The sequence below is a fragment of the Paenibacillus qinlingensis genome, from assembly GCF_013204845.1.
In the GTDB taxonomy this organism is placed as follows: Bacteria; Bacillota; Bacilli; order Paenibacillales; family NBRC-103111; genus Paenibacillus_E; species Paenibacillus_E qinlingensis.
This window is the reverse complement of the sequence record NZ_JABMKY010000001.1, coordinates 228083-343425: the sequence shown is the minus strand read 5'-3', so window position 1 is coordinate 343425 and position 115343 is coordinate 228083. Positions and strand designations below refer to the sequence as shown.

Genomic DNA, 115343 nt, shown 5'->3' with positions numbered 1-115343 from the left:
GGCATCAAATGTCCGATCCAACGCAAGTATACAGACATCGTATCCAGGCTGAATAAACCAGAGAAGAAGACCTGAGGCACAATGATAAGCGGAATGAACTGAATCATCTGGAACTCATTGTTTGCGAAGGCAGAAATCAGCGTTCCCAAGGAGAGTGCGGAAAGAGCTAGCAACAGAGTAATCAGTAACACATACCAGAAGGATCCTACCATCATCAGTCCGAGGACGCTCGTTGCAAACCATGCAATAAGTGTAGCTTGCAAAGTGGTGAAGATTCCAAAACCTAGGATGTACCCCACAACGATCTCCCAACGACGCAAGGGTGTAGCAAGAAGTCGTTCTAAGGTTCCGCCTGTACGTTCTCTCAGGAAGGATACACCTGACAATAGAAAAACGAAAAAGAAAACGAAAAATCCAATAAGGACCGGTCCGAAATTGTCAAAAGCGGCCATATCAGCCCCACCGTGTAAATACAAGATCGTTGGAGCAAGTGTTGCTGCGCTGCCAGTGGGGGCTGAGCTCTGCAATGCCTTTTGCAGCAGGAAGAGAACAGCTTTGTTCTTACTTGGATCACTGCCTTCTAGGGTTAGTTGAGGCGTAGTTCCATTCATGGCGAGCACAGCGTCTAAGCGAACATTGTCCAGTTCCGTTTGGGCTTCTGCTGCTGTGTAGACAGTAACTTCTGCGTTTAGGTCCTGCAGCTTCTGAATGAGCGGGGCAGGAACGTTAACTGCGCCAAGCTTGGGCACATAGGTGTTGCCATTGAATACCAAGGACATCATGAACAAGATGAGCATAGGAGCTACCAGCATCATCATGAGTGTTCGTTTATCATGGAAAAATTGGCGAAGGATCCGAATCACTATAGCTCGAATTCTCATGCGTGTGCACCTCCATAAACTAAGAATGCTTCTTCGATCGTGGAGGAAGAGGTAGCGTGTTTTAATTCCTCTGGCGTGCCTATCGCGGTGAGACTGCCGTCTCGAATCATGCCGAGCTGATGGCATTTGTCTGCTTCATCCATCACATGTGTGGTCAAAAGAATAGTAGTGCCATTCAGACTCAGATTCGTCAGCTCCTGCCAGATCGATTTGCGCAACACAGGGTCAATCCCTACGGTAGGTTCATCGAGAATAAGTATGCTCGGTTCATGGAGCAAGGAAATGGCAAGCGATAACCGCCGCTTCATGCCTCCTGAGTAGTTGCTGACTTGCTTCTTCAAGTGATCGCTTAAATCCACGAGCTCCATGACAGCTTGAATGCGCTGCTTACATTTGGCTCCTTTGAGGCCATACAAGGCTGCAAAAAAAGCTAGGTTCTCCTGCGCTGTTAATTCGGTGTATAAGGCATCTGATTGCGCCATATAGCCGATTTGGGAGAGCATAGCTAGCTGTGGCATCTTCTGGCCAAGTACGGTCGCCTGACCGAATGTGGGGGCATCAATGCCTGCGATCATGCGTACAAGTGTTGTTTTACCCGAACCGGAAGGTCCAAGGAGTCCAAAAATCTGGGAACGAGGAACCGCAAGCGTAATGTCCTTAAGAACGGTTTTCTCACCAAATTGTTTGCTGACTCTTTGCACTTGAATTGATGTGGCGGATGTCATGGTTTGCACCTCTTTCGAGAAAATTTAGAGTGAGTAATCACTCACTTTTAATACTAAACCCATCATACGATAAATGTATGTCTTTGAAAAGTGAGTAATCACTCATTTTTTTATCAAAGAGTGCGAAAGAAAAAGAGGCATTCCATTGAATGCCCCTCCTGTTAACGCCAAGCGTTACTTTTTCGCCTTTGGTTCCATTTTGTGATCAACCCACTTCTCAATGGACGGGGTTAATTGATCCTTAATCGATACCACTAGCTTGTCTTTGGAAATACCCTTCGCTTGGGCAATTTCGGCCAACGACTTACCCGCATGTAGTTGCGCACGGAGTTCGTCTTTACTCATGCCAAGCGATTTTGCAAGCTTTTCGGTGTCGGGCTTTAAACCGAACTTATGCTTGCCATGTCCAGGATGGTGAGCTAGCAGATTCTTCTCATTGAGAATGAACTTTAAATGCTCGCCAAGTTTTTGCTTCATGTGATCGCCTTGATCGGCAGTCAGCTTACCATCTTTCACAGCGGTTTCAATTTTCGTTGTCCGCAGTTGTTGGAGCTTCGCGGTCAGATCAGCTTCCGAGATGCCTTTTTCGGCGGCGACTTCCACAATGCTTTTTCCACTCTTCAGCGATTTGAAGAGAACCTCTTTGTCGACACCGATAACGGTGGCGGATTCTTCAATGATCGGCCATTTCCGCTTATGGTGTCCGCTATGTCCAGTCTCATCTGCCTGCTGCCATGTAACGGTGGGTTGATCTTCAGAATCAGGGTTTTGTGCGACAGCAGTGAGGCTGCCACCCAAGATACAGGTGAGTGCGATGGAGCTGATGAGCAGCTTCCTTATGTTTGTTGTTTCCAAGTGATTCGAGGCCTCCTTTCCTGTGTATTGGGAATTACAGGATTTAGTCTGCGCAGGAAAGCCTCGTTTTAGTTGAAAATAACCTTAATTTAACATAAATATTTTATGAAATTAGAGCGATGGTGTATCAACAGCAAGTTTGTACAGAGGAAGCAGCTTCTCGAAGGTTTGTTCAATTAATTGTTCCAGCTCAACAGGATTTGCTAACACGGGGTCATCGAATCGAAGGTTTCGACCGATAAGCAGCTCTACTTTTTTGACATCACGGAAGCGGATTAAGGCTTCATTCCAGCCTGTAGTGTCGAGTTGAGACACGGGAATTGTATCTTTTTTCATATGATCAAAGGAAAGCAGGAAATCTGCAGGAATTTCGCTTCGAATTTGCTCTATGTGGTTCATGTAAGTTTTAGCGATATTACCTTTGTTCGGCAACTCATAAATAAGTGCAAGCCAGATAAAAACGCGATCATCGAATAGTCCGACCTGGAAGTGAGGTACTTGCTTGTAGCCGCGTTTGTTCGGACAGATAGCCATCCAGGTATCGACAGGCGGATTGATTTTACGGCGTAAATGTTTGGCAATATGGAGGAACATTTCGGTTCCTGATTGTACAGACAATTCGGTTGCCAATGCATCGCCAAGGGCTTTAAATTTAGGTTGAATTCGCTCGCGAATGGCAGCCATACGTCCGTCTAAACCCTCAATAGCGAAGGTATCAAAATCATGTTGTGTAAAACCAGTAAAACTCATGGTATAAGGTCCTCATTTCAATCCTATTTTTCAACTATTCTAAAGTAATTTTCTACATCTCGCAATGAATCGCAAGTTTCTTCGACGTTTTCGTATAGGTCAATAGACTGATATTGTCGAATCAAGGAGGTAAATTAAGGTAGTTGTCGAATGAGTTAACTTAACAAGCACGGAAAGGTACAGGAGGAATTGAAATGAAGAAGATGCCGAAATGGTCAAAAGTTGCAATCGTTGGAACACTGATGGGAACTTGCTTTGGGGCAGGTGTATATGCACAAGATGTGCTTCAACGTGTCGATGCGTATCTCAGGAATGACTACAAGGTCGTCGTGAATGGTCAAGCTGTTCAACTAGCGAATCCGCCATTAATTTATAATAATTCAAGTTATTTGCCTGTTAAGGAGCTAGCTGGTTATTTAGGCGCAGTCGTGAATTGGCAGGAAAACACGAAAACGATTTATGTAGTCCCACGTGTGAATTCGAATCAGCCGACTGAAGGGAATGAGTCGAATTATACAGAGATTATTCTGCAATATCCCTATGCGCAATATGTGGATTATCAGGGAGCAACCTACCCAGTCCTATTAAACAACACCGATCAAACATATTATCGACTAAGTGATATTGAACGAATGGGGATCCGTACGGATGCTTTACGTAAGGCTAAAGAAAAATTTACCGGTCAAGTGTATGTAAGTGAATCGGAATTGAAAAATGTGTGGGGGAACCAGCCCCCGCAAATGTCTTATTCCAGATTTGAGTCATTAGTTGTGTCTGGTGAAACTGATCCAATGAAATTGAAAGCCTTGAATGCTTATGTTGAGTCATACCGTTATTTTGTTGTAGATAAAGTTAGTTACTCCTGGAATCCAGTCATTATTGATAAACTGCCAGAAGAAAACACGTATTATTATTTATTGAATAATAACGGGCATTTCTTCAAAACCACGATTAAATTAACACCTTTTATCAATTACAGCAATGAAATTTCTGATTACTTAGTGGCCAGTACTTCGGTGGAAGACATTGAGGCAGGGAAAGTCGTGAACTAGTTTCTCATCCTCGTTGCTTCTTCAGATAGAATATGGCAATTTGTGTGCGATCTCGGAGGTTCAATTTACTTAAAATTTCAGTTACATAGTTCTTCACCGTACCTTCGCTCAGGAATAGCTCCTGGGCGATTTCTTTATTTGAAAGACCATCAGAAATTTTAGCCATGATTGCCTGCTCATTAGCTGTCAAGCCGAGTCCATCAAATGGTTGGGCTGGCGAAGCTGCTTTGGAGGGACTAGCGTGAATGAAACTGGTGAGTTTCTTAGCAATATCTGGATGGATAAGTAAATTCCCTTGCTTCACAGTTTTGATGCCTTGAATAATATGGTCTGGGGAAATATTTTTTAATAAATAACCGCTTGCGCCGTTTCGTAGTGCTTGAATGATGTATGCATCATCGTCGAAGGTAGTCAGAATGAGTATCGCGATTTCCGGGTACGCTTCCTTGATTTGTTTTGTACCTTGGACACCATCACAGAGAGGCATTCGGATATCCATGAGGACTACATCTACTTGTGTTCCATTATGAATAAATGTGAGCGCTTCGTTTCCATTCGTACAAGTACCGACAACAGTGATTTCAGGATCAAGTCCAATAATCAATTGTAAGCTTTCACGAATAAATGGATCGTCGTCGGTTATGAGTACGTGAATCATCAACAATCCCTCCTTTAATTAGCTTCATTGTGTCGAAAAGCCGGCAATACGGTAGTTACGGTGAAATGGTCATCATTCGAAATATGAAGTTGCCCGCCAATTACTTTAATTCGTTCTTCCATTCCGGATAAACCGAGCCCTTTAACCGTAGGCTCCAACTGACGTGTGCCATTATTGGAGACGCTCATGGTCACTTGATTAGCCGCGTACTGTAGCGTGATCTGAACGTATGTAGCTGCGCCGTGTCGAATCGCATTAGAGATCGCTTCCTGCGCATTTCGGTAAAGAATGAATTCAAGGCTGGGATACAATTCATAAGGCATTCCCTGAATATCGAGTTCAATGTCGATAGCGTTCTCTCGCGTTAACTCATCAATTAACGTAGCCAAGGAATAACTTTTGAGCGAATGCTTGTTCGGTTTCAAGCGACGTACCGTTGAACGAAGGAGTTCCATGCTCTCTCCGAGTTGATCGCGAACTGAACGTAACATCTCAGTACCTTTGCTTGGTTGAGAGGGGAGGATGGTAAGTGAGGCCTCCATCATCATTTTGATTCGGATAAGCTTATGTCCTAAATCGTCATGCAGATCATGTGAGATGCGGTTGCGTTCTTCCGTTTGGGCAATGTTCTCTACTTTTCGTGCATAATCCATTAATTGAATACGAGCCTCGTCCAGTGTATAGTGCTGTTTTCGAAGTTGATCATAAAGCAGTTCAATATCATCTTTATTTTTTTTCATTCGCTGAAGCTGGAAAGAGAGGAGTGCAATTGTGCAAAACATCACGTTAGCAATGGTGAAATACATAGATGGTTGATTTTGCAAGGAAAAATTAAGGACTAGAAGTTGTAACAGAATTGCACCAAAGTGCTGCTGCCGATTCTGGTTGGGTATATAAGTCAGAAGTGTTGAGAAGAACGAAAGAAACCAAACTCCTCCGTAGTGATAACTCATCCAACCTGTACAGCCGATTTCAAAGAGGAGCATCCAATTCGTATTCGGGAAGCGTGTTCGCCTGATTTCGGTCAGTCCAATAAATAAGAGCACGAAGAGTGCATAGGTATCATTGGATTTGTAGGTTTCCAAATACATGGAGGCAATCGCAGATACGAGTAGGAGAAGATAGCGTATGAGCAAGAGTTGGTTTATCAATTAAGATTCGCATCCTTTATCTTAGTAAAGAAAGTATAGCATACGAGTTTTCGTTGGATAACACTTTTCTTTGCAAAAACAAAGTGACTTTTGTCACTTTGTTTAATGACTTCTTCTACCTGTCGATGTGCTTGCAAAAGCGTACAATGACGGTAATAAGTGAAGTGAAGAAAGGAAGAGACCTATGAGCTTTGTTCAATTGAAGGATGTAGTTAAGAAATATGACAATCGTATTTCTGTCGATCATCTGAATCTGACGATTCGAGAAGGTGAAATTTTTGGCCTGTTAGGACCTAATGGAGCGGGCAAAAGTACAACGATTAAAATGCTAAGCGGATTGCTTAAAATCGATCAAGGTGACATTCTGGTAGGTGGCAAATCTGTTGCTAAATACCCAATAGAAGTCAAACGCAATTTGGGGCTCGTACCCCAAGAATTAGCGATTTATGAAAACCTAACAGCTCGGGAGAACGTCACTTTTTTCGCTAAATTATATGGGTTAAGAGGAAGGCTGCTTAAGGAGCGAGTGGAGGAATCTTTAGCCTTCGTGGGACTGCTGGATCGTGCGAGTGATAAACCTAGTTCATTTTCAGGTGGTATGAAGCGAAGACTGAATATTGCATGTGCCATCATGCATCAACCGAAGCTTATTATTATGGATGAACCAACGGTGGGGATTGATCCTCAATCACGTAATCATATTTTAGATGCTGTCCGAGAATTAAATCGAAGGGGATCTACAATCCTTTATACTTCGCATTATATGGAGGAAGTGTCGGCTATTTCGACGAGAGTCGGGATCATGGATCATGGTCATCTTATTGCTTGCGGAACGCAGGATGAACTGCGTAATCAAGTTTCCCAAGACAATAAAATTGTGCTTCAAATCACGAACCTCACGGATCAAGCAGTTAAAGAGTTGAGAGAGTATCCATTGATAAAACAGTTAAATGCAAGTGAACAAACACTGGAACTGATCGTAAGCGCGTCGCAAAGTTATTTGCAAGATATCCTCTTCATTTTGTCTAAACATCAGGTTAAAATACAATCGCTCACGCAGGTGGAGCCTGATCTAGAGGCCTTGTTCCTGTCTTTGACCGGAAGAACCTTGAGAGATTAGGGGGATATGTACATGCCAATTTGGACCATTGCTAAGTATGAAATTATAAGGAAACTGCGAACCCGTTATGTGCTGTTGATTCAATTTTTAATGCCCTTGTTGCTTATTTTTATTTTGGGATCAGCTCTTTCAGGTGTGTTTAAGGTCGAGGATAAAGCATTAAATCCAGTGAAGGTTGATATTGTTCAAGTGGATTCAGGCGCTTTGCGGGAAGGTTTTCAAAGTTTCTTGGACTCTCCAGAGACTAAAAAACACCTATTAACACAGGTAATATCAACACGTGAGGAAGCGATACGACGTCTGAAGGATGGAGAATCTGAATTTGCAGTAATCATCCCAATCAATTTCACCACACAGGTGCAGGCAGGAAAAGCAGCTCAGTGGGAGATGGTATTGGGTCATGATTATATGAAAAATCTAACAGCTCAAATGGTGTTTCGTACTTATTTCGATAAAGTGAATCAGAATCAAGCTATTCAGATTACTGCTCGTACATCTTCTTTGGGGCCTCTAAAGCAAGTCGAAGGCAACTCTTCACAAAGTGCTTCTGCAAACCCGTCGTTGGTACATGTAGGCCAATTAGCAGGTTCCAATAGCAGCTACACAGCGATGCAATATTATGCGGCGTCAATTCTCGTTATGTTTTTATTATATTCAGGCATGATTACTGCTTTCAGCTTACAGAATGAAAAGGCGAATCATACGTTATCTCGATTGAATGGCATGCCGATTCCTGAGTATCAAATTTTACTCGGCAAAATCATTGGGAATATGTTCCTATCGATTGGTCAAGTTGCAGTTATCATCGGTGCGACAAAGCTATTCTATGGTGTGGATTGGGGTTCTCAGTTCTTAACACTCTTTCTTATTTGTTTATGTATGATTCTGGCTTCTATGAGTTTGGCCATCGTCGTCATGCTCCTCTTCCCATCAGATAGTGCGATCACGGTGACTTTTCAAACGGGTATTATGATCATGACATTCTTAAGTGGGGGCTTTACACCGCTTCCAGATGGATTCCTTAAGCAATTAGGTTCCTACACGTTAAACTACTGGGGGATGCAAAGTGTGTTTCAACTCATGCTGGGGAGTGAAACGACGATAGTCGCGCATCACTTATCAATTTTAGGGAGTATCGCTATTGGTTTGTCGCTAATCGCTTTTCTTGCCTACCGCAAAGGGGGATATCATGAATAGTCTGGCTATCGCTCTCAATATGCTGCGCCGTTCCCTATTTCAAAGAAAAGGACTTCTCATGTATTTGGTTATTCCGGCTGCCGCGGTTTCACTGATCATTACTGTCCTTGGTAAACAAAGTGAGAATCGCGTAGACATTGCTTATTTAAATTTGGATCAAGGTGCATTAGGCACGCAAGTCGTGCAAGAGATAAGTGCATTACCAGACTATCGCTTGACATTGGCTGCATCAGAGGCCGAATTGAAAAATGAGGTTATTAAACAGAAGGTTATGGGTGCCTTCATTATTCCTGCAGATTTAAGTGAAAAATTATTAGCAGGAGGATCTTTGCCGCAGCTTGACATGTATCAACTCAATTCGAATGAATCGACGATTACGCTCAAAATAAGTCTGGAAGGAATCTTATCTCGGTATCAAGAGACGATTGCTTTATACAGTAAACAAGGTTTGACAGAGACTGATTTGCGAGAGATCACCTTGCAAACGATTTCTCAAATTCAAAAGTACCAAGTTAGTCCGGAAATAACGGATTTGCAATTGTACACGAATCCTAACATGCATATCGTGATTGGATTAATGCTGATCTTTATGATGGGCTTAATGAACAATACAGTGTCTCTCGTTATGGAAGATCGAAGACTTCGTACATTAGCAAGAACGTACACGGCGCCAGTACGCGCTTTTGAAATTGTAGCAGGAAATTTCTTGGGCAGTTTTGTTGTGGGTACACTTCAAGTGCTGGTCATCCTCGTCATTACTAGATATGTGGCTGGATATGAATACGGCCTCCCATTCGCATCTCATTTTGTCATCTTAGAATTTTTCTTGTTAGCGAGTATGGGGATTGCCAGTGCTGTAGCGAGTATGGTGAAGAATGCGACCAATATGAACGTGATCAACGCTCTTGTTGTGACCCCAACCTGCATGCTGGGAGGTTGTTTTTGGCCGATTAGTCTCATGCCGGAATGGATGCAAAAGCTCGCAAACTTTGTCCCGCAAAAGTGGGCGCTCGATGCTATCGAGCGCATGTCTGCAGGTCAACCATTGTCTCAACTGTGGATGAACATGGGGGTATTAGCTTTATTCGGTCTTATACTTATGAGTATTGGCTCAGCAATCCTCAATCCGGCGGAGACGGAAGCTGGTTAATAAACTTAAAGGGCAGCTCCTGGAAGGGGCTGCCCTTTATCAACTGTAAAGTATTAGATTACAAAAGCGCTAGTGATAATAACCAACAAGATGAAAAGAACCAAAATTGCTGCGGAAGATCCATATCCGCCACCACAGCCAACTCCACCAACACCTGCTACGCCATAACCCATTTCATTCACCCTCTCTGTTTTAAGATCTATTCATTGACTTTCGACATAGCATATGGAGCAATGGGGGATATGGAATGGGCTGAGCGAGAATTATGTAATGATTGTGCTGGTGTCCTTAGTCAAGTGCGGATATTGTATGGATTTATGATATAATGGTCGAATGGACAAGGAAAGGAGAATGGTTGGAGAATGACAGCGAATGAAATTGCAGAGTGGATGCTTAATGAGTTGAAATCGGCTGGGATTTTGTATCAAAAGGATGCCGTTGACTATATTCTTAAGAATTTTGGGGAATCCTATATTTATGTGAATGACAATGGGAATCAAGCCATTTCCAAAGAGGTTAAGAAAATCTTCAAGAAACTGCATGGCGGTAGAGCCGCATGGGAACGCGATGGATTTTTCTGGGGCTGGCATTAATCATAGATTGGCGTGAACATGGGCTGTAGCTGATGGCAAACAGGCATCGGCTTTTTTTGTGCGCTTTCTTTTAAAAAAATATCCATAATCCAAGTTGCTAAAACATAGAATTCATAATAAGATAACTGTAAGAACACAAGTTGTCTGAATATTTAAATAAATGGTTTGCGCCAATTATGGAGGGGATTGCCGTGAGTAAGAGTCATGAAGTGGAGTATTGCAACCTAGAGTTACGATTTGATCGCCGGCTAATCCGGAACTTCATTAAAGCCCTCATCCAAGAAGGATATTCGCTCTACTGGAACGAAAGTGAACTTCAGTTTATCATTTCTATTCGCACTGGACGGAAGCTGATTAAGCTGAAATTCGAACGAATTGGCGAGAAGTATAAGATTGTAGGCAATTATTCATTCAAAGATGAGAAGCTTGCTGAAATGATGGAGAAACTGATCGGAGATACGCGTGGTCATGCCGTAGTAAAAAGATTTAAGGATCGGCAAATTCTCATTGAAAATATTATGTTCGGGGAAATCATCCGCATGGTGGAAATTAGCGGAATTGAACATAAGGTGCTGTATCAGAAGGAGCCTGCTGTGACCGTAGAAGAAGTCATGCAAGCACTAAGATCGAAGAGAACAGACGAACGCATCCCTATTTTGCGCATGGAGCTTGATTATGAATTAGCTACGCTGCAAGATGCATTGTCAACCGGGGATACCAAGGCAGCGATGGAAAGTAAAGTTAAATTGATTGAATTGAGACAAGAAATGCTTCTATTGGAGATGTGAGAATGAATAGTGTGCTGGGATGAAAGAGAGCCTGTATGAACGTATACGGGACTCTCTTTTGTGTGTTTATAGGGTAGAAGAATGAGTCTTGTGTAGGAAGGAAGCTTTCGATTATAATTGTTTCGATTAAATTAAAGCGCTTATACTTTTTAAAGTGAAAGACAGGAGCCAAAGCCATGAAAGTCAGTATTTTTGATGTTGCGAAGAAAAGTGGACTTTCTGTGGTCACGGTCTCCCGCGTAATCAACCATGCAGGTACGGTGCGCGAGGGGAATCGGCAAAAGGTGCTGCAAGCAATGAAGGAGTTGGACTATCAGCCGAACGCAGCTGCTCGTAGTTTAGCCAGAGGTAAGACCGGTATTATTGGTGTTGCGATATCGACCCTCAACGATTCATTTTTCGATGCCGTGGTGAAAGAAATGAATGATCGCTTAGCAGAGCGGGGCTATTTCCTTGCTTTATCGGTCACGTCCGATGTATTCAAATCCTTTGAGAATTCTTTATTTCAAGAAGATCGCGTTGATGGGTTAATCGTCGTGTCTCCCACAAATGAATTTGCCTATGTAACGGAGTTGGAAAAGAAGAAAATTCCCTTTGTACTGATTGATAATCAGTATTGCCACGAATCTGTGTCGACCGTCATTGTGGATAATTTCATCGGTGGCTATGAAGCAACCAAGCATCTCATTGATCTCGGACATCAAACGATTGCTCATATTCGTGGGCCAGAGCCATTCCTAAGCAGTGCGGAACGTGAACGAGGATATATTCATGCGATGTTGGAGGCAGGTTTGACTGAGCTATGGATTGAACAGGGCGAGTTTAGCATTTCCTCAGGTTACGAAATTGCAGATGGTTGGATACGTAACGCGAAAATGCCTACTGCTGTATTTGCAGCAGATGATTTCATTGCAATTGGCCTGATGGATGCATGCAAAACGGAAGGTTACCAAATTCCCAAAAATATTTCGATCGTAGGATTCGATGATCAAAATTTCGCTTCTGAATTTCGTCCGCATTTAACAACGGTGCGTCAGCCTGCAGGAGAACTAGGGCGTTCCGCTGTCGATGAATTAATTCGTAAGATTGATGGTGTGACAGATATAGATACGCATCATACGATAAAGTTGCTGCCAGAATTAGTAGTGAGACAATCGACGGCGAAGAGAAATCATACATAAATGAGTTGTGGACTCCCTGAGACGGGAGTTTTTTTGTCTCGCGAAAAGACTATTGTTAACGTGTGCATAGATGTGATATGCTTCTATTAGAGGTGAATGTATGAGCGCAACTATTAAGGATATTGCGAAGCTTGCGGGTGTTTCCCACACGACAGTTTCCAGAGCGTTGAACAACAGTCCGCTCATCCAAGAGGAGACGAAGGAGCGCATTCGCATCATCGCTGAACAGCTGGATTACACGCCGAATTATAATGCGAAAAGTTTAGTGCTGGATCGTTCGTATAACTTAGGGCTATTCTTTACCACACTAAGCAATGGAACTTCCGCTGGTTTCTTCTACGAAGCCATTCGAGGGGTTAACTCCGTGATTCGAGATCGCTATCAGTTGATTGTCAAGGGTATTGATGATTACACTAGCTTTCATTCCATCACCAAGAAGAGCTTTGATGGCATTATTATTGTTAGCCAAAGTGATGATGATGGGCCGATCATTGAGCATATTGCGAACAAAGGGATTCCGCTCGTCGTATTGAATCGGCCTGTGGACACTGCCGGTGTGCTGAATGTCCTCTCTGATGAGGAGCAAGGTGCTTTTCATGCAGGATGTTACCTTGTGAATCAAGGTCATAAGAAAATCGCCTTAATTGAGGGGCGTAAGGGTTTTAAATCTGCGCAGAATCGGAAGGATGGCTTCGAACGAGCAATGGGGCATTATGGGATTTCCGTCCCAGCTGCGTACCGTATGCCGGGACTTTACGATTTGGAAAGCGGTCACACTGCGATGCAGCATTTTTTGAGCCTCGAAGAGAGGCCGACAGCGGTTTTTTGCTGCAATGATGAGATGGCATTAGGAGCCATTAAAGCTGTGTTTGAAGCGGGTTTACAAGTCCCTAAAGATATTTCTGTAGTAGGTTTCGATGATACGGTATTCGCGGCATATGTGACACCTGCCTTAACGACCGTGCGCAGGCCGATCGAACAAATTAGCAAAGAAGGCGCACTGCGTCTCTTAGGTAATATAGAGAATAAATTGCATACAACAGAGCAACTTCTATTGCGAACGGAATTAATTGTTCGTGAATCCGTGCAATTATTACAACCATAAAGAAAGTGGGGAAAGTCGATGAGTATTCTAAGAGAATTGTTAAATGACATTCCGATTCCGCAAATGGTCAAAATTCGTCAGAAGTTTGATCGTTCAATTTTGGAAAATCCTTTGCAGGAACTTGCCGATAAGCTCGAAAGCAGCGGCGTTATGCCGAGTATCCTTCCTGGTCAGCAAGTGGCAGTGGCTGTAGGAAGCAGAGGAATTGCCAATATTGCGGGCTTCACGAAAACAACCTTGGATGCCATTAAGGCACGCGGCGCACATCCGTTTATCGTTCCGTGTATGGGAAGCCATGGCGGGGCAACTGCGGATGGTCAGACTGAGGTTCTCCAGCACTTTGGCATTACAGAAGAAACGATGGGGGCGCCGATCCGTTCTTCCATGGACGTGGTCAAAATCGATCAACTACCGAATGGTTTGCCGGTTTATGTGGATCGCATTGCATCAGAAGCAGATGCCATTGTCGTTATTAATCGGGTGAAGCCGCATACCGCATTCCGCGGACGCATTGAGAGCGGCATCATGAAGATGATTGCGATTGGCCTAGGTAAGCAAAAAGGCGCTGAAGCTTGTCATCAGCTAGGTTTTAAATACATGGCAGAGAATGTTCCTGCTATGGCAAATTTGATGATTGAGAAGCTGCCGATCGTCTTTGGCGTAGCCCTCGTAGAGAATGCATACGATGAGACTTGTCAAGTTGAGGTTCTTCCAGCCGCAGAGATTGAAGCGCGTGAGGAAGTTCTACTGGTAGAAGCGAAGTCACGTTTGCCGAAAATTTTATTCGATGAAATCGACGTCTTAGTGATTGATTACATCGGCAAAAATATTAGCGGTGACGGCATGGATCCTAACGTAACAGGACGTTATCCTACCCCGTATGCACACGGTGGACCCGAAGTGTCGAAGATGGTTGTGCTTGATTTGACACACGAGACCAAAGGCAATGCCAATGGCGTAGGTACTGCAGATTTCACTACCCAACGTTTAGTTGATAAGACAAATCTAGAATTTACTTATGCCAATGGTCTGACTTCTACGGTTTGTGCACCTACGAAAATCGCAACTACGTTAGAAAATGATTTCTATGCGATCAAAGCAGCCGTGAAAACTTGTAATATTTTAGATTACACGACCTGTAAGCTTGTTCGCATCCAAGATACACTTCACTTAGGTGAGATTGAAATTTCCGTGAACCTTCTAGACGCTGCTCGTCAGCATCCAGACATTGAAATTTTATCAGAGCCCTATGAACTAACATTCGATGCAGAGGGGAATATTTGCTCATGACGCAAAGTCAGAAGCCCTATATCATAGCTTCCGATATTGGAACAACGAGTACCAAAACGCTGGTCATTGATCGGGACGGACAGGTACTTGCCTCCCATTCCATCGAATATCCGCTATTCACACCTGCAGCAGATCGTGCGGAGCAGGATCCAGATCAAATATTTGATGCTGTGGTGCAGGGAATTGGCGCCGTTGTTCGCAAGCAAGGCATCTCGCCTGAACAAGTGCTTTGCGTGTCCTTCAGCTCAGCGATGCACAGTTTAATCGCCGTAGACGAGCACAATAAGCCATTAACTCAATGTATTACGTGGGCAGACAATCGTGCCGCGAAATATGCGGAGGATTTGAAGCAGAATGGACTTGGTCAACAGATTTATGCGAGAACAGGCACGCCGATTCATCCCATGTCACCACTTTTGAAATTGAAGTGGTTCGGGGAGCATGAACCAGCGCTTGTTCGAAATACCCATAAATTTATAGGGATTAAAGAGTATGTGTTTGCCAAACTGTTTGGTCAGTATCTAATTGATCATTCCTTGGCGAGTGCGACAGGATTATTCAATCTCGAGCAATTGGATTGGGATGCAGGTGCGCTTGATTATGCAGGGGTAACACCGAAGCAGTTATCCGCGCTTGTGCCTACGACACATCGTGTAGAAGGCATGAGTTCAGCGTATGCTGCTGCCATGGGCTTGTCCACGGGCACGCCGTTTATTGTTGGCGCTTCCGATGGTGTACTCGCCAACCTTGGCGTAGGCGCCTTCGAGCCCGGCGTTGTCGCGGTTACGATCGGCACGAGCGGCGCAGTTCGCAGCGTCGTGAACAAACCTCAAACAGACCCCGAGGGTAAGTTATTCTGTTACGCGTTAACCGAAAACTTCTGGGTCGTTGGTGGACCGATTAACAACGGAGGTATTGTCTTCCGTTGGGTGAGGGATCAGATTGCGACCGCAGAAGCAGAAGAAGCACGACGCTTAGGCATGGATCCTTACGATTACTTGACGGCTCTTGCTGCTGAGGTGGGAGCAGGCTCCGACGGATTGCTTTTCTTGCCATTGCTTTCCGGCGAACGTGCACCTTATTGGAATGCTAACGCACGTGGCGTATATTTCGGTCTATCGCTTAGTCATCAGAAGAAGCATATGATCCGTGCCGCATTGGAAGGAGTCATGTTCTCCATCCAAGCCGTGGCCACATCGTTGGAACGGATGATGGGACCTGCAACTGTCATTCGTGCTTCTGGCGGCTTCGCTCGCTCGGAGTTCTGGCGTCAGATGATGACCGATATGCTCGGTACGGCGGTTACCGTTCCAGACTCCATTGAGAGCTCAGGAATTGGCGCAGCGTTGCTTGGTCTACTCGCTATGGGAGAGATCGAGGACTTATCGCATGCGCATAAATGGATCGGGGTAGGAAAGGCTCACGAGGTGAATGAAAACGATTATCGCGTATATCAACAATTGACATCTATTTATACGAGCGTATATCATCAGTTAAAAGATCAATTCGACGCGATTACCGCTTTTCAAAGTCAGCACCTACGGAGTCCTCAATCATAATTCTTTTTAGACAAAGCACTATTATTCGAGAGGATGACGACAATGAACTTATTCGATCTTTCTGGGAAAACAGCAGTAATTATTGGCGGTAATAGTACACTTGGTGGCTCAATGGCTTTAGCACTTGCTGGACATGGTGCCAAAGTAGCAATCGTCGGGCGTAATCAAGAGAAAAGCGAGCTGGTTCGAGAGAGTATTGCTGCGATTGGCGGCGAAGCGAAAACTTTCCAAGCAGATGCAACGAAACGTGAAGATTTAGAGCTTGTTCTTCAAGATGTTATCGCTTGGTCAGGCAGTGCGGATATTCTTATGAATTGTCCAGGTAAAAATAGTGCGACACCTTTCTTTGACATTTCCATGGAAGAATGGGATTCTATTATGGAAGTAAATTTGAAAAGCGTCGTGCTAGCTTGCCAAGTATTCGGGAAATACATGGTTGAACGAGGTGAAGGTGGAAGCATTATTAATATTTCATCCGTTTCCTCGGATCCACCACTTTCTCGTGTGTTCACTTACTCCGCTTCTAAAGCAGCTGTGAATAATATCACACAAAACTTAGCCCGTGAGTTTGCTCCGAGCCGCGTACGTGTGAACGCGATTATTCCTGGCTTTTTCCCAGCAGAGCAGAATCGTAAGATTTTGTCGCCTGAACGGATCGAATCCATTATGCGTCATACGCCAATGAATCGATTTGGTGAAGCTGCAGAGCTTCAAGGTGCTGCGGTGTACCTGGCTTCAGAGAAAGCTTCGAGCTTTGTAACAGGAACAGTTTTGAGAGTAGACGGCGGTTTTGGCGCGATGACGATTTAACTATTTATATATCGGAAGGGTGTATGAGAGACATGTCTAAGCAACAAATAGGTGTTGTAGGTTTAGCAGTAATGGGGAAAAACTTAGCATTAAACATTGAAAGCAGAGGCTTTACGGTATCCGTATTCAACCGTTCTGCTGAGAAAACGAAGGAGCTTCTGAATGAAGCACCAGGTAAGCAACTAGTAGGTACATACTCAATTGAAGAATTCGTTCAATCCCTTGAAGTGCCGCGCAAAATTTTGATCATGGTTAAAGCAGGCGGTCCTACAGATGACACAATTAATCAATTGCTTCCGCATTTGGACAAAGGCGATATTTTGATCGACGGCGGTAATGCTTTCTTCCCAGATACACAACGTCGTAACAAAGAGCTTGAAGCTCACGGAATTCGTTTCGTTGGAACAGGTGTTTCCGGAGGTGAAGAGGGCGCGCTTAAAGGACCTTCGATCATGCCAGGAGGCCAAGAAGACGCGTATAAATTGGTAGAGCCAATCCTAACAGCAATCTCGGCGAAAGTTGGCGAAGATGCTTGTTGTACATACATCGGGCCAGACGGCGCGGGGCACTATGTAAAAATGGTGCACAACGGTATTGAGTACGGAGATATGCAATTGATTTGTGAAGCTTACCAATTGCTGAAAGACGTACTTAACGTTAGCACAGAAGAGCTTCATGAGATCTTCACGGAGTGGAACAATGGAGAGTTGGACAGCTACCTGATCGAAATCACGCGTGATATTTTCACGAAATATGATGCTGAAACAGGCAAACCAATGGTTGACGTGATTCTGGATTCCGCTGGACAAAAGGGAACAGGAAAATGGACCAGTCAAAGTGCTCTGGACCTTGGCGTGCCGCTTTCAATCATTACAGAATCCGTATTCTCCCGTTTCATCTCTGCGATGAAGGAAGAACGCGTAGCAGCAAGCAAAGTTCTCAAAGGACCTGATGCTCCAGCATTCACAGGGGATCGCAAAGCGTTTATTGAGGCTGTTCGTCAAGCCCTTTACGCAAGTAAAATTTGTTCTTATGCACAAGGTTTCGCTCAAATGAGAGCAGCTTCTGAAGAATACAAATGGGATCTGAAATACGGCAGCATCGCAATGATCTTCCGTGGCGGTTGCATCATCCGCGCTCGTTTCCTTCAAAATATCAAGGATGCGTATGATCGCAATCCTGAATTGAAAAACCTATTGTTGGATTCTTACTTCACAGACGTAGTGGATAACTACCAAGGTTCATGGAGACAAGTTGTAGCAGAAGCAGTTACTCGCGGTATCGCAGTTCCTTCCTTCGCATCTGCACTTGCTTACTATGACAGCTACCGTACAGAAAGACTTCCGGCTAACCTGTTACAAGCGCAACGTGACTACTTCGGTGCACATACGTTCCAACGTGTGGACAAAGAAGGATCCTTCCACTACAACTGGATGGGGAACGAGTAGTCATTTCTCATCTTGTAAGCCGTATGCCGCTTCTCGCAGCCACATCTTTAGACGATCGGCTTCTTCATCGAAGCCGTTGCGTTTGTGGATAAGCATGAGGGAGATCTCGGCAAAATAACGGAAATTTCGTAATAATCGTGGTTGAGTTAGACCTTGCATCATCGGGTCTTCTTCAGCCACTTTTTTCTTAATAAACTCTAAAATCCAGACAACATCCTCTTTACATAGCGTATAGCTTGGGTGCAAAATTTGCTCCAGTTTGCGTTGTGTGCGGTTCGTCAAGGCGGTAGTTAGGTTTTGCTGCAGCACAGTTGGGTTCAAAGCTCCATCTCTCCTTATCGGCGTGGTCTCTCTAAAATCTTAACTGTTTGTGCTAGAATTTATTCACACTACTATATGATTTTTAGATGGATTGTATTCATGCTGTCAGGGCTATGGTATGATGTTGGGAAAGTTTGTATGACTAGCATATGGGAAAAGGGGATTTGTGTGACAGTCAGAAATATTGTGCTTGTTGGATTCATGGGAACAGGGAAATCAACCGTAGGCAAAAAGCTTGCAGAGCGTTTAGGATGGAGTTTTTGCGATTCTGACGTCGTGTTAGAAGAAGTACAACAGACAAGTATTCCCGAATTATTTCGGGATCACGGGGAAGCACACTTTCGCGCTTTGGAAACAGAGACGCTGGCACGTATATTAGACAGTGAGGGACAAGTTGTTGCGACGGGCGGTGGTGCGGTACTTGCAGAGTCTAATCGAATTTGCATGTTGCAGCATGGCTTTGTTGTCGCGTTGAACGCAACTGCGGAAACGATTATCCAAAGAGTGAGTACGGATACGAATCGGCCTTTACTGCAAGGTAATTTGGAAGAACGCGTTCATACGTTAATGGAACAAAGAAAGCATGCCTATGATTTTGCTCATACATCTATTGATACGACAGATTTAACTGAAGATGAAATTACAGATCGCATTATTCAGCAAGCGGTGCGTCACTAAGGAGAAGATAAGCTTTTCAGCTTAGTCTTCCCACTCGAGCATACCGCCGGTCATGTTCTTAAGTCCTTTATAACCGTTGGCTTCTAGATAGCCTAGTGCGCGACCGCTTCGGTTTCCACTACGACATACTAAAATAACTTCTTCGACTTGCGGAATCTCGCTAAGCCGCTCTGGTAATTGGCCTAAAGGAATATGTATTGCGCCTTGAATCATACCTTCTGCTACTTCTTCATCTTCGCGAACGTCAATAAGGGTTAGGTGCTCTCCTTGCGCGAGTCTTGCTTTGATCTCGGATGGTAGAATCGTGTCCATGATACGCCTCCATGTTTGTATTTTCAGAAGAAAAAGCTTCTTACTTAGTATGATAGAAATATAACGACGTGATGTCAAACGAAGTGTTTCATGATCTAGCTTTTCCTTAATGGATCTGCTAGTGGAGAAGGTTCCCAAGTTAGATTTCGTATGGTACACTGTCAATAATCTTAGGATCTCTATCATCCTGCTGATGATTGGTTTCTTGGCATTCATTCTGCTGGATATACATATAAACTACTTGCGAAGGAGTCAACAAACGACATGAAAGCAATCGTAAAACCAACCTCCCATCTCCAAGGGGAAATCAATGCTCTATCCTCCAAAAACTACACTACACGCTATTTGCTAATCGGTGCACTAGCTAACGGGACAAGTACAATCTATTACCCAGCTCATAGTGAAGATAGTGATGCTATGAGACGATGTGTACGTGATCTTGGCGCTATCATAGAAGAAGATGATGAGAAAATTGTAATCACAGGCTTTGGCAAGAACCCTAAGCATGTGTCCCAATTAAATGTTGGTAATGCTGGCGCTGTGCTCCGCTTTTTAATGTCTACGGCTGCTTTCTGTCCGGAAGTGACATTTGTAAATACGTATCCAGAATCTTTAGGTAAACGTCCTCACGATGATTTAATCGATACTTTGCAACAAATGGGCGTAGAAGTACAACATAATAACGGTCGTTTGCCGATAACAATTAAAGGGGGACAACCTCGCGGTGGCAAGATCACCGTTTCTGGTAATGTGAGTTCACAGTTCCTGAGTTCTTTGTTGTTTATGACACCGCTATTGGAAGAAGACAGTGAAATTGAAGTTCTACATGATTTGAAGTCCAAAATTATCGTAGGGCAAACGCTTGAAGTATTAGCACAAGCGGGCATCGTCGTTCATGCAAGTGAAGATTTGATGCACTATCGTATTCCAGGCGGACAATCCTACGAAGCCAAAGAATATGTAATCCAAGGCGACTATCCGGGTTCTGCAGCTATTCTTGCTGCCGCTGCGGTTACGAATTCTGATGTGCGAGTACTTCGGCTTGAAGAGAACAGCAAACAAGGTGAGAAGGCCTGTGTGGATGTTCTGAAAGCAATGGGTGTAAATTTAACTCATGACAACGGTGTAGTGCATGTACGAGGGAATCAGCGCCTTGTTGCTGGTGAATTTGATGGTGACCATTTTACGGATGCTGTTCTTGCGATGGTTGCTGCTGCTGTATTTGCTGAAGGGACTTCGCGCTTCTACAATGTTGAGAACCTACGGTATAAAGAGTGTGATCGTATCACAGATTATTTGAATGAGCTTCGCAAGGCTGGAGCTGATGTAGAAGAGCGTCAGAGTGAAATTATTGTTCATGGTAAACCACAAGGGGTTGAAGGTGGCGTAGAAATCAATGCGCATTTCGATCATCGGGTTATCATGGCATTAACTGTAGTTGGTCTGCGCTCTGAGAAGGGTTTAACGATTCGGGATGCCCACCACGTGGCGAAGTCGTATCCACAATATTTCGACCACTTGCGCTCGATTGGCGCACAGGTTGAGCTAGTGAGCGAGTCCTAGAATCTCAATTACATTGAATGGGTGAGTCAGCATGAGGATTATTTGGCAAGGATTGAAAGTGACGTTTGGCTTGTTTCTCGTAGCAGGGCTTACATTTGCGAGCAGTGTATTTGCTGTCTTGCTTTATGCCAAGGCTACTGGGAAAGAACCAGCTTTATTCGCTTCTGGTCCAGTAGTCTTAGCAGTTGATAAACCCGCCGCTACGGTGAAGGCCTCCGTGAAACCAACGCCATCGCCCGCGCCTGCACTGGTCAAATCAGCCATGCTGGATGTCCCCGTTGTTCAGCAACTGCCTGAGCTGCCAGCCGGTTGTGAAATCACAAGTCTCACGATGCTGCTGCAGTACTATGGCGTGAACAAAATGAAGATGGATTTAGTCGGCGAAATGCCTACTGACATGACGCCGGCGAAATTAGATGCGAGCGGTAACATTACTTATTGGGGCAATCCGAACTCCGGCTTCGTTGGAGATGTAACCCGTAAGAAAAGAGGCTTTGGGATCTATGCCGCAGGATTGTTTCCGCTTATGCAAAACTATATCCCTCAAGCGATTAATCTAACGGGAGAAGCTTTTGAATTGTACGAGGGGCAAGTGGCACACGGGATCCCAGTTATTGTCTGGACGACGATTGACTACAATCTTCCTTACAAATGGGTAACCTGGGATACGCCTATCGGTCCTCTAAAAACGACATATTCGGAGCATGCTGTTGTTCTTGTTGGATTTGACGAAACGAATGTTTACTTAAATGACCCCTTGAGTGGTGAAAAGCAAGTCAAAGTGAACAAAGCTCAATTTGTTGAAACTTGGGCAGCAATGGGGAAACAAGGTCTAACCTACTTGAATAAATAGGAGAGCGATCCACATGACATTTGAGAATCCATCTAGGGAACATATCAAAGAATTGCTTGCCAATGCAGGGAATATCGCTGTAGTAGGCTTATCGGATAAACCAGACCGCACATCTTATATGGTGTCTGCTGCCATGCAAAGCCGAGGATACCGTATTATTCCCGTCAATCCGAATGCGGATCAGATTCTGGGAGAGAAATGCTATCCATCGTTATCGGACATTCCTGAGCCAGTTGATATTGTGAATGTGTTTCGTCGTGCTGATCAGGTTGTTCCAGTGGCTGAAGAGTCAGTTAAGATTGGGGCGAAAGTGTTCTGGTTGCAGCTAGAAATCGTAAATGAAGAAGCAGCACGTATTGCGAGTGAGGGTGGCTTAGAAGTCATCATGGATCGCTGCATTAAAGTGGAAGATGCCATACTGAATCCACGTAACAATTAATGCAGGTCGCATAAGAAGTAAGCATCAATCAAAAAAACCGCTAGTCGATCACCTTTGCAGGGGAGCGATTAGCGGTTTTCTCATACGTAGGAACTAAGCTTTCAACACATCGTGATCGACATAACGCGCGCCGTTAAGTTCACTAATCACATTGATAGCTACTTTGGCTCCGTCACCAGCTGTGATAATCGTATGCATGCTGACACCAGCCGTTGTGCCTGCTGCCCATACACCTTTGAGACTTGTATTTCCTTGCGCATCGCAGTCAACGATGGATTTAATTCGAGGTTCAGTTCCTTCTTTTGTCGCGATACCAGCGGCTTCCGCAAGTTCAACGGATAATCCTGTTGCTAGTATTACGTGCTTGCCTGAATATGTACCATTTTCTGTGGTTACCTCAAAGCTATCTTCATTCTTAACAAGCTGAGTCGCTTTGCCTTGTACGAATTCAGTTCCGAATTTAGCGGCTTGTTTCTTGCCGATTTCTACTAAATCTGGCCCGCCAATCGCTTCAACACCATAGTGATTCTCAATCCATGCACGCTTCGTAACACTTTGCTCATTGTCGATGACAAGCGTTTTCTTGCCTGCTTTTGAAGTGAATAGTGCAGCACTTGCGCCAGTAGGACCTGCACCAATAATAATAACATCATAAGACATAAGGGTATTTCCTCCTCGAATCATGAATTTGGGTACAGGTAAAGTATGACAGCTTTTAGGGGACTTAGTCAACTTTTGCGTTTACTATGTAGAATAACCCTGATGGCACAAGCGATCTGCTTATTTTTTTTTGACAAAAGGACGAACAAGCTTTACGATTTGATAAAGAGAATCTTATGATTAAGTGGAAGATACTCTTCGATTTTGCTAAGGTAAGATGCTTACGAAGTCAGTTTTCTGACGAAAACTTTTAGGAGGTTAGCATTCGTTTGAACTGGATGGGGAACTTACAACAGCTTGGCCGCTCCTTAATGCTGCCTACCATTGCGCTTCCTATTGCTGCTGTGCTGCTTTGTCTAGGGGATTTACCTTGGGATGTCATACATGCTTCAAGCTTTGGGGACATGCTGTCATTGGCTGGGAATACAATCTTTGATTATATCCCAATCATCTTCGCTGTTGGTGTGGCTTTGGGATTAACAGAAAGTGCTGGAATAGCTGGTTTATCGGCCATGCTAGGGTATTTCATGTTTACCCGACTCATCGAGCATGGGCTGGGCACGCAATTTCAATTAGGCGTCTCTGGCGGGATCTTGATTGGTCTACTGGCCGCAATCATCTATCACCGCTGTAAGGAGATTAAGCTTCCGGAGTACATACAATTTTTCGGTGGACCTCGGATGGTGCCGCTCGTCATGGGCCTCGCAACGCTTATAGTCTCTTATATAATGATCTGGATTGGTCCTTATCTAGAGACGCTAATGGGTAAAATTTCAAGCGGATTACTTGGATTAGGCGGTTTCGGTGCATTCATATATGGGATTGCTCACCGCTTGCTCGTACCTTCGGGCTTACATCATATTTTGAATAACTTTTTCTGGTTTCAAGTGGGAGCGTACGAAACGCCATCTGGACAATACGCCTATGGTGATTTGCCACGATTTTTCGCTGGCGATCCATCCGCTGGGATGTATATGGCCGGCTTATACCCGATCATGATGTTTGCATTGCCAGCTATTGCTTTTGCAATTATCGGAGAAGCGAGGGAAGATTTAAAGCCGAAGATCAAAGCTACATTTTTAACGGCTGCATTGGCTTCTTTTTTAACTGGTGTGACAGAGCCGATTGAATTTGCTTTTCTTTTTGTAGCACCTTATCTGTTCGTTATCCATGCCATCCTTTCGGGCGTAGCTATGTGGATCGCTTATGAGTTAAATATCCACCATGGATTCTCTTATTCAGCTGGGGCTATTGACTACATTATTAATCTGCACTTATCACACAATGGCTTATTATTGATTCCGATTGGCCTGATCTACGGTTTACTGTATTATTTCTTATTTCGCTGGGCGATTCAGAAGTTCCGAATTCCAACTCCGGGTAGGGAAGAAGGCTCATCGCTTGAAGAGTGGGCTGGGGACATACCGTATCGTTCTCCGTTAATTTTGCAGGCACTTGGTGGGAAAGACAATATTAAGAAGATTGAAGCCTGTATTACTCGATTGCGACTTACACTTGTCAATGATCGTCTGATGGACATCACGGCATTACGACACTTAGGAGCAGCAGGCGTCATACGTCTTGGAGGAGGCAATGTTCAAGTCGTGTTTGGAACATTTTCAGAGCTTATACGTGAAGAAATTATGAAGGTATTACGCAAAGATATTCATGTCGTATTATTCACTTCCCCGATGCAGGGACGTATGATCCCCATTGAAGAAGTACCTGATCGTATCTTTGCCTCCCGGCTAGTCGGGAATGGTGTTGCTTTTATTCCTGATAAAGGTGAGTTGGTTTCGCCTGTTGCAGGTACCATTATGCACATTTACCCAACGATGCATGCACTGGGGATCCTAACGGATGAAGGGCTTGAAGTTCTACTGCATATCGGAATTGACACGTCCAGCTTACCGGGCAAGTGCTTTAATGCTGTGGTGAAGGAAGGCGATCGAGTGGAAGCAGGGCAGCTTCTAGTGAAGTTCAACTATAACAAAGTTAAGAAATTCGCATCTTCCTTAGCGACACCTATGATAATTACGAATCCTGATATTGTGAAGTCATGGAGCTTTGCTCCGTTTAAGCCAGTAAAGAAAGGCCAAGGCTCTGTTATGTCCGTTGTCCTTAAGCCGACTAAATCCGAGGGGGGGACGAACGGATGATTAGAGGTGTAGGCGCGTCATCGGGAATTGCAATGGGTCAAGCGTTTGTTATTCCCACTTGGGAATGGGATTTTCCAGAGAAAATGATCGATGTGACCGATTTAGCTTATGAATTCGAGCGATTGTATGATGGCATTCGGCATTCCAAGGATGAGCTAGAGCTAATCAAACAAGAAATCAAAGAAGTTGTAGGGCAAGAACAAGCCTATATTTTTGATGCACATTTGGCCATTTTGGAAGATCCCATTTTCATGAATGAGATTCAAGGTATTATTGAATTGCAATACAAAGCCGCAGAAGTTGCGGTGAAAGAAGTCATCGATAAATTTGTAGGAATGTTTAATTTAATTGATGATGAATACATGAAAGAACGTGCCTTAGATATTAAGGATGTCGGTAATCGTCTGTTGAAGCATTTATTGGGGGATACAAGTACAACGGTTCCGCCGATTGATCATCCTTATATTTTAGTTGCGAAGGAGCTTACCCCTTCACAGCTTGCTCATCTGGATCCAACGAACGTGCTAGGATTGTTGACAATTCTGGGAGGCACGCACTCGCACGTGTCGATTATGGCCAGAGCGATGTCTGTTCCTTATGTACTTGGATTAGAAGGAAAGCTCCTGCGCCCTATTCAAAATGGTGATTTCTTGATTATTGATGGTCAAGAAGGCACATTGTATATTAACCCGGATAAAATCACGATAGAACGTTATCAAGCGCGTAAGAAAAACTGGTTGGAGTTCAAGGAAAGTTTGCAAGAAATTGCCGATGTGGCTCCGCTGACATTAGATAGAAGCTTGGTTAATCTACATGCGAATATTAATTCGGTTATGGAAATTGACCAAGTATTGCGGAATGGCGCATCAGGTGTAGGGCTGTTTCGTACAGAATATTTGTATATGGATCGAGATTCATTACCTAGTGAAGAGGAACAATTTGAGGTTTACCGTCACGCGGCCATGCAGCTCAAAGGACGTCCAATCGTAATCCGAACGCTGGACATTGGCGGGGACAAGAAGCTGGACTATATGCCGCTTGCCAAGGAAGATAATCCTTTCCTTGGATACCGGGCCATTCGTATCTCTCTGGATCGAACGGATCTCTTTATGACGCAGTTAAGAGCGATCTTAAGAGCTAGTCATTATGGGAATGTGAAGATTATGTATCCAATGGTGACCTCCATAGAAGAGGTGCGTCAAGCGAAAGCGCACTTGGAAAGAGCGAAGCTGGAGCTAAGTAGTCTTGGTGTGCCTTATAATGCTAATATTGAGGTTGGACTTACAATCGAAGTACCAGCTGCTGCCATCATAGCTGATGTTCTTGCCAGCGAAGTGAATTTCATGAGTATCGGTACGAATGACCTAGTTCAATATGTTCTAGCAGTTGATCGAATGAATGAGAATATCGCGCACTTATATAATCCTTATCATCCGGCCGTTATTCGATTACTTAAACTCGTGATCGACGCAGGCAAGCGTGTTGGCATTCCTGTAGGCGTATGCGGGGAAATGGCTGGAGATATTCGAGCTCTGCCGATTTGGCTTGGACTGGGCATTGAAGAGCTGAGCATATCGGTTCAGACGCTCTTGCAAGTCAAGCATAGGTTACTTAGCAGTGATGCCGCGACATGCAAGGCATTAGTAGATCGTATTTTAGTTTGCAAAACGAGTGATGAAATCTTGGAGCTGCTTGCTCAAACAGAACAAACGGAATCCATTGTAGGAGGTAATTAGTATGGAATTAGCAGGTATGAAGGTGCTAGCCTTTGTTGATGAAGAATTTGAAGATTTGGAAATGTGGTATCCTGTTTACCGGTTGCGCGAAGCAGGAGCAGTTGTAGATATCGTTGGACCCAAAGCGAAGACTGTATATCACGGCAAATATGGCGTACCCATCACGACGGACTATGCATTCGATGAAGTGAAATCTTCGGATTATGTTGGGCTTTATGTACCTGGTGGTTGGGCACCAGACAAGCTTCGTCGTTATGCCGATGTGCTTAGACTAACGCAAGAGTTTCATGCCGATGTGAAGCCGATCGCGCAAATTTGTCATGCAGGCTGGGTTTTGATTTCTGCCAAAATCGTTCAAGGCTACACGATGACGTCCACGCCAGGCATTCGCGACGATATCGAAAATGCTGGGGCCATTTGGGTGGATGAAGAAGTGGTCGTGGATCGCAACATCATTTCAGGGCGTAGACCACCAGATCTTCCGGCATTTTCCAAACGTTTTGTGGATGAAGTGATCTCGTTTAGCAAACAACAGGTAAAGTAACATCTCGCTTCCAAAGGTGGCAAAAACTACTATGTATCGATCAGAAGGAAATCTGATGACATCGTAGAATAACATAGTACAAGCAACTAATGTACATGCCGCCTGTCAGTGAAGGAGTGTTAGAATGCAAAAGTATTGTAAGTGCGGACGCACAATGAACCTTCGTCTGCGCACGGTTATTTATCAAAGTAAAGTAGATATTGAGAATGTTCCTATCTATTCCTGTGAGGGCTGTGGACGAAGTGAGGTTGTACCTCATGTAAAGCCTGAACTTACCGGTCTGATCGGTAGGTTGGGGAGTAAACCAGAGAAGCAGCAATTCTTCTTCCATGAAGTTTCGGAGGTTGCCTTTCTGCTATTGAAAGTAACAGAAAAAGAGCGTATGAATGATTCTATGGAGAAAATTGTGGAGGAACGAATCAATGAGCTGTTGGACATCTTATTGCTAGCGCAATCGCTAGGCGATGAGCCATGGGCTGAGGAAATTCGTAAACGGTTATCTCAAATTACTCAAAGCGCAATTTCAACCTAAAAATGGGCTGCCAATCTCGACAAGAGGTTGGCTTTTATTCTATTTGTGACCCTTTTGAAAATAAAATGAAAATTATTTTCAAAGCATTTTCATTTTGCATTGCAAGATGGATTAATTTGTCGTATCATAACGATAATATACTAGGTTCGCAGAATACTTGTGAAAATGGAGAGAGTAACCGTGACCGTAACCATTTATGATGTAGCGAGAGAAGCAGGCGTTTCCATGGCAACCGTATCTCGGGTCGTTAATAATAACCCGAACGTGAAGCCGCAAACACGTAAGAAAGTTTTTGAAGCCATTGAACGATTGGGTTACCGTCCAAATGCGGTAGCTAGAGGATTAGCAAGTAAAAAGACGACAACGGTTGGCGTTGTTATTCCCGATATATCCAATTCTATTTTTGCTGAAGTAGCGCGTGGAATTGAGGATATCGCGAATATGTACCATTACAATATTATTTTGTGTAATGCGGACAAGAAGAAAGAGAAAGAAATTCGTGTAATCAACACATTGCTTGAGAAACAAGTTGATGGGTTGCTCTTCATGGGTGGTGTTGTGACGGAAGAACATATTCAAGCTTTCCGTACATCATCCGTTCCGGTTGTCCTTTGTGGCACGAAGGATGAGAATCAAGCGATGGCATCCGTTGATATTGATCATGAGGCAGCTGCCTTTGATGCAGTGAACGTACTGATTGAAGCAGGGCATCGCGATATTGCCATGATTTCTGGAACTCTACAGGATCCAGCGAATGGCTTCGCTAGATATCAAGGTTACAAACGCGCGCTTGAAACGGCTGGTATTCCAGTTCGTGATGAGTATGTACGAATTGGTAACTACCGTTATGAGTCAAGTGTGGATGCAGTCAACTATTTCTTGGAGCTTTCTCCTAAACCGTCTGCTATTTTCTCGGCAACGGATGAAATGGCGATTGGCGCTATTCATACGATTCAAGACAATGGACTTCGTGTTCCTGAGGATATCGCTGTAATCAGTGTGGATAATATCCGTATGGCATCCATGGTCAGACCGACTTTAACGACGGTAGCTCAACCGATGTATGATATCGGAGCGGTGTCGATGCGACTACTGACGAAGCTGATGAATAAAGAATCAACAGAAAATATGCAAGTTATTTTACCGCATGAAATCATTAATCGTCATTCGGTTAAAGCTCGAGCTTAAGTGAAAAATAAACCTCTAATCGTGTCCTTCCATCCTGGAAGAGATGCGATAGAGGTTTTCTCATGTAGGAAGAGAGAGAGGGAAATCAATATGACTTGGAACAAAATCGCATTAATCGGAGCAATGAATGAAGAAATTGAGCTGCTTGTTGCTCATATGACAGATATAAACGAAACGGTAAAGGCAGGCATTACCTTTCGAGAAGGTACTTATTTCGGTAAAAATGTTGTTGTCTGTCGCACAGGCGTAGGGAAAGTGAATGCTGCAGTAACTACGCAAATTCTAATTGATCAGTTTGGTGTAGAAGCTGTTATCTTCACTGGCGTTGCTGGGGCATTAGATCCTGAATTGCAAATCGGCGATCTCGTTATCTCCACGGAGTGTGTACAGCACGATATGGATGTGACAGCACTCGGATTTCCGCGCGGCGTAATTCCTTATGCTGAGAACTCGGTGTACGCAGCAGATCGTAAGCTCGTAGAGCTAGCCGTAGCTTCGGGAGAGAAATTGTTTGCAGGTAAAGTGAAGCAGGGAAGAGTACTATCAGGCGACCAATTCATCGCAAGCCGTGAAGTGGTAGCTAGTCTGTATCAAGAGCTGAACGGTGTTTGTGTAGAGATGGAAGGATCGTCTGTTGCGCAAGTATGTGCGATGAATAGCATTCCTTATGTTGTCTTGCGCTCCATGTCCGACAAAGCAGATGGTTCTGCGCATGTGAATTTCGCTGAGTTTACGGTGATTGCATCGGAGAATTCGTATAAAATGGTCGAAGATATGGTGAAGCAGCTGTAAAGATTAGCTCCTCACGAATAAAGCTCAGAGCATCGCCTAGTTGGCGGTGATCTGAGCTTTTCTTGATTTCGGAAAGATTTATTTTAAATACATCATTGCGAGTTCCTTTGTTTGTCGATTCTTCTCCGTGATTACTTGGCGCCTTGGAATCGGCGCCCAAGCTTCGACCGGGTCGAGCCACGTTTCCACGAGTGGGACGGGGCTCTTGCCCTGCCAGGCGTCTAGCCACGCCTGAGGCAGCCTCAGCTGGGGCTCCGCCTCCAGCTGACCCACAATCGCCTGCTCGCTCATCACGAGCCAGAGCAGGCTCCAAGCCCGCGGTACGACGCGCCAGATGTCGTACCCGCCGCCCCCGAGCGCGACCCACCGACCTTCGCACCATTGGTGCGCAAGTCGATGGATAAGCTCGGGCATGGCCTTGTACACGCGCATGGAGCAATGCACATGCGCGAGCGGGTCGAAAGCATGGGCGTCGCACCCATGCTGCGAGATAATGACGTCCGGCTGGAAGCGGGCGATCAGCTCGGTCAAGACCTCGCTGAAACATTCCAGCCAAGAATCATCCTCGGTGTAGGGCTCCACCGGAATGTTCACACTCGTTCCGAACGCGTCGCCTTCTCCGCGTTCGTTCACTGCCCCAGTGCCGGGGAATAAATATTTCCCCGTCTCATGAATGGACAACGTGCCGACCTGCGGGTCGGCGTAGAAACTCCACTGCACACCATCGCCGTGATGCACGTCCGTGTCGATGTAGAGCACCTTAGCGCCATACTTCTCTTTAGCGTAAGCGATCGCTGCAGATGCGTCGTTATAGACGCAGAAGCCCGCACCCTTGCTCTGCAGGGCGTGGTGGAGGCCGCCGCCTAAGTGTAAGGCATGCGGCGCTTGGCCAGACATTACGAGGTCTACGGCAAGGATAGAACCGCCTACGACCTTCGCTGTGATGTCGTGCATCCCGGGGAAGTAGGGCGTATCGTCTGTGTCTAGTCCGAAACGGGTTGCTTCACGCACCCAGCTCTCGTCAGGAACGGCTGCACTTAATGCTTTCACTGCCTCGATATAAGTAGCTGAATGCACCCGCAAGAGTTCTGCATCCGTCGCTGAGCGAGACGTAAGTACCGCGTTGTCTGGAAGTGCGCCAGATTTACGCAGCAAATCAACGGTCATAATGAGACGATCCTGATTAAAAGGATGCGTATCATTAAATTTATATTGAATTTCTTGATCATCATAGATAAACACAGGTTCCGTAAACTTCATGTCCATTTCCAAATTCCCCCGAATTGGCTAACAATTTCGTTTGAAGATCTGCTACTAACTGCATCTCATGGAGCTAATACATAAAGCGCTGCTGAAAACGCACACGATCAAACTGCTCGACCGACGAGATGGGTACTTGCTTTCCGATCCTCACCATCAGACAGTTGGCGGGATGGGAGCAAATTTCTGGATCATCGGTTGCGAACCAGATCATATCGATGCTTTTCATTAGCTTTTCCATCATTTGACGATATTCCCAAACGGTTAATTTACTCGTTTCCAAATCCCAATGCCAATAATATTCCGTTGTGAAGCAAATAACATTTTCCATTTGATCTTCTTCAAATGCCAGTTGAATCATTTTTTTACCTAAACCAATCGATCTGTAATCATCAGCGACCTCAATGGCGCCAAGTTCAATTAAATCCTTCATATTTCCTTGCGACCATCGCTCAATTTCATCTGCATAATGGAAAGTGACGTAACCCACAATGGTGGTTCCATCCCTAGCTAGAATAATTCGTCCTTCGGGTAGCCCAGCAATTTCGATGAGTGCTTCGAGTTGTTCTTTCGGCCGACGGAAGGCATCTAGCTTTGCGTGCATCGTGAGTTCCTGCAATTTTTCTGGAGAAACGGGACCCTCAATTATAATTTCAGGTTGATCGGGAGCAGTGCGCAAGCTTTGTGAGTGGTAGATTTTGATATGCTGCATAACCTTGGCTCTCCTTCTAAAAAACAGCATGATGGGCGTTTCCTTTACTAAAAATATAAGAGTTTATATGTTTCACATAAGTAGTCGGCTGCATTTCTCCATAAATGCGTAACGCCCATGAAGGACGGTGTAGTCATTTATTTTGGATTCATAGTAATTTTATACCAAACTTTTGTTTGAAATCATAGCAAAACTTAAACGTAGGCGAAATATTCTGAGTGTGTTATAATAGAACATGTCAAAAATCGATCACATTTTGCTCGAATTCATCAGTAAAGTGAAAGCGGTTTATTTCGTGAGGAGGGTTTTACGTTTATGGATCAAATTAAAGATGAACTCATTAAATCAGTATCCCTTAATCCAAACATGGCTAATTACGAACAAACACATGCGACATTTGATTGGGCAGACATCGAGAAAAACTTCTCCTGGTACGAAACAGGCAAAGTGAATATGGCTTATGAAGCCATTGACCGTCATGCGGAAGGCGAGAAAAAGGACAAAATCGCTTTGTACTACAGTGACAGCACGCGAGATGAAGCGATTACTTTTGGACAAATGAAAGAAAGATCCAATCAGTTTGGTAATGTGCTTAGAAATCTAGGCATTGGTAAGGGCGAGCGCGTTTTCATTTTCATGCCGCGGACACCTGAACTGTATTATTCTTTACTAGGATCGCTCAAAGTAGGCGCAGTTGTTGGACCGCTTTTTGAAGCTTTCATGGAAACTGCAGTTCGTGATCGATTGGCGGATAGTGAAGCGGTTGCGATTATCACGACGCCTAGTCAATTATCACGTGTGCCATATAGTGAACTTCCACACTTGAAGCATGTGATCCTAGTTGGGGAGAACATCGAGCTTGGTGAAGGACAAGTTGATTATCATAAGGAAATGGCCAATGCTTCTACAGAACTTGAAATTGAATGGTTGGATCGCGAAGATGGATTAATTATTCATTATACTTCGGGGTCAACAGGGAAACCGAAAGGTGTATTCCACGTTCAAAATGCGATGTTGCAGCACTATTATACGGGACAAATTGTCCTTGATTTAAAAGAAGATGATATCTACTGGTGTACGGCAGATCCAGGTTGGGTTACAGGGACTTCCTACGGGATTTTCGCTCCATGGTTGAATGGTGCGACGAATGTAATCCGCGGAGGACGTTTCAGTCCACAGGATTGGTACAATACACTTCAGAAGTATAAAGTAACCGTTTGGTACAGTGCACCAACGGCTTTCCGTATGTTGATGGGGGCTGGCGATGATGTTTCTGCAAGTTATGATTTGTCAGCACTTCGTCATGTATTGAGTGTGGGAGAACCATTGAATCCAGAAGTCGTCAGATGGGGTATGAAGGTTTATAATCAACGTATTCACGACACGTGGTGGATGACAGAGACAGGCGGACAGTTGATTTGTAACTATCCATCCATGACGATTAAACCAGGCTCTATGGGACGTCCAATTCCGGGTGTTGATGCCGCTATTATAGATGATGCTGGTAACGTTCTGCCACCGAATCGGATGGGGAACCTTGCGATCAAAACGCCTTGGCCATCGATGATGCGTAAAATTTGGAACAACCCTTCCAAATATGAAGAGTACTTCCGTTTGACCGGTTGGTATGTTTCCGGAGATTCCGCTTATCAAGATGAGGATGGTTATTTCTGGTTCCAAGGTCGCGTAGATGATGTGATTAACACCGCTGGTGAGCGCGTTGGTCCATTTGAAGTAGAAAGTAAGCTTGTTGAGCATCCAGCTGTTGCTGAAGCTGGGGTTATTGGGAAACCAGACCCTATGCGGGGAGAAATCATCAAAGCGTTTATTGCGTTGCGTGAAGGATTTATTGCTTCTGATGAACTGAAAGCTGAAATTTCTAAGTTTGTCAAAGAAGGTCTATCTGCACATGCAGCACCACGTGAGATTGAATTCAAGGACAAGCTGCCAAAAACACGCAGTGGGAAGATCATGCGCCGTGTGCTTAAAGCTTGGGAGCTTAACCTTCCTACAGGTGATTTATCGACAATTGAAGACTAATTTAGGTTCATTCACAGCTTTCTCCGTACCCTCAGTGGTGCAGAGAAAGCTTTTTTTATCCGTCAAAAAAAGAAGAACCTGGCAGGAGCCAGGTTCTTCTTCAAGTACTCTTATTTATTGTAAGCGATAGTAGCAGAGAATTTAGACTCTCCAGCTTCGTTAATGGCTGTAATTTTGTAATAGCCATTGAAAGCTGCTGCGTAGTAATGGAATTCAGTTCCATTCTCAACCGTGCCTAGTTTCGTGTAAGTGCCTTTTTCTTTATCACTAAAGTACACGACATACTGTTTGACTTTGTCTTTGGCATCATTGGCTTTCCATGTTAAGACAAGTGAAGCTTCTTCAGCCTTAGCCTTGATGCCCGTTGGGGCGGATGGAGCATCTTTGGACGCCGGCTTACCTGTAGGTGTGCCCGTTCCGGCTCCATTCCCAGTTCCAGCTCCATTCCCAGTGTCTGTTCCGGCATTCGATGTTCCTGGCGATGGAATGGTAAGGTCTTTCAATGGATTGCCATTGCTATCGACACCAGGGATGATTAATGAATCTAGAGAGCTTCCGTCCGTATAAGAGGACCGACTTGGTGTGGATTCTTTACCTGCTACATCTACAGCAGTGACATAGTAGCCTGTTATAGCTGCCGTTTGAAGTTGATCTACAAACTTCGCTTCAGCACCTGCAAGCACGACTTTTCCTCCCATGAGCTGGAACTTACCTTGATTATCTGAACGATAAATGCGATAGCCTACGATATCTGCATCCGTGTTCGGTTGGAAGGTAATTGTCGCTGTATCGCCAGATTTGACTGTTACGACGCTCAGAGGCGCTGGAGGTACTTTGCCATCGTCAACCCTTGGATCAGCTTCGGAAGGAGCATCTACGTCATAATCAGTTGGCTTATAGAAATCGATAGGCTTTCTGCTTTTCTCAGGAAGCTTTTGCATCGCTTCATCGATTTCTTTTAATAATTGCGTGATCGATTTTTGGCGTTTAATCACGACTTTCTCTTGTACGAAATCAGCAGGAGTTGATTCTTGAGCTACGTAATTAAGCCCATTTAGCGAACTGATTTTCATTTTAACCATGACATTATCTGTTTGTGTAGGTAAATATTTTTTGTTGAAAATATCGGTCACCAGATGTTCGGAGCTTGTCGTCAGCTCACTCGGAAGCATGCCGGATAAGCTGGAGACTGTTGATGAAACAATACCATCTGGCTTCGCGAATGTTTTGTTCGGGAACAGATTTGGCTTTTGCTCAATTGTTTTGTTCAAGATGAGCGCCCAGATATCTTTGGCATGGTTGGTTTGACCCGTTTTGGAAGACAATTTATTAATCGGCTGATCATAACCGATCCACACACCGACTGTTACATCAGGAGTGAAGCCCATGAACCAAGCATCAGCATCATCTTGTGTGGAACCTGTTTTTCCAGAGATCTCAATTTTGCCGTATGATTTGAATTTTTTCATGAGATCTGTAGCTGTCCCTTGGCTAGCATTGCTAATAACGGTTTTCATCATGTCTGTTATTAGGTAAGCTGTTTGCGGTGAGAACACCGTTTGGGGCTTCTGCTCTTGCGCATAGATGGTTTTGCCATTCGAATCTTTAATTTCACGAATTAAGTACGGCGCATTGAACACGCCTTTATTCGGAATGGATGCATACGCACCTGCTAGTTCCTTGACCGATGTTCCACGACTTAAACCACCAATAACACCAGTTTGTGCGACATTGTCTTCTTTAGTAAGAGACGTAATGCCAAGTTTCTTAGCGAAATCCCACGCTTGCGTAATGCCTACTTTATTGAGGAAGATATCGATCGCTGGGATATTATAAGATTGATTTAAAGCTCTTCGCGCCGTCATCAGGCCATGGAATTTATGGTCCCAGTTCTCTGGCAGATGGAAGCCTTTAACGCCATCTTTGAGAATGATTGGGATGTCATCCACGATGGTGGCAGGCTGTATGACCCCTTTTTCCAGTGCAGGGATATAAGCAGCAATCGGCTTCATGGTAGACCCAGGTTGTCTGTAGGCTTGCGTAGCATGATTCAGCTGTTCATCGAAGAAGTCGCGACCCTCAATCATGCCTTTGATGGCACCCGTTTTGGAGTCAATCATGATGGCACCGACCTGTTCAATGCCGCCTTTCTTCTCATCCGTTGGTGCGAAATTCTTCTCGTTGGCTGAAATCTCATGCATCGAATCATAAATTGTTTTATCAATCGTGGTGTAGATTTGATAACCGCCGCGTAATAGCTGTGTATGTATGTTTTTGAGTGCTTCATTATAAGCGGTTTGGTTCGTCTTCGGATCAAGCTCGGGATGTTGAAGCTTCAATAAAATTTCAGATGCTTCCTGCTCGGTCTCGATCATTAGATAAGGGTAGGTCGTATAGGCTTTCTGAGCTGCTGCCGGCATAGAAGCTTTGAGATCGAATTTCAAGGCATCTTGATATTGATCGTTAGTGATTTTGCTTTCTTCCATCATCCGCTTTAATACTAACTGTTGTCGCGTTACCGCTTTTTTGAAGCCATCCTCATCAAAAGTTGGCTTACTTGTAAATGCAGAGTATTGCGATGGAGATTGAGGTAATCCGGCTAAATATGCCGCTTGTGCAATATTCAATTTGGCTAAATCATCAATATTGAACAGACCTTTGGCAGCGGCTTTAATGCCATATAAATTATAACCAGTTGCCCCATTGCCGTATGGGATTTTATTTAAGTATGCAAGTAAAATTTCATCCTTCGACATGATGCGTTCCATCCGAAGTGCAAGCAGCAGTTCCCTTGCTTTACGGCCATCATCGCGATCAAGTGTGAGGAAAACACGTCTAGCTAGCTGTTGCGTGATTGTACTTCCACCGGTCTGCACATCTTCATTTAGAAGCTTCTGTGTGACTGCACGGTAGAGACCACGAAAATCGATGCCGCGATGATTGTAGAAATCCTTATCCTCAATGGCGAGGACGGCGTCTAACAAGTTCTGCGGGATGTCTTCGAGCTGCGCAAGACGTCGATCTTCTTCGGTCCGCAATTGTCCAATGACAGCATCATCATTGAAATAGGCGAATCCTGTGATAGCATTCTCTTGCATTTGTTGTCGAATCGCATCTTCGCTGCGGATAGGATCTTTTTTGACAAGTGCACTTACATATCCGAAAGCGGCGGATCCACCTAGCAGGCCAGCCAAAAACACACAAATAATGGCCCATTTTAATGATATTCCAATTACTTTAAATGTCGTTCTAACCCATGGACGATTCCATTTCGCGAAAAAATTACGCATAAGTTCCAATATCCTCCTTACATGACCCCTAATAGTATACCATAATTGCACCTTTTGCGGTAATGCTGATGGGAGAAAGGTTCAGTTCTAGGTTTGACAAGCATCAGATTCCTGTGTTATAACAAGTACAAATGCGTTGATGGATCAGCAGTAGGTAGCTTGTGGATGCTCTCAGAGAGCCGGTGGATGGTGCGAACCGGTACCTGCAGGTTAGTGAATTACGGTCTTGAGCAGTAAATGGGAACCTGTAGGAATGTGCCTGCACAAGTAGTATTTACCGATTAAACCTCGTTATCGGTTCTTGAGTGAAAATAGCATGCCGTGCCTATGACTTTGGTTACCACAATAGAAAGTATAAGTTTTTGGCTTCCGAAAACGTCTTTCTATTTGGGCGATAAAACCATCATTTAAACGCGGTCGCTCATCTTTGAATGGCCTCGATAGAGGTTTTATCATAGATGTACGTAAGTGCTGTTTTAATTAGGGTGGTACCGCGAGTCAAGTCTTCTCGTCCCTTTGGGATAAGAAGGCTTTTTTTGTTTTTTCATTTCATAATAAAGGATGGTTGCACATGAGTATTCTGAAGGATTTAGAGTTTCGCGGTTTGCTGCATCAAATTACGGATAGAGAAGGTTTAAACAAGAAGCTGAGCGAAGAGCGCGTTGTCCTATATTGCGGCTTTGATCCCACAGCGGATAGCTTGCATATCGGCAGTTTGCTTCCTATTTTAACATTGAGAAGATTCCAACTTGCTGGGCATGTTCCTTTAGCTTTGGTAGGCGGTGGGACGGGGCTTATTGGAGATCCGAGCGGTAAAGCGAATGAACGTACATTGAACGGCCCTGAAGTGGTTGAAGCGTGGTCGCAAAGCATTAAAAATCAGCTATCACGTTTCCTTGATTTCTCAACTGAAATTGAAAACAGTGCTGAGTTAGTGAATAATTACGATTGGTTAGGCTCCCTGAATGTGATTGAATTTTTACGCGATGTAGGCAAAAACTTTACGGTGAACTACATGTTGGCTAAGGATTCTGTAGATTCACGTATTACGAAAGGAATTTCGTTTACAGAGTTCAGTTACATGATTCTTCAATCCTATGATTTCTTGAAGTTAAATGAAACGAAGAATTGTTCCGTTCAAATTGGTGGAAGCGACCAGTGGGGGAATATTACGGCTGGACTAGAGCTTATCGGCAAATCAACAACGGATCGTCGCGCTTTTGGTGTAACATTACCGCTTGTTACGAAGAGTGATGGGCAGAAGTTTGGTAAAACGGAAGGCGGAGCTATTTGGCTGGATGCAAACAAAACTTCACCGTACCAGTTCTACCAATTCTGGTTAGGGACTGCTGACAATGACGTTGTCCGATTCCTGAAATATTTCACATTCCAATCCCAGGAAGAAATTGAACGACTTGAAGCTGAAGTAGCAGCGGAGCCAGGTAAGAGAGAAGCTCAAAAAGTGCTGGCACGTGAAGTTACGAAGCTTGTTCATGGGGGAGAGGCGCTAGAGAGTGCGCTTAATATCACAGCCGCCTTATTCAGTGGTGATATCCAATCACTATCTCGTGTTGAAATCGAAGAAGCGTTCAAGGATGTGCCTTCAACAACTTTAGAGCAAGATGACGTCGCGTTGATTGATCTTCTTATTTCTGTGGGAGCAGCACCATCCAAACGCCAATCGCGTCAAGACATTGAAAGCGGAGCGGTCACAGTAAATGGCGTGAAGGTAACGGATCTGGAAGCGACGACGAAGCAATTGGGTCGACTGGGTGAATCCTATCTCATTATTCGCCGCGGTAAAAAGAATTACTTCCTCGTCAAATTTGAATAAGCTAGTACAACAAATAACCCCCTTAGGAAAATGATCGGTGTTTTCTCTTTATCATCTTGAGGATTTTGAGTATGCGCTTAAACGAATAGAAAGCCATGTTCTCCGCGATCGGCGCGCCGTCCTGATAAGAGATGAAGACGAAGTCGTTCTCTTTGTCCACCTTCATGCCGTACGAGAACTTTGTCTCTACGCACCAGCGCTGATAACTGAGCAATTGATTAATCAGCATCTGATCGACAGGGATCTTACGGTAACTGTTTTTCGTTTTTGGTGTTCTGCATCCATATTGGTCGCGAGTGCATTCAACCGTCACTGTTTTCTCATTAAAGTTGACGTGCCTCCACCGCAAACCAAGCGCTTCACCTCTGCGAAGGCCAGTAAAGGCGAGTACAAGGATGAGCGTATAGTTCGTAATGTTCTCGTACTTCTTGGTCACTTGCAGGAATAAGTCTAGTTCTGCCGCTGTGAGAACATTCTCCAAATCACCGTTGATCTCAATGGTGATTTTTTGGAAATGATTACGGGGAATAATCTCATCCTCCACTGCTGTGTTAATCGCAATTTTAAATAAGCGATGGAATAACGCGACCGTTCTATCACTGTATTTCTTCTTGAGGACATTGTAATATTCACCGACATACGTCGATTTGTCCAGAGAGCTGAGTGTATACTTCCCGAGAAGCGGCATCATCTGAAGTTTGATGGCGTGTTTACGCTGTAATCTCGATGTGACTTCCCAACTGCTGTTGTACGTTTCATACCAACATATCGAGCCATTGGGCTATGGTCATCTGGCTATGCTCGACCTGTTTCACTTGCCCGTTCAGTAGCGCGGCCTTGACTTCCACCAGCCCTTTGAGCGCTTCCTTCTTCTCTTTCCGCTTGCCCAGATTATCGTAATACTTGTGTCGGTACATGTAGCGTTTCTCGCTGTTTTTCAGAAAATAGTAATACACTTCGTCATGTTTCGTTTTGTGGAGTTCCTTCCGTATCCATCCTTTTTTTGCGTGGGTAGACGCTCTTCGGGGCGGATTAGTAGGACAACACCTCCTTTCAGAATCTCACATTTTAAAACGAGATCATACGTTCGGTTTGGTCGTGCAGTAAACAGCCCTACAGCTGGAAAACGCAGAAGGCTAGAAATTAAAGAATGTTTTCTCGTCGCTCCAGAAACTATAGCGTGGTGGTTTCTTCAAATGTGCAATTTCTTCGGTCACACCATGTAAGCGCACCGCTTCGTAGATAGACATTCCGTTTTGAATTGACTTATCCGGAATAAGAAGTTCAACTGCCAGAGTATTTGCTTCCCGTTCAATTTTCGCAATTGATTGCAATGTGTGTCGCCTTAGAAATGGCGTGTTTACTTTAGGATGCAAAACCGCATGTCCAAGTTCATGGGCACAGGTAAAGCATTGGTCGACTTCATTTAGTCCGGAATTAATATGAATCATCGGAATCCTTTTATATGTGTTAAAGTAGCCCATCATTTCGCCAAGCGGTTCGAACAGAACAAGGATATTTCTCGGAAGCTATAGTGAAAGGATTGTTCGTCCCATATTTGCAGATAAGCTGGTTGACAAGTTGTTTAATTGCCATCAGGTAATTCCTCTTATTTGTTTTTGTTTGGGTTGAATTTCTGCTTGGCCATCTGTTTTGCTAAGCGCAAGGAGTTTTCAAGGGAAATCTTCATAAGCTCTTTTGTTTCGTCATCCATTGGTTCACCATGGAAGGCCAGAGCTTCGTTAGTTTCTAGTTCACCGATCATGCGTTCCAGATCGGTAGCAATATCACGTTCTTCTTTGGTAGAAAGTCCAAAAGAACTATGAGATGTAGTTAGGCCTTGTGTATCTTTTTTATACGTCGTATCAATATCACTTTTATGAATGCCGAAAACATCAGCAATTTTTTGAATGATTCCATGAGATGGTTTTGAACGGTATTTTAAATAGTCGCTTACAGTGGAGGGCTTAATATTTATCTTTTCAGCAAGTGTTTTCTGAGTCATATTGTGTTGTTCCAAGTATTTCTTAATGTTCTCGGCTATTACAATCTTTGGATCTACAATCATTCCCAAACACTCATCCCTTCAAGGAAATACGTTCTATTCGTATATATTTACAATATTATCGTAAATATGTGAACCGCGCAAGTATGGAAATACGAATATAACGTATTTTGTTATTGTAAATACGAAATTAACGTGTTAATTTTAGTTTAATAATAAGAAAAAACGTATTTTCGATCAAAGTGAGAAAGGAGACTTTGAAAACTTATGGATGAGCTTAGAAGTATAAGTGAGCTTAGAGAAAGTTACTGCTTGTCACAGAAAGAACTAGCTGAGATTCTTGGCATTAGCAGTAACACTTTGGAACTATGAACAGGATTCAAGCAATATACCAAATACTGTTCTTTCAGAGATTATGATTGTGTTTGATGTGAAGTACGATCAAATTTTTTTTTTTTTTTTTTTTTTTTTTTTTTTTTTTTTTTTTTTTTTTGGGTGAAAAATACGAAAAAAACGTACTGAAACGACAGATTATTTTTGATCGTGCATCCTTGTTGAAGAACTCGGTCCATGATGGAACTTGCGCAACCAGCGCGTGAGAGCGGGGATTCTTTGAAAAGTGGATATTGAAGTCGTATCAAGGCAGAACCCTCCGGTCCTTTTTAGTTAAGTTATGCCTAGCAGAATATCACTAGGGACATAAAGGGCATCGGCAAGGCGGGATAAATTCCTGTGTCCCGGTTCAAATCTACCTTCAAGCCAACGTTTCACTGTGGTGGGTGAAACGGTAATTTTTTCGGACAAGGTCAACGCGTCTATACCGCGATCTCTCATTGCGGATGATAAACACGTGGAAAAATTAAGCTCAAAGAAGAAAAAGAAGAAGACGCATCACTCCTTATTGACCGGAGGGTTCTGCCTTGATACGAGTAACTTCCATTATTCGACAAAAAGGTGCGAAAAATCCTTTAATAACGATCATCAAACGAAGGTGTTGAATCCGATTGTTAGAAACAACGAAAATCAACATTGAAATTGATGAAAAAGCAATAGCAAGTTACGTCGAACGAGAACTGCAGAAACAAATCAATCAGCAGTTACTATTCGTCGACATCAACAAGATCAGTGAACTGACTTCAATGTCAATTCGCTATCTGGAAGACGAAATTTCACCTGACCCTAGAGTCAAGATGTATGAGCGCAAGAAAAATCGTAAACGGTGGTGGCTGGCGCAACCTGCTTTGAAGGCAATAGAAGAAATCGTGAATAGTTGGTAATAAAAATCAGCGTGTGGGTAGACGCTTTGCGATTCATGGAATCAATAAAAATAAACCGAAGTCTGCCTTAGTAGTCCACTATTTTAGAACAACAGATTTTTTCTTTGAGTAACCGCTTGTTTGTGTAGAAAGAGTGCACAAGTAATTATAAGAAAGAGTTCAAAGAAAGGTGATGAAAACAAATAAATGAACCCATTATAATGTTTTACAATTTAGAAAAAGGTAGATACATAAACAGAAATGGGCATCTTGAACAAAATGTAGCATTTATTCAGTTAAAGAAATTCGCTGAATACCAAACCACTGTAAGTCAACTTCAAGCGAAAGAATATGGCGAGTCGGTCTAATAGTAATCGGCAGTGGAGATATCCACGCAAGCGCTGCTGCTATCGCAGATCCTCGAATACCGGAAGATAATGAGCGAGGTGAATGGATCATCGTTGCTCTTGACGGAACATGGCACAGACCGTTAACGACATACGAACTCGCTCTGCTGCAATCTTTTCCTCAATATATGCCAGATGGAAGACCATTCCAATTAGTTGGTTGTGCAGATGCTAAGGCAAGAGAGTATATCGGAAATGCCGTTCCTCCTGATTCTGCCGAGGAAATGGGAAATGTAATAATTCTTCTAGCAGCTGCAAAGGCCGAGGCGGGAGTGACTTTGGAATTTACTCACGAGGAAGTTTGGGTTATTCCGCAAGGAGAACGACCTGAAGCAACGATTCTTCATTAAGGAGGGCAACTGGTGAAAGTTAGAGCGGACATGATTAAACAAGTACTAGCAAAACGGCACTGGCAAGATTTCTTCCTCACTGAAGTGAAGAATGGAGCAACTCACACAAATAAAGAACTTCTAAAAATGGATGCGATGGCCATCATGAAATCATGGGCCAATCCCTGTGTTACGGGATATGAAGTGAAAGTAGATCACAGTGATTTCACACGAGCTAACAAATGGCCTGGTTACATGTCCTATTGCAATCAATTCAGCTTTGTATGTCCCACTGGGCTTATTCAACTTGACGAATTGCCCGTAGAGGTTGGTCTTATCTATTATCCAGAGAAACAGAGTCTTACGACCAAACGCAAGGCTCTCTATAGAAATATCGAGATACCTTCAGCTGTCCTTTATTACATTATAATGTGTCCGTTTAGATAACGAAAGACATCCATTTCTCAACAGCGCGAGAGAATATTTTGAAGAACTACAAGTAGATAAAAGGGAACGAAAGCAACTTGGATATTATGTATCAAAAGAAGTAGGAAAAACAATTAAAGAATTATCGGACAAGAACAGGGAATTAGAAAGAGAACACAATCGTTTAAAGCCATATACCGATCATTTGGAAATTGTTAGAGGAATTTTTAAAGAGTGCGGAATTACCGTTACTTATGGATGGGAAGATCGGTTGCGTTCGCGCCTTAGTGTTGGAGTTTCTGATGAATTGAAAACGGAGATAGGGAAGCTCAAGCAAGCGGTTGATCGAGTAAATACCATAGTAAATTAAAGAAAAGGGAGAATGAGAAAAATGAATCTCTCAGCTAACGAAAAACTTGGAGTCCTGAACAAAGTAGCTGAAGTGCAAATAAAAAAAGAAAAACAACGGTGAATGGATATGCAAACATGAGGAAGCCATGATCAAACGTGGTAACAATATCATTGCTTATTTTATGTACATGCCAACAAAAGAAACTGCCGTCGAACATTACTTTTATTTCGTCACGCAGCCTGACACGGTGATCCTCCTGATGAATGGGTTTTCAGAATATAGGTTTGACGGTATTCAATTTTCAGAAGTATAAGATCTAAAAGGAGCATGAGAGAGCTTATCCCTCTTGCTCCTCATAAATTTTAAATAGTTTTTCAACCGGGATATTGAGTGCTCTTGCAATAGCAAACATGTGAGTAGCATTATGAGAATGCGTTTTATCAAATCTAGATAGAGCTGCTTGCGGTACTCCGGACATTTCGGATAACTTCTTATGTGTAATTCCTCGATCGGTAAGAATCTCTTTGAGTACAGGTCTAACGAAAGTTGGTCTTGTTGTTGGTATGTATTTAAAATTCTGTAATTCAACTGCCCTTATTTTTTCATCATGCAAACAAGCTAACTTAGTTAATTCATCAACTCGTGGAGATGCTATGTATCCAAACGCAGATTTTCCGGTTTGTCTTTTAAATGCGGTGAGGTATCTTTTGATTTGATTAAAAGCGGATATATCTGCAATTTCCTTTTTCAATTCGATGATATAAAAATTATCACCTTCTCTACCGAGAATATCAACGCGATAGGAGTTGTTTATTCGGTACTCTTTAGCTACAAATTCTAAACCAAAATACAAATCTAAGTTTTCGATCAAATATTCTTGTAGTTCCTCCTCAGAACCATATGTAATCAACTCAAGTCATCTTCTTCCGTAAATTCAATTAATTGACTAATAGACGTAAGTCCTAAAGCCTCATAAATTTTTGTTAATGCTTCTGGAGACCACTGTTTTGCTTTGTTATTCACTAAATCACTTACAGTATTTGCACGAATTCCGGTCATAACGTGGAGTTTATACATTGAAATTTCTTTTTCTGCGAGTACTTTATTAAGTTTTAAACGAAGCATTACTCACACCTCCTATACACTAATTGTAACACAAAATGTTTAACGAATATAGTTGAACTAATTGTTAACTAATAACGAAAATCGTTACAAAATTAGTTTATTGTGGAGGGTGAGAAAATGAATGATTGGGTACTAATTCTGACAGCGATCATCCAGTGCTTCACGGCACTCACGATCATTCGTAAGGAAGCAGAGAAAAAAGGAACCAAAAAACGACGCGTAGGGCGCAGACGTTAAAAGTTCCTCGGAGGGGTCAAAAGACCTCTCCCCCTAATCTTAACATATAGCGTTGAAAATATAAACTGGAGGTAATCAGCATGGAGATCGTTACTTGGGTCTTCATCGCATTGGCATTTGCTCTGAGTATAGGTGGATTAATAAAGGTTTCTCGGAAGAAATAAGCTGGGAGGTAACCAAGGGAGGTATATAAAGAAAAAAATGGATGAATGATCAAGGAACATGGATCGTAGAAACTGACGGGGAACTCGATCAAGGTGCGTTTGTCAGATTCAACGTCCGTCGCAAACAATGGCACGGAGAAACACCAGTATTTGATGTTTGGGACGCAGAGTTTATTCGCAAAGGAACTTATATTCTTTTCTCTACTCCCGCCTGATGAGCAACCAGATGGATACTGGTCGAAACCATTTCGTTGAATCAAACGAGATGGTCGCGGATATCCGCTTACGCTTGTCTTGCACGACAGGCGGCACGTTGGATGGTGCAGTTCATCCACTTTACATAGATGTTTTAAAAGCTATTTGCAATTTAAATAGCTGGAGGAAATAGCATGTTCGGCTGGTTTAAAACGGATTATCAAACGATCTAAACAGCAGCATGATCAGCTTCAAGATATAACAGTACCGGTGATGATTCTACGATTTGCGGAATCTCAACAACGAAAGAGCAAAAAGGAAATATGTAGCGATTTACTGGACATGGTTAAAGAATACGAAAGACCAACAAGAGCAGAAGCCTTTAAGGTTTGGAGTGCTAACGCGAAGGAGTTAGATGGGCTGAGCAGTTTATTGGCGGCCTAAGCAACAGAAGGTGGCTAAGGAAATTTTTCCTTAGCCATTAATAAAGAAAGGTGGCTAGATGATGCTCTCGATAGATTTATCAACTTACACATGCTATCAACGCCTGTAAAAGAGGCTATTGCCTTCTACACGGCTTTTGCTGTACTTCCAACTAATTACACACCCGAAGAAAGAGAACGCCATTATGCGACTCTTGAACTAGTTGGATACATTGAAGGCATAGGTTCAAATCCGTAGTACGTCGGTAGTAGTTATGCGGCAAACTGGAAATAGATCAATTGAACAATTGAACTCTGCTAGGAGGAAAAAAGCTAATTGAATGTAAAAACAATGACCGGCTCCTTGTGGAGAGATCGAGATGACAATCTGTATATCGAAACAAATATCAAGACTGTTCACCGCCTGGTGGTTACTAGAGCAGAAGAAATCTATTTTGAAGATTTTCGACTTTTTGTAATAAGAAAACCTGAAGGAATGGCATTATGGACAATCGGTAACGACGCTATGTTATACAACACAATATAAATAAGCGATTGAATAAGAAGAGGTGGTGAGAGAGATGATGTTTCCTAAGCCAGTACGCAAGGAGAAAGCGAAGAAGCCTTATATCAGCCTGCAACAACGCGGACCGAAGGATAGAAAAGAAGTCGCTGAATGGCGTAAGGACATCCTTTCTCATCACCATTCAAAACCAAGCAAAGCAGATCGTGCTGAGTTTCCAAAGTCAGTTGTGTCAGAGGCTATCGAACGTTCTGGGGGTATTTTCCAATGCTGCAAGCAAGTGCGATGCACGACAACAGGGGCCGAGGAGGTCGAGGAGTCCTAAGCAATCCATATAGGGCATGAGGTGATTGCCATATCAATATCGAAAGTAACGACGAATTAAAGAATGTATTCATTGATGAATATCGCGTTATGTATGGAGAAAATTTCTGGTTTGACGAACAAGATTGGGATGAACATAACCGCAAGCAAACGGCGTTACGCAATTCTGAGAAAGAAAAGAGTATGCGCACCGAGCAGTTATCACCCATCTTGACCTTGCTTACAACTGCTGCCGGTAGATCACTGAAGGCGAGAGAGCTACGTCTTCTTGAAAACATGGATGAAAAGGAAATAGCTGTCTTCGCTAAACTCATGCAGGATGTTGTGAGCGTAGAACAGATCAATGAACCTCAATTTGGTTATGGATATTTTAATGATTAGGAGCGGGAAAATAATGTTACAGCTTTCGAGAAAAGAGGCTGCTGTTTACGAGAAATTAGGAGCAGGAGCGTTGCCAAGAGATATTGCCAGTAAGATTGGAGTACATCGCATTACGGTTATGTACTTCATAAATAAATTGGTCATTTCAGGCGCTGCAAAGAGAGCTCAGGTCGCGTAGATGGATGCATTTCTTATCGTGCTTTACCAGTTCCTTTTGAAATCGTCGCAAGGAAGAAGAGGGCCACGGAGCAGGGGATATCCAAGTTGCACGAATTTTCAAAATTAGAGCTGACGGAGGATCAACTATTCTATCTCAGAAATCATCATTCCATTATCAAACGTACCAATCTTGCAAAGAGGTTAAATATCAGCAAGTTACATCTTAATTTTGCTTTGTTGTTGCTGGGATGTGCATCTCCTGATCATTTGGATGTCATTTAAGGTGATCCTATTCACCCCCAATAAAGGAATTTGAATTACTCTACTTAGATTATGCCTAGTAGAGTAATTCAAGAATAATTTTTATTCAGGTTTCGGAATTCAACTTAAATCAAAATTTAGTTTAACGTAATCTAAAAGCTATATAAGGTTTCATTCCCCAAGTTGTGGTTACTGTATTACCACACACCACGTTTTTTCCGGAATATTTAATTGCACCTGCTTTAACATCGAGAGTATCAAATTGTTTCAAGGCTTCACTCGCATCTTTTCCTTGTAAAGCTCGTTTAATAACATCCGCGGCGAGTTCATTAACTTGTTTTCGTATTTCATCTGTGAACTTTTGCTTCGCATCTGATGCAAGTGACGAAATCGTACGTTCAACTAATTGTTCAATCCAAAGTAAAAAGGGACCTGGATTAGAGCTAACCACGGAAACTCCAGCTGCGACGACGCCTTGAATAGCATCCGTTTCTGAAATGTCATCAGACCAAGCTACAATCCAACCACCGTTTTCAACCTTTTGCTTAAGGTCAAATTTATTAGTTTTATAGCCTGTGTAACCGCATATATCTCCCGGATTTGGCCAATCCCATCTTTCAGTCATTACTTCTGAATCTGTAGTTTTGATTTCAGTCATTGTTGCACTCATTAGACTTGACTCCTCCCAGTTATCAATTATTTTTAATGACCAGCGCTGGACGAGTATATGTTTAGTCGCAAGGAAATAAAGTATACATTGTAAAAAAAAGTAAAAATTATGTTTCAATGATCGGCTAACCAACATTGTTGTTGTGGGAGTGGTTAGCACATTAAAAACAAATTAACGTCACACAACATATTGAAAAGGGAACGTGTGTGAGGATGAATTTGCAATATTAAGGACATAATCATCGCGGTCGAATTGCATGGGTTGATAAAGACTATTACTATGAAGCCCTATTTAGGTTTTGAAATGGAAGAATGGCAAATACCACGTTATCGGGAGTTAGTTAAGACTTCGGAGATTTGTATGGGGAGGAAGCTCACAAAAGCAGAAGCTCGGACAATGAATTGGTTGTCTGGGGGTGAACCAGACGCATGTGTCAAAAGAAAGGATATACTTTGGCGTACCGTACATACAACAAATAAAATACAACAGCTTCCGTTCACTGTATTTAGCACTAATTGGTAATGAACACCGACTGAATATTAAGGTGCCGGAAGGCACCATTGTTTTACCGTTTAAGGATTGAACAGATGTAGCATTTATGTTTTTTCTTGCCTTTGATTTGCTGAAGGTTTTCACAGTATACGCATTTCATGGTAAGTCACCTCCGATGTTATTATGCCCGGGGTGCTGGAAATTAATAAATAAGGTGTTCCATGGCGAATGTTTTATGAGAAGTGTGTGTGGAAGTTGAGCGAAGTAGAATTATATAAGGAGATATAATGCCTTCGGATTCGGCTTTAAGCTGAATTCGTGCTCTTTAACATCCATCACCCAAAATACATCGTCTGGCATCAAATGAGCCTTAACTGCGTAGCAGCTAAACTCACGTATGCCTAAATCAATTCAGAGTTAGCGGCCTGTGGCGCTGTCTACTCTACAATTGTGGCTGCAAAAGCAGATTGTACAGAAAAAATTAGAGAAGATGTGATGATACCAATGGCTAAGGTTTTTTTAGAATTTTTTTTCAACATAAAGTGTATTTCCTCCTAAAATTTACTATATTTAACCACGAGTTTCATATTTTTATAAATTCCAATTAAAAACAATTAATAATTCAACTTGTAATATTATTGAAATAAATGGAAATTATCTTTATGTACTTTTATTATAATTAATATGCATGCAGGAAACGTTTTAATATCGAATGACATGTGGTGAGCACCACTTGGAAGAGTACGTAAAGAAAGCATTACGGTCATTCGAAGGATCATTTATTAATGCCAACAATGAAATAATTTTAAATCCAAGAAACAACTTGTATTTTCGACTCGACAATGTAGAGAGCGAATTAGAATTCAAATGCAAAATGTTCGCTTGGGTATCAAGACCAATTGCAAACGGGCTAAACAAGTATTGGGCGCCGAGAGTTTTAAAAAGTTTCAACAACTTCATGGGAACTGAATTCAGAAAAGACGACATGTATCAAATTTATGATCGCTTAGGTAATGATGTAAACCTACGTTTAATAACTATTAATAAATTAGATTTATTACTTCTAACTTCGACATGGATTTATTGCCTAGGGATTGACTGAATATTGAAGTACAAGTTAATGAGATAATACCCTCAAAATTAAGATGAGGGTATTTCTAAGAATTATTCTTCCGTGTAAAACAGTTTGTAATTAATAAAGGCATGACATTGCCAATGCCTTTCATTAGTCCCCCATGTTTTATGTTGTTCCAAATCAATAATATCGTAACTAACATAATCAACATGATCGAATTTTGCGTTTGGGATTATTGCTTGGACAATACCAATATCTTCATTTTTGGCTTTCTCATTTGCCGCTTGCATTCCAGCTGCTTGAATATCAGCATCAGATGGTCTGTCATGGCGGTTTCTCATCCAGAAGTCTGTTTTTAACACCTTGTTCAATACAGAAATTGTTGCTGGCATTTCAGCTCACCCCCCTTTGATGAAAGTAGTATCTGCTTTATGAAAATATACTACACAGGTAACTCATGGAACGGATTATTACGATTGAAGAAAAATATTTCCTGCGCACTAGTGGACATTGCTGAATAATCAAGAACTTGGGAGGGTTTTCAATGTTTAATACAACAGAAGTAAAAACATGGCAGCCAATTATTCCAGCAGGGTTGGATCCAGTATGCATATCTCCCGACGATTCGGTAGATGAAATAGTAGGCAATCTGGGTAAAGCAGCAAAGGTAAAATTTAAGTTTACTGAGTTTGCAATTATGAGAAAGACAATTGTCGATGGTCTGAAAATGTTAGATTGGCTTGATGGCGAGTACACTGTGTTCCCCGACTAGAAGATTAAGGTACACACATATAAGCAGAGCCAACTCGATAAAATGCCAGAGTTCGAAGGGTACTGACGGACAGCTTTGAGTATCGAAGATCTTGATGGAGGTTTTTACATGATATGTCCAGAGTGCAAAGAGGAACGGGAAGAACGGCATTTGCATGTAGATGACGATCAGTGCGAATTTTGCATGATGGACGATGCTGGGTATGATGACGGGAAAAACGACATCTGTCCAACATGCAAAGAAATCTATAAAGATTGTTCGTGTGGTCATGAAGGCGATGAAAACTAATTGATGAATAACACATCGTGAATATCGAAGATCTTAAGGAGGAATGAGAATGGCAAGAACGCCTAGCGCACAGCTTGTAGATGAATTGCGTGAGATTGCGAAAGGATTTAGGACAATGTATCCACCGGATATTTGGCAGTTGTTAACCAAGTATGACCTCCAATGTGACCATAGTTGGAAAAATCGAAAAATCGACTACCAATGTACGAAATGCGGTAGAGTGACTACAAAATCATGAACACATCTTGAATATTGAAGGACTTGGAGGTGCGAAAATGGATTTAGAAAGAAGAAATGCGTCTTAGAAGAAGCAGTCGGAGGATCACATACAATCTGCTTTTCGATTAATGATTTCACTTTAGACGATTTGACAGAGCTTGTGAAGGAAGCAAAGAAAAGAAACGTAGAAATTAGACTATTCCACGAAACAAGCAATTTTCATTGTGGTGTCTTAGCGGAAGTTCAGAGGTATAAAGATCGGACGAAATGCCATGCGGAAATTGAATGAGCATTCGTGAATATTGAGGATTGTAGCAATGTTTAGACGCTCCTTCATGGTGGCGGAGCGTCTAAACATATCGAGGTAATGTTCGGTATGGTCACGAACACAGCTGAATATTGAGGAACATCATTTATACTTTTTTAATGATGAGTAAATTAATGACGCTATTGTCGAGATCAATCCAAGTACAGTTAAAGCAAAGCTGATAATGCCGTATCCCAGATTGTCGAATCCTACATGGGGGGACTATGGATTGCATAATACCAAAGTAGTATCCCTGTAGCAAGTAACATGCAACTGATTGTAATGAGTATTTTCTCTTTCATACTTAGTCATCAATCCTTTCAATCAAATCATAACAAAGATTGCAAGTGTAAATAAGTACTAACTATTTGTAGTACTAAGAAATGAACACCGTTTGAATATTGAGGATCATGAGGAGGTTAGGCATGAACGCAAAACAACAGTTAGAAGAGAATGGCATGGTTATAGCATTATTGGAAGCAGACCTTTTAGTATCTCAGACGGAGATTCAACAATTACGGTTGGATATAAAATCAGCTTGTGATTCCAGAGAGCTTCAGATCAAAAATAACCGAGAAATAACTGTGCAGTACAACCAACGTATAAAACAAAATTTATTATTGGGTGAAGAACTTACACGTCTAAAACAATTCAATGATGCCTTCATACCAATCCTAATTGATGAATGGCACGAAGATAAAGGCGATGTGTTGTGGTGGTCATTCCCGATTCAAGAGCCTCCGTATTGTGGGTCACCACTTGACTCAGATTGGCCGGACTACCACACAATGGACTCCACTTATTATACCGGAGTTGCCGAAAAGCGAAGGAATTTTGAGAACTATTAGGAGGACACCTTGAATACTTTAACGATTACTATCTCATGGCTGCCTGAGTCGGCATTGGATGCGCTTGAAGACCACTTTGAAGAATTAAACGACGAACATCTCATTGAAGATCAAACCCAACTTCACACTTTGCGCTCATTAATTATGGGATACCGTGCTGCTTGGGATGAAATTGAAAAGAGGCAAAGTAAGGAACATTTGCTAAATATCGCTGTAGAGGCTCTAAAGAAGGTCCAGTTAGGAGTATACGATTGCGATGTGCCACCAGTTGTTGAAGAAGCACTTAAACAAATACAAGTTAATCAAAGTGATAAATCCACAGAGGGTGATCCATATGAGCAAGGGTTTAAGAGCAATCATTGAGAGTTCCTCAGCTGAACTCGAAGACAACAAGAAAATAATTCAAGTAACATACTTTGATGAAATAACCGAGGAAGATATCCGCAAGACAAAGTGGCTACTCGGAAAATACGTTGATATGGTCGATATCATTAAAACTATGAGTACGCTCTTAAAGAAATGGAGAATGGCTTATCTGCCTATGATTTGCTTTCTGTAGAAGGAAATGCAGCGAAACGCATTACTGGACAAGAAGTAAAGGCAGACGTAACAGGTAACTCCGTTGTTCTGAAAGACAGTCGGCACGCGAACTATAAATTCTATTTAGCAATAACCAATATTATCAAAAGCGTAATAAACAACATCAGGAAGCCGCATGAGAAACAAGCAGTCAAACTCTTATTTATAGACGGTATGGAGTATTTAAAGGCTCGAGCATACATTGAGAAGGGTTACAAAAAGGATATTGATCCAATAGCGGCAACAACTTTTGCAGACGAGCTATAGCCAGCATAGCAAGCAGCTTAAAGATCAATCGAACATTGGACTTCGTTGTTATTGACTATGGGAGAGGGCGTAATACTGATGGTGAGATTGGATTGAGACTTCCAAATCAATGAGTAATGAATTAGTAGTAAATCCGTATAAATCACGGAATGATTACTTATTACAATATAACTGTACCATTATTAGAAGGCGAAGGAGTCAGTACAATGTAGTTACATCTCTGCGAGGCAAAGCCAGACACTATGTGTGATCAGGAGAAAAAGTAGCCGATAAGAAAACCAATTGGGATAGGACAATGATGGGCAATAGCCCTAGTCCAATATGGCTCCATTCCGGAGATGGCGCATTAGGGGTAAGAGCATCAGAATAAATTACCGCTTAACAATGGTATTAGCGTGCGGGTTACATTTTTAGACTTTGCTGACTCCCTCTTCAAAAGGATAAGAACAAAGTTTGGTTCGCCATAAGCCACGTAACCGCCTGTGTGACTCGCGTTTGATCGTTTGGGGAAATGCAACTCTCACAGTGATATCATAACAGTGGTACCACATTCCTTACAGTAGGACAAACCATACCTTCCCAAAAGTATCTCAGGGCATTGTGAACCTCCTGGACGGGGCAAAAGTCTAGAGCGAGAGATACCTCCTTTATAAGCGGTGAAGCTAATCATTATTAAGTATGGACAGCAGCGCAAAGCCGACAGAGTAAACAAGAGTTGGCACTGCATCTTCAAACTAAAAAAGAAATAGTTAATTAAAGGTAAGCTCTTACATGTGGCGAATTAAGTTACATTCAAAACTTTTGGGGTTTTTACTGTGGGTTAAAAATCATTTATCTCTTGGTCGATAGGAATAGCGAGTTTTTGGTTAATTTCAGGCTTTGTGATGACTAGGCTTTTTGGAGATGATAGAGGTACAGCTGGAGATATGTTTGGAGCAATTAATTCTCTTTTTACTGGACTTGCATTTGCAGGAATAATCTTCACAATAATTATTCAGCGTCAAGAGTTATCTCTTCAACGAGAGGAACTTAAGTTACAGAGAGAAGTAGTTGCCCGATCTACAGCAGAACTGGCAGGCCAAAGAGAAATGATGAATTTGCAGAGATTTGAAACAACGTTTTTCAACTTGATTACAGCTCACAAAACTATTGTGTCATCTGTAACTTCAGGGAAACTTACAGGTATTGATTTATTCGAAACATATTATTCTGATTTGAGTAATGATATTTCACGTCATCCAAATGGGATAAATAGCACTCAATTTGAGATGATTAGTAATCCGTATTTATCTATTATGAAAAATCTCATGCTGTGTTATGATAATTTCATTTTTATTCTCCAGTTCGTCAGAGATGAATTGAAACTAAATGATGAACAAAAATACAGCTATTCAAACATATTTGTTGCACAATTACCGAAAAGTCAAATAGGGATGTTTTAATATTTTCTCGAATACAAGAAAAACAAGGGACATTTGGATTATCAACATCACTTAGCATTAATGCATTCTTTTGGTATTAACAGTATCATATCGGAATTAGAAGATAATTCTAGAAAAATGTTTTAGGGAGTGAGACTAACGTCTTATCTCCCTATTTTCATTAAAGAAGGTTTAAGTTGTTATATAGAGGAGTCTCCGCTTACTCCGTTGAACTGGGAAGTATTGGGAGGTGAGGGAGTATGAGAGAAATTGATTTTACTAAGTGTAGGAGCGCAAGTAAATATCTTAGAAGACTCCAATTTTCTACAATTTAGTGTAGCATAACAAGAAAAAGACACGCAGGCGCTTACCCACATGCAATTTGTGAAGAGTGTTTTTGGTCGGACACTCAGTATATGTCTATTTAGTATGATGCAGGTCTGCCTCCAAACGTTAAAAAAAGAAAATAAACCTAAAAATATAAGAACTGATGTAAAGAGCACGAGAGAAAGCTGTCCATTGAGCTTTTTTCATGATAAATTAGCAAACATTCTAATTTATCATCCCCATTTCACGTAATTTCTTCTTGATACCCTCTAGTTTTATTCTTTTTAACTCCTCAGAAACGTAATGGACTATTTCAGGTTTGTCAGATACTCTATGAAGTAAGTCGAAAAGTAATGTCTGACGTGCTTGCCCGATATCTCTAACCTTCATTAAATCAGTCCGAGTTGCGTTTAATAGGCTCTCGACGTTTTGATAACCCGCGCTATTCAGTGCCTTCCAGATCCTTGTCAGATTTGCTTCTGTATCAGTATCATTTCTAGCTTCAAAGATGCATGATATATCTTTTTTTAAAAGTACTTCTGGAATAGAAAATAAATGTTTGATTGGTGTGTTTTTGTTATTTATCATAGTTGATTCACCTCAGCATAGGTGGACTATTCAAGCGGTGTTGTGTAGTCCAAGCTCTTGTTCTAAATGAAGGACTTGATGAAAATAATTCAATTGGGTAGCTTTCACTAATGTTAGAGCTACGTAGAGCAGTCGACTTGAAATGGGGTTGGATGGATCAAGTATTCAAAAAAAGTAGCTGAAGTTGCTGAGGTACATGAAACATACTATGAAAAGATGAAGATGAAGATGAAGATGAAGATGAAGATGAAGATGAAGATGAAGATGAAGATGAAGATGAAGATGAAGATGAAGATGAATGAGTTAATTGAAAAGATGGGGACGTAGCTTGATTTGTTGTTTTAAAGTTCAAGAAAACGCTGAATGTATCTTTTAACAGCATGTGCTTGCATGTCTTTCCAATCGGTAAATTGTGTCTGTTGAGCTACATGAGCATCGAACAGATCACTAGGGTTTCTGAACGCCATTTGGTTTTGAACTTCAAATCCTCCTAATTTTAAAAATTCTTCAAACGAGTGGAATTTTGTGAAGTTTTTCATGAAATCTGAATTAAACAGTATTCTCAAGAAAACACATGATGTTTGAGAAAAAGATTCAAGGTCTTTCTGGAGTTGCTTCATTTTCCTATAATCAATAATGACGGTCATATCCTGGCCCCCTGTCTGCACTACGCCCTATTATTATTAAATAACAAATATCCCGATAGGGGAAGATACTTATAGTCGTCATTAAGGGTTATCTACGTGCATAATCAAATGATATTATCATAAACAGGATTGGAATCGATCGAGACGAATCTAACGGCACTGCGGAAGGGTGAAAGTTGGAATGGCCATTCAACAGCAAGCAGTGATTCTTGATAACGGTGTGGCAAATACGATTTTTAACACTTGGATTAAACCTGAGTGGCATGTAGTAGAAGATAAAAAAGTTGGCGCTTTGGACGAAACATTAGTTGAGTTATCTAAACAACAGAAATATTATAATTGGCTTGCAAATCAGCTGCGAAAAGTATCAGGGCAACAATTAGATTCATAGCAAAGGATATAAAGATCCTACCTTTTTGAACTAATTACTAAAATAGGTAATTATCTAATAAAAATAGAAAATGTTATGGTATTAAAGAAATTTTTACATAAAAATCCAGTAAATGGTTGGATGAAATATGTAATAAAATGTATGATTCTGGATGAATTCAAATAATCAAAAGGTGGTAAAAATATTGTTTAATCTAAAAAGAATCTTGCTTGGCTTATCTTTTGTTTTAGCAATTCTAATTTGTCCTATTTTAGCTTCAGCTGACTCAGGGGGGACCTGGGAACAAAAAAGCGATGTGCCAAATCCAGGCGGTTTATATAAAACGTCCTCGGCAACAGTGGCTGGGAAGATTTATACGTTTGGTGGGCAATCATACCCTGAAAGTTCTGTGGATTTAAATGCAGTAAATATGTATGATCCGTCTACTAATTCTTGGTCAGTAAAAGCAACAATAACGAAGAGCAACGAGACTACTGCTACGCAATTAAATGATAAGATTTATTTTCAATATGGAGCACTAGGCAATGGTAACTTTAATAAATATGATCCAGCAACGAACTCAGTTGTGCTTAAGGCAACACCTCCTGGATGAAAAGTTAACGGGAGTTTAGTTGCTACTAATGGGAAGATTTATATCTTGGGTGGAATGTCACCTGCTACCGATAGAGTAGCTGAATATGATCCAACTACAAATACTTGGACATCAAAAGCAATTTCCCCAGCCAAAATTTTATATGCTACTGCTCAAGCTGTTAATGGGAAAATTTATTATTTTGGTGGAAGGTTTAATAACGGTGTACTCAATGATAAACTTTATATATTCGATACTCAAACAAATACTTGGACTACAAAAAGTTCAATGTATACCCCTCGTTATGGATTGATTTCTACAGTATTAAACAATAAGATTTATGCGATAGCGGGATATACTGCTAGTGCAGCATATAATTTTCCGGTTGAAGTTTATGACCCTGTAAAAGATATCTGGACATCACTAGCAAACTCTCCTTCAACTGGGCTTGGACAACAAACAGGTGCTAATGTTGTAAATGGAAAAATTTATATATTTGGTGGCATTGGTGGTAGTCATTATTATACTGGGACTTATAGTTTCACACCACCTTTGGATGTTGCAGATTCTCCAACAAACTTAATAGCTATAGGTGGTGATTCTAAAGTAGACTTATCCTGGAATTCCGTAACTGGAGCAACTTATTATAATATTAAAGGTTCCACAAACGCAGGTGGTCCTTATGCTACAATACAGTCCAATGTAACTGAAACTACGTTTACAGATACAACTGTTACCAACGGAACAACTTATTATTATGTTGTTTCAGCTGTCAATAGCGCAGGTGAAAGTGTTAACTCAAATGAAGCCTCGGCTACACCAACTGCTCCAACTAGAATTGTACTGAAAATTACAATGACAAATGGTCTGGAGCAAGAGTTCGATCTCTCGAAATCAGAATTTAATTCATATGTTAATTGGTTTGATTCGAGAGCTGCTGGTATAGGTTCTGCTAAATACAAATTCGATAATCAGCATCTTAAAGGGCCGTTCTCTTCGCGCAAGAATAGTCTTGTTTTCGATAAGATTTTAAAATATGATTTTGATGAATATGCAGTAGATGGAAGTACAGGAACAGCTGAAATTACCCCAGTTACAAAGGGGGTTGCATTGACATTAACACTTGAGACTGGAACGGTAGAGGAGTTCATACTCTCTAATACTGAATACGATGCTTTTTCAACGTGGTATGATGCAAAACCTAGTGGAACTGGTCTAGCTAGATATACTTTTGAAAATCCATTAGCAAAAGGGCCGTTCCTAAATCGATCGAATGTTATTATTTTTGATGAAATTTCTGAAATTGATGTAGATTCATTTGATGCGGCAGAATAAAATAATAATATTAATTGTCAAATTCCCGAGCCCTATTGCTATTCATAGGGCTTTTTCTATTTAAGTGAAATGTACAAATAGACGTGCCACTAATTAAGTAGTAATTCTAAAGTTACTGAAATTACAATATATTCCTGTAAATGTTTAGACAGATTATGCCGTAGATTGTAAAATTCACCGAGTAACTTAATTTTAGTAAAAGGTGGTAATTGAGTTTGAAGAAGTTATTGGGTTTATTTTTACTTATTGCTATGTTTACAATCCCTACAGTTGTTTCAGCAGCTTCCACAACAAATGAGTTAAATTTTTCAATTCCAATGAATACATTTTGTTCAGGATCCAACCAAGTTGATTTATCATTAAATATTACTAATCTAAATCCAGATGCATCAAATCTTACGTTAAACTTATATAAAAAAGGCGGATCACAATTCAATTCCGTTGGAAGTGCTTATGATGGGATTGATTCTACTATTACCCCTGGTTCAGCTTTTAATTTAAATGCTAACGATACTGCAGAGTACCATTTTTCGTTCGGTGGACAGTCAGGATTATGCACAGACCGTCCATTTTCCGGGAAGCTAATAGCGAATAATGGCGCGGATATTAGTATTGTTGCTAGTGGTTTTGTTCGCAGTTCCAGTGGGGTTGCACCGATAATCATTAATGCAGGAAAACAGTGGGATGTTGAGTTACCATTAGTTGTTGTAAGTACAGACCCAGCAAATAGCTCAATAAGTGTACCGGTAAACAAAATAATAAATATAATATTTAATAAAAATATCCAGCTTGGAGACATTACAAAACAAATCCAAATTGTTCAAGGATCAGATGTTGTCGCATCAACGTTTGCTATTAATAGTAATGTTCTCACAATTCAACCTACGCAGAATTTATTAAATAGTCAGACATATACAGTAATCATTCCCGCAGGAACAATAGTAAGTGGTAATACTTCATTAAAAAGCGACTATACCTTTAGTTTTACGACAACAGCACCACCCAGTTATAGTACAGACTTGACAGATGGTTTACCAACTAGTGCTTTTTCAGCCTCAAGCTCATACAGTGCGAGTTTTACACCAGATAAAGCCTTTAATAATCTTTGGAATTCTAACGGAACAAATAACTGGTCTAGCCAAAACAGTGAAGTATTAAATTCATGGATTAAAGTTGAATTTAGTTCTGCTAAATCAATTGCTAAATTAATTTATCAAGCAGACGCATATGCGGGTTATAGTGTTGGAATGAAGAATTTTAGGGTTGAAGCAAGTAATGATAATACTACCTGGACTACACAATATGAAGGAACCGCTTTACAGAACGGTACTCACCAGGCATTTACGTGGACGCCAACGGGGAGCTACAAATATTGGAGAGTACTAATTGTTGATGCTTATAATCCTCAGTTTGTACAAATATCAGAGTTAGAAATGATGGAACAACAGTAATATTGATTGTTTAGCCTAAGGGGATAGATCCCCTTAGGCTTTTATTATTTAATTAGAAAAATTATACGATAGAGTAGCATAACTATTAGGAGTGTCATTTCAAACTTACTCTAATTACATTATTTTCCTGGAATTGTTTAGACAAAGCTTGTCATATTTTGTATATTCATAAACGTTGTTTAATATTATTACATAAAAGGGAGAGATTGTTTTGAGGAAGATTGTTTCAAGTCTAATGGCTTTTATGATTATTTCAGTACTAATTCCAATTTCATCAGTATTTGCAGCGAATGACTTTTCAGGTGGACTTTTAGATGGTAAAACATTGCTTACAGGTGCAAGTTATGATTATTTTGAACGAAGTACTTTGCGATTAACAGATAATAATGAGTCTACGGGTGAATGGTTCTATCCAGTAGGTGGAACGCTCAGTTTTGCGAGCTATACATTGTCTGGTCCGGCTACGATTACTGGAATTAAGATAAATTCTACTGCGAATTTTAGCGTTAGTTTTTTTAATAGTAGCAATGTAGAGATTTACAAAAGTACTATTTCTCAATCAGATGGAACATTAGTCCCAGTTAATGTCACTGGCGTGAGTAAAGTAGGTTTCACAAATATCTCTCAAACAGGACAAACTGTAAATGAATTTAATGTATACGGTGCAATAGATGCGATACCTAGTACTCCATTGAACTTGGCTGCAACTGCAGGTAATTCTCAAGTTTTCCTAAGCTGGGATTCCGTTCAAGGAGCCACTTCATATAAAGTTAAACGTTCCTTAACTCAAAATGGTTCGTATTCTCTAATTTCATCGGCAAATAGTGGCACTTCATATACAGACAATTCAGTTACTAATGGTGTGAAATATTTCTACGTTGTATCAGCATTTAACAGCCTGGGTGAGAGTTTCAATTCAAACGAAGCATCAGCAACTCCTACTGCTCCGGTTACACCCCCATCTTTTAACCGTGCACTACTTGTAATCACATTAGTTAACGGTCTTGAAAATGAATATGATCTATCCATGACAGAAGTCAATAAATTCATCAACTGGTACAACGGACGTGCAGAAGGTACGGGATCCGAAGTATACGCTTTTAACAAAACATTCAATTTAGCGAACTTCTTGAGTCGCAAAGACTATATAGCTTTTAGTAAAATTGAAACATTTGAAGTTAGCGAATATTCGGTTGTAACGCCGTAAGGCATGTAGCATCAAATTAGTCATTTCAACCTACATATATGAATGGTTTAATATTTATCTTAATCCAGAAGCACTGGTGAACGAGCTCAAGGAAAAAGAATCCTTTGGGCTCTCTTATTTTATTGATTGACAGAGCCATTGAGCTCCATCCACGGACAACAATCCACCTTGTGTGCGGTTCTCATAGCCCTTATGGCAGTTCGGGTTAACGGAACCGTCGATTCTAAATTAAACGGTCTGTCGGAAAAGATAGAGAGCAAGTTTTCATCAGTTGAAGATAAACTAACCCCCTGTCTGCACTACGGTAACGGACCTTGAGAATAACTTCTATCCCATTTTGGTTACTATCATCCCACAATAGAAAAGAACATATGTACAAAAACCATTATTTTATACATATGTCGTGGCGGTTCAGAAGGCTAATATCGCGGCGCTGTACGAACTAAGGACTGAGCAATTGCGGCCAGTTGAGGAACGTCAGTGCGAGGCTCTGGAGCGTCTCGGCGAACGAAAGGATACGGAGAAGGAGCGCGAGACGTTCGAACTTGAAGTGAAAAAGTGGTAGTCTAGGAATTACACTCCTCCTAAGACTACCGCTTTTTTTATTTTTTCAAAGTTTCGATTTCCGATATCAGGTTTTTCATTTTCTCAAGTTCCGTGATGTAATCTACCTCAAAGTATCACATTCGCTAGCGCTTTAAGGGTATGTAGCTGATTCATCCAAGATGGAGTTGATCTTTCATGCAGTGATTGGACGGTTTTTGTTAGGTCAATGCAGATATAGTTGTTAATTACCCTTTTGTGCAGCTAATAACAAGTTTTCGAATTCCGAGTAGAACTCCACGATGTTTTGATTAAATTCAGAAATTTCATGTTCGGTGAGATTATTTTTTGTTGAAATACACTTAATGCTCACTAAATACCCTTTGAAGGAAACCAGGAGTTCTTTTTCACGAGGACGCATTATGTCCTGATATTCCTTTAAAATATTAAAATTGTCATTATCAGACATTGAATTAACGGCGACAAAACCCGCATCTTCTGAGGAAGGAAAATACATAAAGCTAACTTGAAATAAAACCGGAAACTTGTTTCCTTTGAAATACAATTCAAGCTTCGTTGGTTGTTGAATATCGTCGGAAACAGTATCTGATTTCCTAGTATCGATTGTATTAGGTGGGAAAGAAGTGGTTAATACAGTTTTTTCTTTTGGTGATATCATAAGAAAGTTGTTCGAGGAATACGAATCTTTAAATTTATGAAATTGATCGCTAAATTGAACATAGAGGACATTAGCGTTTTTTTCTGGATTTGTTGGATTAGTTGCACTTGAGTTGCATCCGACCAAACATATAAATAAAAGAAGTAGTGATAGGAATTTTATTTTATACATTATTTTGCTTTATCACCTTTCAAATAAATAGCTTAGAGAGTTGTTCTCTCTAAGCTACTCTAAATAATTTTAATAGACTCGGGCTGTGCTATGAACATCCAAAATTGTCGGGTGAACTTTTACGCTAACTGGCTTGCTATAGTATAGATATCCACCGATTGTGTCGTCATACATTTTGTAATTCAAAGTTCCGCCGGAAGTTCTGCCTGCATAATAGAAAACTATTTCTCCACGTTGGTACGCAGGAACATTAAGAGGGCCACCACTAACACCTACAGCTTCGTTAGTAGAACGGGTTTCTTTTACACCACCAGAAACTTGGGTTCCAATCTTTCCTAAAATACCTGCTTTGATCTCTCCACTAAACGCAACCTCCCCATACCATTCAGAGCCTTTGGAAGTAGATTGTTGAATTGAAGCACTCATTTGGAATGCTTGATTGTTTAGTGAATTATCATGAGTATATCTTACAATCTCTTGAAATTGTTCGATACGTGTTGGTGCTGCAGTTGGATTGTAAGAGTCGAAATAAGGTCCATATTGGGCAAACGGTGTGAAGCGACTTTGCGGAACACCGTTAATAAGAGATGGTGTAGCCGGAGTAACACTTTCAACAAGACCTGGTTGGTTTGGTGTAGCTTCAGCTGCGAATACTTCTTGCCCTAGTGGAAGGATTATTGCTACCGCTAACAATGATGTTGCAATTTTCTTAGTGTTCAATACGTTTTTCATTATAAAATTACCTCCAAATTTAACTTAATTTGTAATTAAATACATATACTAAACTATTAAATCGTTATAACTTGTCAATTGATGTCGAGCAATTTGTCGAATCTACTAAAAAAACATAAATATTGCCGTGGGTCATCCATAAAAACGATCCCAGATACTCTAAATAATTTTAATAGACTTCGGGCTGTGATATGGAACATCCAAAATTTCGAATGAACTTTTACGAGAATCAATTCGAAATAGTAATCGATTCATGGTTAACAATATAAAAACCCCTTTGGATACATAAGGGGTTTTTAGTGTATTCATACATATGTACAAAAACTTCTATTTTATACATATGTCCAAGGTTCGAATCATCAAATTCGTTCAAATTCCGCCTTGAGCTCTGATTAGCCTTCCGTGGAACATTACTTAAAACCCTTGTTTCTTTAAAATTACAATCTCTCATTTACTCTATTTCTCTTCGTTTTCCTGTCATAATCCAATATTAGTATTAGTGAATAAAATTTTACTTTTATACAAAACGTACTTTGAAATTAAGAAGTTACATGTAGAGAAAAAAGAGAAACAGAAAAAGCGCCCCGGGAAGAAGCGCTAAGTAACCTAAGGGGAGGGAAACCTCCCCGACCTAACTAATGAGTATTATATCACAACCACCGTGAAATTATGAGTAGATCAAAAAAAATTACAAGTACTGATATTTCATTTGCGGCTTTAGTTATTCTTTACCTAGCCGACATCGATTGGAATGATTTAAGCATCATACGTATAGCCGCGTTAGTCGTAATTGCATTTTGGCTGATTCTACTTAGCACTAAACTATTAAGGAGATAACAACATGTTGAATTTTTCATCTACTGAAGATTTACTGTCTTTCTTACGGACCAATGTTGTTTTTACTGGGGAAGCTGCGGAGATTCTTGGAATCTCCACAGCTCGCAAATTAATTGCAGATGGAAAGTTAGATGTCATTAAGTCAGAAGGATGATCTGGCCATCTGTTGTTCCGACCATATTTGGAAATTAAAAAAATCGAGCTTGAAGAGTCACGAAAAAAATATAGACCTTTCGATTCCTAAAAAAAAACCGTTTCTGCGCTAACAGTAACGGTTTTGGGGAAGAGAAGACATTACTGGTAAACTCTTCCCACCAATTTTATTACATTAACATGGAGTGCTCTCGATTTCTTAAATTGACTCCGCTTTACTATAAATCGATACTATAAGTACGCGCTTATTCACCTAATGTGATTCATCTGATTCATCTTCCTTTAAGTGCGTAGTAAACTGGAAATGATATTGCAGTTGCAATGCTCAAGCATACAATTGAACTGGGGAACATTAATTTCTTCATTATACAAGACTCCTTATTTCCTTCAAGTTCCATTAGTCGTAGATTCAACTAAGGTGTACCATTATTGTGGGTGATGAAGATAATGTTTATTCCCCCAATGCTCTATTGGCGCTTGCGGCTTTTTTTGCTTTTCGAAATTTACATGGAGGTGAGGCTGATGCATGAAATTTTTACAACCGATAACAGATAATGAAACCGTTAATGGTATTAAGGAATATTTAAGGAACAGTTGCATTAGAAAGTATTTACTTTTCTGCATAAGGATATACAGCGGCCTTCGTGTATCAGACAAACTAAGCTTGCAAGTTGGAGCAGATCGAGGGAAGTCTCATATTTCTATTCGTGAATCGAGTACCAAGAAAGCTAGGAAATTTATAATCCATTATTCATAAGATGAGGAACTAAAGAAATACATTGTCAATATGTGAGATGTTATTACCTATTTTTCCCAATGTAGCAAAAAAACAAAGAACTGCAACTTTTTTATTACACATATCGTCCGAAATTAGTAATGTTTGATATGACGAAGGAGGATTAGTATTGATGAAAAAATTTGTTGTATTTGCACTTCTCGGATCGCTAAGTCTGTTAATGCTGAATCCCATTGGAGAGGCAAACGCTGATGCGGCGGATGTAAAAGTGACGATTCCAGGATTTAAGGTGAAACTTAATGGAAACCTAGTTGATAACACATATCGCAAGTACCCCTTGTTGGTATATAAGGACATCACGTACTTCCCTATGACATGGTACGATGCTCGACTACTGGGGCTGGAAGCCAGTTGGTCCGAGCAGGGAGGGCTTTCGATTTCCCAAGGGCAAGTGGCTTCGGCCTATGTGTCTTACAAGTCTGATTATCTCAATACGGTCTCCTCTCGCGCGGGGGTGCCTGCATCGGCCATTACCGTGAATGGTCAGACCATCGAAAATGCTAAGGAGGAGTATCCGCTACTCAGCTTTCGTGACGTGACGTACTTCCCTCTTACATGGAGGTTCGCGCATGACCAATTTAACTGGGATTACTCATGGGATAGCGTGAATGGTTTGTCAATTCAGTCACATAATCCACAACTGGCTGAGACGGGGCTCCCCGATTACGTTTCGCAGAACAATGTGGCATTGTATAAGGGTTATTATTATTTCGTGGAGACGCAGGGTGCAACGAATCACGTGTACCGCTCCCCGGTCAAGAACCCTACGAAAAAGGAAACCGTATACGAGTACAATTTAGAGAATGGCTTCGAGATGCAGAAAGGGGTTTCCTTCGAGTTGCGGGATGAAGTCCTCTGGTTGAGCTATCATATGGGCGGAGTTACGATGGGCCATGATGTCTACGTCAAGATTTCAGCTGACGGGAAGGCGACGGTGGCTCAGCAGGGTTATCTGGATTTCCGTGAAACGGCGTATGGCACCATCATTGTTAATGAGGGAAATCCTCCTTTCGCAGGAAACCTGTCTCTAACGCCATCTGGTAAGGATCGGTCATCGGCTAAGCTCTTAGGCAGTTCGGACATTATGTACGGCAGGCATTTGACAGTGAATACGGACAGTATCGGTGTCGGAGACGATGATGGATCCTTGACTGTGGTAGGGGACAGTGCCTATGTTATGGGATCGGCAATCCCTAAGAATAATAGTAACTTGAACAATATCTACAAGATCAATCTTCAGACCGGGGCCTCTCTCAAGTTGGTGAACGCCTCTGTTAGCCGGTTCCGTGTCCTCGACAACAAACTATATTACGTAAAGGATGCTGATAACGCTCTATATCGCTCCGATCTGGACGGAACCGGGGAGATGAAGCTTACCGAGCGATCAGTGGACTGGTTTAGTGTGGCCGGCGGGAAAGTGTTCTATACCTCGCCTGCGCCCTCATTTGACGGGAAGGTCGTCCAAGCGCATCTCTATCAGGCGAATCCAGACGGTGAGGACAGGATAGTACTACATGATTCGGTGAAGGCAGTGCAGGTGAAGAATGACCGATTGATCTGCGTAATGGGCGACGACGCACCCTATGGAATGGAACTGCTGGACTTCTCTGGCCGCCTATTGCTGAAGGTGGCGAACCCAATCGCACGAATGCAAACGTCCGACGACGGCATTCTCGTTGCTACTTCCAGTGACTCCAGCTTACGGACGATATCGTTGACCGATAAATAATTGGAATACGGAAAAGAGGAGAGATACACTCCCTTAATGCGAAACGGGCCTTAGAATGGTAGGTAATGCCACTCGGAGGTGAACCTTCATCCGACGCTTCTTACCGAAGAGATTACCTCAGAACGTCCGGACTATTATGAACACTCTACGCAGAAGTGTACTGCTCGGTCGATCCTAAATTACTTATCGGAGTAAGAATAGCTAAAAAAATAATCTACAAACCTTCAAGAGGTTTGTAGATTATTTTCTTTATTCAAAATTTCTTCCGCTGTCTTAGGAGCAAGCCGACCTTTAGTTATATTGACTAATGTATGAAAGTCTTTAAAATAGATTAAAAAGTGCCAACAATGTATAATACTTATTCGTTAGTGATGTGTGCATGCGTGATGCGTGCGAAAGAAATGTAGAAAAGAGGATTTTCATGTTAATCATTCGTAACTTAATTGTAAGCATAACTATACTAGGATTGCTATTTGCATCAATCATCCTTTTCGCTAAAAACGATGTTCCGAAAAAAAATTATTATAAAGATAAAGTCATAGTGCTTTTATACCATGATGTTCGTAAACAAGTTCCGTCAGGCGGCTCGGTTTCAACCACGATCAGTTCCGAGCAACTACGAGAACACTTAATGATGTTTAAGGACAAAGGCTTTCATATCATTCAAATGGAAGAATTCGTCCAATATATGCTTAAAGGAAAAAGAATTCCAGCTAATGCTGTCGTTTTGACGTTCGATGATGGCTATGAATCCTTTTACGAGGAAGTCCTGCCTATTTTACAAGAATTTAAGGTAACAGCCTCAAACTTTGTTGTGGGAATATCGTCTGATTTGTTCGATCCTGAAGCGAAGCCTCATATGAATTGGGATCAAATGCGCCAGTTACAAGCAAAAGGAATGGGCCTCTATAATCATACATACAATTTGCATCACACGGTTCCATCTGATCCTTCCGGCTTCCTAAAACCAGCTCTAACGACCCGAAAGTACATGGAACAAAATGGTGTGCTTGAAACGGACACTCAGTATAGAAAAAGAATCTTTAGCGATATTACCTTAATGCAGAAACGATTGCAGCAAGAACTTGGTGTTCGGCCCTCATTACTAGCGTTTCCATATGGAGCTTATGATGATACAGTTTTACAAGAAGCTCATAGAGCTGGGATTGAATTATTTTTTTCAATAGAAGAAGGAATGAATGTTAAAGGCAATCGTATCGTTAAGAGAATTAATGCAGGAGAACCTTATATGACTACAGATGCTTTGTGGTTTCATCTTCAATCTTTTTTTGATAAATAATTTGAAAATATCATTCTTGTAATAATGTCGAATACTCACACAAATGATACTTATAGTCTACCATAATTGCTGCAAAAAAAAAAGTCATATGAAAAAGTTGTTTGACAGTTAGAGCTTGTCCGTGGGGACCGGGGAAGTAACAGACACTCATAACCAATTACGGCTATTGATGTGATTGGAACTGAGGTTCATAATCGAAGACAAGAACTCAGACGTTTCAATGCAATTCAAGCTTTAGAGTAAGATATCAGCCCTCTTCCCAAATGGGATCGAGGGCTTTTTCTTGAAGTTTAAGCAATCTGCCGTTTTAATAATTGATCAACTGGTGCACTTTTTCACGCCAAACTTTGTACGCGGATTCACGTTGCGCCTTTTCACGCAAGAGCTCCGCTAATACCTCAGCATTACGCCGAACGCTAGCGGTTAACCTCGGGTCCTCAGTAATTACCATCTAAGTCGGTTGTGCTTTCCCGCTTTTATCGAACAACACTTTGATCATGTCAGCAATCCTCGTTACATACTTCATACGATATGCCTCCTATATTGGAATCCCGTTAGGGCCTTATATGATTCTCAAAGAGCATCTATATAAAGGTCAGCCTTACACGGCTAACTCGTAGCGGAGATCCGCGACACTCCCGTAGGAGTGTTTCGTCCACTTCCGTGGTGGACTCGTCAGGCAGCTTCATTTTAACAAGAGTTTGGAAATATAAGAGCGTCTACCCGCATTATTTTTAGCCCCAAACCAAGCCCCAATTAGCCCCAAATAGGCGCATAAATATGCATTATCTTGCATTGATGATTTAATAAGAAAAAGCCCGAAACCGCCTATGCATAAGGGGTTTTGGGCTTTTTGTCGTAGAGACTTGCGTCTCAGCTCTCTTAACGGCTGTAGAACTCGACGATTTGTTTTTCGTCAATTTCTTGTGGAAGTTCGGATCGTTCTGGTAAACGGATGTATTTACCTTCTACGCTTGCGTCGTTAAACTCAAGGTAAGTTGGAAGGTAGTTACGGTTAGCAAGAGCTTCTTTCACAGTGGAAAGGCCTTTGCTTCTTTCACGAAGTGAAATCACATCACCAGTGGAAACGATGTAAGAAGCGATGTCAACTTTTTTGCCGTTCACAGTTACGTGACCATGAGCAACGAGTTGACGAGCACCTGCACGGGAGTTGGAAAGACCAAGACGGTAAACCAAGTTGTCTAGGCGGCTTTCAAGCAATACCATGAAGTTTTCACCGGCAATACCTTTAAGCTTGGAAGCTTTGTCGAACAAGTTGCGGAATTGTTTTTCGTTCAAACCGTACATGTGACGAAGTTTTTGCTTCTCGTTCAATTGTACACCATAACCGCTCATTTTTTTGCGTTGTCCTGGGCCATGTTGACCTGGAGGGAATGGGCGTTTCAAGTCTTTACCATTACCGCTCAAGGAAATACCAACACGACGGCTTAATTTAAATTTAGGTCCTGTATAACGTGACATATAGGGAAAACTCCTTCTCATGACAATTAGTTTGTAAATAGCATCTAGATGTCAGGGTGAAGACAAGTGCCCGATTTTGCTAACGAATCATAATGTGATTCCCTGTCAAGAGTAGTTCAGCCGCTGTCTTGTCAGGAGCAAAAGCAGTGAGGGTGATCACAAATGGCATTCACCGAAATCATGGTGTTACTCGACTTCTAATTTTATTAAAAACAGGAGCAAGTGTCAAGTCTCTCATCACCAGAATGAGAGGAAAATATCGTGCAATAGATGTGAAAAAATAGTATGATAGGAGAAAGTACTTTTTAAATTGGTACTTCAGGACTATTGTTAGAGAGTGAAGGAGAGCCTATGAGTGAACTTCGCAGTATACAAAAGCATAGTCGCGCAGAACACTTTGATGTGTTTCTTCGGCAAGGCTTTATACTTTCTGGCAACTTTTCTTACGAGGGTTTGCAGGCAAACCCAAACTTACACCAGGTTTTTGAAAACTGGAATCAGCAATTCGGTCCGAACATGCTGCCTTCGCAAACTGCGCTGTTGTGCGCAAACGAGCATCTGTGTGTGATCGACTCTTGTTCGAACGACACGCCTTCGATAGGCAATTACCTGCAACCAGGTATCTCTTGGAAAGTTGCAGATCAAGGGGATAATCCGCTTGCTCGCTGTGAAAGTGCGGGTCTGTTGCAATTGATGAATGGCGATGACTTGCACGTACGAGAACTGAAATCGCATTTGATTGCTGTTACGCCAGTTTTGGATAATCATGGTAAAGTTCAATTTTATTTAGGCCTTTTTACCCAATCGCGTATAAATATGGAAAATCTAGCACAGTTGCTATATAGTCTTGCACTTTCCTTTCAAAGTTCTATCCAAAATGTGGAGGAACGTAGAAAGTACGAACGTTTGAATAACCTTCATCATTTGAAGGAAATGGAATCCAAGAAGCACGTAATTCTTTTCGAAGCATCCAAGAAACTGCTTGCGAAGATTGATGTACATTCTGTTTTGACAGAAGTTATTGATTGTATGGGCCGTGTATACCCTAACACGCGTGTAGATTTACTTCTTTCACAAGATAATGACTCAACGAATTTGTCCGTTAAGCCGTTGAACTTCCAACGGACAGAGTCCGATATTCGAACGCGAGCTTTTATGGAAGGTCAAGTCATCTTTGAGCCAACCATCAGAGGGAGCGCTTCAAGCTCAGGCAACATCGCGGCACCATTATCAGGAAAACAAGGCGTGTATGGTGTCATGTACATGGAGTTTACGGATGAACAAATTGATGCGTCCGATTTGCAATTCATTTCGCTGTTGGCAGATTCTGCGGGTACAGCTTTTGAAAATGCGAAGCTGTATGAGCAATCGAATCTGATGATTAACGAATTGCGACTCATTAATGAAATTACCAAACAGCTTAATCAAAGTTTACGTCTAAATGAAATTTTCAATTCAGCATCTAGTGAAATTTTAAGTATTTTTGGTGCTGATTATAGTTGTATCCTTCAAAACTCCAAAGATAATGATCAATTAATTGTTCAAGCTACGAACTTACCTGCCATGTTTCATGAGACATTTACGCTTGACCAAGGTTTCTCAGGTCTGATTTACTCGTCTAAGGAACCCATCATTATTTCCGATTATTGGAGTAATGATAAAGTGAATTCTAGTTTGATGCAGCGAACGAATTCTCGTTCACTCATTGGTTCACCCATCCTTGTAAACGGTAATGTAGAGGGTGTCATCCTCATCGTGCATCGTTTGCCCAACTTTTTCTCTTATGACAACTATAAACTTTTGCAAGTGCTCTCGAGCCATATAGGATTAGCGATGACGAACGCCTCCTTGCATGCTGAAGTGAAGCGCATGGTGATTACGGATAATTTAACTGGCCTCTATGCTCGGCATTACATGGATGAACAAGCGAATTTGATGCAGAAGAAAGACTTCTGCGGGTCTCTTATTGTCGTTGATATTGATAATTTCAAGAAAGTGAATGACACTTACGGCCACCAAATTGGTGATAAGATTCTTATTCATGTCAGCCAAATCATCAAGTCTAGTATTAGAGAGATGGATATCGCGGCTAGATGGGGCGGAGAAGAGCTTGCTGTCTATTTGCCTCAAGTGTCTAAGGATCAGGCCATTCGTATTGCAGAGCGCATTCGGAGGCGTGTAATGGAAGAGACGCAGCCTCAAGTTACGGTGTCCTGCGGCGTATCGGACTGGAATTGGGAAGAGGATAAGATAAGTGTGGAATCACTCTTTTACCGAGCAGATATGGCTCTTTATCAGGCCAAACATAATGGCCGTAATCAAATTCAGATCGGTTGACGCAAATTGGTGCTTGTCTTCGGACAGGCACTTTTTTCTTTTTACATCAGGTAGGTGAAGTGGCGAATACATGTGTATGTATCCAGAATGAACGTATTTCTCGATTCAGTGCATGAAGAGAGGATGACGATCACTTGTTTGCTCTTCCTGAACCTGTTGTAACATGTTACAATGATTTTGGTCTAAGGGAGGATGGTCGAATTTTGTCGGCATTTAAAAGTAAACGTACAGGACTGCTTATTTGTATTTGTATTGTGCTCGTTGGCTTGCTATATTTCTTCTTCTTTAATCCTGTAGGCATTAAACTTGCACATAGTAATCTGCGTCAATTGTCCGGACATTTAAGGGACATCGGCTGGCCTGGTAAAATAATTGGAATGAGTTTGATTTTCTTCCAAACCTTCTTTCCGTTCATTCCGTTTGTTCTCGTAGCGGGTACTAATGTTGCGATATTTGGAATAAAAATGGGATTTCTAGTGAACTATGTAATGTCGTGCTTAGGGGCAGTTGCTTCCTTTTATTTTGCGCGATATTATGGACATGCTTGGGTAGAAAAGAAATTGGAGCGCTTTCCGATCGTTACGCAATTTAGCAAGCGAATGGAAAGACACGGATTTTTCTATGTATTAATCGGACGCTTGATTCCCATATTGCCATCATCTGCCATTAACTTCTCCGCAGGTCTTACTCGAATGAGATTTCGGCATTTCTTGTGGGGTACATTACTTGGTAAGCTTCCTATTGTGTTCCTAGAGTCGATGATTGCGCATGATCTATTTCATTTTCAGAGGTATAAAGGGAGATTACTCTTATTGCTTGGGATACTGGTCTTGTTAGTCTTCCTAGGAAATAGTGTGAAGAAGGCTCTAGCTCCTAAGACGAAATAAAGGGCTTACATGGAGAATGCAGGAAATTTTGTAGTTGCTTTCCCTTCCTATTCCAAGTTATCATAGAGGAAGCAAGACGACCAACTCATTACGCGACTATAATGGAGGAATGAAATATGCCAAGTGCTAATAATGCAGCAATTGTTGAGATTTCCCAAACAGCTAATAAATTCAGATCATCTATCGTTCTTCAATACGACAATAAGTATATCGATGTAAAAAGTATCCTTGGCTTGTTTACGACTTTACTTAGCTCCAGCAACTATGATTTACACGTTCATGGGCCGGATGCTGATGAAGCGAAAACAGCTATGGCTGAAGTATTTGCGAAGCATAATCTAGGCGTAAACGTCGTTCAAGATTAGTTTTGAAAAAAGAGAAGGTATTCTCAGAATCTCTGAGGGTACCTTCTCTTGTATATTACGGCAATTTCGCTTAATATAGATCATATAAGGACGGATGACTTTGCGTATAGGGGGAAGTTGGGAATGTCTTCATCTGATTTATTGCTGGATATGAATCAAAAGGCGCTTAATCTTCTTCAAGAAGATGCAGATAAAATCGAAAAGCTGATCGAAGTTCAGATGGAAAACTTGACGACACGTCAATGTCCACTTTACGAAGAGGTATTAGATACGCAAATGTACGGACTATCGAGAGAAATTGATTTTGCCATTCGAGCGGGGCTGATCTCCGAATTACCTGGCAAACAAATTCTCAATAAGCTTGAACGTAATCTTGCGCAGCTGTATGAAGCGTTGAACAATAAAAAGTAACCCCGAGGGGTTACTTTTTTTGTTTGCATATAGGCATTTAGACTAAGAAGAATACGACACCAAGAATGATATAGACGAACAGGAGAAGAAGTCCTTCATACCAGTTCGTAGATCCATCCTGTGTGATGGATTTGGTAATGAATACGGCGACGCCGATGGCTGCAATCTCATAGGTGGTAAAGACAATGTTCATTGGTGTACCACTGAAGAAGAAGCTAAGCAGGATTAGGACTGGCGCGACGAATAGGGCGATTTGCAAGGAGCTTCCGACCGCAATTTCCACGGCTGCTCCCATTTTATTTTTCATGGCCATCATGACCGCGGCACTATGTTCAGCTGCATTTCCGATAATAGCAATGAGGAATGCGCCGACAAATAGGTCGGACAGACCGAATTTATCTTTAACTTCCTCAATGGTTCCTACTAACCATTCACTCGTAAAGGCAACCATTGCCGTCGCAACGATAAGGAATATGATCGAGGTTCCTTTGGACCATGCAGCCTCACCGTGTTCAATGGCTTCATCTGACAGCACACTTTTGTGAGTTACCATGGAGAAGAACAGCCAGAGCAGATAAGCTATGATTAGGATAATAGCTACAATCATACTCATGGAGGTTGTTTCGTCAGTGGTCAAACCGCGGGAAAATAATGCAGGGATGAAGAGCGCGACAACACCCAGTATCATTAGTGAAGAGTTATGTGAAGCCAATTTAACGTTAAAGGTTTGTTCTTTGAACTTTAAACCGCCTGCGAATATGCTGAGCCCTAGAACAAGCAACAAGTTCCCGATGATGGCACCAGTTAAACTGGCTTTGACGACTTCGAATAACCCATCTTTGACTAAGAAGAAAGCTATAATGAGCTCAGCCGCATTTCCGAAGGTTGCATTGAGGAACCCTCCCATGCGGTCTCCCGCATAATGTGCCACGCTTTCTGTTGCTTTTCCTAAGAATCCAGCCACAAAAACGATGGCGATACATGCGATTACAAATTGCAGTGTTGTATTCATGTGCGTATAATGCGCGATGCCGGCTGCTATGAACGAGACTAACAAGCCTATGTAGAACATTTTTCCTTTCAATGGGAACCCTCCGACTCTAATGTATTGGAAATTTTTCACTTCTCTTAATATACCTACTTTGTGTTGCATTGTAAATTAAAATGGATACATGCAGGCAGTTCTTGCTTTACGCTTTTGTTCTTATTACAATAGATTTATACCAAGTTTAGGGAGTGATCCGTATGTCCGAAGACAATCAAACCGGCTTAATTCGAATTTCTGATGACGTAGTATCGACAATTGCAGGGCTTGCCGCCTTGGAAACAGCAGGCATCGCGGGCATGTCAGGTGGTATCTCAGAAGGCTTAGCTAAGCGTTTAAGTGGTAAAAATGTGCAGCGTGGCGTTTCTGTAGAGGTAGGACAAGTTGAAGCAGCGATTGATTTACGAGTGATCGTTAAATATGGCTCCCGAATTCAGGATGTTTGTAGAGATCTCCAAGAGAACGTTCGGGAAGCCGTTGAAAATATGACTGGGTTAAATGTGGTAGAAGTTAATGTGAAGGTAGAAGGTGTCGCATTTACCGAAGAAGAAATAGAGGATCAACTTCGAGTAAAATAAGCCCCATAAAAAAAGACCCTATCGACGTTATATTATGTCGATAAGGGTCTTTTTTTATGGGTTTTTTGCGTTTTTTGTGAAGCTGGTAATTCTTTGTAAGATTGTTCACGAGAAATTCCGAGAATAACCCCCATAGAGATAAGAGAGACCATCATGGAGGAACCGCCTGCTGAGATGAAGGGAAGTGTTACACCAGTAAGTGGAATGGTATTGGTGACGCCGCCGATATTAATAAAGGCTTGTATAGCGAACATGACCATGATTCCTACACCGGATAACATGCCGAACATGTCTGGACAACGTACCGCAATGAGAATTCCTCGCCAAATGAAGATTAAGTAGATGAGCAGGAAGAGTGAGCTGCCAATAAATCCGAGCTCCTCGCCTATAATAGCAAAGATGAAATCGTTATGTGCTTCTGGTAAATAATGAAGCTTCTGTATACCTTGTCCGAATCCGGCCCCAGTTAGTCCGCCATGCCCGAATGCGTACAAGGATTGCACAACTTGTAAGCCTGAGCCTTGCGGATCAGCGAATGGATCCATAAAGGAAGTTATCCGATTGAGCCTAAAGTTAGAGTCAGTATTGCCTAACAACAAGTATAAGAGAATTGCAATACCAAGAATAATCGTAAGTATAGTTCCAAGATAAAAAATATGCTTGAGGTTAGACCCGCCGACCATGATGACAATAGCTGAGCATGCTAAGAGAATCATACAGGAACCGAAATCGGGCTGTAAGAGGATCAAGCTACATACGAAACCTACGATCAAGATGGCAGGGAGTAATCCCTTACGAAAACTTCTGAATTTCTCTTCTTTATTACTAATCAGCGAAGCTAAGTACAGAACGACAATTAATTTGGCAAATTCCGTCGGTTGTATCCCGTATCTGCCAAGTGAGTACCAGCTGCTCGCCCCATTCGCTTTACTCGTAAATACAACGAAGATTAAGCCGAGTACAACGAAGAAGAAAGCGGGGATAACGAGCTTTTTTAACTTCGTGTAATGGATATTCATGCAAAATAACATGCCTATCGTGCCGATCCCGACAGCAACTATTTGCTTTCTCGTAAAGAACCATGGATCGTCCCAACGATACGCACTTGTCATTGAGCTTGCGCTGAACACCATAACTAAACCGAAACAGACTAACACAAAGGTTAATAAAAGCAGCAGAAAATCCGGCGTTCCTCTTCGAGGGGGATTCATGCTGATTCCTCGCCTAGTCTGCTAATAATTGTTGCAGTTGGTCTAATTTTTGTTTGGAGATCTTAAGTACGTTCTCTGGGATTGGAGAATTGTAGTCCAAGCCATGTGGGAACGTTTCTTTGCCTATGTAAGCTTCCTCTAGAAATAATACCGCATAAGGGGATTCTAGCTTACCTGTTTCTACTCGTACATTTACACGTAAGAAGTAAACAGCTTTGCTTGCTTTATCTTCCATTTTAAAATCATAAGTAGCTCGGGTATATTCCCATTGCCAGCGCACGAAACCAAGTTTAGTTGTTACTTCGTCCAAGTGAGCCAAATCGCTTTTCAGGCCTTTTAAGCCAGTTGCTTCAATAATCAATTTTAACGCCTCCATATTGTACGTATGCATTCTTTTCTCATGATAGTATGTTTCTAAAGGTTCTGCAAGTCGATTGCCATCTGTAAATTCTAATATTTGATGGCACTTTAGAGATGAAACCGTGATTGATATTTGATAGAATAGGTTTCAAGAGATCATTTTAGATATATAGTTAGGTGATCACGCCTTAGGAGGTGGATGAACTTATGAATCATTTTCATGAAAGTCTCCAAGCCATTTACGAAGAAATGGTGGGTTGGAGACGTTATTTGCATCAGCATCCTGAGCTTTCCTACCATGAATACCAGACAGCAGAATTTGTAGCGAAGCATCTGCAAAGCTGGGATATTGAAGTGCGTACTGGCGTAGGGGGGAATGGTGTTGTTGGTTTGCTTCGCGGAGGCGGCGAGGGACCGACGGTTGCTCTGCGTGCAGACATGGATGCTCTACCCATTCAGGATGAGAAGAAATGTGACTATACATCAACTAAGAGCGGGATTATGCATGCCTGCGGCCATGATGCACACACATCGACTTTGCTTGGGATTGCCAAGGTTGCAAGCATGCATCGCACGGAGATCAAAGGGAATCTGGTTTTTCTATTCCAGCATGCTGAAGAAATTTCACCAGGTGGAGCTGACTCGATGATCAAAGACGGCGCCCTTGATGGTGTAGATGCTGTATTCGGCGTTCATTTATGGACACCGTTCCCTGTTGGTCATGTTTACACGCGATCAGGGGCTTTTATGGCCGCGCCAGATGAATTCACCATTCGCATCCAAGGGAAAGGCGGACATGGCGGATTGCCTCATCAAACGATTGACAGCGTGTACGTCGCCTCACAATTAGTCGTTAATTTACAATCGATTGTGAGCCGTCAAGTTGACCCTGTTGAGCCTTGTGTGGTCAGCGTAGGCTCGTTCCACGGCGGGACTAGCTTCAATGTCATTGCTGAAACGAGTGTACTTAACGGAACTGTACGTACCTTCAACCCAGAACTAAGACAAGAAGTGAGAACGCGCATGGAGAGGATTGTACAAGCTACTTGTGACATGTCGCAAGCAACCTACGATTTGGAATATAAGCTAGGCTATCCGACCGTTATCAATGATGCTAACGAAGCTGCTCGTTTCTTTCAAGTAGGCGCGGCTTTGTTTGGTGAGGAAGCTGTACATGAATCCCCTCTTATTATGGCCGGAGAAGACTTTTCCTATTATTTGCAAGAGAAACCAGGCTGTTTTATGTTCGTAGGTGCTGGTAATGTGGATGCGGGTATCGTATATCCTCATCATCACCCCAAGTTCGATATAGATGAAAGATCTATGCTGAACGCAGCGAATTTACTCCTGTCTATGGCCTTGGATTATATGGCATGAATGCCCTCCGTACTTTGGTGAATGCTAATGTAGCAATTATTTGTTGCCTAACATGACACCAAGGAGGATGATGAGATTGTCAGATAAATTAGTGAAGGACATCATGAGTAAAGACTGTGTGACGGTTACTTTATTGGATAATGTGTTCGAGATTGCGTTGAAAATGAAACAGCACGACATTGGATTTGTTGGGGTTCTCGATGGGGATACCTTCATAGGCGGCGTTACGGATCGAGATCTTGTTATTCGTGGTTATGCGGAAAAACATTCAGGATCAACGGCTGTAGAAACCGTCATGACGAAGGGAATGATCACCGTGGCTCCTAATACGACTGTTGATGAAGCCGCAAAGATTATGGCGCAGCACCAAATTAGGCGGTTACCCGTCATTGATAATGGGAAACTTGTCGGTATTGTAGCCATTGGCGATTTGGCTATTCGAGGGAATTATGAAGATGAGGCTGGAGAAGCCTTAAGTCAAATTTCTAAAGAACAAACGCTTGTTGGTAGTCATTAAATAAGTTCGTTCAAATTGAAAAGCAGCTTTTCCTGATTTTGAGGGAAGGTTGCTTTTTTTATGTCTTTCTCTTTACGAGGTGCTCCCTAGTGAGCGATAATAATAACGAAATTAATGAAGGGGGTCCGTATAGAAAAGATGAACACGTTTGAAGAAAACGCTTCCGTGGGATTTATCATTCTAGATTCAAACTGGCATTTTATATACGTAAACGTCTATGGCGCAAGTATTTTAAAGCGAGCACCTGAAGAACTTATTGGTAAAATGGCGTGGGCGGAATTTCCCTCTGCTATTCGGCACGCTTCCTACAGTAATTTTCATCAAGCTCGGAAGAGTGGTAAAGAAACTTCATTCAAAGAGTATGTAAAGCCATCCAATCAATGGATTTACGTTAATGCCTACCCAGTTGGTGAGAACTTACATATTATTCTTCGTAAAACAGAGTTGCTTGACAATCATTTTGCCATGGAAAACGATCTCTATCAAAAGTATACAAACGATTTTCAAGATCTCATTACCTTAACATCAGAGGAGAGCATTCTACTTTATGTTTCTCCCTCAATAAAAAACCTTCTAGGATATGAACTAGAGGATATGTACGGTACAAGTGTATTGGCTTTCTGTCACCCGGAAGATATTGATGGGCTGAGGAACATTTTTATCAACGAAAAAGAGTCTGCTGCCAGTGAACAAGGAAAAGGAAGAGTAAGCTGTCGTTTCCTTCATAAAAAGGGTTGGTATGTATGGTTAGAAAACAATTTCAAGTGGCTATCGGACGAACGAGGTGAACGCACTCAGAATTTAGGGATTTGGCGTGATATATCAGAACGTAAGATTGTTGAAGATCGGTTCGTACAGGCACAACGTTTAGGTCAATTCGGCAGCTTTGAACGAGATTTGGATGAAGATTCCGTGGCATGGTCGGCCGAAATGTTCCGAATACATGGGCTGGAACCTGCTTTAAGAATTGATTTATGTAAAGCGATTGAGCCCATTATCGTAGATGACCGTGAGAAAGTAGCACTCGCGATTAAGCAAGCAATACTGGTTGGGATGTCAGATATAGAATACAAAATTACACGACAGGATGGCGATATTCGCCATTTGCGTTCTCAAATTGAGCGAGTGGTTCTAGACGGGGGACGAATGGCCGTGCGTGGATTGGTTCATGATATTACCATTCACAAGCGAATTGAGCATGAGTTGATCCAAAGTAAAGCTAAATTGGAAATTGCGCAAGAAATAGCAGGTTTGGGTCATTATGAGTGGGATGTACTTAATAATGTTGTGTACGTATCCGACGAGTTGGCTGCATTATTCGGTTGTAAAAATGCTGTGAAACAGATGCCTATGGAGGGCCTTCTTGAAAGTATTCATCCCGATGATGTGATTAAATCGAAAGCGGCTATCAAAAATGCTCTTCAAGAAGGATCACTGGATCTCGTTTATCGAGTTGTGATAAGAGAGGAAATACGAATCTTGCATACCCTAGCAAGAACGACGTATGACGAGTGGGGACGAGCACTGTGTTTATTCGGAACCGTTCAGGACATTACGGTTCAGAAACAGACGGAGGAGCTGCTTCGTAAAACGGAGAAACTACATGTTGCTGGCCAATTGGCGGCTGGTATCGCACATGAGATTCGCAATCCGTTGACAGCGCTGAAGGGCTTTGTGAAGCTAATGTGCCACGCGAACGAAGAGAGTAAGCTGCGATACTATCACATTATGCAAGAAGAGTTTAATCGGATTGAGCTGATTCTAGGCGAGCTTCTGATTCTCGCGAAGCCGCAAGCCATTGCCTACATGCCTCATGATCCCGTAACGATACTTGATGAAGTGATTCAATTGTTGAATACGGAAGCAATCATGAATAATGTTGAAATCATACTCATTGTCAATACGATTCTTCCGTCGGTCAATTGTGAGCGTAATCAAATCAAGCAAGTTTTTGTCAACGTGATCAAAAATGCAATTGAAGCGATGCCAACTGGCGGTATACTGACCATTACAGCAAACAATCATGCTAATGGCGTCCAACTGCAGTTTGTGGATCAAGGCCAAGGTATTTCAGAGGAAAGACTGCCGCGAATAGGTGAACCATTTTATACAACAAAGGAAAAAGGGACAGGGCTTGGTATGATGGTGAGTTTTACAATCATTGAGGAACACCATGGTGTGATCCGATATCAAAGCAAGCTTGGCATTGGAACAACGGTTAACATTCAATTGCCTGCATCTGGACAGTAAACAAGGTCGCAATCGTGTGTAACTGTCAAAGTTCGCAATAAGGTAGTCAATCTGCGACAAGATGCTCTCCCTTAAATATGCTAAAGTGAAAACGTGCTCAATAATTGTGAATCTGACAAGAAAAAGGTGACGTACAGTGGAGAAAGTAAGGATTGGTATCGTTGGTCTAGGTAACATGGGAACTGGACATGCCAAATATTTAGTGAAAAATGAAGTCAAAGGCGGCGTTCTTACCGCTATTTGTGAACCGCGAGCAGATCGTTTAGAGTGGGCGAAGGAAAATCTTGGTGAAGGTGTCACGTTATTTGACAATCTTGATGATTTTCTGGCTTCTGGCTTGATTGATGGGGTTTTGATCGCAACGCCTCACTATGATCACCCTGAAACAGCTGTACGCGCTTTCCAAGCTGGCCTGCATGTTATTTGCGAAAAGCCGGCTGGCGTGTATACCAAACAAGTGCGTCAAATGAATGAAGCAGCAGAAGCTTCAGGTAAAGTATTCAGCATGATGTACAATCAACGTACAAATCCTCTTTATAAAAAATTGAAGGATCTGGTTTCTTCTGGTGAACTAGGTGAGATTCGCAGAACGAACTGGATTATTACCAATTGGTATAGATCTCAAAGCTATTACGATTCAGGCGGCTGGCGTGCAACTTGGGCTGGAGAAGGCGGCGGTGTACTTATTAACCAAGATCCGCATCAACTGGACCTATGGCAGTGGACGATTGACATGATGCCGAAACGTGTTCGTGCGTTCTGTTACTTCGGGAAACACCGCAATATCGAAGTTGAAGATGATGTTACTGCATTCGTCGAGTATGAAAATGGGGCAACAGGATTGTTCGTAACGACAACAGGAGAAGCACCGGGGACGAATCGGTTCGAGTTGTCTGGCGACCGTGGTAAAATTGTCGTTGAAGATGGCAAATTGACGTTCTGGCGTTTGCGCGTTTCCGAGAGAGAATTCAATGAAACGTACAAAGGTGGCTTTGGTCAACCGGAATGTTGGAAATGTGAAATCCCAGTTGAAGGCACAGAAACAGGCCACATGGGGATCACGCAGAACTTTGTTGATGCGATTCTTCATGGAACACCATTGATTGCTCCAGGAGCAGAAGGCATTAAAGGCTTAATGATTTCGAATGCGATCATGCTCTCAACATTCACTGACAACTGGGTTGATTTGCCGATCGATGAAGACCTTTTTGAACAGCATCTGCAAGAGAAAATCAAAAATTCCAAATCAAGTAAAGAAGCAGGAGCCTTTAAAACACTTGATGTCTAAGATCATGGGGGAAATTCGATATGCAAAAAAATGATGGCATGAATTATGCGCCAAAAGGGAAACCGAACCTTGTTGTTCAAAAAGGGGAGTTCACCTTTGCGGTCATTGCGTTGGATCATGGTCATATTTATGGCATGAGTAACGGACTTCTAGAAGCTGGGGCTGAACTCAAATGGGTGTACGATCAAGACCCGGCGAAAGTAGCGGCATTCGTCGCGAAGTTTCCTCAGGCTCAGGTTGCTGCTTCTGAAGAGGAGATTCTTCATGATCCAGAAGTGAAGCTTGTCGCTTCTGCAGCTGTGCCTTCAGAGCGTGGTCCTCTAGGGATTCGTGTGATGGAGCATGGCAAGGATTATTTTACAGATAAAACTCCATTTACTTCCCTGGACCAGCTTGCTGCTGCGAAGGCCGTTGTTGAAGCTACTGGACGTAAGTATGCTGTTTATTATAGTGAGCGACTTCACGTGGAAAGTGCAGTTTTCGCGGGTCAACTGATTGAAGAAGGCGCGATTGGTCGCGTACTTCAAGTTATTGGCTTAGGACCTCACCGTTTGAATGCCTCAAGCCGTCCGGAGTGGTTTTTCGAAAAGGATAAATATGGCGGTATTCTATGTGATATCGGCAGCCATCAAATCGAACAGTTCTTGTTCTATTCGGGCTGTAAAGATGCAACAGTCGTTAGCAGTAAAGTAGCGAATTATCATGCGAAGGATTATCCGGAGCTTGAGGATTTCGGCGATGCTACACTGATTGGGGACAATGGGGCAACGAATTATTTCCGTGTAGATTGGCTGACACCTAATGGCTTAGGGACATGGGGAGACGGGCGCACATTGATTCTTGGAACTGAGGGGTATATCGAGCTGCGTAAATATATTGATATTGCTCGCGATCCGCAAGGGGATCAGTTGTATCTAGTTAACCAACAAGGAGAAAAGCACTACAGTCTGCATGGACAAGTAGGCTTTCCTTTCTTCGGACAGTTGATTCTGGATTGCATCCATCGTACGGAAAATGCGATGACACAAGCGCATACGTTCAAAGCGGCTGAATTGTGCTTGATTGCTCAAGAGAAAGCCGTTCGTGTGGAGTAGTCTCACACATCAACTGGATGAAGTTTGTCAAGGGTACAGATAATTGTCGTTTGGCATGATAGCATAATTGCACATTCAATTTAAAATTCGGGTAGTTCAGCGGTAATATCGCTAACTGCCCGTTTTGTGTTTCCGTAGTAACGGTTGTTTTTGGCAGCAAGCAAAGTCCAAGCCCGTGCATAGCGCATTTTTTGATTGTTTCATAGTTATTAATTTCATAGGTGAGTGTATATTCCACATTATGTTTACGCAGCATGGTCTCAAATAATTTCCGACAACGTCCTCCTGAGACGGACATCAGAATTTCAGCGCCATTGAGGTCTTCCGGTGTAATAGCCAATTTCTGGGCTAAGGGGTGATCGGGTGCTGCCACAATGACAAATTCCTCTTCTTGTATCGTCCTATAGATTAAATCAGGATCGCTGAGTTCTTTGTCCACGATGAACCCTAAATCGCATTCACCTGCCTTTAGCGCACGGGACGTATCATTTTCCAATAATTCGTGGATGGTGATCGTAATGTTTGGAAAGCACTTCTTGAAAGCACCGAGGAACGGCGGCAGCATATAGGAGAATAATGTTGTTTCGTGCGTGCCAATCATGAAGCTTCCCGTCGTTTGACCAGCCACATTGATTTTGGATTCCTCATATAACTTCAAAATCTTCGCTGCATATCGCAGTAAAATGTCCCCCGCAGGCGTCGGTCTCATCTTTTTATCGATGCGTTCAAAAATTTCAACCCCGTATTCGATCTCTAGCTTTTGAATTTGGGAGGTCACACTAGACTGAGCGTAGCCCAATTTTTCAGAAGCCTTCGTAAAGTTTTGCCATTTCGCTACTTCGAGCAGTGTTTTGTATAAGGTAAGATCCATCTGAATGCACTCCTCAACCATCACTATTTTCGATCGAAACGATCATTTTTTATAGATAACTCTGGTACTTCTTCCCATGTTAAAATCAATTCCAACCAAAGGATGGGGGGAATTACCATGTGGAACTTATACGATATAGAGAAAAAATTCGAGGATCATGTGAAAGAGGTTGAAGCACGCGCGAGGAGAGCACATTGGTACACGAAAGAGGTGAAAGTTGGTGTGCGCCCTGGCGTAATTGCAAGATGGGTGTCACTATTTGCCATCGTTATTGTCGGGATAATCGCTGTATATGAACTCTTTTGAGATACGTTAGCATGGAGACCATGTTTAAATCAAGTACTTTCCTTTCATACTAAAGGAAAAAGGAGGGAATATGCGATTGACTATGGATCCTTCAAAGCCTCTGATCGTTCAGAGCGATTTATCAATCCTCCTCGAAACGAATCATCCTGAATTTGACAAGCTCCAAGGAAAGCTGGCTCGCTTTGCAGATTTAGTGAAAAGTCCTGAACATCTTCACACCTATCGAGTTACTCCGTTGTCTTTATGGAATGCAGCTGCGGCAGGTATGGCCTTGGAAGAGATGACATCTTGCTTGCAGCAGCATGCCAAATTCGGTGTACCTTCTGCTGTGCTTAGCACGATTCGCAAATATACGAAGCGCTATGGGATTCTACGTATGCTGCATGTAGGAAAGGAACTCTTCTTAGTCAGCGAGGATACGGTCGTTTTCAAAGAAATTTGTGCCTATGAATCCTTGCAAAAATATCTCAAGGATGCCCGTGGTGAACGGGCTATTGCCATATCACCGAGCTATCGCGGGATTTTGAAGCAAGAGTTAATGAAGCTCGGCTATCCAGTAGAGGACCTCGCTGCCTACCGCAGCGGCGAATTTCTGGAGATCCCTTGGCGAGAGGAAGATGGGATGGATGAGCCGTTCCAACTGCGTGATTACCAAAAGCAAGCTGTAGACGCTTTTCAGCAAGTTGGCCATGGTGGAAGCGGGGTTCTGGTACTTCCTTGCGGAGCTGGTAAGACGGTAGTAGGGATAGCTGCAATGGCGAAGGCAAGTTGTGCAACACTGATCCTTACCTCGAATGTAACCTCTGTGAAGCAATGGAAGCGGGAAATATTAAGTAAGACCGGCCTAACTAGCGATCAGGTGGGTGAGTACAATGGCACTACGAAGGAGATTAGGCCGATTACCATTGCGACCTATCAAATTCTAACGCACCGTGGGAGCAAGGAGGCCGAATTCTCGCACTTGCGGTTATTTAGTGAGAGGGAGTGGGGCCTCATCATTTATGATGAGGTTCACCTTCTGCCTGCCCCCGTTTTTCGTGCGACTGCTGAGATACAGGCCACGCGTAGGCTCGGTTTAACGGCAACACTAATTAGAGAAGATGGCTTAGAGGGTGATGTTTTCTCTTTGGTCGGCCCTAAGAAGTATGACATGGCGTGGAAGCAACTCGAAACAATGGGATGGCTCGCCAAGGTGACCTGCCAAGAAGTCCGCGTACCTTTGTCGATTACGGACCGCGATTATTACCATGCTTCAGAAGCTAAGCATCAATTCCGGATTGCTGGGGAGAATACAGCGAAACTCGAGGTCATTGATCATTTACTGAAGCTTCACCCAGATGAACCAACGTTGATTATCGGTCAGTATATTGATCAACTGGAAGAAATCGCAGCTCATACAGGTGCTCCCATGATATGCGGCAGTATTCCTCATGAACGTCGAGAAGAGCTGTATGAGCTCTTCAAAAAGGGGCAACTTCCACTGCTCATCGTATCCAAAGTGGCGAATTTCGCTGTTGATCTGCCAGATGCGGCGATCGCAATTCAAGTATCAGGAAGTTATGGCTCAAGGCAAGAAGAAGCCCAACGACTGGGTCGTATTCTTCGGCCGAAGCGAAATGGCGAGAACACGGCTGTCTTCTATTCACTCGTTAGCGCAGACACGAAAGAACAGGATTTTGCAATGAAGAGACAGCTCTTTCTTGTAGAACAAGGCTATCAATATGAGATTACAAGCTGGGATCCAGCGATAAGATGAGGAGGTAGGCATGAAAAATGAAGTACGAGCATGTGGAAAGGAAAATGCCGGGTTCATTAAAGGAATCTATTTTAAGACAACCGTGGTGCTCTGCACTTCGCACATTAGGTGATTCTTTAGAAGAGATTCTCACACCTCCTACCCACTTAGCTGAACTCTACCGTGAGCTCACGTCCGATGAGAAGAGCACGCTGCGCCTGGTGATGTCGACGTTCGGCTGTCTGCCTTTTACTAGCGAGAGGTTGGCAAAGGAAGCGGTGCTGCAAATGGCTGGCGCTCAAGTCAGTTTGGGGCTATGGGGGCTTCGTCGTTATGGTATCATTGTTGCTTTTCGCAAATCTTGGGGAGAACAGTTGTATACATTGCCTGAGGACGCATTCGCTGGGTGGCAGAGCCTACTATTTCCTATCTTATGGCCCCCCGAGCAAAGTGATTTAGAGGAGTTAAGGGATCTTAGCGACTGTATAGCAGACATGGAGGAAGACAGCGTTCCTTCGAATCCACGGGGACTCGCGCAGCAATTGTTTCATTGCATGGTGAGTTGCTCGCGGCAGTCTGAACTTTCCCTTACGAATAAAGGAACTTTACATAAAAAGCAGTTGCAGAAAATTACGGAACATGTAAGATTACCTGCAAGAATCCTCACGCAATCAGGACTTACTTACGCATTTACGGACGTTTATGATGAGCCTGCCGCGTTGATGCTTGAATTGGGTATGAGAATGGGCTTTCTCTATAAAAATGAAACGGGCAACCGATTCCTGTTCCATCATCGACGTTTCGAGAGATGGCTGCAAAGCTCCTATGAATATCAACAAGCCCAATTGTATCGCATTTGGCGACAGGCCTTGATTCCTGCGCCAGTTTGGCTCGAGCATGGGATTGCATGCATGGAAAGGGCGACTGTCTTGCAGTGGTACAGTGTTTCAGAACTGTTGCAAGCCATTCTCACGTACTGTTCGATTACACATAAACCTGTGGACGATGAGGCTCTGCGTCAGGAGTTGATGATAGCCTGGATTAAGCCATTATCGACATTTCGTTTTGTCGAATTAGCAGAAGATCAAGAGGGGCAACGTTGGTTCAGATGGTTAATCACGCCTCGGCTAAGTATAGGTGAGGGTCCAGATTCTCTCCTTGAACAATCTCACCGAAACGATCCTTCGCTGTATGTTCAGCCTGATTTCGAAGTGCTGTTACCACCCAATGCTTCTCTGCGCTTAGAGTGGGGAGTTGCGGCATTTGCTGACCTGCAGAACGCTGATCTCGTACGTACCTATCGTTTGACCAAAGAAAGCTTTGGGCGCGCGTTAGATCATGGTTTGAGGAGCTCTGACGTGATTCAAGTTCTGCGGGATCATGCTTATTATGAAGTTCCAGAAGGAGTAGTCATTACCTTACAGCAGTGGGAAGAGCAGAAGGATAAGCTCTACCTAACGGATGTGACTTTGCTTCGCTGTCAATCGAATGAGGTTGCGGAAGCTCTGCTCCGGAATGAGAAGTGCAGCAACCTGCTCGGAGAGCGCTTGGGAGAAACCAATTTTATTGTGTCACGGGAGCATGTGAAACATTTGACGAAATGCTTGGAAGCGATGGGCTTCCATCCCAATCCAAATCAAATTCCAAATCTATTGAGCGATGAAGAAGGCGAGATTCCCTCATGGGATGAGCCTGTATTGGGTCTTTGTTACTCTAAAGATACGATTCAATTGTATGAAATTGATCCGTATTTGCCACAGCGGGAGGAGTTGTATCCAGATATGCAACAAATTCCTGTGAGTTGGATTAAAGAGTTGCGCGATTACCATGCCTCTACACGTAAGGATATGATTCGTAAAGCTATAGAATGGAAAAGTGTGCTGCAGTTGAGAAAAGAAGGACGAGACTGCTTCATTATCCCTCGTATGCTGCGAGAAGATCGAACAGGTTGGATTCTGGAGGGCTGGGAAGAATATGAGGAGATTGCTTGGACTGGTGAGGATTGGAAAGAGATGAAGCTCATATTACCAGGAATCAACGATGGGTCTGTGAGAGAAAAGGAAGAAACTCTTGGCGAACTGTGATATGATAGAAGTGTTATAGACTTTTTCGCGAGGAAGGATGAGGTTGTCGTAATGTTACAAACAATGGAAACCGAAACACTGGATATGTCGGCTATCCTTATGCAGGCCTACGATATGGGTGATATGATTAATTCTTCTGCGGAAGTTGCAGATTATTTATATTGGAAAACCGAAGTTGAGAACAGCAGAGAAGTCAAAGATTTGCAAGCTGTTTTTGCTAGGAAAAAAGATGCTTTTGAGGAGTGCGAACGTTTCGGGCACTACCACCCTAGCTATCACGATGCCTTAGCAGCTGTGAATGACGTGCAAGAGAAACTCCTGGCTGTTGAGGCAGTTCGCAAGTATAAAGAAGCTGAGGATCGTTTGGACGACTTGCTGTTCACCGTTTCAACGACGATTGCTCACGCGGTATCAGATTCCATTAAAGTGCCAAGCAACAATCCCTTGCCAACCGGCAAAGGCTGCAGCTCCGGTGGAAGCTGCAGTGGGAATTGCGGTTAATGTAAGGACTACTTCGTGATCAAAAGCGGTGGTATTACAGGCAGAAATCGGGGCGGATGCGTCCGACCTCGGTTCCTTGCCAGTTGTGAACAGCAGGTGTATGGAACTCCTTGAGCTCACTGACCTCGGTTTCCGACAGATAGCCTAGCTGCTTTAATGCTTCAATGACTGCGGGATACAAGGCACGAATGTTTCCATCTTCTACCTTTAAGACGAAGCCGATGGCTTGGTCGGGTATGGAGAGGGCGAAGATTCCTTCAGCGCCCATTTTGCCTATGACTCGTCCTTTTGTTACCTCGATTAATCGCGTATCGAAGCGATCGCTTCCTGCGAGGAATTGAGGATATTTTCGCACAGCATCGACAATTCTTTGGCAAGCGTTTGCACGCTCTGCAGATAGCCCTTGGGGGCTGCCCAATCGGGCAAAAGCGAGCGCGAGATGGTTGATTGGCATTCCAAACACAGGGACGCCGCAGCCGTCAATTCCGAGCTCCATCTGTTCCTTAGGCACATCTGACATGGCGCTCACAGCATCTAACATCAATACCTGAACCGGATGTTCCGGGCTCATGTAGGTATCTGGCGAAGCGCCAAGATGTCTGCTGAGGGATAGCATACCCGAATGTTTGCCCGAGCAATTGTTGTGCAAAGTTGACGGGGACTCTCCCCGTTCGCGCATCGCCTGTGCAGTTGGCGCATGGTACGGCTCATGCGCACCGCATTGCAGATGCTTGGCATGATACCCCAGCTTGCCCAAAATGCCGCGGGCTGTGCTCACATGTTCAGCTTCCCCATTGTGGGAAGCGCAGCATAAGGCAATTTCGGCCTCTGACAGGCCGAAATGATCAGCCGCGCCGGATTCAATGACCGGCAAGGCTTGAATCAGCTTCGCCGTCGAACGGGCGAAGGTGAGCAGGTGCGGATCGCCTGCACCGTGCAGGAGCGTTCCTTGGTTATCGACAACAGCAAGGTGAATGCGATGTATGCTTTCTGTTATATGTCCGCGAGTCACGCGGACAATAGTGTTTGATGGCTTCATGTTGTGAGATCACTCCATACTAGGATTATTGAAAAGAGGTTGCAATCATGATGATTGAGCGAAGCGGATTAATCATTTGGGTTAACGATATCAAAGCCGCAAGAAATTTGGAGCGGTTCGGTTCCCTTCATTACATATCCAAGAAAATGAATTATGCAGTTCTTTATATACATGCGAGCAAATTAGAAGAGACCACACGCAGTCTACTTAAGTTACCCTACGTCAAGAAGGTAGAGAAATCATATCGTAATGAAATTAAAACGGAATATAGTAGTGACGTTCCTGACAAAACTAGATTTTACACGCTTTGAGGCTGCAGTGCAAAATGAAAGCTTCGTGAGAAGCTTTTTTCTTTTTTTTATCAATGATATCGACCTGGGTCGGTGTTGTTTTGAATGACTTTGTTAGAAGTTTTCTCAATTTTCCGAAAATTAGGCATAGTTTGTTGTCTTCATAAATACTTATTAATAATTTTATATATTCTTCCATGGGAAAAAAAGTTATAATACAGTAAAATATAACTTACAGAACTTCAGGGAGTAGGTATTCGGTCCCATTTAAATAGGAAAGGGGATGTGATCATGAAAGATAAGGTTATGGGGAGATGGAGTACTTACGAACCATTCTTCGTACAGCTAGGTGATAAGAAAGTAGCGGATATCGTGATCACGAATCATGCTAAGCTAAGATGGAGCGATCGTATTTCTAGCGATAACAATTCACTTGAGGAAATCTGCGCATTTCTTTGGGAGAAGCTTAAAAATGATAGCATGGTCCCTTATTATCGGAACGAAGAAGACGTCTATCTGATTGATGATGATTTGGTGGTCGTAGCCGAATTCTCCCATTTGGAGCACGAGACGGATCTTGTAGGCAATCCTCTGCACAAAATGATCATTGTTACCTTTCTTGGTAAAATGTCAGAGACCATGGAGCTGCGCGATTTGAAATCGTACTATTCCTGGTTGAGACACTCTCGTCGTATGACCTTAATCAAGAATAGTCGCAAGCGGCGCTAATCATGTTATTAAGCAGAGTATGTCTGGAGCTAGGGCAGACGTACTCTTTTTTTGTCGTCTTGATGGACTGTACGGGTTCGATTTCATATAATGGAGCAAAGAGAGGCGGTAGATCATGGCACTTAATTTTCATCAATTACACATTTTCTATACCGTAGCGGAAAAAGGCAGTTTCTCACATGCAGCCGGTGCGTTACATATGACACAGCCGGCCGTGACAATGCAAGTACAGTCACTTGAGGATTACTTTGGCGTGAAGCTCTTTCATCGCAGCACCAAGAAGATCGAACTGTCCGAAGCAGGACGAGCTTTACTGCCATTTGCCAAAAATAGCATTGAACTTATTCGGGACACCGATGTCGCGATGTCGAAATTTACAATGATGATCGAGGGTCGACTTCAGCTGGGCGCCAGCTTAACGATGGGAGAGTATATTTTACCTCGTCTTCTAGGCCCATTCAGCAAGGATTACCCGAACATTTCTGTTTCAATGAAAGTAATGAATACAGCACAAATCTTGGACGAGGTGCTTAGTCATCAGCTCAATTTCGGTCTTGTTGAGGCGCCTATTCATCATCCGGACGTGCATACCGAACCGATCCTTAGCGACGAACTGCGACTCATCGTTCCATCGGACCATCCATTAGCAGATGCCCCCGTTGTTACATTGGAAGAGCTGTTGAAGTATCCGTTTGTTTTGCGTGAACAGGGCTCAGGCACTAGGAGAGTTATGGAGGAAGAATTCGCTCGCTGCAACATGGATTGTTCTTCGATGAAGATTGTGATGGAGCTAGGAAGCACAGGAGCCATCAAATCGGCCGTTGAAGCGGGATTAGGGATATCCATCTTATCGCAATCGTCCGTGAAGCATGAGGTAACGCTAGGCCTTTTTAAAGTGAAGAAAATCGAGAATATCGTGTTTGAGCGCAGCTTTTATGCGATTTATTTAAACTCGACCTTGCTGCCGATTTCGGCCGTAAGCTTCATGACGTTCTTGAGACAAGAAGATTTAAGTCGTTTTCTATAAGAAGGACGGGGGATCGAATGGAAGCAGACCTACATTCACATACAACAGCCTCAGACGGGACACAGTCTCCCAGAGCGAATGTCGCAATGGCTTTAGAAGCCGGATTAGGTGCAATTGCGATTACCGATCATGATACCATCTCGGGGGTAGCGGAGGCGCTTGCTGCTGGCTTGGAATTGGGCATTGTCGTTGTTCCCGGAGTAGAAATCTCAACGGTTGCGAACGGTCAGGACATTCATATTCTGGGTTATTACATGAACATTGAGGATGAACAATTTCTACAACGATTATCGTCCTTACGCGATACAAGGGATACCCGTAATGAGATGATTATTGCACGACTGCAGGAGCTAAGCATCGACATTACGATGGAGGAAGTTCTTAAAGAAGTTGCCAATGTGAAGCGCAAAGGTGATACGGTTGGGCGGCCACATATTGCTGCTGTGCTTATGAATAAAGGTTATGTAAGCACAATCACAGAAGCCTTCGATCGCTATTTGGCTACTGGAGCGGCTGCTTACGCCAATCCACCTCGTATTGAGCCGGCTACGGCGATTTCATGGATTCATGAGGCTGGCGGCAAAGCGGTGCTTGCACACCCCGGTATTTATCACGATGATGCTTTAGTAGAGGTCATTACTTCACAAGGATTAGATGGCATTGAAGTGTACCATGCTGATCATTCGCCAGAAGATGAGGAAAGATATAGACTTCTTGCAGAGCGTAAGGGACTGCTGATCACAGCAGGCTCTGATTTCCATGGCGTACGTGGTGATACTGCTTTCCACGGAGCTATCGGCTCGAAACGCATCGGCATGGATGTCGTGGAACATTTAAAGTCAAGCGTAGGCTTCCGAAGCGAGTTTTGAGGTTGCAATTTTACACTTCGCTTGCAAGGGTTACTCGAAACTTTTAGGAGGATCATTCATGAAAAAAATTCGGAAAGCTATTATTCCCGCGGCGGGATTAGGCACTCGGTTCCTGCCCGCAACGAAGGCGCAGCCTAAGGAAATGCTGCCTATCGTTGACAAACCAGCGATTCAGTACATTGTAGAAGAAGCGATTGAGTCCGGCATTGAGGATATTATCATCGTTACAGGGCGAAACAAACGTGCGATCGAGGATCATTTTGATAAATCCGTAGAGCTTGAGATGATGCTTGAAGAAAAAGGGAGCACTCAGCTGCTGGAGATTGTGAAATCGGTGTCTAATCTAGCGGATGTTCATTACATTCGTCAGAAGCAGCCGCTTGGCTTGGGTCACGCTATTCTCTGCGCGCGCAAATTTATTGGAGATGAACCATTCGCCGTTTTGCTTGGGGATGATATTCTTCAATCTTCACCGCCAGGGCTTAAACAGATGATGGATATCTATGAGCAAACGGAAACCTCCGTCATTGCGGTTCAAGAGGTGCCTTGGGCTGATGTTAGTAAATATGGGATCGTTTCTCCAGCGGCGAGCTACGCGAACTATCGATTGATTGAGGATCTGGTAGAGAAGCCCGATCGTGATCAAGCGCCTTCGAATTTAGCGGTAATTGGCCGATATATTATTTTGCCGGAAATTTTCCGCATTTTGGAGCGTCAAGAGCCTGGCCGCGGCGGTGAGATTCAATTAACGGATGCATTGCGCGTGCTGAATAAGGAACAGCAGATGGCGGCTTATCTGATGCAAGCGAAGCGATACGACGTTGGAGACAAGCTTGGATATATTGAAGCAACTATTGAACTTGCCTTACAGCGCCCGGATTTGCAAGAGCAAGTAAAGGCTTATATTCTTTCATTAACTCAGCAATGGGACAAACAGTAGTCTGTACATAAGGAGAAAAACCTATCGAGACGCTCGATAGGTTTTTTGGGCTTTCACCATATTTTGTTGTAGTCCGATATTTCCCAACTAAAAAGGGGTTCCCGCCCAAAAAAGAATAGATAGCCCGATTCTGCCGAATTAATTGGCTATTTTTCTCTAGTAATCGTTGTTTGGGGTGATTTAAGTGTGCAAAATCGGATTAATTGAGTTTGGATGACGCTGATGTCGAGATTAGTTGGCTATTTTCGGACTATTGAGCGAACCCATCATACTTACAATGGCGCAGGTGTTGATTTTGCGTGCTTTTTTGCGTACTCACTTGATAGTCACTTTCAATTGCTTGATTTCTTCTTCCTCTGGTGTCACATAAAGTGTTTTCTGATTTACATAAATGACAAAGCCAGGCTTCGAGCCGTTAGGTTTATGGACGTGCTTGATCGTTGTGTAATCCACAGGAACTTGACTCGAGTTTTTGGCTTGACTGAAGAAAGCAGCTAGCTGAGCGGCTTCAAGCAAGGTGGTGTCGCTGAACTCACCGCGAATGACGACGTGAGAGCCAGGGATATCTTTTGTGTGCAGCCAGGTATCCATCGAAGAAGCAAGACGATTCGTCAGATATTCGTTCTGCGTATTATTTTTACCAACATAGATAGGTACGCCCTCGCTGGATTCGTAGCAGGCTAGAGCGGGCTTATCTTTTTTCTTTTTCTTACGCTGCTTTTTGTTGCGATCGCGCACGTAGCCTTGCTCCATAAGCTCATCGCGAATCTCTTCAATATCCGGTAAGGAGGCAACGCTCAACTGCTGCAGCAGCGTCGTGAGATAGGTAATCTCTTGGTGCGTTTGGGCAATTTGCTCCTCAACGATCACCGTGCTGTTTTTCAATTTACTATATTTCTTAAAATAACGCTGTGCGTTCTCTGCCGGGCCAAGAAGCGGGTCCAGTGTGATGGTGATCATCGCCTGATCTTCATCGTAGTAATTAATGGCTTGGACTTCTTTGTCGCCTTTCTTGATCGTGTGAAGAGAAGCGGTTAACAGTTCTCCAAGAATGCGATATTTATCCGCGTCTTTGGAATCTTCGATCGTGTCTTGGAGTTTTTCCAGTTTTTTAACATTTTTATTGACTTCATTTTGTAAAAATTTCAATAAATCAGATACACGTTGTTTAACCGTATCTCTTTCCGCTTTGTCGCCATAGAATTGCTCCAAACATAAGCTTGGCGAAGCGTATGATTTCGACGTGCCCTTGATATGCGTAAGTGGTGTCATCGCGAAGAATAGTTTGCCTGTAGGTTCTTGCTCTACAATGACAGGTTCATAGCGATCCTCGCGCATCGCGGTCATTACTTCACTGAACGCCTGCCACAGCGATGCGGTATCGACTTCCGTTTTTCCTTGCATACTCCGGTATACGATTTCCTTGGCGATCAGTGGACTGAGTCCGCTGAATGCAGCAACCAGCTGCTGCTCTGGTTTAATTGGCGATGGAGATACGGAAACCTCATCTGACGACGATGTCCGCTCTAGGGCTTGGATGAACGCTGCAGCGTCGACCTCAAGTGGGTTTTGTTTATCTTGTTCAGGCGGTGTTACATAGGTACTCCCTGGCATGACAACCCGATACGAACTGATGGCTGGTGTCACATGATGGATGCCGTCTAGAATTGTTCCTGTAGCGGGATCAAGCAAAATGATGTTGCTGTGGCGTCCCATAATTTCCACAATGATATGCTTGAGGGATATATCTCCTAATTCGTCACGGTGACGAATCTGCAAACGAATGACACGTTCCATGCCGATTTGTTCCACGACCTCAATGACGCCACCTTCACAATATTTGCGAAGCAACATACAGAACATAGGCGCATCCATTGGATTCATAGTAACTTGTTCCGTCGTTTGGACGCGTGGGTATGTAGGGTTGGCGGAAAGGAGCAGCTTCACATTCTGCCTTTGGGTGCGAATTTGAAGAACCACGTCATTTTCGCTCGGTTGGTGAATTTTATTAATGCGGCCTCCTACATACATTTGAAGCTCGTGAACAATTGCATGAAGGACGAGTCCGTCTAAAGCCATGATGCATACAACTCCATTCTTTGAGGCTAGTTGTCATTTGTCATTGCGGTTACCTCTACATTTCGTGTCTGACAACTTTGCTAATCTCTATGATGCCATACTTTTCGCAAAAACTTAAGGGGCTCTGGACAGGAAAGATGATTTCAGGGATATTTTCCTGCTTGTCTGAATACAAATACGTATAAGCTAATGCTTCCGAAGCGAGTTTTTCTTCGAAAAACTTTAAAGTGTGAGACAAGATCAAGTGGATGTAGGAGGGAGAAGGGCGGATGAGTCAGAATAAGTGGTACCAGTTGAACTCGGAGGATGTCTTGCAATTGCAGCAGGTGGATATACAGCAAGGATTGCCCTGGGAAGAGGCTTGGAAACGGCAGGCTGAGGTAGGGCGAAACGAGCTCTCAGAGGGGCAGCGTGTATCACCAATCACACTGCTCTTAAATCAATTTAAAGATTTCATGGTGCTGGTCCTATTGGGGGCGACTCTAATCTCCGGCTTGCTAGGTGAATATTTAGATGCGATTACGATTGTCGTCATTATTGTGATGAACGGGATACTGGGCTTTACACAGGAGTTTCGAGCGGAACGCTCACTACGTGCACTGAAAGAGCTGTCTGCGCCGAATGCCAATGTGTGGAGAGAAGGAGCCATTCATCAAATTCCGGCGCGGGATCTCGTGCCAGGGGATATTGTGTTCCTGGAGAGCGGAGATAGGGTCCCAGCGGATGTTCGGTTTCTGGAGACGAATGGCGTCTATATCGAAGAGTCCGCCTTAACTGGTGAGTCTATTGCCGTTAGTAAATCGATTGCTCCTATTGCTCATGACGAAGTTCCGCTTGGCGATCAGCGCAATCTGGGCTTCATGGGGACGATGGTTTCTCGTGGCACGGCGAAAGCAGTTGTCGTTCGAATCGGAATGGGCACGGAAATGGGCAAAATCGCTGACCTGATTCAAAATACAGAATCCATGGAAACACCGCTGCAGCACCGATTGGAGCAGTTAGGTAAAATCTTAATTATCGTCGCTATCGCGTTGACGATTCTTGTTGTTGTAGCTGGTATCATGCATGGACAACCACCGTATGCGATGTTCTTGGCAGGTGTCAGCTTAGCTGTTGCTGCTATCCCAGAAGGGCTTCCAGCGATTGTAACCATTGCACTAGCGCTCGGCGTCCAGCGAATGATTAAGCGGAAAGCAATCGTCCGAAAGCTGCCTTCGGTGGAGACATTAGGTTGTGCTTCCGTCATTTGTTCAGATAAAACGGGAACGTTGACGCAGAACAAAATGACCGTGACCCATTTGTGGGTCGGCGGTGATGTGCTAGAGGTAACGGGAGACGGTTATGCGCCGGTTGGTCACATTCTTCTGAGCGGTCAACATACGGACGCGCACAAGCATCCAACTCTTTCGAAGCTGCTCCACGTGTCAGCTCTTTGTAATAACGCAACCTTAGTCGAAGAAAAACAAGAAACGAAGCGAAAGAAAGGGAAAGACGGCACTGGGGGACCATCTTCCATTTGGAACATTAAAGGGGATCCAACAGAAGGAGCCTTAGTTGTTCTAAGTGCTAAGAGCGGGATTACGCAAGTTTCGCTGAGTGAAAAATATAAACGGATCGCCGAGTTCCCTTTTGATTCGGAACGCAAACGGATGTCCGTCCTAGTGTCCTCTGAGAATGGACGTATGGCTTGTACCAAAGGCGCGCCGGATGTATTGCTGCAGCATTGCAGCTATATTTTGTGGGACGGCAAAGTCATTCCCTTCACATCTACATTGAAACAAAAGGTCATATCAGCGAATGAAGGCATGGCCAAATCAGCGCTGCGGGTGTTGGGTATTGCCTATAAGGAACTTAAAGCGAGTGATCGCTATGATGATCATGAGGATGTTGAGAATGGCTTAGTCTTCGTAGGGTTAACCGGTATGATCGATCCTCCGCGCAAAGAAGTGCGTGAAGCGATCTCCAAATGCCGCAAGGCGGGCATTAAGACGGTTATGATCACCGGGGATCACCAAACGACAGCAGAAGCTATTGCGAAGCAGCTTGGGATGATTCCAACCAATGGTGTCTCCATGAGCGGTCAGCAAATCGGACAGCTCTCCGATGATGAGCTCGACGCCAAAGTCAATGATACCTACGTCTATGCAAGGGTGTCCCCTGAGCATAAGCTGCGTATTGTGAAATCGTTGCAGCGCAATGGACACGTTGTTGCCATGACGGGTGATGGCGTTAACGATGCACCAGCCATTAAAGCGGCTGATATCGGTATTGCGATGGGGATTACGGGAACCGATGTATCCAAAGAGGCCTCCTCCTTAATTCTTAGCGATGATAATTTCTCGACGATCGTTGCAGCGATTGAAGAGGGGCGCAGCATCTATGAAAATATCCGCAAGTTCATTCGCTATTTGCTCGCTTCTAACGTTGGCGAGATTATGACGATGTTCATCGCCATGATGGCGGGGCTTCCGCTTCCGCTTGTGCCTATTCAAATTCTATGGGTGAATTTAGTGACAGATGGTCTGCCAGCGATGGCACTAGGTGTGGATCAGGCAGAGAAAGACCTCATGCAGCATAAGCCGCGCTCGGCTAAGGAAAGTATTTTTGCAAGACGCTTAGGCTGGAAAATTATTTCCCGTGGTATCCTCATCGGGGTATGCACATTGGGGGCTTTCTGGCTCATCTTACGTGTAAATCCAACCGATGCAGAGACCTTGTTGAAAGCGCAAAGTGTCGCGTTTGCGACCTTGGTTATGGCGCAGCTCATTCATGTGTTTGACTGTCGTAGTTCACGCTCCATTTTTCATCGGAATCCTTTGCAAAATAAGTACTTAGTTCTCGCAGTGCTATCATCGCTCATTCTTATGCTTGGTGTTATGTACATCGAAGCGCTTCAACCGATTTTCAAAACCGTTCCGCTTGGCTGGAAAGATTGGATTCTCGTATTAGTTGCAGCGGGCATTCCGACCTTCTTTATGGGGCTAGGCAGTGTGTTGTCGCCAAAACGCAACAAAGGTTCCAGAGGTTCGAGAGGGTCAAGCGCTTCTGTGTATACGAAATCATCTAAACCGAGCTTCCGATAAGGGATATGGATAGATGGATGGAAGATGGAAAGAGCTGCCGTGAGGCAGCTCTTTCCTGATTAAGGCCCCATCTTCACTTCGACGCTGCCCCACCAGACTCCCGCTCGGCCTACGAGTAGATGTATTTTCTACAGTTAATTTACTGGAATTTCCTTTGGATCTCCGAATACATGGATTTTCTCTAGTTATTATCGGGGTTTTCTTTGGAATTGAATAGAATAGAAGGGATTAACTACATATTTTCCATTTAAACTCAATTTCAGATGATATTCTCTCGAAATAGATGTAGGTTTTCCAGTAATTTTATTCAGCACCTCCAACTGACACTATTCACCTACCGCAACTTAGCTTACCAACTCACTATTCACCTACTACAACTCATCCCACCAACAGATGCTTACTCACTCACCCTATCCCATCTGATCTCCCTAGCAAACTCCCACCAACTGCACCAAATCCAAATGTCACTGTCAGGTTTACAACTATGGCGATTTAGCGACTATGGCGTACTCCGAGGGCGCAGGGCTATGCATACTGACGATTTTACGCTATGATAATGGCTAAACCGCACATAGGGGTGCTTCACATGAATTTTACGAAAATGCACGGACTTGGCAATGATTTTATTGTCGTAGCCGGAGAGAAAGAGCTGCCTGCCGGGGCGGACCAGTTGGCTATTCAGTTATGTAATCGATTTTTTAGCATCGGTGCTGACGGTGTTGTCTTTATTCTTCCTTCTGAGAAAGCTGATTTTCAAATGCGCATTATCAACTCGGATGGATCTGAGGCCGAGCAATGCGGCAACGCGATCCGCTGTGTTTCCAAATATGTTTACGATCATAAGTTGATTGATGCTACTGAAATTACCATTGAGACCATCGGTGCTGGTGTACAGAAGGTGCAAGTACATGTGCAAGATGGCCGAGTTGTGACTGCTCGTGTGGACATGGGCGAGCCTATTCTACAAGGACTTCGGGTACCGACGACAGTTGATGCCGACGAGGTGATTGATTATCCAATCGAGGTAGATGGCACATCGTTTCGTTTCACAGCGGTATCCATGGGGAATCCGCATTGTGTCATTTATGTAGAGGATGCTGTGAATTTTGACCTGGCAACATGGGGCCCTAAACTTGAGGCACATCCTATGTTTCCGCGTAAAATAAATGTCGAATTCGCAACCGTTCGAGATCGCGCTTTTACAGATATGCGTGTTTGGGAACGTGGCGCTGGGCCTACGCTTGCTTGCGGAACGGGCGCGTGTGCTACGCTAGTATCTTCCGTGCTGAATGGTCTATCTGATCGTGAAGCGACCGTTTCACTCAAAGGTGGAAATTTGTTCATCGAGTGGCTGGAAGAGGACAATCACGTCTATATGACGGGGCCTGCGGAAGAAGTGTTTACAGGCAAACTATAGATAGGGGAAATGATGCATGAAATTGGATCTTCGTGCAGCGCTGCAACAGGAAATTTTGACCGGTGACGGCGCTATGGGGACATACTTATATCAGATGGGATTTCCCGTCGGCATTTCATATGAAGAATTGAATTTGCTAAGACCGGAAACGGTCGCTGACGTGCACCGCCGTTATTTCGAGGCAGGTGCTCGTCTTATTGAAACGAATACGTTTTCGGCGAATCGGGAGAAATTGTCGAAATATGGGTTGGAAGGCGACGTTGAAGCCATTAACCGTGCGGGTGTTGAGCTGGCTAGGAATGCTGTTGGCGATGACGCTTATGTCGTTGGAGCCATCGGATCCATTCGCGCAGGTAAGAGGAAGAATGTGCGAACCTCCGAGGTTGAGCAATCCTTACGGGAGCAGATTGGTATTCTGCTTGACTCACCAGTGGACGGGCTGTTACTCGAGACCTTCTATGATTTGGAAGAGCTGCAGCTCGCTTTGCGAATTATCCGCAGCATGAGTGGACTTCCTGTGATTTGCCAGTTTGCCAATGAAGGCACGGGCAGCACGCAGGACGGTGTTCCGCTGCAAGAAGCTTTCCTGCGGCTGCGTGATGAAGGTGCTGATGTGATCGGCTTCAACTGCCGAGTCGGCCCGAACGGGATTCTCCGCTCGATGGAGAAAATCGCGCCGATTCCTGGCATTCCATTCTCGGCGTTTCCGAACGCAGGTTTGCCCGACTACGTAGACGGGCACTATACGTATACTGCGACGCCGAAGTATTTCGCCGAAAGCGCGCTGCGCTTCGCTGATCTCGGCGCGCGCATCATCGGCGGCTGCTGCGGCACGACGCCAGAGCACATCGCCGCTGTGGCGAAGGCGCTGCAAGGCTACGTGCCTGCTGCGCCTGGCACAGCCCCTTCGGGAGCCGCTGCGATCGTGCTCGAGCCGGCACCGGCGAAGCCTGCGCCGCCGGCGGGCATTCCTTCGCTGCTGGACATCGTGAAGCAGCGCAAAACCGTCATTGTCGAGCTGGATCCTCCGAAGGATCTCGACATCGAGAAGTTCATGCAGGGGTCGAAGGCCCTGCAGGACGCGCATGTCGACGCCATTACGATGGCCGACAACTCCCTTGCTGTGACGCGCATGAGCAACCTAGCACTCGGCTACCTCGTGCAGGAGCGTTTGGGCGCGCGTCCGCTCATCCACATCGCGTGTCGTGACCGCAACATGATTGGGACGCAGTCCCATCTCATGGGCTTGCACGCGCTGGGAATAGACCACGTGCTGGCCGTGACCGGCGATCCCGCCAAGTTTGGTGATCTCCCGGGGTCCAGCTCTGTGTACGATCTTACCTCATTCGAAATTATTCGGATGATTAAACAGCTCAACGAAGGTATCGCCTTCTCGGGTAAACCGTTGAAGCAGAAGGCTAATTTCGTTGTTGGTGCGGCATTCAACCCGAACGTGAAGCATTTGGATAAAGCCGTTCAGCGCTTGGAGCGCAAGATTGAGGCAGGCGCAGATTATATCATGACGCAGCCCGTGTACGACGCGAAGCTGATTGAAGATATTTATGAAGCGACCAAGCATTTACAAATTCCTATTTTCATCGGCATCGCCCCGCTGGCTAGTGGTGGCAATGCCGAATACCTGCATAATGAGGTTCCAGGTATTCGTCTATCCGATGAAGTTAGAGCACGGATGGATGGCTTGAAAGGTCCAGAAGGTCGCGCAATGGGTGTGGAGATTGCCAAAGAATTGCTGGATACCGCGATGCAATACTTTAATGGTATTTATCTGATGACCCCATTTCTGGCGTATGAAATGTGCGTAGATCTGACGAACTATGTGTGGGAAAAGTCGAAAAGGCATGATTTCCACTTGTACCCACTTTCAAAATGAATTAAAATAGGGTAATGGATGTGATTAGAATGATTTGCAGTATGACCGGGTTCGGACAAGCGAATCGTTCTTTTGCGGGATACAACGTGTTTATCGATGTGAAATCGGTCAATCATAGGTATAGTGAAGTGTCGATTCGGTTGCCTAAGGAATGGGCGGCTTTTGAGGACGCTTTGAAGAAAACGGTATTGCATGCTGTGAAGCGAGGACGAGTAGATGTCTTCATCACGGCGGAACGTGAAACAGCTTCCCCGAAGAACGTAACGGTTAATTATGCTTTGGCAGATGCTTACCTGGAAGCAGCCGAGCAGTTGAAGCAGCGGTATGGGATCACGGGGCAGGTAGATCTTAACGATTTATTGAAACTGCCTGAGCTGATTCAAATGAAAGATGTTCGTCAAGAGCCTGATGACGAGATTGAACAGGAGTTATGCGCCTGCTTACAGGAAGCTGTCACTCAGCTATCCACTATGAGACACCGCGAAGGTGAATTCTTAGAGCGGGATATCCGCGATCGGCTAACTGAGATGAAGCGAATTCATATCGAGTTAGAAGCACTTGCTCCTCAAGTCGTTCAGGAGTATGCGACGAAGATGACGATTCGCATTCAGTCCCTCGTTCTCGATGGGATACCTGTGGATGAGCAGCGCCTAGCGACTGAGATTGCTCTCTTCGCAGATCGTTCTAATGTGGATGAGGAATTAACTCGTCTGAAGAGTCATTTTGGGCAATGTGAGGCATTGCTTTTAGACAAAGAGCCTGTTGGCCGAAAGTTGGATTTCTTAATTCAAGAAATGAATCGGGAAGTGAACACGATCGGATCGAAGTCGAATCATTCGGAGCCTACGGCTAGAGTGATTGCGATGAAAGCAGAGCTTGAGAAAATGCGGGAACAAATACAGAATATCGAGTGAAGCTTGCATGTGCTTCGCGAGGAGGAAGTCCTAGATGGCTATCAAATTAATCAATATCGGGTTCGGCAACATCGTATCGGCGAACCGCATTATCTCGATCGTGAGTCCAGAATCTGCTCCGATCAAGAGAATCATTCAAGAAGCGCGTGATCGTCACATGCTGATTGACGCTACATATGGTAGAAGAACCCGTGCCGTTATTATCACGGACAGCGATCATGTGATTTTATCGGCAGTACAACCAGAGACGGTAGCGCATAGACTTTCGAATAAGGACGATGATCATGACGAGTAATACGAACACTCTTGAGCGTGAGAGAGGTATTCTGATTGTTTTATCCGGACCGTCTGGTGTTGGCAAAGGAACGGTTTGTGCGGCGCTGCGCAAGGTTGCTCCTGATATTGTCTACTCGGTATCAGCGACAACACGTTCTCCTAGACAAGGTGAAGTAGACGGTGTTAATTATTTTTTCAAAACCCGCGAGCAATTTCAGCAGTTGATTGAAACCGATGAAGTGCTGGAATGGGCTGAATATGTGGGCAACTTCTATGGAACACCAAGACGTTTCGTAGAGGAGACGCTGCGTTCAGGTCACGATGTGATCTTGGAAATCGAGGTTCAAGGTGCACTGCAGGTCAAGCAGAAGTTTGACGAAGGTGTATTTATTTTCTTGCTGCCGCCATCTCTAGATGAGCTTGAGAATCGTATTGTTACACGTGGCACGGAAACGGATGAGGTCATCCGCAGTCGCATGTCGGTGGCCATCGATGAAATTCGTCTGATGGAACACTATGATTATGCGATCGTAAATGATCATGTAGATACCGCATGCGCGAAAATACAAGCGATACTAGCCGCTGAGCATTGCAAAAAAGATCGTATGTTTCCAAAAATCGTACAATGGATGGATGAGGTGAATTGAATGTTATACCCTTCAATTGATAAACTGCTTGATATCGTAGACAGCAAGTACTCCCTGGTTGTTGCAGCTTCCAAAAGAGCAAGATCCCTGCGTGATGGTGCAAAATCCGATTTAAAAGGCCAGAAGGCTCATAAGCATGTCGGTGTTGCGTTAGAGGAACTATACGGTAATTACATCGGTTACGAGAAAATTAACACAAACGAGAGCGAGAAATACGCGAAGAAATAAATTGCCTTACCCAACAACCCTCGTGGTTGTTATTTTTTTCTCAAAATATAGGTTTTCTATGTTTCACCTTATTATCGGCTATATTTTTAGATAAACGCTCCCGTCCTTAAATGACGGGGTAGGCGTTTATTCCATTTGGCATTTCGAAAGGGGATTCCCATGGGTGTATTGCAAGGCAAAACGATCGTGCTCGGTGTTTGTGGAGGCATTGCGGCTTATAAAGCTGCTGCATTAACGAGTAAATTAACACAAGCTGGAGCTGTTGTACGGGTGATTATGACGCGCTCGGCAGTGCAATTCGTTGCACCGTTAACATTTCAAACTTTGTCGCGGCATCATGTTTTTGTCGATACTTTCGATGAGAAAGATCCCGCAGTCGTGTCTCACATTAATTTGGCGGACAGCGCGGATCTCGTACTGATCGCCCCAGCTACGGCCAATACAATCGGCAAGCTGGCCTTAGGACTAGGTGATGACATGCTAAGCACAACACTGCTTGCAACCATGGCACCGATCTGGGTGGCGCCTGCGATGAATGTGCATATGTATGCGAATCCAGCCGTACAAACCAACATGGAAACGTTGCTTCGCCGCGGCGTTCGTTTCATTGAACCAGGCGAAGGGCAACTGGCCTGTGGCTACGTGGGCAAGGGGCGTCTTGCTGAGCCTGAGGAGATTTTTGCCGCGGTTGAGCGGCATTTTCAAGGGGAGGCTGGGCGCTTAGCAGGTAAACGTGTGTTAGTGACGGCTGGAGGCACAGTAGAACGTCTGGATCCTGTTCGTTATTTGACCAATGACTCTTCAGGCAAAATGGGTTATGCCATCGCGGAGGAAGCAGTCCGCATGGGGGCCAAGGTAACATTAGTGTCGGGTCCGTCAGCGCTAAGCGTACCTGAAGGCGTGCAGCTTGTTTCGGTGCAGTCTGCGCTGGATATGCGCGAAGCAGTGTTAAGCAGGCTTGCGGAAAGCCAACTTATCATTAAAGCAGCTGCTGTAGCCGACTATCGTCCTGCTGTGGTTGCCGAGCAGAAAATCAAAAAGAAAGCGGACTCGCTGACGCTCGAGCTCGTTAAGAATCCGGATATTTTGCAGGAGATTGGAACGCTGAAGACGAAGAAACAGTTCGTCATTGGGTTTGCTGCGGAAACAGAGCGCTTAGATGAGCATGCAATGGACAAGCTGAAGCGTAAAAATTGTGATCTCATTGTGGGGAACGATGTGTCACAAGAGGGCGCTGGCTTTGGCGGGGATACGAATGTCGTTCGCTTCTATGATCAGAATGGACTTGTACAAGCGCTGCCTATCCAAAGTAAATGGGACGTTGCGCGCAAACTGCTCGAACTCGCTGCAGAGCGAATGGCAGCCGCGGCGGGGGAATCCTAATGTACGCCAAAGTCATTGTCGATGTCCCAGCCAAGCAAACCAATCGGGCATTCGACTATGAAGTGCCGTCATCTCTGAGTAAGTGGGTCGAAGTCGGCAGCCGGGTAGGTGTACCTTTTGGGCCACGTGTTCTGCAAGGCTTTGTGGTTGAACTGCAAGAGGAAACGGAAGTAGACGCGAAGCGCATTAAGCCGATTCAAAATGTGTTGGATCTGGTTCCACCTTTAACGAGCGAACTTGTCAGTCTTGGACGCTGGATCAGTCGTATGTATATGTGCCATGAAGTAACTGCTTTGCAGGCTATGCTTCCTGCGGCACTTAAGGCGAAATATGAGCGTGTCATTATCGTAGGGGATGAATCCCAGGATCAATCTTTTCTCGATATGCCCGATATTGAAGCAATTATTAGCTTTGTGAAGAGTAAGGAATCGGTTTCCATGGACGTGTTGTTGGAGCGTTTTTCGAAGGAAGGCGCTTTGATTAAAGAGCTGTTGTCATCAGGAAGGCTGACGGAAGTGCAGCTAGTGAAGGATCGGATGAATGCCAAAAAGGTGCTGACCGTATTTCCACCTGCAGGCGGTCGTGGCTTGGAAGAGGCGCTTGCCGAGCTTCCGGCCAGAGCGAACAAGCAGAAGGATGTACTGCGCTATTTGACCCTGCATCCGCACGCGATTCGATTGACGGAGCTGATGGAAACGATTGAGGTCGGAGCGAGCACGGTCAAAAGCTTGGCGGATCGCGGCTGGATTGAGCTGCGCGAGGTGGAAGTGATGCGCGACCCGTATATGGGGCGTGCTTTTGAGCGGACGAAGCCGCTTACTCTGACGGAGGAGCAGAGCGGTGTGTTTGCTCCTATTCGCGATGCGGTGGCTGAAGATCGACATGAGGTGTTTCTGCTCCATGGGGTGACGGGGAGCGGAAAGACAGAGGTATACCTACAATCCATCCAGCAATGCTTGGATATGGATAAGGAAGCTATTGTTCTTGTGCCGGAAATTTCATTGACGCCACAGATGGTGGAGCGTTTTAAAGGGAGATTCGGCGACCTCGTTGCTGTTCTGCATAGCCGCTTGTCGAATGGCGAGCGATATGACGAGTGGCGTAAAATTACACGCAAGCAAGTGAAGGTCGTAATCGGCGCACGTTCGGCGATTTTTGCCCCTTTTACGAATATTGGCTTGATCATTATAGATGAAGAGCATGAATCCTCGTATAAACAAGAAGAGAGTCCGAAATATCATACCCGTGATGTGGCTGTTCAAAGGGCGAAGCAGCAAGATGCTGTTGTGGTTCTTGGCTCCGCTACGCCATCTCTCGAGAGTATGGAGAAAACGAGACGCAGGAGAGATCGACCGAAACCTCCTTTTACATTGCTGACCATGAAAGAGCGCGTTGCGAGCAGACCTATGCCGCCTGTGACGATTGTGGATATGCGTGAGGAACTAAAAACCGGTAATCGGTCGATGTTTAGCAGATCCCTGTATAAAGCGATCGAAGAACGGTTACACAAGAAAGAACAGACGGTATTGCTGCTGAATCGACGCGGTTACGCGACATTCGTGATGTGCCGGACGTGCGGTTTCGTTTCACAGTGTCCGCATTGCGACATTTCATTAACGTATCACCAAAGCTCACATGCGCTGCGTTGTCATTATTGCGGTTATGCCGAGCGTGAAGTGAAGGAGTGTCCGAGCTGTCAGTCCGAGCATATTCGTCATTTTGGGACCGGGACGCAGCGTGTCGAGGAAGAGCTGAGTAAGATATTTCCTGGTATTAGGGTCATTCGCATGGATGTGGATACGACGACTGAAAAGGGTTCGCATGAGAAATTATTGACGATGTTTCGTGAGAAACAGGCGGATGTTCTTTTGGGGACGCAGATGGTGGCCAAAGGGTTGGATTTCCCGGATGTTACCTTAGTTGGGGTCATCGCGGCGGATACCGTGCTGAATATACCTGATTTTCGCTCCGCTGAAAGGACGTTTCAGCTCTTAACACAAGTTGCAGGTCGAGCGGGACGGCATGAGAAGCAAGGGGAAGTGTTCGTGCAAACGTACACACCTGACCATTATAGCGTGCAATATGCGAGTCATCATGATTATGTGGCTTTTGCGAACCATGAAATGGATATTCGGGCTAATTTAGGTTATCCACCGTATCAAAGATTGATTTTAATTACGTTCTCACATGAACAAGTACCGCTCTTGGTGCGCATGGCGGAAGCCTTTGTTACACGGTTAAAAGAGATCGCTCTTCCGTACACGAGGCAGCAGGTAGATTTGTTTGCGGAAGCCGTATCGATGGATTCATCCTTTCATTTTGACGTGTTAGGACCTGTTGCATCGCCTATTTCCCGAATCAAAGATAGATATCGATTCCAATGCGTGGTAAAATATCGTGGGGAAGATAGAGCTGCAGAGATCGTTGGGAAGACAGTAGCTTGGTTTGAGGAACGCTCAGCCAAAGAAAAGCTGCTAATAAGCGTGGATGTTGACCCGCAATATTTGATGTAATAACCCCTAATCTAGACGACTTAAAGGTAGGTGCACATTCATGGCTATTCGTATTATTGTTAAAGATCCAGATCCTGTGCTGCGCGAGAAAGCGATCACAGTTACGAAATTTAATTCCAATCTGCATAAATTGCTTGATGATATGGCAGATACGATGTATGAAGCGGAAGGCGTGGGTCTTGCTGCTCCACAAATCGGTATTCTGAAACGTGTAATTGTTATGGATTGCGGTGAAGAACATGGCGGTTTGATCGAAATGGTAAACCCAGAGATCGTTACTTCCAGTGGTGAGCAAATGGGGCCAGAAGGCTGTTTGAGTATTCCTGGTCTTCGTGGTGATGTCCTTCGTGCGCTGAACGTAACGGCGAAAGGGCAAGACCGTAATGGCAACCCGATTGAAGTTACAGGCACGGAGCTGCTTGCTCGTTGTATTTTCCATGAGATTGATCACTTAAATGGCGTATTGTTTACGGATCTTGCGGTCAAAACGTATACAGCCGATGAAGAAGAGGAAGAAGAAGCGTGAATATTATTTTCATGGGTACGCCGGATTTCGCAGTTCCCTCCTTGCGTGTACTCTTGGAGGAAGGCTATAACGTGACAACCGTTGTCACGCAGCCGGATCGGCCGAAGGGACGCAAACGCGTCCTTACGCCGACGCCAGTTAAGGTAGAGGCGGAGAAGCATGGCATTCCGGTGCTTCAACCTGTGAAGCTGCGTGAAGCAGATTCCGTCGAGCAGATTCGCCAGCTTGCGCCAGATTTAATCGTAACAGCGGCTTATGGCCAAATATTACCGAAATCGGTGTTAGATGTGCCAAAGTATGGCTGCATTAATATTCACGCATCGCTGCTTCCGAAGTATCGGGGAGGAGCGCCGATTCATCATGCTGTCATGCGGGGTGAGGCCGAAATAGGCGTGACCATCATGTATATGGCGGTTGGACTGGATACGGGAGACATGATCTCACGTGTTGCACTTCCGATTGAGGATACGGATACGACAGGAATGTTGTTTGATAAGTTGAGTATAGCTGGGGCTGATTTGCTGAAGCGGACGCTGCCAGATTTACTGGCTGGTCGAATCGAAGCTGTTCCTCAGAATGAGGCTGATGCGGTCTATTCGCCTAATATTCGCAGGGAAGATGAACTTCTGGACTGGTCACGTTCTGCAACAGAGCTGTGGAATCACATTCGAGGCTTAAACCCATACCCTGGCGCCTATACGTTCTGGAATGGGGATGTATTGAAGGTATGGGCAAGCTTGAAGCCGACGGAAGCAGGCCGGGAGCGGTCTGGCGCAGCGCCAGGTACTGTACTTAGCTGCAGCGTGCAAGGGATTGAAGTCATGACGGGAGCAGGCACATTGTGGCTAACGGAGATTCAACCTGCTGGCAAAAAGGCGATGCCTGTATCTGAATTCATTCGCGGAGTGCAAATTCCGGCGGGTACGGTACTTGGGAACGTGTAAAGCGTAAAGCAACCTGCCGATAGTTCGAGCGAATTATCGTACATTTTTTGAGCAGGCTTTGCTCATGTAAGAAGGATTTTTCAGACTAATGTCAATCAAATGAAGTAAATCAATTAACAATGCCACGAAAAAAATGAGGTCTTTGATTTTGTCTACAAACAAACCAAGTCGTCCACAAAACGCACAAACGAATTCGCAGAGAGGCAGTAAGCCCTCTGCGCCAAAATCATCCTCGGGCGCTGCGAAGAGCAGCGCTGTTAAGCGTTCTGCCCGTGATGCGGCACTGGATGTACTTATTCGAGTTGAGGAGAATCAGTCCTACAGCAATCTGTTGTTGAACCAAGTGCTGCAAAAGCACGCCCTTGAGCGTGCAGACGCTGGACTGGCGACGGAGCTTGTGTACGGTACAATTGGGCGCCAGAATACGATTGACTTCTTCTTGGAGCGCTTCGTCAGCAAAGGTCTTGCGAAGCTGGAGCCTTGGGTGAGGTGCTTGCTGCGGCTGAGCTTCTATCAGCTGCATTACTTGGATCGCATCCCTGACCATGCTGTCGTGAGCGAAGCGGTCAATATCGCGAAGCGCCGAGGCCACCAAGGCATCTCGGGCATGGTCAACGGTGTGCTGCGCGCGATCATCCGCAGCAAGGACGAGCTCACGCTGCCGGCTGCGCTCGGTGACGTGAAGCGCATCGCACTGAGCCATTCCCATCCGGAATGGCTCGTGCGCCGGTGGATCCGTCAGCTCGGCCCTGAGCTGACGGAACAGATCTGTGCGGCGAACAACGAGCCGCCGCACGTGAGCATTCGCGCGAACGCGAGGCGGCGCAGCCGCTTGGAGCTGCTGGAGCAGCTCCAAGCTAGCGGCCTCAGCGCGGAAGCGTCAGAGCTGGCCCCGGCCGGCATCCTTGTGCAGGGGGCCGGGAACATGGCGTTAGTCCCCGGCTTCCAGCAAGGGGACTTCTCGATTCAAGACGAGAGCTCGATGCTCGTCGCCGAGGCTCTTGACCCGCGTCCAGGCATGAAGGTGCTGGACTGCTGCGCCGCCCCTGGCGGCAAGACCGCCCACATCGCGGAGAAGATGGACGATGTGGGCCAGATTTGGGCTTGTGATCTGCATGAGCACAAGCAGAAATTAATCGCAGATCAAGCGGAGCGTCTGGGACTATCGTCGATTCAGACGCTCGTGATGGATGCTGCGAAGCTGGATGAGCATTTTGCGGCGGAATCTTTCGACCGCATCCTGCTGGATGCACCTTGCTCAGGCCTTGGCGTTATTCGCCGCAAGCCGGACCTCAAATGGGCGAAGCAGGAAGCGGAGATCGATGCGATCTGTGAAACGCAATATGCGATTCTAAGTCGTGTACATCGTCTGCTCAAACCAGGCGGAGTGCTTGTGTACAGCACATGCACGATTGAACAGGCTGAGAATGAGGGCATTGTCGAGCGCTTTCTTGCTGAACACAGCGAGTTCGAGCTAGCTCCGCTGCCAGCGGATGTTTTCACGGAAATTGACCCGAAGGCGGCCACGTCTGGGATGGTGCAAATTTTGCCGCAGCAGTTCCATTCGGACGGTTTTTTTATCGCTCGCCTGCGTAAGCGTGACGTGTAACAGACAGGGACGTGTGTTCGTTCCTGCTTTGTGTTAAAATATTTTAAAATAGACGAAATAACAACAGGTTGTGATAAATGTGGGTATTAAGCCGTATCTGAAAGAGAAACCATTTGTATATGATTTGAATTGGGATGAGTGGCAAAGCTGGGTCAAAGAAAATGGGGAGTCTGCGTTTCGTGCCGGTCAAATTTTTGATTGGTTATACATTAAGCGCGTTTTCAGCTTCGATGAAATGTCGAATTTGCCGAAAACACTTCGTGACAAGCTGAAGGATCAGTTTGAGTTCGTTACCCTGTCCGAAATTACGAAATATCAATCCCAGGATGGCACGGTCAAGTTCTTGTTTGAACTTGAAGATAAGAACGCTATTGAAACTGTCGTGATGAAGCATAATTACGGCAACAGTATTTGCGTGACGACCCAAGTCGGCTGTCGAGTCGGCTGTACGTTCTGTGCGTCCACTTTGGGCGGGTTGAAGCGGGATCTACGACCGGGTGAGATTGTCGCTCAAGTTGTGAAAGCGCAGAAATTGCTTGATGAGACGGGAGAGCGTATCTCTTCCATCGTGATCATGGGGATTGGTGAGCCTTTCGAAAATTATGAAGCGACCATGAATTTCCTGCGTGTCATGATTCACCCGAAAGGATTGAATATCGGACAGCGTCACATCACGGTATCCACGAGTGGAATCGTACCGAACATTTATAAGTTCGCGGATGAGAATTTGCAAGTAAATTTGGCGATTTCCATTCATGCGCCGAATGATGCGCTGCGATCGAAGTTAATGCCTGTTAATCGCAGGTTCCCTTTCGTTGATCTCATCGAAGCTTGTAAGTACTACATTGCCAAAACAGGTAGACGGATTACGTTTGAATATGCCCTGATGGGTGAAGTGAATGACCAGCCTGAGCATGCGGAAGAGCTGGCGGTTGTCTTGAAAGACATGCCGCTTAGCCACGTGAATCTGATTCCTGTCAACTTTGTGGCTGAACGTGATTTCAAACGTACACCCCGAGATGATATTTTTACCTTCCAACGTATTCTGGAGAAGGGCAAAATTAATGCCACCATACGCCGTGAACAAGGTAGTGATATTGCTGCTGCCTGCGGACAATTGCGAGCGAAGCATATGGAGAGCAGTAAATGAGGTGAGAGCCGGATGAAGATGGTAAGTCGTACCGATATAGGGAAGGTCCGTCAAGTCAATGAGGACCGTGCTGCTATCTACCATCAACTCAATGGTCTATCTTTGGCTATTGTTGCGGATGGAATGGGGGGGCATCAAGCTGGTGATATTGCCAGTCAAATGGCCATTGACACGATTGGAGCGCAATTGCAATCCATCCATTGGGGAATGTCGGTGGAGTCCTGTAAGCAAATATTGAGGGAAGCGATTGAGAAGGCGAATGAGGAGATTTATGCTTTTGCGTCGGATCAAGAAAAGTACCATGGCATGGGAACGACTGTCGTTGCCATTATTGCTTCACAGGAGCTTCTCATTATCGGACATATCGGGGATAGCCGTGCGTATAAACTGACTGGGGAATCTATCCAGCAACTAACGGAGGATCATTCCTTAGTTTACGAGCTTGTCAAGAATGGACAGCTGACGATGGAAGAGGCTGATCATCATCCAAGACGTAATTGGATTACACGTGCACTAGGCACTGAGCCTAGTGTGGAAGTGGATCTTTATGAGTACACGTGGCGTCCAGACGATGTTATTCTCATTTGTTCGGATGGTTTGAGCGGATTGGTCGATGATGCGGATATTTTGCGAATTGTTCGGGAAAACGAGCAGTTGGAAGATGCGGCAGATGCGTTAATCCAGAGCGCGCTTCGCGAAGGCGGAGATGATAATGTAACGGTCCTTTTATTTGCACATGATCAGGATACGGACGGAAAAAGGGGTGATGGGAATTGATCGGTAGAAAGCTTGGAGGCCGCTATGAGATCTTAGAACGTATTGGCGGAGGCGGCATGGCTTTAGTCTACAAAGGGCATGATTTGCTCCTGAATCGTAAAGTGGCTGTCAAAGTGCTGCGTTCACAGTACGTGCACGATGAAGAATTCATTCGTCGTTTCCGCAGAGAAGCACAAGCAGCCGCTTCCCTATCTCATCCTAATGTTGTCAGTATTTATGACGTTGGGCAAGAAGAAGATGTCCATTACATCGTGATGGAATATATTGAAGGCAAGACGCTGAATGATTTGATTAAGGAAAAGGCGCCATTACAGGTGGAAGATGCGGTTCATTATGCAAGTCAAATTGCAGATGCCCTTGATCACGCCCATCATAATGAAATTATTCACCGCGATATCAAGCCGCACAATATTCTAATCGGCAAAAACGGCCGAGTGAAGGTGACGGATTTCGGTATTGCTAGAGCTGCGACATCATCTACGATTACGCAAACCGGATCTGTTGTCGGTTCTGTTCACTATTTCTCGCCTGAGCATGCGAAAGGCACGAATACCGGGGAGAAATCCGATCTGTATTCGCTTGGCATTGTGATGTATCAAATGCTGACCGGTCGACTTCCTTTTCTAGGGGAAAGTCCGATTTCCGTCGCCTTGAAGCATCTGCAGGAAGATGTGGAAGAGCCGCGTAAGGTGAATCCGTTGATTCCGCAAAGTGTAGAGAATATTATACTCAAGGCGATGCGTAAAAAGCCGGAAGAACGGTACCAATCTGCGAAGCTGATGATGGCGGATCTCGATACGTGCTTGGCTCCAGATCGTCGGAATGAAGCAAAGGTTGCTTTCTGGGATGCTTATGGCATGGATGAAGAGCGTACGCTGGTTATGCCAGCCATTCGCGCTGATCAGCTAGCTCAATTCGATGACGACGACGATGATGAACCAGATAAGCCAGCTTGGCGAGAAGAGCCCACTCCTTCGAAGGGGAAAGGCTGGATTAAGCCGCTCATCTGGATTGCTGTTTTGTTAATTGTGCTGGGCGCCATGTGGTACATGGTTGGTTATGTGAAAGGTATGTTCGCCATTGAGACCGTTGAAGTCCCCAATGTCGAGAATAAGCTACTGACACAAGCGCAAGCTGAGTTAACGGTTGCTAGATTAGGCTGGACGGTCGAAATCGACGCGGATAGCAAACTGCCCAAAGATACGGTCATTCGTCAAGATCCAAGCGGGTTAAGACTGAATGTTGGTACGAAGGTCATTCTTTACGTGAGTAAAGGCATACCCAAATTTAAAATGGACAACTATGCGGGGCAAACCCTAAACGATGTTAAATTAAAGCTGCAGGGACTCGGTATTAAGGATGAGCAAATTACGATTAAACCTGAAACATCCGACAATGCGCCTGATCTGATTCTCAGGCAGTCACCGCCTCCTGGTGAGGAGTTTGAATTGGAAAAAGCGGCGATTACCCTTACGGTGAGCAAAGCGAAGGAAACGGTTAAAATGACAGACTTAGTTGGCATGGCGGAAGCAGAGGCGAAGGCACAGATTACGAAGCTGGGTCTGAAGCTCCCTGTCAATGGCATTACTCGTGAGAAGAGCTACAAAGTAGCCAAAGGGAAAGTAATCGCCCAGTTTCCTTATAAAAAAGACGAGGAAGCCTCCATTGGCGGGGAAATTTCACTCGTCATCAGTGATGGTTTGCCAGAAGAAGCGGGTCAACTCACGGTTAGCGTACCTGTGAAGCCCACAACAGAAGGCAAGGACTCTGTGTTCAAAATTATTGTGAGCGACGCCCAGTATGAGAACTTCGAATACTTGACGGAAAAAGTCTCGAAGCCGCAAAACTTGGATGTCAAAGTCATTGTTTCACCGGACAAAAAAGCCGTAATCTTGATCAAAGAAGGAGACAGCTTGGTTAATTCAATCACACGTACCTATCAAGATTATTTGGATCAAAAAAATGGGAAAAACGTATCACCTAGTCCATCCCCGACTCCGAAGACACAAAATACCGGACCTGCTATACCCGTTGGTGGGAATGGCCAAGGTCAAACCGGTGGAACAGCTTCCAAGCCACCTGCTGGAGGGGCCAATTAATGCCGCAAGGACTCATTGTCAAAGCGC

The 115343-nt window shown here is 43.7% G+C and carries 113 protein-coding genes, 2 pseudogenes and 1 other annotated feature (2 of these 116 running past the window's edge); of the genes and pseudogenes, 81 read left to right on the top strand and 34 right to left on the bottom strand.

The genetic code is table 11. The features are described 5' to 3' along the window. From HQN88_RS01745 to HQN88_RS01730, 4 genes are all read right to left on the bottom strand, one after another. On the bottom strand, positions 1–881 hold the 5' portion of the coding sequence (locus tag HQN88_RS01745) for an ABC transporter permease (RefSeq protein WP_173108531.1). It extends 151 nt beyond the left edge of the window; 881 of the gene's 1032 nt are visible here — the first part of the coding sequence; its start codon is at positions 879–881; the stop codon falls past the left edge of the window. Further along, a complete protein-coding gene (locus tag HQN88_RS01740; RefSeq protein WP_173108530.1) occupies positions 878–1606 on the bottom strand; it encodes an ABC transporter ATP-binding protein in 729 nt (242 codons plus the stop codon). Before HQN88_RS01740 ends, HQN88_RS01745 begins: the two co-directional genes overlap by 4 nt. A 174-nt stretch (positions 1607–1780) precedes the next feature. Further along, entirely contained in the window at positions 1781–2461 is a 681-nt protein-coding gene (locus HQN88_RS01735; RefSeq protein ID WP_173108529.1) for a hypothetical protein, read from the bottom strand. Positions 2462–2572: 111 nt separating this feature from the next. Continuing rightward, entirely contained in the window at positions 2573–3211 is a 639-nt protein-coding gene (locus HQN88_RS01730; protein WP_173108528.1) for a DUF1054 domain-containing protein, read from the bottom strand. A 194-nt stretch (positions 3212–3405) separates the two neighbouring features. On the opposite strand from HQN88_RS01730, the gene HQN88_RS01725 reads away from it, so the two are divergent. Beyond that, positions 3406–4263 carry a stalk domain-containing protein gene (locus tag HQN88_RS01725; RefSeq protein ID WP_173108527.1) on the top strand — a complete coding sequence of 286 codons (858 nt, stop codon included), beginning with the start codon at positions 3406–3408 and terminating at the stop codon, positions 4261–4263. A 4-nt stretch (positions 4264–4267) separates the two neighbouring features. Here HQN88_RS01725 and HQN88_RS01720 read toward each other — a convergent pair whose 3' ends face one another. Continuing rightward, positions 4268–4921: a response regulator transcription factor gene (locus HQN88_RS01720; RefSeq protein ID WP_173108526.1), complete on the bottom strand. Its 654-nt coding sequence runs from the start codon at positions 4919–4921 to the stop codon at positions 4268–4270. Between the two features lie 14 nt (positions 4922–4935). Further along, complete coding sequence (locus tag HQN88_RS01715) at positions 4936–6072, bottom strand: sensor histidine kinase (protein ID WP_173108525.1); 1137 nt, start codon at positions 6070–6072, stop codon at positions 4936–4938. Positions 6073–6256: 184 nt separating this feature from the next. Between HQN88_RS01715 and HQN88_RS01710 the strand changes: the two genes are divergently transcribed. From HQN88_RS01710 to HQN88_RS01700, 3 genes are read left to right on the top strand one after another with little or no spacing between them, the layout of a single operon-like run. Continuing rightward, positions 6257–7192: an ABC transporter ATP-binding protein gene (locus tag HQN88_RS01710; RefSeq protein ID WP_173108524.1), complete on the top strand. Its 936-nt coding sequence runs from the start codon at positions 6257–6259 to the stop codon at positions 7190–7192. Positions 7193–7204: 12 nt separating this feature from the next. Beyond that, positions 7205–8389 carry an ABC transporter permease gene (locus HQN88_RS01705; RefSeq protein WP_173108523.1) on the top strand — a complete coding sequence of 395 codons (1185 nt, stop codon included), beginning with the start codon at positions 7205–7207 and terminating at the stop codon, positions 8387–8389. Beyond that, complete coding sequence (locus HQN88_RS01700) at positions 8382–9539, top strand: ABC transporter permease (RefSeq protein WP_173108522.1); 1158 nt, start codon at positions 8382–8384, stop codon at positions 9537–9539. Before HQN88_RS01705 ends, HQN88_RS01700 begins: the two co-directional genes overlap by 8 nt. Positions 9540–9592: 53 nt before the next feature. On the opposite strand, the gene HQN88_RS01695 is transcribed toward HQN88_RS01700, so the two are convergent. Continuing rightward, the gene (locus HQN88_RS01695; protein ID WP_082595333.1) at positions 9593–9712 is read right to left on the bottom strand and encodes a YjcZ family sporulation protein; all 120 of its coding nucleotides are present in this window, start codon (positions 9710–9712) and stop codon (positions 9593–9595) included. A 189-nt stretch (positions 9713–9901) separates the two neighbouring features. On the opposite strand from HQN88_RS01695, the gene HQN88_RS01690 reads away from it, so the two are divergent. The 8 genes from HQN88_RS01690 to gndA all read left to right on the top strand — a co-directional run bounded on the left by HQN88_RS01690 (position 9902) and on the right by gndA (position 18313). After that, the gene (locus HQN88_RS01690) at positions 9902–10132 is read left to right on the top strand and encodes a DUF6953 family protein (RefSeq protein WP_173108521.1); all 231 of its coding nucleotides are present in this window, start codon (positions 9902–9904) and stop codon (positions 10130–10132) included. Positions 10133–10323: 191 nt separating this feature from the next. Continuing rightward, entirely contained in the window at positions 10324–10920 is a 597-nt protein-coding gene (locus tag HQN88_RS01685; RefSeq protein ID WP_173108520.1) for a hypothetical protein, read from the top strand. 176 nt (positions 10921–11096) lie between these two features. Further along, positions 11097–12101, top strand: a complete 1005-nt coding sequence (locus HQN88_RS01680; RefSeq protein ID WP_173108519.1) for a LacI family DNA-binding transcriptional regulator — start codon at positions 11097–11099, stop codon at positions 12099–12101. A 100-nt stretch (positions 12102–12201) separates the two neighbouring features. Further along, complete coding sequence (locus HQN88_RS01675) at positions 12202–13206, top strand: LacI family DNA-binding transcriptional regulator (protein WP_173108518.1); 1005 nt, start codon at positions 12202–12204, stop codon at positions 13204–13206. A gap of 18 nt (positions 13207–13224) precedes the next feature. Then, the gene (locus HQN88_RS01670; protein WP_173108517.1) at positions 13225–14496 is read left to right on the top strand and encodes a nickel pincer cofactor-dependent isomerase, group 22; all 1272 of its coding nucleotides are present in this window, start codon (positions 13225–13227) and stop codon (positions 14494–14496) included. Further along, complete coding sequence (gene gntK / locus HQN88_RS01665) at positions 14493–16055, top strand: gluconokinase (RefSeq protein ID WP_173108516.1); 1563 nt, start codon at positions 14493–14495, stop codon at positions 16053–16055. Before HQN88_RS01670 ends, gntK begins: the two co-directional genes overlap by 4 nt. Before the next feature lie 42 nt (positions 16056–16097). Further along, positions 16098–16865 carry an SDR family oxidoreductase gene (locus HQN88_RS01660; RefSeq protein WP_173108515.1) on the top strand — a complete coding sequence of 256 codons (768 nt, stop codon included), beginning with the start codon at positions 16098–16100 and terminating at the stop codon, positions 16863–16865. Positions 16866–16897: 32 nt separating this feature from the next. After that, entirely contained in the window at positions 16898–18313 is a 1416-nt protein-coding gene (gene gndA, locus HQN88_RS01655; protein ID WP_173108514.1) for an NADP-dependent phosphogluconate dehydrogenase, read from the top strand. Here gndA and HQN88_RS01650 read toward each other — a convergent pair whose 3' ends face one another. Beyond that, positions 18314–18634, bottom strand: coding sequence for a hypothetical protein (locus HQN88_RS01650; protein ID WP_246320002.1), 321 nt, complete (start codon positions 18632–18634; stop codon positions 18314–18316). A 168-nt stretch (positions 18635–18802) separates the two neighbouring features. Here HQN88_RS01650 and HQN88_RS01645 point away from each other — a divergent pair, with 168 nt between their 5' ends. Continuing rightward, positions 18803–19312 (top strand): shikimate kinase, encoded by a 510-nt coding sequence (locus HQN88_RS01645; RefSeq protein ID WP_274320162.1) that lies wholly within the window; start codon positions 18803–18805, stop codon positions 19310–19312. A gap of 21 nt (positions 19313–19333) precedes the next feature. Here HQN88_RS01645 and HQN88_RS01640 read toward each other — a convergent pair whose 3' ends face one another. Then, positions 19334–19624, bottom strand: a complete 291-nt coding sequence (locus HQN88_RS01640; protein ID WP_173108512.1) for a rhodanese-like domain-containing protein — start codon at positions 19622–19624, stop codon at positions 19334–19336. A 264-nt stretch (positions 19625–19888) separates the two neighbouring features. Between HQN88_RS01640 and aroA the strand changes: the two genes are divergently transcribed. From aroA to HQN88_RS01625, 3 genes are read left to right on the top strand one after another with little or no spacing between them, the layout of a single operon-like run. Further along, a complete protein-coding gene (aroA, locus tag HQN88_RS01635; RefSeq protein WP_173108511.1) occupies positions 19889–21187 on the top strand; it encodes a 3-phosphoshikimate 1-carboxyvinyltransferase in 1299 nt (432 codons plus the stop codon). A gap of 31 nt (positions 21188–21218) precedes the next feature. Next, a complete protein-coding gene (locus tag HQN88_RS01630; protein ID WP_173108510.1) occupies positions 21219–22040 on the top strand; it encodes a C39 family peptidase in 822 nt (273 codons plus the stop codon). 13 nt (positions 22041–22053) lie between these two features. After that, positions 22054–22479, top strand: a complete 426-nt coding sequence (locus HQN88_RS01625; RefSeq protein WP_173108509.1) for a CoA-binding protein — start codon at positions 22054–22056, stop codon at positions 22477–22479. Positions 22480–22572: 93 nt separating this feature from the next. Here the strand turns inward: HQN88_RS01625 and HQN88_RS01620 are convergent, their stop codons facing one another. Then, positions 22573–23139: an NAD(P)/FAD-dependent oxidoreductase gene (locus tag HQN88_RS01620; protein ID WP_173108508.1), complete on the bottom strand. Its 567-nt coding sequence runs from the start codon at positions 23137–23139 to the stop codon at positions 22573–22575. A 269-nt stretch (positions 23140–23408) separates the two neighbouring features. Here HQN88_RS01620 and HQN88_RS01615 point away from each other — a divergent pair, with 269 nt between their 5' ends. The 6 genes from HQN88_RS01615 to HQN88_RS01590 all read left to right on the top strand — a co-directional run bounded on the left by HQN88_RS01615 (position 23409) and on the right by HQN88_RS01590 (position 30090). Then, positions 23409–25298, top strand: a complete 1890-nt coding sequence (locus tag HQN88_RS01615) for a glucose PTS transporter subunit IIA (protein ID WP_173108507.1) — start codon at positions 23409–23411, stop codon at positions 25296–25298. Continuing rightward, positions 25295–27034 carry a phosphoenolpyruvate--protein phosphotransferase gene (gene ptsP / locus HQN88_RS01610; protein WP_173108506.1) on the top strand — a complete coding sequence of 580 codons (1740 nt, stop codon included), beginning with the start codon at positions 25295–25297 and terminating at the stop codon, positions 27032–27034. The genes HQN88_RS01615 and ptsP overlap by 4 nt, the downstream gene beginning before the upstream one ends. Position 27035: 1 nt before the next feature. Beyond that, positions 27036–27578, top strand: coding sequence for a type 1 glutamine amidotransferase domain-containing protein (locus tag HQN88_RS01605; protein ID WP_173108505.1), 543 nt, complete (start codon positions 27036–27038; stop codon positions 27576–27578). A 124-nt stretch (positions 27579–27702) separates the two neighbouring features. Beyond that, complete coding sequence (locus HQN88_RS01600) at positions 27703–28110, top strand: hypothetical protein (protein WP_173108504.1); 408 nt, start codon at positions 27703–27705, stop codon at positions 28108–28110. 180 nt (positions 28111–28290) lie between these two features. Continuing rightward, positions 28291–29298 (top strand): catabolite control protein A, encoded by a 1008-nt coding sequence (gene ccpA / locus HQN88_RS01595; protein WP_173108503.1) that lies wholly within the window; start codon positions 28291–28293, stop codon positions 29296–29298. A gap of 90 nt (positions 29299–29388) precedes the next feature. Further along, positions 29389–30090 carry a 5'-methylthioadenosine/adenosylhomocysteine nucleosidase gene (locus HQN88_RS01590; RefSeq protein WP_173108502.1) on the top strand — a complete coding sequence of 234 codons (702 nt, stop codon included), beginning with the start codon at positions 29389–29391 and terminating at the stop codon, positions 30088–30090. A gap of 78 nt (positions 30091–30168) precedes the next feature. Here the strand turns inward: HQN88_RS01590 and HQN88_RS01585 are convergent, their stop codons facing one another. Further along, entirely contained in the window at positions 30169–31350 is a 1182-nt protein-coding gene (locus tag HQN88_RS01585; protein ID WP_173108860.1) for an acetoin utilization protein AcuC, read from the bottom strand. A 73-nt stretch (positions 31351–31423) separates the two neighbouring features. Beyond that, positions 31424–32062, bottom strand: a complete 639-nt coding sequence (locus HQN88_RS01580; protein WP_173108501.1) for a GNAT family N-acetyltransferase — start codon at positions 32060–32062, stop codon at positions 31424–31426. Between the two features lie 315 nt (positions 32063–32377). On the opposite strand from HQN88_RS01580, the gene acsA reads away from it, so the two are divergent. Next, positions 32378–34102: an acetate--CoA ligase gene (gene acsA / locus HQN88_RS01575; RefSeq protein WP_173108500.1), complete on the top strand. Its 1725-nt coding sequence runs from the start codon at positions 32378–32380 to the stop codon at positions 34100–34102. A gap of 110 nt (positions 34103–34212) precedes the next feature. On the opposite strand, the gene HQN88_RS01570 is transcribed toward acsA, so the two are convergent. Continuing rightward, positions 34213–37392 (bottom strand): transglycosylase domain-containing protein, encoded by a 3180-nt coding sequence (locus HQN88_RS01570; RefSeq protein ID WP_173108499.1) that lies wholly within the window; start codon positions 37390–37392, stop codon positions 34213–34215. A gap of 127 nt (positions 37393–37519) precedes the next feature. Next, positions 37520–37911 (top strand) — a binding site (T-box leader). A 52-nt stretch (positions 37912–37963) separates the two neighbouring features. Between HQN88_RS01570 and tyrS the strand changes: the two genes are divergently transcribed. After that, positions 37964–39226: a tyrosine--tRNA ligase gene (gene tyrS / locus HQN88_RS01565; protein ID WP_173108498.1), complete on the top strand. Its 1263-nt coding sequence runs from the start codon at positions 37964–37966 to the stop codon at positions 39224–39226. A 22-nt stretch (positions 39227–39248) separates the two neighbouring features. Here tyrS and HQN88_RS01560 read toward each other — a convergent pair whose 3' ends face one another. From HQN88_RS01560 to HQN88_RS38570, 5 genes and pseudogenes are all read right to left on the bottom strand, one after another. After that, entirely contained in the window at positions 39249–39917 is a 669-nt protein-coding gene (locus HQN88_RS01560; protein WP_173108497.1) for a tyrosine-type recombinase/integrase, read from the bottom strand. Between the two features lie 64 nt (positions 39918–39981). Continuing rightward, positions 39982–40143, bottom strand: a complete 162-nt coding sequence (locus HQN88_RS01555) for a hypothetical protein (RefSeq protein ID WP_173108496.1) — start codon at positions 40141–40143, stop codon at positions 39982–39984. A gap of 219 nt (positions 40144–40362) precedes the next feature. Next, positions 40363–40822 (bottom strand): annotated as a pseudogene (locus HQN88_RS01550) (ImmA/IrrE family metallo-endopeptidase). Positions 40823–40835: 13 nt separating this feature from the next. Next, a complete protein-coding gene (locus HQN88_RS01545; protein WP_173108495.1) occupies positions 40836–41294 on the bottom strand; it encodes a helix-turn-helix domain-containing protein in 459 nt (152 codons plus the stop codon). A 603-nt stretch (positions 41295–41897) separates the two neighbouring features. Next, positions 41898–42065: a helix-turn-helix domain-containing protein gene (locus tag HQN88_RS38570; RefSeq protein ID WP_420794191.1), complete on the bottom strand. Its 168-nt coding sequence runs from the start codon at positions 42063–42065 to the stop codon at positions 41898–41900. 170 nt (positions 42066–42235) lie between these two features. Between HQN88_RS38570 and HQN88_RS01535 the strand changes: the two genes are divergently transcribed. After that, a complete protein-coding gene (locus HQN88_RS01535; RefSeq protein ID WP_216855590.1) occupies positions 42236–42508 on the top strand; it encodes a hypothetical protein in 273 nt (90 codons plus the stop codon). Positions 42509–42775: 267 nt separating this feature from the next. Here HQN88_RS01535 and HQN88_RS37460 read toward each other — a convergent pair whose 3' ends face one another. After that, a complete protein-coding gene (locus HQN88_RS37460) occupies positions 42776–42946 on the bottom strand; it encodes a hypothetical protein (RefSeq protein ID WP_246320001.1) in 171 nt (56 codons plus the stop codon). Here HQN88_RS37460 and HQN88_RS37455 point away from each other — a divergent pair. The 3 genes from HQN88_RS37455 to HQN88_RS01520 all read left to right on the top strand — a co-directional run bounded on the left by HQN88_RS37455 (position 42876) and on the right by HQN88_RS01520 (position 44314). Further along, the gene (locus HQN88_RS37455; protein WP_337995216.1) at positions 42876–43244 is read left to right on the top strand and encodes a DNA cytosine methyltransferase; all 369 of its coding nucleotides are present in this window, start codon (positions 42876–42878) and stop codon (positions 43242–43244) included. The two genes, HQN88_RS37460 and HQN88_RS37455, sit on opposite strands and share 71 nt — an antisense overlap. Before the next feature lie 12 nt (positions 43245–43256). Continuing rightward, positions 43257–43670, top strand: a complete 414-nt coding sequence (locus HQN88_RS01525) for an MmcB family DNA repair protein (protein WP_173108493.1) — start codon at positions 43257–43259, stop codon at positions 43668–43670. 476 nt (positions 43671–44146) lie between these two features. Further along, positions 44147–44314, top strand: coding sequence for a hypothetical protein (locus HQN88_RS01520; protein WP_173108492.1), 168 nt, complete (start codon positions 44147–44149; stop codon positions 44312–44314). A 24-nt stretch (positions 44315–44338) separates the two neighbouring features. On the opposite strand, the gene HQN88_RS01515 is transcribed toward HQN88_RS01520, so the two are convergent. Both HQN88_RS01515 and HQN88_RS01510 read right to left on the bottom strand, forming a co-directional pair. Further along, positions 44339–44911: an endonuclease NucS domain-containing protein gene (locus tag HQN88_RS01515; protein ID WP_173108491.1), complete on the bottom strand. Its 573-nt coding sequence runs from the start codon at positions 44909–44911 to the stop codon at positions 44339–44341. Further along, positions 44908–45126, bottom strand: coding sequence for a helix-turn-helix domain-containing protein (locus HQN88_RS01510; protein ID WP_173108490.1), 219 nt, complete (start codon positions 45124–45126; stop codon positions 44908–44910). Before HQN88_RS01510 ends, HQN88_RS01515 begins: the two co-directional genes overlap by 4 nt. 1355 nt (positions 45127–46481) lie before the next feature. Here HQN88_RS01510 and HQN88_RS01505 point away from each other — a divergent pair. The 4 genes from HQN88_RS01505 to HQN88_RS01495 all read left to right on the top strand — a co-directional run bounded on the left by HQN88_RS01505 (position 46482) and on the right by HQN88_RS01495 (position 47550). Then, positions 46482–46691, top strand: coding sequence for a hypothetical protein (locus HQN88_RS01505; RefSeq protein WP_173108489.1), 210 nt, complete (start codon positions 46482–46484; stop codon positions 46689–46691). A 34-nt stretch (positions 46692–46725) separates the two neighbouring features. After that, the gene (locus HQN88_RS37450; protein ID WP_246320000.1) at positions 46726–46992 is read left to right on the top strand and encodes a hypothetical protein; all 267 of its coding nucleotides are present in this window, start codon (positions 46726–46728) and stop codon (positions 46990–46992) included. A gap of 89 nt (positions 46993–47081) precedes the next feature. After that, on the top strand, positions 47082–47372 hold the full coding sequence (locus HQN88_RS37445) for a hypothetical protein (RefSeq protein WP_246319999.1): 291 nt from the start codon (positions 47082–47084) through the stop codon (positions 47370–47372). Between the two features lie 13 nt (positions 47373–47385). Beyond that, the gene (locus tag HQN88_RS01495) at positions 47386–47550 is read left to right on the top strand and encodes a hypothetical protein (RefSeq protein ID WP_173108488.1); all 165 of its coding nucleotides are present in this window, start codon (positions 47386–47388) and stop codon (positions 47548–47550) included. A gap of 384 nt (positions 47551–47934) precedes the next feature. On the opposite strand, the gene HQN88_RS01490 is transcribed toward HQN88_RS01495, so the two are convergent. Beyond that, positions 47935–48462 carry a hypothetical protein gene (locus HQN88_RS01490; RefSeq protein WP_173108487.1) on the bottom strand — a complete coding sequence of 176 codons (528 nt, stop codon included), beginning with the start codon at positions 48460–48462 and terminating at the stop codon, positions 47935–47937. A gap of 1656 nt (positions 48463–50118) precedes the next feature. Beyond that, the gene (locus tag HQN88_RS01485) at positions 50119–50421 is read right to left on the bottom strand and encodes a hypothetical protein (protein ID WP_173108486.1); all 303 of its coding nucleotides are present in this window, start codon (positions 50419–50421) and stop codon (positions 50119–50121) included. A gap of 152 nt (positions 50422–50573) precedes the next feature. Here HQN88_RS01485 and HQN88_RS01480 point away from each other — a divergent pair, with 152 nt between their 5' ends. The 6 genes from HQN88_RS01480 (at position 50574) to HQN88_RS01455 (ending at position 54751) form a co-directional block, all read left to right on the top strand. Then, the gene (locus HQN88_RS01480; protein WP_173108485.1) at positions 50574–50801 is read left to right on the top strand and encodes a hypothetical protein; all 228 of its coding nucleotides are present in this window, start codon (positions 50574–50576) and stop codon (positions 50799–50801) included. A 337-nt stretch (positions 50802–51138) separates the two neighbouring features. Then, positions 51139–51327: a hypothetical protein gene (locus HQN88_RS01475; RefSeq protein ID WP_173108484.1), complete on the top strand. Its 189-nt coding sequence runs from the start codon at positions 51139–51141 to the stop codon at positions 51325–51327. A gap of 713 nt (positions 51328–52040) precedes the next feature. Then, the gene (locus HQN88_RS01470; RefSeq protein ID WP_173108483.1) at positions 52041–52463 is read left to right on the top strand and encodes a hypothetical protein; all 423 of its coding nucleotides are present in this window, start codon (positions 52041–52043) and stop codon (positions 52461–52463) included. Positions 52464–52472: 9 nt separating this feature from the next. Continuing rightward, a complete protein-coding gene (locus HQN88_RS01465; RefSeq protein WP_173108482.1) occupies positions 52473–52826 on the top strand; it encodes a hypothetical protein in 354 nt (117 codons plus the stop codon). A 156-nt stretch (positions 52827–52982) separates the two neighbouring features. Beyond that, the gene (locus tag HQN88_RS37440) at positions 52983–53309 is read left to right on the top strand and encodes a hypothetical protein (RefSeq protein ID WP_246319998.1); all 327 of its coding nucleotides are present in this window, start codon (positions 52983–52985) and stop codon (positions 53307–53309) included. 884 nt (positions 53310–54193) lie between these two features. After that, a complete protein-coding gene (locus HQN88_RS01455) occupies positions 54194–54751 on the top strand; it encodes a hypothetical protein (RefSeq protein ID WP_173108481.1) in 558 nt (185 codons plus the stop codon). A 531-nt stretch (positions 54752–55282) separates the two neighbouring features. Here the strand turns inward: HQN88_RS01455 and HQN88_RS01450 are convergent. Together HQN88_RS01450 and HQN88_RS01440 are read right to left on the bottom strand one after the other, a co-directional pair. Continuing rightward, positions 55283–55645 (bottom strand): hypothetical protein, encoded by a 363-nt coding sequence (locus HQN88_RS01450; protein WP_173108480.1) that lies wholly within the window; start codon positions 55643–55645, stop codon positions 55283–55285. 341 nt (positions 55646–55986) lie between these two features. Further along, positions 55987–56292, bottom strand: coding sequence for a hypothetical protein (locus tag HQN88_RS01440; RefSeq protein ID WP_173108479.1), 306 nt, complete (start codon positions 56290–56292; stop codon positions 55987–55989). 181 nt (positions 56293–56473) lie between these two features. Between HQN88_RS01440 and HQN88_RS01435 the strand changes: the two genes are divergently transcribed. The 5 genes and pseudogenes from HQN88_RS01435 to HQN88_RS01415 all read left to right on the top strand — a co-directional run bounded on the left by HQN88_RS01435 (position 56474) and on the right by HQN88_RS01415 (position 61247). Then, positions 56474–56683: a hypothetical protein gene (locus tag HQN88_RS01435; protein WP_173108478.1), complete on the top strand. Its 210-nt coding sequence runs from the start codon at positions 56474–56476 to the stop codon at positions 56681–56683. A 184-nt stretch (positions 56684–56867) separates the two neighbouring features. Continuing rightward, positions 56868–57275 carry a Kelch repeat-containing protein gene (locus HQN88_RS01430; protein ID WP_173108477.1) on the top strand — a complete coding sequence of 136 codons (408 nt, stop codon included), beginning with the start codon at positions 56868–56870 and terminating at the stop codon, positions 57273–57275. A 24-nt stretch (positions 57276–57299) separates the two neighbouring features. Continuing rightward, positions 57300–58589, top strand: a pseudogene (locus HQN88_RS01425) (Kelch repeat-containing protein); the annotation flags it as partial. 215 nt (positions 58590–58804) lie between these two features. Continuing rightward, positions 58805–60040: an Ig-like domain-containing protein gene (locus HQN88_RS01420; RefSeq protein ID WP_173108475.1), complete on the top strand. Its 1236-nt coding sequence runs from the start codon at positions 58805–58807 to the stop codon at positions 60038–60040. Positions 60041–60251: 211 nt separating this feature from the next. Further along, complete coding sequence (locus HQN88_RS01415; protein ID WP_173108474.1) at positions 60252–61247, top strand: fibronectin type III domain-containing protein; 996 nt, start codon at positions 60252–60254, stop codon at positions 61245–61247. Between the two features lie 787 nt (positions 61248–62034). Here the strand turns inward: HQN88_RS01415 and HQN88_RS01410 are convergent. Together HQN88_RS01410 and HQN88_RS01405 are read right to left on the bottom strand one after the other, a co-directional pair. Continuing rightward, positions 62035–62640, bottom strand: coding sequence for a hypothetical protein (locus HQN88_RS01410; RefSeq protein WP_173108473.1), 606 nt, complete (start codon positions 62638–62640; stop codon positions 62035–62037). A gap of 69 nt (positions 62641–62709) precedes the next feature. Further along, positions 62710–63372 carry a hypothetical protein gene (locus HQN88_RS01405; RefSeq protein WP_173108472.1) on the bottom strand — a complete coding sequence of 221 codons (663 nt, stop codon included), beginning with the start codon at positions 63370–63372 and terminating at the stop codon, positions 62710–62712. 841 nt (positions 63373–64213) lie between these two features. On the opposite strand from HQN88_RS01405, the gene HQN88_RS37435 reads away from it, so the two are divergent. The 3 genes from HQN88_RS37435 (at position 64214) to HQN88_RS01390 (ending at position 68187) form a co-directional block, all read left to right on the top strand. Continuing rightward, the gene (locus HQN88_RS37435; RefSeq protein WP_246319997.1) at positions 64214–64363 is read left to right on the top strand and encodes a MerR family transcriptional regulator; all 150 of its coding nucleotides are present in this window, start codon (positions 64214–64216) and stop codon (positions 64361–64363) included. 907 nt (positions 64364–65270) lie between these two features. Further along, positions 65271–66887, top strand: a complete 1617-nt coding sequence (locus HQN88_RS01395; protein ID WP_173108471.1) for a DUF5050 domain-containing protein — start codon at positions 65271–65273, stop codon at positions 66885–66887. A 421-nt stretch (positions 66888–67308) separates the two neighbouring features. After that, on the top strand, positions 67309–68187 hold the full coding sequence (locus HQN88_RS01390; RefSeq protein WP_173108470.1) for a polysaccharide deacetylase family protein: 879 nt from the start codon (positions 67309–67311) through the stop codon (positions 68185–68187). A gap of 882 nt (positions 68188–69069) precedes the next feature. On the opposite strand, the gene rpsD is transcribed toward HQN88_RS01390, so the two are convergent. Beyond that, positions 69070–69669 (bottom strand): 30S ribosomal protein S4, encoded by a 600-nt coding sequence (gene rpsD, locus HQN88_RS01385; protein ID WP_056612460.1) that lies wholly within the window; start codon positions 69667–69669, stop codon positions 69070–69072. A gap of 351 nt (positions 69670–70020) precedes the next feature. Between rpsD and HQN88_RS01380 the strand changes: the two genes are divergently transcribed. The 4 genes from HQN88_RS01380 to HQN88_RS01365 all read left to right on the top strand — a co-directional run bounded on the left by HQN88_RS01380 (position 70021) and on the right by HQN88_RS01365 (position 73669). Next, positions 70021–72006, top strand: coding sequence for a sensor domain-containing diguanylate cyclase (locus HQN88_RS01380; RefSeq protein WP_246319996.1), 1986 nt, complete (start codon positions 70021–70023; stop codon positions 72004–72006). Between the two features lie 203 nt (positions 72007–72209). Continuing rightward, complete coding sequence (locus HQN88_RS01375) at positions 72210–72893, top strand: TVP38/TMEM64 family protein (RefSeq protein WP_246319995.1); 684 nt, start codon at positions 72210–72212, stop codon at positions 72891–72893. A gap of 116 nt (positions 72894–73009) precedes the next feature. Continuing rightward, positions 73010–73258 carry an HPr family phosphocarrier protein gene (locus tag HQN88_RS01370; protein WP_068670512.1) on the top strand — a complete coding sequence of 83 codons (249 nt, stop codon included), beginning with the start codon at positions 73010–73012 and terminating at the stop codon, positions 73256–73258. A gap of 123 nt (positions 73259–73381) precedes the next feature. Then, complete coding sequence (locus tag HQN88_RS01365) at positions 73382–73669, top strand: Fpa/YlaN family protein (RefSeq protein ID WP_056612445.1); 288 nt, start codon at positions 73382–73384, stop codon at positions 73667–73669. Positions 73670–73706: 37 nt separating this feature from the next. On the opposite strand, the gene cax is transcribed toward HQN88_RS01365, so the two are convergent. Beyond that, complete coding sequence (gene cax / locus HQN88_RS01360) at positions 73707–74753, bottom strand: calcium/proton exchanger (protein ID WP_173108469.1); 1047 nt, start codon at positions 74751–74753, stop codon at positions 73707–73709. 161 nt (positions 74754–74914) lie between these two features. On the opposite strand from cax, the gene HQN88_RS01355 reads away from it, so the two are divergent. Beyond that, on the top strand, positions 74915–75292 hold the full coding sequence (locus HQN88_RS01355) for an Asp23/Gls24 family envelope stress response protein (RefSeq protein ID WP_056612440.1): 378 nt from the start codon (positions 74915–74917) through the stop codon (positions 75290–75292). A gap of 32 nt (positions 75293–75324) precedes the next feature. Here HQN88_RS01355 and ftsW read toward each other — a convergent pair whose 3' ends face one another. Both ftsW and HQN88_RS01345 read right to left on the bottom strand, forming a co-directional pair. Beyond that, on the bottom strand, positions 75325–76503 hold the full coding sequence (gene ftsW, locus HQN88_RS01350; protein WP_173108468.1) for a putative lipid II flippase FtsW: 1179 nt from the start codon (positions 76501–76503) through the stop codon (positions 75325–75327). Positions 76504–76516: 13 nt separating this feature from the next. Then, positions 76517–76864, bottom strand: coding sequence for a YugN family protein (locus HQN88_RS01345; RefSeq protein WP_173108467.1), 348 nt, complete (start codon positions 76862–76864; stop codon positions 76517–76519). Between the two features lie 206 nt (positions 76865–77070). Here HQN88_RS01345 and HQN88_RS01340 point away from each other — a divergent pair, with 206 nt between their 5' ends. From HQN88_RS01340 to HQN88_RS01320, 5 genes are all read left to right on the top strand, one after another. Then, positions 77071–78240 (top strand): amidohydrolase, encoded by a 1170-nt coding sequence (locus HQN88_RS01340; protein ID WP_173108466.1) that lies wholly within the window; start codon positions 77071–77073, stop codon positions 78238–78240. A gap of 67 nt (positions 78241–78307) precedes the next feature. After that, positions 78308–78757, top strand: a complete 450-nt coding sequence (locus tag HQN88_RS01335; protein WP_173108465.1) for a CBS domain-containing protein — start codon at positions 78308–78310, stop codon at positions 78755–78757. 138 nt (positions 78758–78895) lie between these two features. Further along, positions 78896–81007 carry a PAS domain-containing sensor histidine kinase gene (locus tag HQN88_RS01330; protein WP_173108464.1) on the top strand — a complete coding sequence of 704 codons (2112 nt, stop codon included), beginning with the start codon at positions 78896–78898 and terminating at the stop codon, positions 81005–81007. A 136-nt stretch (positions 81008–81143) separates the two neighbouring features. Then, positions 81144–82295: a Gfo/Idh/MocA family protein gene (locus HQN88_RS01325; RefSeq protein WP_173108463.1), complete on the top strand. Its 1152-nt coding sequence runs from the start codon at positions 81144–81146 to the stop codon at positions 82293–82295. A gap of 20 nt (positions 82296–82315) precedes the next feature. Further along, positions 82316–83389 (top strand): Gfo/Idh/MocA family protein, encoded by a 1074-nt coding sequence (locus tag HQN88_RS01320; protein WP_173108462.1) that lies wholly within the window; start codon positions 82316–82318, stop codon positions 83387–83389. Here HQN88_RS01320 and HQN88_RS01315 read toward each other — a convergent pair. Continuing rightward, a complete protein-coding gene (locus tag HQN88_RS01315; protein WP_173108461.1) occupies positions 83334–84260 on the bottom strand; it encodes a LysR family transcriptional regulator in 927 nt (308 codons plus the stop codon). The two genes, HQN88_RS01320 and HQN88_RS01315, sit on opposite strands and share 56 nt — an antisense overlap. A gap of 117 nt (positions 84261–84377) precedes the next feature. Here HQN88_RS01315 and HQN88_RS01310 point away from each other — a divergent pair, with 117 nt between their 5' ends. The 4 genes from HQN88_RS01310 to HQN88_RS01295 all read left to right on the top strand — a co-directional run bounded on the left by HQN88_RS01310 (position 84378) and on the right by HQN88_RS01295 (position 88886). Next, on the top strand, positions 84378–84566 hold the full coding sequence (locus HQN88_RS01310) for a hypothetical protein (RefSeq protein WP_173108460.1): 189 nt from the start codon (positions 84378–84380) through the stop codon (positions 84564–84566). A 70-nt stretch (positions 84567–84636) separates the two neighbouring features. Continuing rightward, a complete protein-coding gene (locus HQN88_RS01305) occupies positions 84637–86322 on the top strand; it encodes a DNA repair helicase XPB (protein WP_246319994.1) in 1686 nt (561 codons plus the stop codon). A gap of 17 nt (positions 86323–86339) precedes the next feature. Further along, a complete protein-coding gene (locus HQN88_RS01300) occupies positions 86340–88385 on the top strand; it encodes a helicase-associated domain-containing protein (protein WP_173108459.1) in 2046 nt (681 codons plus the stop codon). Between the two features lie 51 nt (positions 88386–88436). After that, complete coding sequence (locus tag HQN88_RS01295; protein ID WP_173108458.1) at positions 88437–88886, top strand: YlbF/YmcA family competence regulator; 450 nt, start codon at positions 88437–88439, stop codon at positions 88884–88886. A 34-nt stretch (positions 88887–88920) separates the two neighbouring features. Here the strand turns inward: HQN88_RS01295 and HQN88_RS01290 are convergent, their stop codons facing one another. Then, positions 88921–89898: an asparaginase gene (locus HQN88_RS01290; RefSeq protein WP_274320112.1), complete on the bottom strand. Its 978-nt coding sequence runs from the start codon at positions 89896–89898 to the stop codon at positions 88921–88923. 74 nt (positions 89899–89972) lie between these two features. On the opposite strand from HQN88_RS01290, the gene HQN88_RS01285 reads away from it, so the two are divergent. From HQN88_RS01285 to galU, 5 genes are all read left to right on the top strand, one after another. Beyond that, a complete protein-coding gene (locus HQN88_RS01285) occupies positions 89973–90236 on the top strand; it encodes a YlbG family protein (protein WP_056612401.1) in 264 nt (87 codons plus the stop codon). Between the two features lie 270 nt (positions 90237–90506). Continuing rightward, positions 90507–90944, top strand: a complete 438-nt coding sequence (locus HQN88_RS01280) for a hypothetical protein (protein WP_056612399.1) — start codon at positions 90507–90509, stop codon at positions 90942–90944. 115 nt (positions 90945–91059) lie between these two features. Beyond that, entirely contained in the window at positions 91060–91971 is a 912-nt protein-coding gene (locus tag HQN88_RS01275) for a selenium metabolism-associated LysR family transcriptional regulator (RefSeq protein ID WP_171635521.1), read from the top strand. A gap of 17 nt (positions 91972–91988) precedes the next feature. Then, positions 91989–92840 (top strand): PHP domain-containing protein, encoded by an 852-nt coding sequence (locus HQN88_RS01270; protein WP_173108456.1) that lies wholly within the window; start codon positions 91989–91991, stop codon positions 92838–92840. Between the two features lie 58 nt (positions 92841–92898). Next, complete coding sequence (gene galU, locus HQN88_RS01265; protein ID WP_173108455.1) at positions 92899–93780, top strand: UTP--glucose-1-phosphate uridylyltransferase GalU; 882 nt, start codon at positions 92899–92901, stop codon at positions 93778–93780. A gap of 315 nt (positions 93781–94095) precedes the next feature. Here galU and HQN88_RS01260 read toward each other — a convergent pair whose 3' ends face one another. Then, complete coding sequence (locus HQN88_RS01260) at positions 94096–95859, bottom strand: Rqc2 family fibronectin-binding protein (RefSeq protein ID WP_173108454.1); 1764 nt, start codon at positions 95857–95859, stop codon at positions 94096–94098. Positions 95860–96128: 269 nt separating this feature from the next. Between HQN88_RS01260 and HQN88_RS01255 the strand changes: the two genes are divergently transcribed. From HQN88_RS01255 to rsgA, 16 genes are all read left to right on the top strand, one after another. Further along, the gene (locus HQN88_RS01255; protein ID WP_173108453.1) at positions 96129–98942 is read left to right on the top strand and encodes a calcium-translocating P-type ATPase, SERCA-type; all 2814 of its coding nucleotides are present in this window, start codon (positions 96129–96131) and stop codon (positions 98940–98942) included. A gap of 586 nt (positions 98943–99528) precedes the next feature. Further along, positions 99529–100359 (top strand): diaminopimelate epimerase, encoded by an 831-nt coding sequence (gene dapF, locus HQN88_RS01250; protein ID WP_173108452.1) that lies wholly within the window; start codon positions 99529–99531, stop codon positions 100357–100359. A gap of 16 nt (positions 100360–100375) precedes the next feature. After that, positions 100376–102250, top strand: coding sequence for a bifunctional homocysteine S-methyltransferase/methylenetetrahydrofolate reductase (locus HQN88_RS01245; protein ID WP_173108451.1), 1875 nt, complete (start codon positions 100376–100378; stop codon positions 102248–102250). A gap of 29 nt (positions 102251–102279) precedes the next feature. Beyond that, positions 102280–103164, top strand: coding sequence for a YicC/YloC family endoribonuclease (locus HQN88_RS01240; protein ID WP_173108450.1), 885 nt, complete (start codon positions 102280–102282; stop codon positions 103162–103164). Positions 103165–103198: 34 nt separating this feature from the next. Next, complete coding sequence (gene remA, locus HQN88_RS01235; protein WP_009672664.1) at positions 103199–103459, top strand: extracellular matrix/biofilm regulator RemA; 261 nt, start codon at positions 103199–103201, stop codon at positions 103457–103459. Then, positions 103449–104087, top strand: a complete 639-nt coding sequence (gmk, locus tag HQN88_RS01230; protein WP_056612367.1) for a guanylate kinase — start codon at positions 103449–103451, stop codon at positions 104085–104087. Before remA ends, gmk begins: the two co-directional genes overlap by 11 nt. Beyond that, positions 104088–104315 (top strand): DNA-directed RNA polymerase subunit omega, encoded by a 228-nt coding sequence (rpoZ, locus tag HQN88_RS01225; RefSeq protein ID WP_056612362.1) that lies wholly within the window; start codon positions 104088–104090, stop codon positions 104313–104315. Between the two features lie 159 nt (positions 104316–104474). After that, positions 104475–105698 carry a bifunctional phosphopantothenoylcysteine decarboxylase/phosphopantothenate--cysteine ligase CoaBC gene (gene coaBC, locus HQN88_RS01220; protein ID WP_173108449.1) on the top strand — a complete coding sequence of 408 codons (1224 nt, stop codon included), beginning with the start codon at positions 104475–104477 and terminating at the stop codon, positions 105696–105698. Next, positions 105698–108211: a primosomal protein N' gene (priA, locus tag HQN88_RS01215; RefSeq protein WP_173108448.1), complete on the top strand. Its 2514-nt coding sequence runs from the start codon at positions 105698–105700 to the stop codon at positions 108209–108211. The genes coaBC and priA overlap by 1 nt, the downstream gene beginning before the upstream one ends. A 40-nt stretch (positions 108212–108251) precedes the next feature. Beyond that, the gene (gene def, locus HQN88_RS01210; protein WP_056612351.1) at positions 108252–108737 is read left to right on the top strand and encodes a peptide deformylase; all 486 of its coding nucleotides are present in this window, start codon (positions 108252–108254) and stop codon (positions 108735–108737) included. Next, positions 108734–109681, top strand: coding sequence for a methionyl-tRNA formyltransferase (gene fmt / locus HQN88_RS01205; protein ID WP_274320068.1), 948 nt, complete (start codon positions 108734–108736; stop codon positions 109679–109681). Before def ends, fmt begins: the two co-directional genes overlap by 4 nt. Before the next feature lie 133 nt (positions 109682–109814). Continuing rightward, positions 109815–111290: a 16S rRNA (cytosine(967)-C(5))-methyltransferase RsmB gene (gene rsmB, locus HQN88_RS01200; protein WP_173108447.1), complete on the top strand. Its 1476-nt coding sequence runs from the start codon at positions 109815–109817 to the stop codon at positions 111288–111290. 79 nt (positions 111291–111369) lie between these two features. After that, entirely contained in the window at positions 111370–112440 is a 1071-nt protein-coding gene (rlmN, locus tag HQN88_RS01195) for a dual-specificity RNA methyltransferase RlmN (RefSeq protein ID WP_173108446.1), read from the top strand. A gap of 12 nt (positions 112441–112452) precedes the next feature. Continuing rightward, positions 112453–113217, top strand: a complete 765-nt coding sequence (locus HQN88_RS01190) for a Stp1/IreP family PP2C-type Ser/Thr phosphatase (RefSeq protein ID WP_173108445.1) — start codon at positions 112453–112455, stop codon at positions 113215–113217. Beyond that, positions 113214–115316: a Stk1 family PASTA domain-containing Ser/Thr kinase gene (pknB, locus tag HQN88_RS01185; RefSeq protein ID WP_173108444.1), complete on the top strand. Its 2103-nt coding sequence runs from the start codon at positions 113214–113216 to the stop codon at positions 115314–115316. The genes HQN88_RS01190 and pknB overlap by 4 nt, the downstream gene beginning before the upstream one ends. Beyond that, on the top strand, positions 115316–115343 hold the beginning of the coding sequence (gene rsgA, locus HQN88_RS01180; RefSeq protein WP_173108443.1) for a ribosome small subunit-dependent GTPase A. Its footprint extends 905 nt past the window's final position; only the first 28 of its 933 coding nucleotides appear in the window; the start codon lies at positions 115316–115318; the stop codon falls past the right edge of the window. The genes pknB and rsgA overlap by 1 nt, the downstream gene beginning before the upstream one ends.

Bases quoted from the DNA above. Each gene is read 5' to 3' on its own strand.
- HQN88_RS01470 (WP_173108483.1), top strand. From the start codon at position 52,041: ATGAACGCAAAACAACAGTTAGAAGAGAATGGCATGGTTATAGCATTA.
- HQN88_RS01275 (WP_171635521.1), top strand. From the start codon at position 91,060: ATGGCACTTAATTTTCATCAATTACACATTTTCTATACCGTAGCGGAA.
- HQN88_RS01480 (WP_173108485.1), top strand. From the start codon at position 50,574: ATGTTTAATACAACAGAAGTAAAAACATGGCAGCCAATTATTCCAGCA.
- HQN88_RS01335 (WP_173108465.1), top strand. From the start codon at position 78,308: ATGATGAGATTGTCAGATAAATTAGTGAAGGACATCATGAGTAAAGAC.
- HQN88_RS01570 (WP_173108499.1), bottom strand. From the start codon at position 37,392: ATGCGTAATTTTTTCGCGAAATGGAATCGTCCATGGGTTAGAACGACA.
- HQN88_RS01365 (WP_056612445.1), top strand. From the start codon at position 73,382: ATGTCTTCATCTGATTTATTGCTGGATATGAATCAAAAGGCGCTTAAT.
- HQN88_RS01620 (WP_173108508.1), bottom strand. From the start codon at position 23,139: ATGTCTTATGATGTTATTATTATTGGTGCAGGTCCTACTGGCGCAAGT.
- HQN88_RS01660 (WP_173108515.1), top strand. From the start codon at position 16,098: ATGAACTTATTCGATCTTTCTGGGAAAACAGCAGTAATTATTGGCGGT.
- HQN88_RS01380 (WP_246319996.1), top strand. From the start codon at position 70,021: ATGAGTGAACTTCGCAGTATACAAAAGCATAGTCGCGCAGAACACTTT.
- HQN88_RS01490 (WP_173108487.1), bottom strand. From the start codon at position 48,462: ATGAGTGCAACAATGACTGAAATCAAAACTACAGATTCAGAAGTAATG.
- HQN88_RS01695 (WP_082595333.1), bottom strand. From the start codon at position 9,712: ATGGGTTATGGCGTAGCAGGTGTTGGTGGAGTTGGCTGTGGTGGCGGA.
- HQN88_RS37435 (WP_246319997.1), top strand. From the start codon at position 64,214: ATGTTGAATTTTTCATCTACTGAAGATTTACTGTCTTTCTTACGGACC.
- HQN88_RS01280 (WP_056612399.1), top strand. From the start codon at position 90,507: ATGAAAGATAAGGTTATGGGGAGATGGAGTACTTACGAACCATTCTTC.
- HQN88_RS01625 (WP_173108509.1), top strand. From the start codon at position 22,054: ATGACATTTGAGAATCCATCTAGGGAACATATCAAAGAATTGCTTGCC.
- HQN88_RS01410 (WP_173108473.1), bottom strand. From the start codon at position 62,640: ATGTATAAAATAAAATTCCTATCACTACTTCTTTTATTTATATGTTTG.
- HQN88_RS01580 (WP_173108501.1), bottom strand. From the start codon at position 32,062: ATGCAGCATATCAAAATCTACCACTCACAAAGCTTGCGCACTGCTCCC.
- gndA (WP_173108514.1), top strand. From the start codon at position 16,898: ATGTCTAAGCAACAAATAGGTGTTGTAGGTTTAGCAGTAATGGGGAAA.
- HQN88_RS01600 (WP_173108504.1), top strand. From the start codon at position 27,703: ATGCAAAAGTATTGTAAGTGCGGACGCACAATGAACCTTCGTCTGCGC.
- HQN88_RS01440 (WP_173108479.1), bottom strand. From the start codon at position 56,292: ATGACCGTCATTATTGATTATAGGAAAATGAAGCAACTCCAGAAAGAC.
- HQN88_RS01310 (WP_173108460.1), top strand. From the start codon at position 84,378: ATGTGGAACTTATACGATATAGAGAAAAAATTCGAGGATCATGTGAAA.
- HQN88_RS01355 (WP_056612440.1), top strand. From the start codon at position 74,915: ATGTCCGAAGACAATCAAACCGGCTTAATTCGAATTTCTGATGACGTA.
- HQN88_RS37450 (WP_246320000.1), top strand. From the start codon at position 46,726: ATGATGTTTCCTAAGCCAGTACGCAAGGAGAAAGCGAAGAAGCCTTAT.
- priA (WP_173108448.1), top strand. From the start codon at position 105,698: ATGTACGCCAAAGTCATTGTCGATGTCCCAGCCAAGCAAACCAATCGG.
- HQN88_RS01705 (WP_173108523.1), top strand. From the start codon at position 7,205: ATGCCAATTTGGACCATTGCTAAGTATGAAATTATAAGGAAACTGCGA.
- HQN88_RS01680 (WP_173108519.1), top strand. From the start codon at position 11,097: ATGAAAGTCAGTATTTTTGATGTTGCGAAGAAAAGTGGACTTTCTGTG.
- HQN88_RS01690 (WP_173108521.1), top strand. From the start codon at position 9,902: ATGACAGCGAATGAAATTGCAGAGTGGATGCTTAATGAGTTGAAATCG.
- HQN88_RS01245 (WP_173108451.1), top strand. From the start codon at position 100,376: ATGAAATTGGATCTTCGTGCAGCGCTGCAACAGGAAATTTTGACCGGT.
- galU (WP_173108455.1), top strand. From the start codon at position 92,899: ATGAAAAAAATTCGGAAAGCTATTATTCCCGCGGCGGGATTAGGCACT.
- HQN88_RS38570 (WP_420794191.1), bottom strand. From the start codon at position 42,065: ATGAGAGATCGCGGTATAGACGCGTTGACCTTGTCCGAAAAAATTACC.
- HQN88_RS01520 (WP_173108492.1), top strand. From the start codon at position 44,147: ATGATCAAACGTGGTAACAATATCATTGCTTATTTTATGTACATGCCA.
- HQN88_RS01495 (WP_173108488.1), top strand. From the start codon at position 47,386: ATGTTACAGCTTTCGAGAAAAGAGGCTGCTGTTTACGAGAAATTAGGA.
- HQN88_RS01590 (WP_173108502.1), top strand. From the start codon at position 29,389: ATGACTTGGAACAAAATCGCATTAATCGGAGCAATGAATGAAGAAATT.
- HQN88_RS01190 (WP_173108445.1), top strand. From the start codon at position 112,453: ATGAAGATGGTAAGTCGTACCGATATAGGGAAGGTCCGTCAAGTCAAT.
- HQN88_RS01390 (WP_173108470.1), top strand. From the start codon at position 67,309: ATGTTAATCATTCGTAACTTAATTGTAAGCATAACTATACTAGGATTG.
- HQN88_RS01640 (WP_173108512.1), bottom strand. From the start codon at position 19,624: ATGGACACGATTCTACCATCCGAGATCAAAGCAAGACTCGCGCAAGGA.
- HQN88_RS01605 (WP_173108505.1), top strand. From the start codon at position 27,036: ATGGAATTAGCAGGTATGAAGGTGCTAGCCTTTGTTGATGAAGAATTT.
- HQN88_RS01320 (WP_173108462.1), top strand. From the start codon at position 82,316: ATGCAAAAAAATGATGGCATGAATTATGCGCCAAAAGGGAAACCGAAC.
- dapF (WP_173108452.1), top strand. From the start codon at position 99,529: ATGAATTTTACGAAAATGCACGGACTTGGCAATGATTTTATTGTCGTA.
- HQN88_RS01710 (WP_173108524.1), top strand. From the start codon at position 6,257: ATGAGCTTTGTTCAATTGAAGGATGTAGTTAAGAAATATGACAATCGT.
- HQN88_RS01720 (WP_173108526.1), bottom strand. From the start codon at position 4,921: ATGATTCACGTACTCATAACCGACGACGATCCATTTATTCGTGAAAGC.
- HQN88_RS01240 (WP_173108450.1), top strand. From the start codon at position 102,280: ATGATTTGCAGTATGACCGGGTTCGGACAAGCGAATCGTTCTTTTGCG.
- HQN88_RS01260 (WP_173108454.1), bottom strand. From the start codon at position 95,859: ATGGCTTTAGACGGACTCGTCCTTCATGCAATTGTTCACGAGCTTCAA.
- HQN88_RS01285 (WP_056612401.1), top strand. From the start codon at position 89,973: ATGATGATTGAGCGAAGCGGATTAATCATTTGGGTTAACGATATCAAA.
- HQN88_RS01485 (WP_173108486.1), bottom strand. From the start codon at position 50,421: ATGCCAGCAACAATTTCTGTATTGAACAAGGTGTTAAAAACAGACTTC.
- HQN88_RS01255 (WP_173108453.1), top strand. From the start codon at position 96,129: ATGAGTCAGAATAAGTGGTACCAGTTGAACTCGGAGGATGTCTTGCAA.
- rpoZ (WP_056612362.1), top strand. From the start codon at position 104,088: ATGTTATACCCTTCAATTGATAAACTGCTTGATATCGTAGACAGCAAG.
- HQN88_RS37445 (WP_246319999.1), top strand. From the start codon at position 47,082: ATGTATGGAGAAAATTTCTGGTTTGACGAACAAGATTGGGATGAACAT.
- HQN88_RS01675 (WP_173108518.1), top strand. From the start codon at position 12,202: ATGAGCGCAACTATTAAGGATATTGCGAAGCTTGCGGGTGTTTCCCAC.
- HQN88_RS01270 (WP_173108456.1), top strand. From the start codon at position 91,989: ATGGAAGCAGACCTACATTCACATACAACAGCCTCAGACGGGACACAG.
- HQN88_RS01300 (WP_173108459.1), top strand. From the start codon at position 86,340: ATGAAGTACGAGCATGTGGAAAGGAAAATGCCGGGTTCATTAAAGGAA.
- HQN88_RS01545 (WP_173108495.1), bottom strand. From the start codon at position 41,294: ATGATTGTAGATCCAAAGATTGTAATAGCCGAGAACATTAAGAAATAC.
- HQN88_RS01395 (WP_173108471.1), top strand. From the start codon at position 65,271: ATGAAAAAATTTGTTGTATTTGCACTTCTCGGATCGCTAAGTCTGTTA.
- rpsD (WP_056612460.1), bottom strand. From the start codon at position 69,669: ATGTCACGTTATACAGGACCTAAATTTAAATTAAGCCGTCGTGTTGGT.
- ftsW (WP_173108468.1), bottom strand. From the start codon at position 76,503: ATGAATCCCCCTCGAAGAGGAACGCCGGATTTTCTGCTGCTTTTATTA.
- HQN88_RS01330 (WP_173108464.1), top strand. From the start codon at position 78,896: ATGAACACGTTTGAAGAAAACGCTTCCGTGGGATTTATCATTCTAGAT.
- ptsP (WP_173108506.1), top strand. From the start codon at position 25,295: ATGATTAGAGGTGTAGGCGCGTCATCGGGAATTGCAATGGGTCAAGCG.
- acsA (WP_173108500.1), top strand. From the start codon at position 32,378: ATGGATCAAATTAAAGATGAACTCATTAAATCAGTATCCCTTAATCCA.
- HQN88_RS01730 (WP_173108528.1), bottom strand. From the start codon at position 3,211: ATGAGTTTTACTGGTTTTACACAACATGATTTTGATACCTTCGCTATT.
- gmk (WP_056612367.1), top strand. From the start codon at position 103,449: ATGACGAGTAATACGAACACTCTTGAGCGTGAGAGAGGTATTCTGATT.
- HQN88_RS01475 (WP_173108484.1), top strand. From the start codon at position 51,139: ATGGCAAGAACGCCTAGCGCACAGCTTGTAGATGAATTGCGTGAGATT.
- HQN88_RS01305 (WP_246319994.1), top strand. From the start codon at position 84,637: ATGCGATTGACTATGGATCCTTCAAAGCCTCTGATCGTTCAGAGCGAT.
- HQN88_RS01405 (WP_173108472.1), bottom strand. From the start codon at position 63,372: ATGAAAAACGTATTGAACACTAAGAAAATTGCAACATCATTGTTAGCG.
- HQN88_RS01370 (WP_068670512.1), top strand. From the start codon at position 73,010: ATGCCAAGTGCTAATAATGCAGCAATTGTTGAGATTTCCCAAACAGCT.
- HQN88_RS01315 (WP_173108461.1), bottom strand. From the start codon at position 84,260: ATGGATCTTACCTTATACAAAACACTGCTCGAAGTAGCGAAATGGCAA.
- HQN88_RS01670 (WP_173108517.1), top strand. From the start codon at position 13,225: ATGAGTATTCTAAGAGAATTGTTAAATGACATTCCGATTCCGCAAATG.
- gntK (WP_173108516.1), top strand. From the start codon at position 14,493: ATGACGCAAAGTCAGAAGCCCTATATCATAGCTTCCGATATTGGAACA.
- HQN88_RS01585 (WP_173108860.1), bottom strand. From the start codon at position 31,350: ATGAAGTTTACGGAACCTGTGTTTATCTATGATGATCAAGAAATTCAA.
- rsmB (WP_173108447.1), top strand. From the start codon at position 109,815: ATGAGGTCTTTGATTTTGTCTACAAACAAACCAAGTCGTCCACAAAAC.
- coaBC (WP_173108449.1), top strand. From the start codon at position 104,475: ATGGGTGTATTGCAAGGCAAAACGATCGTGCTCGGTGTTTGTGGAGGC.
- HQN88_RS01700 (WP_173108522.1), top strand. From the start codon at position 8,382: ATGAATAGTCTGGCTATCGCTCTCAATATGCTGCGCCGTTCCCTATTT.
- HQN88_RS37460 (WP_246320001.1), bottom strand. From the start codon at position 42,946: ATGATCCATTCACCTCGCTCATTATCTTCCGGTATTCGAGGATCTGCG.
- HQN88_RS01630 (WP_173108510.1), top strand. From the start codon at position 21,219: ATGAGGATTATTTGGCAAGGATTGAAAGTGACGTTTGGCTTGTTTCTC.
- HQN88_RS01560 (WP_173108497.1), bottom strand. From the start codon at position 39,917: ATGATGCCGCTTCTCGGGAAGTATACACTCAGCTCTCTGGACAAATCG.
- tyrS (WP_173108498.1), top strand. From the start codon at position 37,964: ATGAGTATTCTGAAGGATTTAGAGTTTCGCGGTTTGCTGCATCAAATT.
- def (WP_056612351.1), top strand. From the start codon at position 108,252: ATGGCTATTCGTATTATTGTTAAAGATCCAGATCCTGTGCTGCGCGAG.
- HQN88_RS01555 (WP_173108496.1), bottom strand. From the start codon at position 40,143: ATGTACCGACACAAGTATTACGATAATCTGGGCAAGCGGAAAGAGAAG.
- HQN88_RS01340 (WP_173108466.1), top strand. From the start codon at position 77,071: ATGAATCATTTTCATGAAAGTCTCCAAGCCATTTACGAAGAAATGGTG.
- HQN88_RS01455 (WP_173108481.1), top strand. From the start codon at position 54,194: ATGACTAGGCTTTTTGGAGATGATAGAGGTACAGCTGGAGATATGTTT.
- HQN88_RS37440 (WP_246319998.1), top strand. From the start codon at position 52,983: ATGGAGAATGGCTTATCTGCCTATGATTTGCTTTCTGTAGAAGGAAAT.
- HQN88_RS01740 (WP_173108530.1), bottom strand. From the start codon at position 1,606: ATGACATCCGCCACATCAATTCAAGTGCAAAGAGTCAGCAAACAATTT.
- remA (WP_009672664.1), top strand. From the start codon at position 103,199: ATGGCTATCAAATTAATCAATATCGGGTTCGGCAACATCGTATCGGCG.
- aroA (WP_173108511.1), top strand. From the start codon at position 19,889: ATGAAAGCAATCGTAAAACCAACCTCCCATCTCCAAGGGGAAATCAAT.
- HQN88_RS01435 (WP_173108478.1), top strand. From the start codon at position 56,474: ATGGCCATTCAACAGCAAGCAGTGATTCTTGATAACGGTGTGGCAAAT.
- HQN88_RS01295 (WP_173108458.1), top strand. From the start codon at position 88,437: ATGTTACAAACAATGGAAACCGAAACACTGGATATGTCGGCTATCCTT.
- HQN88_RS01725 (WP_173108527.1), top strand. From the start codon at position 3,406: ATGAAGAAGATGCCGAAATGGTCAAAAGTTGCAATCGTTGGAACACTG.
- HQN88_RS01450 (WP_173108480.1), bottom strand. From the start codon at position 55,645: ATGATAAATAACAAAAACACACCAATCAAACATTTATTTTCTATTCCA.
- HQN88_RS01510 (WP_173108490.1), bottom strand. From the start codon at position 45,126: ATGCTTCGTTTAAAACTTAATAAAGTACTCGCAGAAAAAGAAATTTCA.